This is a genomic window from Rhodoferax sp. GW821-FHT02C08 (assembly GCF_059421805.1).
This window is the reverse complement of the sequence record NZ_JBWKVR010000003.1, coordinates 55618-170960: the sequence shown is the minus strand read 5'-3', so window position 1 is coordinate 170960 and position 115343 is coordinate 55618. Positions and strand designations below refer to the sequence as shown.

The 115343-nt window shown below is 63.2% G+C and carries 95 protein-coding genes, 4 tRNA genes and 1 other RNA gene (2 of these 100 only partly in view); 50 read left to right on the top strand and 50 right to left on the bottom strand.

Annotation, left to right across the window (positions count from 1 at the left end):
- A protein-coding gene (gene mnmC, locus AC07VY_RS04900) for a bifunctional tRNA (5-methylaminomethyl-2-thiouridine)(34)-methyltransferase MnmC2/FAD-dependent 5-carboxymethylaminomethyl-2-thiouridine(34) oxidoreductase MnmC1 (RefSeq protein ID WP_495096532.1) crosses the window boundary here: on the top strand, positions 1-444 show its end. Its footprint begins 1365 nt before the window's first position; 444 of the gene's 1809 nt are visible here — the last part of the coding sequence; its start codon lies beyond the left edge, outside the window; its stop codon occupies positions 442-444.
- Between the two features lie 144 nt (positions 445-588).
- Here mnmC and AC07VY_RS04895 read toward each other — a convergent pair whose 3' ends face one another.
- A complete protein-coding gene (locus AC07VY_RS04895; RefSeq protein ID WP_495074632.1) occupies positions 589-1374 on the bottom strand; it encodes an SDR family oxidoreductase in 786 nt (261 codons plus the stop codon).
- Positions 1375-1520: 146 nt separating this feature from the next.
- Here AC07VY_RS04895 and AC07VY_RS04890 point away from each other — a divergent pair, with 146 nt between their 5' ends.
- Together AC07VY_RS04890 and AC07VY_RS04885 are read left to right on the top strand one after the other, a co-directional pair.
- Entirely contained in the window at positions 1521-3218 is a 1698-nt protein-coding gene (locus AC07VY_RS04890; RefSeq protein WP_495096533.1) for an electron transfer flavoprotein-ubiquinone oxidoreductase, read from the top strand.
- A gap of 82 nt (positions 3219-3300) precedes the next feature.
- Positions 3301-4299: an alpha/beta hydrolase family protein gene (locus AC07VY_RS04885; RefSeq protein ID WP_495096534.1), complete on the top strand. Its 999-nt coding sequence runs from the start codon at positions 3301-3303 to the stop codon at positions 4297-4299.
- A 106-nt stretch (positions 4300-4405) separates the two neighbouring features.
- Here the strand turns inward: AC07VY_RS04885 and AC07VY_RS04880 are convergent, their stop codons facing one another.
- The 7 genes from AC07VY_RS04880 to AC07VY_RS04850 all read right to left on the bottom strand — a co-directional run bounded on the left by AC07VY_RS04880 (position 4406) and on the right by AC07VY_RS04850 (position 11919).
- The gene (locus AC07VY_RS04880; RefSeq protein ID WP_495096659.1) at positions 4406-5332 is read right to left on the bottom strand and encodes a branched-chain amino acid ABC transporter permease; all 927 of its coding nucleotides are present in this window, start codon (positions 5330-5332) and stop codon (positions 4406-4408) included.
- 75 nt (positions 5333-5407) lie between these two features.
- The gene (locus AC07VY_RS04875; protein WP_495096535.1) at positions 5408-6292 is read right to left on the bottom strand and encodes a branched-chain amino acid ABC transporter permease; all 885 of its coding nucleotides are present in this window, start codon (positions 6290-6292) and stop codon (positions 5408-5410) included.
- A gap of 135 nt (positions 6293-6427) precedes the next feature.
- Complete coding sequence (locus AC07VY_RS04870; RefSeq protein ID WP_495096536.1) at positions 6428-7642, bottom strand: ABC transporter substrate-binding protein; 1215 nt, start codon at positions 7640-7642, stop codon at positions 6428-6430.
- Positions 7643-7683: 41 nt separating this feature from the next.
- Positions 7684-8400: an ABC transporter ATP-binding protein gene (locus AC07VY_RS04865; protein WP_495074637.1), complete on the bottom strand. Its 717-nt coding sequence runs from the start codon at positions 8398-8400 to the stop codon at positions 7684-7686.
- A complete protein-coding gene (locus AC07VY_RS04860; RefSeq protein ID WP_495074638.1) occupies positions 8397-9149 on the bottom strand; it encodes an ABC transporter ATP-binding protein in 753 nt (250 codons plus the stop codon). Before AC07VY_RS04860 ends, AC07VY_RS04865 begins: the two co-directional genes overlap by 4 nt.
- Positions 9150-9220: 71 nt before the next feature.
- Entirely contained in the window at positions 9221-10870 is a 1650-nt protein-coding gene (locus tag AC07VY_RS04855; RefSeq protein WP_495096537.1) for an acyl-CoA synthetase, read from the bottom strand.
- A 179-nt stretch (positions 10871-11049) separates the two neighbouring features.
- A complete protein-coding gene (locus AC07VY_RS04850; protein WP_495096538.1) occupies positions 11050-11919 on the bottom strand; it encodes a LysR substrate-binding domain-containing protein in 870 nt (289 codons plus the stop codon).
- A gap of 105 nt (positions 11920-12024) precedes the next feature.
- Here AC07VY_RS04850 and AC07VY_RS04845 point away from each other — a divergent pair, with 105 nt between their 5' ends.
- The 5 genes from AC07VY_RS04845 to AC07VY_RS04825 all read left to right on the top strand — a co-directional run bounded on the left by AC07VY_RS04845 (position 12025) and on the right by AC07VY_RS04825 (position 16367).
- The gene (locus AC07VY_RS04845) at positions 12025-12726 is read left to right on the top strand and encodes a haloacid dehalogenase type II (protein ID WP_495096539.1); all 702 of its coding nucleotides are present in this window, start codon (positions 12025-12027) and stop codon (positions 12724-12726) included.
- Between the two features lie 56 nt (positions 12727-12782).
- Positions 12783-13502 carry an HAD family hydrolase gene (locus AC07VY_RS04840; RefSeq protein WP_495096540.1) on the top strand — a complete coding sequence of 240 codons (720 nt, stop codon included), beginning with the start codon at positions 12783-12785 and terminating at the stop codon, positions 13500-13502.
- A gap of 191 nt (positions 13503-13693) precedes the next feature.
- On the top strand, positions 13694-15382 hold the full coding sequence (locus AC07VY_RS04835; RefSeq protein ID WP_495096541.1) for an ammonium transporter: 1689 nt from the start codon (positions 13694-13696) through the stop codon (positions 15380-15382).
- Positions 15383-15424: 42 nt separating this feature from the next.
- Positions 15425-15733 (top strand): hypothetical protein, encoded by a 309-nt coding sequence (locus AC07VY_RS04830; RefSeq protein WP_495096542.1) that lies wholly within the window; start codon positions 15425-15427, stop codon positions 15731-15733.
- 100 nt (positions 15734-15833) lie between these two features.
- Complete coding sequence (locus AC07VY_RS04825; protein WP_495096543.1) at positions 15834-16367, top strand: hypothetical protein; 534 nt, start codon at positions 15834-15836, stop codon at positions 16365-16367.
- 158 nt (positions 16368-16525) lie between these two features.
- Here AC07VY_RS04825 and AC07VY_RS04820 read toward each other — a convergent pair whose 3' ends face one another.
- The 4 genes from AC07VY_RS04820 to AC07VY_RS04805 all read right to left on the bottom strand — a co-directional run bounded on the left by AC07VY_RS04820 (position 16526) and on the right by AC07VY_RS04805 (position 20421).
- Positions 16526-17653 carry an extracellular catalytic domain type 1 short-chain-length polyhydroxyalkanoate depolymerase gene (locus AC07VY_RS04820; RefSeq protein ID WP_495096544.1) on the bottom strand — a complete coding sequence of 376 codons (1128 nt, stop codon included), beginning with the start codon at positions 17651-17653 and terminating at the stop codon, positions 16526-16528.
- A gap of 9 nt (positions 17654-17662) precedes the next feature.
- Positions 17663-19120, bottom strand: a complete 1458-nt coding sequence (gene sbcB, locus AC07VY_RS04815) for an exodeoxyribonuclease I (RefSeq protein ID WP_495096545.1) — start codon at positions 19118-19120, stop codon at positions 17663-17665.
- 7 nt (positions 19121-19127) lie between these two features.
- A complete protein-coding gene (rnhA, locus tag AC07VY_RS04810) occupies positions 19128-19577 on the bottom strand; it encodes a ribonuclease HI (protein WP_495096546.1) in 450 nt (149 codons plus the stop codon).
- 61 nt (positions 19578-19638) lie between these two features.
- Complete coding sequence (locus tag AC07VY_RS04805) at positions 19639-20421, bottom strand: methyltransferase domain-containing protein (RefSeq protein ID WP_495096547.1); 783 nt, start codon at positions 20419-20421, stop codon at positions 19639-19641.
- On the opposite strand from AC07VY_RS04805, the gene gloB reads away from it, so the two are divergent.
- Together gloB and AC07VY_RS04795 are read left to right on the top strand one after the other, a co-directional pair.
- On the top strand, positions 20420-21187 hold the full coding sequence (gloB, locus tag AC07VY_RS04800) for a hydroxyacylglutathione hydrolase (protein WP_495096548.1): 768 nt from the start codon (positions 20420-20422) through the stop codon (positions 21185-21187). The genes AC07VY_RS04805 and gloB overlap by 2 nt on opposite strands.
- Entirely contained in the window at positions 21187-22734 is a 1548-nt protein-coding gene (locus tag AC07VY_RS04795) for a transglycosylase SLT domain-containing protein (RefSeq protein ID WP_495096549.1), read from the top strand. The genes gloB and AC07VY_RS04795 overlap by 1 nt, the downstream gene beginning before the upstream one ends.
- A gap of 24 nt (positions 22735-22758) precedes the next feature.
- On the opposite strand, the gene AC07VY_RS04790 is transcribed toward AC07VY_RS04795, so the two are convergent.
- The 4 genes from AC07VY_RS04790 to dnaX all read right to left on the bottom strand — a co-directional run bounded on the left by AC07VY_RS04790 (position 22759) and on the right by dnaX (position 27285).
- Positions 22759-23805 (bottom strand): ABC transporter substrate-binding protein, encoded by a 1047-nt coding sequence (locus tag AC07VY_RS04790; RefSeq protein ID WP_495096550.1) that lies wholly within the window; start codon positions 23803-23805, stop codon positions 22759-22761.
- A 361-nt stretch (positions 23806-24166) separates the two neighbouring features.
- On the bottom strand, positions 24167-24757 hold the full coding sequence (gene recR / locus AC07VY_RS04785) for a recombination mediator RecR (protein WP_495096551.1): 591 nt from the start codon (positions 24755-24757) through the stop codon (positions 24167-24169).
- Between the two features lie 194 nt (positions 24758-24951).
- The gene (locus AC07VY_RS04780; RefSeq protein WP_315204821.1) at positions 24952-25284 is read right to left on the bottom strand and encodes a YbaB/EbfC family nucleoid-associated protein; all 333 of its coding nucleotides are present in this window, start codon (positions 25282-25284) and stop codon (positions 24952-24954) included.
- A gap of 177 nt (positions 25285-25461) precedes the next feature.
- Positions 25462-27285, bottom strand: coding sequence for a DNA polymerase III subunit gamma/tau (dnaX, locus tag AC07VY_RS04775; protein ID WP_495096552.1), 1824 nt, complete (start codon positions 27283-27285; stop codon positions 25462-25464).
- Positions 27286-27392: 107 nt separating this feature from the next.
- Between dnaX and ffs the strand changes: the two genes are divergently transcribed.
- The 5 genes from ffs to AC07VY_RS04750 all read left to right on the top strand — a co-directional run bounded on the left by ffs (position 27393) and on the right by AC07VY_RS04750 (position 37149).
- Positions 27393-27489: signal recognition particle sRNA small type (ffs, locus tag AC07VY_RS04770), an RNA gene on the top strand.
- A gap of 388 nt (positions 27490-27877) precedes the next feature.
- The gene (locus AC07VY_RS04765) at positions 27878-29419 is read left to right on the top strand and encodes an MdtA/MuxA family multidrug efflux RND transporter periplasmic adaptor subunit (protein WP_495096553.1); all 1542 of its coding nucleotides are present in this window, start codon (positions 27878-27880) and stop codon (positions 29417-29419) included.
- Between the two features lie 12 nt (positions 29420-29431).
- Positions 29432-32572, top strand: coding sequence for an MdtB/MuxB family multidrug efflux RND transporter permease subunit (locus AC07VY_RS04760; protein WP_495096554.1), 3141 nt, complete (start codon positions 29432-29434; stop codon positions 32570-32572).
- Between the two features lie 106 nt (positions 32573-32678).
- Positions 32679-35786, top strand: a complete 3108-nt coding sequence (locus AC07VY_RS04755) for a multidrug efflux RND transporter permease subunit (RefSeq protein WP_495096555.1) — start codon at positions 32679-32681, stop codon at positions 35784-35786.
- The gene (locus tag AC07VY_RS04750; protein WP_495096556.1) at positions 35776-37149 is read left to right on the top strand and encodes an efflux transporter outer membrane subunit; all 1374 of its coding nucleotides are present in this window, start codon (positions 35776-35778) and stop codon (positions 37147-37149) included. The genes AC07VY_RS04755 and AC07VY_RS04750 overlap by 11 nt, the downstream gene beginning before the upstream one ends.
- Before the next feature lie 150 nt (positions 37150-37299).
- Here the strand turns inward: AC07VY_RS04750 and AC07VY_RS04745 are convergent, their stop codons facing one another.
- On the bottom strand, positions 37300-37935 hold the full coding sequence (locus AC07VY_RS04745; RefSeq protein WP_495074656.1) for a DUF6806 family protein: 636 nt from the start codon (positions 37933-37935) through the stop codon (positions 37300-37302).
- Between the two features lie 275 nt (positions 37936-38210).
- Here AC07VY_RS04745 and AC07VY_RS04740 point away from each other — a divergent pair, with 275 nt between their 5' ends.
- The gene (locus AC07VY_RS04740) at positions 38211-39191 is read left to right on the top strand and encodes an XdhC family protein (protein ID WP_495096557.1); all 981 of its coding nucleotides are present in this window, start codon (positions 38211-38213) and stop codon (positions 39189-39191) included.
- Positions 39184-39720, top strand: coding sequence for a nucleotidyltransferase family protein (locus AC07VY_RS04735; RefSeq protein WP_495096558.1), 537 nt, complete (start codon positions 39184-39186; stop codon positions 39718-39720). Before AC07VY_RS04740 ends, AC07VY_RS04735 begins: the two co-directional genes overlap by 8 nt.
- A 9-nt stretch (positions 39721-39729) precedes the next feature.
- Here the strand turns inward: AC07VY_RS04735 and AC07VY_RS04730 are convergent, their stop codons facing one another.
- The 12 genes from AC07VY_RS04730 to AC07VY_RS04675 all read right to left on the bottom strand — a co-directional run bounded on the left by AC07VY_RS04730 (position 39730) and on the right by AC07VY_RS04675 (position 54658).
- Positions 39730-41220 carry a putative bifunctional diguanylate cyclase/phosphodiesterase gene (locus AC07VY_RS04730; protein ID WP_495096559.1) on the bottom strand — a complete coding sequence of 497 codons (1491 nt, stop codon included), beginning with the start codon at positions 41218-41220 and terminating at the stop codon, positions 39730-39732.
- 157 nt (positions 41221-41377) lie between these two features.
- Complete coding sequence (locus AC07VY_RS04725; protein WP_495096560.1) at positions 41378-44917, bottom strand: molybdopterin cofactor-binding domain-containing protein; 3540 nt, start codon at positions 44915-44917, stop codon at positions 41378-41380.
- The gene (locus tag AC07VY_RS04720) at positions 44914-45378 is read right to left on the bottom strand and encodes a (2Fe-2S)-binding protein (protein ID WP_495096561.1); all 465 of its coding nucleotides are present in this window, start codon (positions 45376-45378) and stop codon (positions 44914-44916) included. Before AC07VY_RS04720 ends, AC07VY_RS04725 begins: the two co-directional genes overlap by 4 nt.
- A gap of 4 nt (positions 45379-45382) precedes the next feature.
- Positions 45383-46102: a bifunctional nicotinamidase/pyrazinamidase gene (gene pncA, locus AC07VY_RS04715; RefSeq protein WP_495096562.1), complete on the bottom strand. Its 720-nt coding sequence runs from the start codon at positions 46100-46102 to the stop codon at positions 45383-45385.
- A gap of 26 nt (positions 46103-46128) precedes the next feature.
- On the bottom strand, positions 46129-46866 hold the full coding sequence (locus AC07VY_RS04710; protein ID WP_495096563.1) for an ABC transporter ATP-binding protein: 738 nt from the start codon (positions 46864-46866) through the stop codon (positions 46129-46131).
- Positions 46866-47657, bottom strand: a complete 792-nt coding sequence (locus AC07VY_RS04705; protein ID WP_495096564.1) for an ABC transporter ATP-binding protein — start codon at positions 47655-47657, stop codon at positions 46866-46868. Before AC07VY_RS04705 ends, AC07VY_RS04710 begins: the two co-directional genes overlap by 1 nt.
- Positions 47654-49552 carry an ABC transporter permease gene (locus tag AC07VY_RS04700; RefSeq protein ID WP_495096565.1) on the bottom strand — a complete coding sequence of 633 codons (1899 nt, stop codon included), beginning with the start codon at positions 49550-49552 and terminating at the stop codon, positions 47654-47656. Before AC07VY_RS04700 ends, AC07VY_RS04705 begins: the two co-directional genes overlap by 4 nt.
- A gap of 45 nt (positions 49553-49597) precedes the next feature.
- Positions 49598-50803 (bottom strand): ABC transporter substrate-binding protein, encoded by a 1206-nt coding sequence (locus AC07VY_RS04695; protein ID WP_495074666.1) that lies wholly within the window; start codon positions 50801-50803, stop codon positions 49598-49600.
- 35 nt (positions 50804-50838) lie between these two features.
- Positions 50839-51423 carry an amino acid synthesis family protein gene (locus AC07VY_RS04690; protein WP_495074667.1) on the bottom strand — a complete coding sequence of 195 codons (585 nt, stop codon included), beginning with the start codon at positions 51421-51423 and terminating at the stop codon, positions 50839-50841.
- A 37-nt stretch (positions 51424-51460) separates the two neighbouring features.
- Entirely contained in the window at positions 51461-52102 is a 642-nt protein-coding gene (locus tag AC07VY_RS04685) for an amino acid synthesis family protein (RefSeq protein WP_495074668.1), read from the bottom strand.
- A gap of 25 nt (positions 52103-52127) precedes the next feature.
- Positions 52128-53051: a UPF0280 family protein gene (locus AC07VY_RS04680; protein ID WP_495074669.1), complete on the bottom strand. Its 924-nt coding sequence runs from the start codon at positions 53049-53051 to the stop codon at positions 52128-52130.
- Positions 53052-53074: 23 nt separating this feature from the next.
- Entirely contained in the window at positions 53075-54658 is a 1584-nt protein-coding gene (locus tag AC07VY_RS04675; RefSeq protein WP_495096566.1) for a 6-hydroxynicotinate reductase, read from the bottom strand.
- Between the two features lie 207 nt (positions 54659-54865).
- Between AC07VY_RS04675 and AC07VY_RS04670 the strand changes: the two genes are divergently transcribed.
- From AC07VY_RS04670 to AC07VY_RS04660, 3 genes are read left to right on the top strand one after another with little or no spacing between them, the layout of a single operon-like run.
- Positions 54866-55642, top strand: coding sequence for a ferredoxin--NADP reductase (locus AC07VY_RS04670; protein ID WP_116608294.1), 777 nt, complete (start codon positions 54866-54868; stop codon positions 55640-55642).
- Positions 55643-55652: 10 nt separating this feature from the next.
- Entirely contained in the window at positions 55653-56357 is a 705-nt protein-coding gene (locus AC07VY_RS04665) for a TetR/AcrR family transcriptional regulator (protein ID WP_495074671.1), read from the top strand.
- A gap of 33 nt (positions 56358-56390) precedes the next feature.
- Entirely contained in the window at positions 56391-57587 is a 1197-nt protein-coding gene (locus tag AC07VY_RS04660) for an amidohydrolase family protein (RefSeq protein WP_495074672.1), read from the top strand.
- A 155-nt stretch (positions 57588-57742) separates the two neighbouring features.
- Here the strand turns inward: AC07VY_RS04660 and AC07VY_RS04655 are convergent.
- The 5 genes from AC07VY_RS04655 to AC07VY_RS04635 form a co-directional block, all read right to left on the bottom strand.
- Positions 57743-57827 (bottom strand) — tRNA-Leu (locus AC07VY_RS04655).
- Between the two features lie 371 nt (positions 57828-58198).
- Positions 58199-58274 (bottom strand) — tRNA-Gly (locus tag AC07VY_RS04650).
- Between the two features lie 64 nt (positions 58275-58338).
- Positions 58339-58412 (bottom strand) — tRNA-Cys (locus AC07VY_RS04645).
- Between the two features lie 47 nt (positions 58413-58459).
- Positions 58460-58536 (bottom strand) — tRNA-Gly (locus AC07VY_RS04640).
- Between the two features lie 100 nt (positions 58537-58636).
- Positions 58637-59794: a pyridoxal phosphate-dependent aminotransferase gene (locus AC07VY_RS04635; RefSeq protein WP_495096567.1), complete on the bottom strand. Its 1158-nt coding sequence runs from the start codon at positions 59792-59794 to the stop codon at positions 58637-58639.
- 66 nt (positions 59795-59860) lie between these two features.
- Between AC07VY_RS04635 and AC07VY_RS04630 the strand changes: the two genes are divergently transcribed.
- On the top strand, positions 59861-60082 hold the full coding sequence (locus AC07VY_RS04630; RefSeq protein ID WP_495096568.1) for a hypothetical protein: 222 nt from the start codon (positions 59861-59863) through the stop codon (positions 60080-60082).
- Here AC07VY_RS04630 and AC07VY_RS04625 read toward each other — a convergent pair.
- Positions 60079-61350 (bottom strand): branched-chain amino acid ABC transporter substrate-binding protein, encoded by a 1272-nt coding sequence (locus tag AC07VY_RS04625; protein WP_495096569.1) that lies wholly within the window; start codon positions 61348-61350, stop codon positions 60079-60081. The genes AC07VY_RS04630 and AC07VY_RS04625 overlap by 4 nt on opposite strands.
- Before the next feature lie 93 nt (positions 61351-61443).
- Here AC07VY_RS04625 and AC07VY_RS04620 point away from each other — a divergent pair, with 93 nt between their 5' ends.
- Positions 61444-61824 (top strand): Hsp20/alpha crystallin family protein, encoded by a 381-nt coding sequence (locus AC07VY_RS04620; protein WP_495096570.1) that lies wholly within the window; start codon positions 61444-61446, stop codon positions 61822-61824.
- A gap of 15 nt (positions 61825-61839) precedes the next feature.
- On the opposite strand, the gene tsaD is transcribed toward AC07VY_RS04620, so the two are convergent.
- Positions 61840-62871: a tRNA (adenosine(37)-N6)-threonylcarbamoyltransferase complex transferase subunit TsaD gene (tsaD, locus tag AC07VY_RS04615; protein ID WP_495096660.1), complete on the bottom strand. Its 1032-nt coding sequence runs from the start codon at positions 62869-62871 to the stop codon at positions 61840-61842.
- A gap of 119 nt (positions 62872-62990) precedes the next feature.
- Here tsaD and AC07VY_RS04610 point away from each other — a divergent pair, with 119 nt between their 5' ends.
- The 5 genes from AC07VY_RS04610 to AC07VY_RS04590 all read left to right on the top strand — a co-directional run bounded on the left by AC07VY_RS04610 (position 62991) and on the right by AC07VY_RS04590 (position 69515).
- On the top strand, positions 62991-63638 hold the full coding sequence (locus AC07VY_RS04610) for an ANTAR domain-containing response regulator (RefSeq protein WP_495074677.1): 648 nt from the start codon (positions 62991-62993) through the stop codon (positions 63636-63638).
- A 275-nt stretch (positions 63639-63913) separates the two neighbouring features.
- Complete coding sequence (locus AC07VY_RS04605; RefSeq protein WP_495096571.1) at positions 63914-66034, top strand: putative bifunctional diguanylate cyclase/phosphodiesterase; 2121 nt, start codon at positions 63914-63916, stop codon at positions 66032-66034.
- Positions 66035-66351: 317 nt separating this feature from the next.
- Positions 66352-67596: a CmpA/NrtA family ABC transporter substrate-binding protein gene (locus AC07VY_RS04600; protein ID WP_495074679.1), complete on the top strand. Its 1245-nt coding sequence runs from the start codon at positions 66352-66354 to the stop codon at positions 67594-67596.
- A gap of 144 nt (positions 67597-67740) precedes the next feature.
- Positions 67741-68664 carry a nitrate ABC transporter permease gene (gene ntrB / locus AC07VY_RS04595; RefSeq protein ID WP_495096572.1) on the top strand — a complete coding sequence of 308 codons (924 nt, stop codon included), beginning with the start codon at positions 67741-67743 and terminating at the stop codon, positions 68662-68664.
- Positions 68661-69515: an ABC transporter ATP-binding protein gene (locus AC07VY_RS04590; RefSeq protein WP_495096573.1), complete on the top strand. Its 855-nt coding sequence runs from the start codon at positions 68661-68663 to the stop codon at positions 69513-69515. Before ntrB ends, AC07VY_RS04590 begins: the two co-directional genes overlap by 4 nt.
- 63 nt (positions 69516-69578) lie before the next feature.
- Here AC07VY_RS04590 and AC07VY_RS04585 read toward each other — a convergent pair whose 3' ends face one another.
- From AC07VY_RS04585 to AC07VY_RS04565, 5 genes are all read right to left on the bottom strand, one after another.
- Positions 69579-72728: a bifunctional diguanylate cyclase/phosphodiesterase gene (locus AC07VY_RS04585; RefSeq protein ID WP_495074682.1), complete on the bottom strand. Its 3150-nt coding sequence runs from the start codon at positions 72726-72728 to the stop codon at positions 69579-69581.
- A gap of 193 nt (positions 72729-72921) precedes the next feature.
- Positions 72922-73608: a helix-turn-helix transcriptional regulator gene (locus AC07VY_RS04580; RefSeq protein WP_495074683.1), complete on the bottom strand. Its 687-nt coding sequence runs from the start codon at positions 73606-73608 to the stop codon at positions 72922-72924.
- Between the two features lie 79 nt (positions 73609-73687).
- The gene (locus AC07VY_RS04575) at positions 73688-74191 is read right to left on the bottom strand and encodes a GyrI-like domain-containing protein (RefSeq protein ID WP_495074684.1); all 504 of its coding nucleotides are present in this window, start codon (positions 74189-74191) and stop codon (positions 73688-73690) included.
- Between the two features lie 45 nt (positions 74192-74236).
- Complete coding sequence (locus AC07VY_RS04570) at positions 74237-74746, bottom strand: EVE domain-containing protein (RefSeq protein WP_495096574.1); 510 nt, start codon at positions 74744-74746, stop codon at positions 74237-74239.
- Positions 74747-74755: 9 nt separating this feature from the next.
- Complete coding sequence (locus AC07VY_RS04565) at positions 74756-75145, bottom strand: VOC family protein (RefSeq protein WP_495074686.1); 390 nt, start codon at positions 75143-75145, stop codon at positions 74756-74758.
- Positions 75146-75525: 380 nt separating this feature from the next.
- Here AC07VY_RS04565 and AC07VY_RS04560 point away from each other — a divergent pair, with 380 nt between their 5' ends.
- The 4 genes from AC07VY_RS04560 to AC07VY_RS04545 all read left to right on the top strand — a co-directional run bounded on the left by AC07VY_RS04560 (position 75526) and on the right by AC07VY_RS04545 (position 78257).
- Positions 75526-76752 (top strand): MFS transporter, encoded by a 1227-nt coding sequence (locus AC07VY_RS04560; protein WP_495074687.1) that lies wholly within the window; start codon positions 75526-75528, stop codon positions 76750-76752.
- Between the two features lie 215 nt (positions 76753-76967).
- A complete protein-coding gene (locus tag AC07VY_RS04555) occupies positions 76968-77429 on the top strand; it encodes an SRPBCC family protein (protein ID WP_495096575.1) in 462 nt (153 codons plus the stop codon).
- 32 nt (positions 77430-77461) lie between these two features.
- Complete coding sequence (locus AC07VY_RS04550) at positions 77462-77800, top strand: ArsR/SmtB family transcription factor (RefSeq protein WP_495096661.1); 339 nt, start codon at positions 77462-77464, stop codon at positions 77798-77800.
- Positions 77772-78257: an SRPBCC family protein gene (locus AC07VY_RS04545; RefSeq protein ID WP_495074689.1), complete on the top strand. Its 486-nt coding sequence runs from the start codon at positions 77772-77774 to the stop codon at positions 78255-78257. Before AC07VY_RS04550 ends, AC07VY_RS04545 begins: the two co-directional genes overlap by 29 nt.
- A 32-nt stretch (positions 78258-78289) precedes the next feature.
- Here AC07VY_RS04545 and AC07VY_RS04540 read toward each other — a convergent pair whose 3' ends face one another.
- Together AC07VY_RS04540 and AC07VY_RS04535 are read right to left on the bottom strand one after the other, a co-directional pair.
- Positions 78290-80041, bottom strand: coding sequence for a bifunctional protein-serine/threonine kinase/phosphatase (locus AC07VY_RS04540; RefSeq protein WP_495096576.1), 1752 nt, complete (start codon positions 80039-80041; stop codon positions 78290-78292).
- 51 nt (positions 80042-80092) lie between these two features.
- Positions 80093-81364, bottom strand: coding sequence for a type IV pili methyl-accepting chemotaxis transducer N-terminal domain-containing protein (locus tag AC07VY_RS04535; protein ID WP_495096577.1), 1272 nt, complete (start codon positions 81362-81364; stop codon positions 80093-80095).
- Between the two features lie 349 nt (positions 81365-81713).
- Between AC07VY_RS04535 and nirB the strand changes: the two genes are divergently transcribed.
- From nirB to AC07VY_RS04485, 10 genes are all read left to right on the top strand, one after another.
- Positions 81714-84158 (top strand): nitrite reductase large subunit NirB, encoded by a 2445-nt coding sequence (gene nirB, locus AC07VY_RS04530; RefSeq protein WP_495096578.1) that lies wholly within the window; start codon positions 81714-81716, stop codon positions 84156-84158.
- 4 nt (positions 84159-84162) lie between these two features.
- Complete coding sequence (locus AC07VY_RS04525; protein ID WP_495096579.1) at positions 84163-84957, top strand: type IV pili methyl-accepting chemotaxis transducer N-terminal domain-containing protein; 795 nt, start codon at positions 84163-84165, stop codon at positions 84955-84957.
- Positions 84958-85012: 55 nt separating this feature from the next.
- Positions 85013-85399, top strand: coding sequence for a nitrite reductase small subunit NirD (nirD, locus tag AC07VY_RS04520; RefSeq protein ID WP_495074694.1), 387 nt, complete (start codon positions 85013-85015; stop codon positions 85397-85399).
- Between the two features lie 19 nt (positions 85400-85418).
- Positions 85419-88196, top strand: coding sequence for a nitrate reductase (locus tag AC07VY_RS04515; protein ID WP_495096580.1), 2778 nt, complete (start codon positions 85419-85421; stop codon positions 88194-88196).
- A gap of 63 nt (positions 88197-88259) precedes the next feature.
- A complete protein-coding gene (ybiB, locus tag AC07VY_RS04510) occupies positions 88260-89201 on the top strand; it encodes a DNA-binding protein YbiB (RefSeq protein WP_495096581.1) in 942 nt (313 codons plus the stop codon).
- Positions 89198-89986 (top strand): uroporphyrinogen-III C-methyltransferase, encoded by a 789-nt coding sequence (cobA, locus tag AC07VY_RS04505; RefSeq protein WP_495074697.1) that lies wholly within the window; start codon positions 89198-89200, stop codon positions 89984-89986. The genes ybiB and cobA overlap by 4 nt, the downstream gene beginning before the upstream one ends.
- A gap of 309 nt (positions 89987-90295) precedes the next feature.
- The gene (locus tag AC07VY_RS04500) at positions 90296-90895 is read left to right on the top strand and encodes a hypothetical protein (RefSeq protein ID WP_495074698.1); all 600 of its coding nucleotides are present in this window, start codon (positions 90296-90298) and stop codon (positions 90893-90895) included.
- A 7-nt stretch (positions 90896-90902) separates the two neighbouring features.
- Positions 90903-91202, top strand: a complete 300-nt coding sequence (locus AC07VY_RS04495; protein ID WP_495074699.1) for an HPr-rel-A system PqqD family peptide chaperone — start codon at positions 90903-90905, stop codon at positions 91200-91202.
- Positions 91199-92116: an HprK-related kinase A gene (locus AC07VY_RS04490; RefSeq protein WP_495074700.1), complete on the top strand. Its 918-nt coding sequence runs from the start codon at positions 91199-91201 to the stop codon at positions 92114-92116. Before AC07VY_RS04495 ends, AC07VY_RS04490 begins: the two co-directional genes overlap by 4 nt.
- On the top strand, positions 92113-93192 hold the full coding sequence (locus AC07VY_RS04485; RefSeq protein ID WP_495074701.1) for a nucleotidyltransferase domain-containing protein: 1080 nt from the start codon (positions 92113-92115) through the stop codon (positions 93190-93192). The genes AC07VY_RS04490 and AC07VY_RS04485 overlap by 4 nt, the downstream gene beginning before the upstream one ends.
- 11 nt (positions 93193-93203) lie before the next feature.
- Here the strand turns inward: AC07VY_RS04485 and AC07VY_RS04480 are convergent, their stop codons facing one another.
- On the bottom strand, positions 93204-96926 hold the full coding sequence (locus tag AC07VY_RS04480) for a hypothetical protein (protein ID WP_495096582.1): 3723 nt from the start codon (positions 96924-96926) through the stop codon (positions 93204-93206).
- Positions 96927-97123: 197 nt separating this feature from the next.
- Here AC07VY_RS04480 and AC07VY_RS04475 point away from each other — a divergent pair, with 197 nt between their 5' ends.
- On the top strand, positions 97124-98014 hold the full coding sequence (locus tag AC07VY_RS04475) for a DMT family transporter (protein ID WP_495096583.1): 891 nt from the start codon (positions 97124-97126) through the stop codon (positions 98012-98014).
- 557 nt (positions 98015-98571) lie between these two features.
- Here the strand turns inward: AC07VY_RS04475 and AC07VY_RS04470 are convergent.
- On the bottom strand, positions 98572-99816 hold the full coding sequence (locus AC07VY_RS04470) for a TIGR03862 family flavoprotein (RefSeq protein WP_495096584.1): 1245 nt from the start codon (positions 99814-99816) through the stop codon (positions 98572-98574).
- Positions 99817-100237: 421 nt separating this feature from the next.
- Here AC07VY_RS04470 and AC07VY_RS04465 point away from each other — a divergent pair, with 421 nt between their 5' ends.
- The gene (locus AC07VY_RS04465) at positions 100238-101026 is read left to right on the top strand and encodes a transporter substrate-binding domain-containing protein (RefSeq protein WP_495096585.1); all 789 of its coding nucleotides are present in this window, start codon (positions 100238-100240) and stop codon (positions 101024-101026) included.
- 44 nt (positions 101027-101070) lie between these two features.
- On the opposite strand, the gene AC07VY_RS04460 is transcribed toward AC07VY_RS04465, so the two are convergent.
- Entirely contained in the window at positions 101071-101862 is a 792-nt protein-coding gene (locus AC07VY_RS04460; RefSeq protein ID WP_495096586.1) for a transporter substrate-binding domain-containing protein, read from the bottom strand.
- A gap of 252 nt (positions 101863-102114) precedes the next feature.
- Here AC07VY_RS04460 and AC07VY_RS04455 point away from each other — a divergent pair, with 252 nt between their 5' ends.
- The 6 genes from AC07VY_RS04455 to AC07VY_RS04430 all read left to right on the top strand — a co-directional run bounded on the left by AC07VY_RS04455 (position 102115) and on the right by AC07VY_RS04430 (position 107012).
- Positions 102115-102879, top strand: a complete 765-nt coding sequence (locus AC07VY_RS04455) for a response regulator (protein WP_495096587.1) — start codon at positions 102115-102117, stop codon at positions 102877-102879.
- A 12-nt stretch (positions 102880-102891) separates the two neighbouring features.
- A complete protein-coding gene (locus AC07VY_RS04450) occupies positions 102892-104508 on the top strand; it encodes a sensor histidine kinase (RefSeq protein WP_495096588.1) in 1617 nt (538 codons plus the stop codon).
- A gap of 93 nt (positions 104509-104601) precedes the next feature.
- Entirely contained in the window at positions 104602-104847 is a 246-nt protein-coding gene (locus tag AC07VY_RS04445; RefSeq protein WP_495096589.1) for a hypothetical protein, read from the top strand.
- Positions 104848-105874: 1027 nt separating this feature from the next.
- Positions 105875-106186, top strand: a complete 312-nt coding sequence (locus AC07VY_RS04440) for an NTF2 fold immunity protein (protein ID WP_495096590.1) — start codon at positions 105875-105877, stop codon at positions 106184-106186.
- A gap of 110 nt (positions 106187-106296) precedes the next feature.
- Positions 106297-106605, top strand: coding sequence for a hypothetical protein (locus AC07VY_RS04435; protein WP_495096591.1), 309 nt, complete (start codon positions 106297-106299; stop codon positions 106603-106605).
- Positions 106606-106682: 77 nt separating this feature from the next.
- Positions 106683-107012, top strand: a complete 330-nt coding sequence (locus AC07VY_RS04430) for a hypothetical protein (protein WP_495096592.1) — start codon at positions 106683-106685, stop codon at positions 107010-107012.
- A gap of 55 nt (positions 107013-107067) precedes the next feature.
- On the opposite strand, the gene AC07VY_RS04425 is transcribed toward AC07VY_RS04430, so the two are convergent.
- The 3 genes from AC07VY_RS04425 to AC07VY_RS04415 are packed head-to-tail and all read right to left on the bottom strand — an operon-like array spanning position 107068 to position 112248.
- On the bottom strand, positions 107068-110319 hold the full coding sequence (locus AC07VY_RS04425; RefSeq protein ID WP_495096593.1) for a UvrD-helicase domain-containing protein: 3252 nt from the start codon (positions 110317-110319) through the stop codon (positions 107068-107070).
- Between the two features lie 5 nt (positions 110320-110324).
- Positions 110325-111539, bottom strand: a complete 1215-nt coding sequence (locus AC07VY_RS04420; protein ID WP_495096594.1) for an MFS transporter — start codon at positions 111537-111539, stop codon at positions 110325-110327.
- Positions 111532-112248, bottom strand: coding sequence for an HAD family hydrolase (locus tag AC07VY_RS04415; protein WP_495119474.1), 717 nt, complete (start codon positions 112246-112248; stop codon positions 111532-111534). Before AC07VY_RS04415 ends, AC07VY_RS04420 begins: the two co-directional genes overlap by 8 nt.
- A 184-nt stretch (positions 112249-112432) precedes the next feature.
- Between AC07VY_RS04415 and gcvA the strand changes: the two genes are divergently transcribed.
- Positions 112433-113356, top strand: a complete 924-nt coding sequence (gcvA, locus tag AC07VY_RS04410; RefSeq protein ID WP_495096596.1) for a transcriptional regulator GcvA — start codon at positions 112433-112435, stop codon at positions 113354-113356.
- Here the strand turns inward: gcvA and AC07VY_RS04405 are convergent.
- On the bottom strand, positions 113353-115343 hold the 3' portion of the coding sequence (locus AC07VY_RS04405) for a PD-(D/E)XK nuclease family protein (protein WP_495096597.1). Its footprint extends 544 nt past the window's final position; the window shows 1991 of its 2535 coding nt (coding positions 545-2535); its start codon lies off the right edge, out of view; the stop codon is at positions 113353-113355. The two genes, gcvA and AC07VY_RS04405, sit on opposite strands and share 4 nt — an antisense overlap.

Sequence of the window (115343 nt, the reverse complement as noted above, 5' to 3'; positions counted from 1 at the left end):
GCAGCCCTGCCGCCTTTCCCAGTCAACGGCCAGGGCCATTGCATACCCGACTTCCCCAGCACGGCCGGCCGTGCCTGGCTGATCGGCGCCAGCTACGAACGCGACAGCGTACACGGCGATAGCTGCGACGCGGACCGCATCGGCAACCTGGAACGCCTGCGCAGCCTGCTACCCACGGCTGCCGAGGCGCTGACTCCCTGCTTTGTTGAAGGCCGCGTGCAAGACTGGGCCGGAGTGCGCTGCACCTCGCCAGACCGCCTTCCCATGGTCGGCACACTGGCACCCGGCCTATGGGTCAGCACCGCCATGGGCTCGCGCGGACTCAGCTTTGCCCACCTGTGCGCCGAGCTGCTTGCGGCCCGGTTGCATGGCGAGCCACTGCCCTTGGAGAAAAAGCTGGCGGCGGCGCTGGATGTGCAACGCTTCTTCGACGCGCGTTCATAGGCGGCGCCAAGTCAGTCAAGGCACTCTTGCCCGCTATAAATAAAATAGCTGCTAGCGCTTTATTTATATGCGCTAGCAGCCATTTTTAGGTCCTAAAAGTGTACCTACTGCGGCCAGAATACCGGCCTGCAGCCTTAAAGACACTCAGCCCGCGCCAAACCCGTCATCCGCAGCAATCACCGCGCCGTTCACAAAATGGCTTTGACCGCAGGCCAGCATGACCAGCAGCGCGTCCAGATCTTCGGGCTTGCCTACGCGCTTGCGCGGCAACATCTGCACCAGCTTCTGGCCCTGCTCGGTTTCCCAGTGGTGGTGGTTGATGTCGGTGTCGATATACCCGGGGCAGATGGCGTTCACGTTGATGCCGTGTTTGCCCCACTCCACCGCCATGGCCTTGGTCATCTGGATCACCGCCGACTTGCTCATGCAGTACACGCCGATCTGCGGCAGCACCTTGAGCCCGGCCATGCTGGCGATATTGATGATGCGCCCGCCAGTGAAGCTGCCCGGCGCCGAGCCGTTGGCGCGCGCCAGCATGCGCTTGCCCACCTCTTGCGCCACAAAGAAAGCGCCGCGCACATTGGTGTTGAAGATGAAGTCAAAGTCGTCCTCGGTCACGTCCTGCAGACGCTGGGTGGTGCTCACACCCGAGTTGTTGACCAGGATGTCGATGGAGCCCACCTCGGTCTCTGCGTGGGCCACGGCCGATTTGATGGAATCCATATCACTCACGTCCAACTCGACCACGTGGGCATCACCACCCTCGCCCTCGATGCGGGCGCGCAAGTCCTTGAGCTTGTCAACTTGGCGACTGGCCAGCACTACAGCAGCCCCTGCACGCGACAAAGTTCGGGCAAACTGCGCCCCCAAGCCGCCCGAGGCCCCGGTAACCAAAGCCACCCGGCCTGAAAGATCCATGCTGTATGCCATCACAAGCCTCTTCGCTGTTCGTTAAGTGGACTCTGGATTGTGACAGTGCAGCCGTCCCATCCACATAAAATGCCTTGCGATTTTGTAAGCCACGTAACTGCAGCGATAAGCATCGCGCAGTAATAGCCCCCCACAGGAAAACGCCCATGACGAACGAAGAGATTCTTGCCCAGTTTGGCCCCCGCGAAGCCATGGAATATGACGTGGTCGTCGTTGGCGGCGGCCCTGGCGGGCTTTCCACAGCCATCCGCCTGAAACAACTGGCAGCGGAAAAAGGCACGGACATCTCGGTCGTGGTGCTGGAGAAAGGCTCCGAGCCCGGTGCCCACATCCTCAGCGGCGCCATCATGGACCCGATCGCGCTGAGCGAACTCTTCCCCGACTGGAAGGCCATGGGCGCGCCGCTAAACCAGCCGGTGACCGATGACGCGATGATCTTCCTTGGCGAAAAGTCGTCCTTTCGCACACCCAACTTCCTGCTGCCAGGCTGCTTCCAAAACCACGGCAACTACATCGTCAGCCTGGGTGCCGTCACCAAGTGGCTGGGCGAGCAGGCCGAAGCCCTGGGCGTGGAAATCTTCCCCGGTTTCGCCGCCGCCGAAGTGCTGTACAACGATGACGGCTCGGTCAAAGGTGTCGCTACCGGCAATATGGGCGTGAGCAAGGAAGGCGAGCCCACGGCCGACTTCCAGATCGGCATGGAGTTGCACGCCAAGTACACGGTGTTCGCCGAAGGCGCACGCGGCCACCTGGGCAAGCAGCTGATCGCCAAGTTCAAGCTCGACGATGGCAAAGACCCGCAAACCTACGGCCTGGGCATCAAGGAAGTCTGGGAGATCGACCCCAAGCGCCACCAGCCCGGTTTCGTCATGCACACCGCCGGCTGGCCCATGGACAACAGTACCTACGGCGGTGCCTTTCTGTACCACATGGAAGGCAACAAGGTCACCCTGGGCTTCATCACCGGACTGGACTACGCCAACCCCTACCTGAGCCCGTTTGAAGAATTCCAGCGCTGGAAAACCCACCCCAATGTGCGTTGGTATCTGGAAGGCGACGCAGAGCACGGCGTCAATCCGGCCAAGCGCCTGGGCTACGGCGCACGCGCCATCACCGCTGGTGGCCTAATGAGCCTGCCCAAGACCGTATTCCCCGGCGGCGCGCTGGTGGGCTGCGACGCCGGCTACCTGAACGTGAGCCGCATCAAGGGCAGCCACGCCGCCATCAAGACCGGCATGCTGGCCGCCGAGGCCGCTTATGACGCCATCACCAGCGGCCGCCAGCACGACGAACTCAGCGCCTACCCCGAGGCCTTCGAGAAAAGCTGGCTGCACACCGAGCTGCACAAGGCGCGCAACTTCAAGGCCTGGTTCAAGAAGGGCCTGGTCACGGCCACGCTGATGAACGGCATCGAACAATTCGCACTGCGCGGCCACATCCCATGGACACTGCGCCGCGACAAGCCCGACCACGCCTACTTGAAGCCCGCAGCCGAGTGCAAGCCCATCGCCTACTCCAAGCCCGATGGCAAGCTGACCTTTGACCGGCTCAGCAGCGTCTTCATCAGCAACACAAACCATGCGGAAAACCAGCCCGCCCATCTGACGCTGAAAAACGCCTCGGTGCCAGTGGACGTAAACCTGCACAAGTACGCGGGCCCCGAAGCCCGCTACTGCCCGGCTGGCGTGTACGAGTTCATCAAAACCGACAGCGGCCAGGACAAGCTGCAGATCAACGCGCAGAACTGCGTGCACTGCAAGACCTGCGACATCAAGGACCCGACGCAGAACATCGTCTGGGTCACACCCGAAGGCGGTGGCGGGCCAAACTACGCGGGCATGTAATGTAAGCACACGTCACCTTGCCAGGGCCTTTGAACACGTTCTTATAGCGACAAGAGAAAGTGAACATGTTATGAGAGCACACATGACTTTTCAGCAGCTTCTTTCCGTCGCCATGCTCTGCCTTACCTCCGCTCTGGCGCAGGCGGCAGGCTTCAGCTTCATCGAGGTACCGGCAGACGCGAACGGCCCGGCATTACACGGTGCCGTATGGTCGCCCTGCGCTGCGCCCGCGGGCAAGATTGCGCTCGATCGCCTGGTCATCGACGGCGTCCAGAACTGCCCGGTATCGGGCACACAGCTGCCCCTGGTCGTGGTTTCGCATGGCTATGGCGGCTCTTTCTTTGACCAACGCGACACGGCGGATGCACTGGCCAATGCAGGGTTTGTGGTGGCCGCCATCAACCACTCGCAAGACAACCACCTGATTCGCGGCGGCCCGAACGACTCCATTTCAGCGCTGGCAACGCGACCGACCGATATCCAACGGCTGATCGACTTCATGCTCGGTCCGTGGGAAGGCCACGCAACACTGGCCGCCAACAAAATCGGCTTCTACGGTTTTTCCAGGGGCGGCTACACCGGTCTTGTGCTGGGTGGAGCTAGTCCGGACTTCCAACTTCTCCCTCCGCCACCCTCCTCGCCCTGCGCATCGGAGCCTGAAAGCCCGGCGTGTAAACGCATGCGGCAAAGATTCCAGGAGCTGCTCGCTTTACCTCTGGTCCATGACAGCCGCATCCAAGCGGCGGTCATCGCCGACCCGCTGAGCATGGTCTTCAGCGCCGAGGGCTTGAAGAACGTGACTATTCCCATCCAGCTCTGGGCCTCGGCCTACGGTGGCGACGGCGTCACGCCCGAAAGCGTGGCCGCGGTGCGCAGGAATCTGCCTGTGGCACCTGAATGGCGGGTGGTAGACAATGCCACGCACTTCGGTTTTCTTATGCCCTGCTCACCCGCTTTGCGCCAATCGAAGCCAGAAATCTGCGGCGATTCACCCGGTTTCGATCGCCTCGCTTTTCACCAAGATTTCAACGCTAAGGTGCTTACATTCTTCCAGCATCACCTTGCCCAGCCGCAGCCTTGAATAGTTGAAAAAAAGCCATTTTTCAGGCATCAAATCCACCTCTAGCGCAGATAAATACTGCGCAAAGCGCTCCTATTTTTAACATCAAAAATAGGAACACCTGGCTTTAATGCCCGGCGGGCCCCGCGGCCGGCTTCTTGCCGAACAGCGCGCTGATCTCGCCGACCACGCCACGGCGGAACACCATCACGCAGACCACGAAGATCACACCCATGATCACCGTGACCCAGGAGCCCACCTTGTCGGCCAGCAGGTCCTCCAGGCTGACGATGGTGATGGCGCCAGCCACCGGGCCAAGGATGGTGCCCAAGCCGCCCAGCAGCGTCATCAGCACCACCTGGCCCGAGGTATGCCAGTGCACGTCGGCCAGCGAGGCCAGTTGGAACACCAGCGCCTTCATGGAGCCTGCCAGGCCCGACAACGAGGCCGAAATGACGAAGGCCAGCAGCTTGTAGCGCGCCACGTCATAGCCCAGCGAAGTGGCCCGCGCCTCGTTGTCGCGTATGGCCTTCAGTATCTGGCCGAACGGTGAATGGATGGTGCGGTGCACCAGCCAAAAACCGCCCATGAACACCGCAAACACGAAGAAGTACATGGCAATGTTGTCCGACATGTCCACCAGCCCAAACAACTTGCCGCGCGGAATGCCCTGCATGCCGTCCTCGCCTCCGGTAAAGCCCATTTGCAGCGCCACAAAGTACACAAGCTGGGCTAATCCCAACGTGATCATGGTCAGGTAGATGCCGCTGCGGCGTATGGCCAGCATGCCAAAGATGGCACCCAGCACCGCGCCAAACGCAGCACCGGCCAGCAGGCCCAGCTCGGGCGACCAGCCCAGGTCGCGGCACAGGTAACCGGTGATATAGGCCGAGCCGCCAAAGAAGGCCGCATGCCCGAACGACAACAGCCCCGCGAAGCCCAGCAGCAGGTTGAACGCGCAGGCAAACAACGCAAAGCACAGCACCTTCATCAGGAACGTGGGGTACAGCACAAAGGGCGCAATGCTGCCCACCACGACCAGAGCTACAAACATCCACAGCGTACGCTGGCGCTCGTTCTTGCTAGCGACGCCGGATGGAACAGATTGAACAGATTGCATCGTTCTTCCTCAGGCTTGCTTGCCAAACAGGCCTGCGGGTTTAACCAGCAGCACCAACACCATGACCAGAAAGATCACCACGGCCGAGGCTTCGGGGTAGAACACCTTGGTCAGCCCCTCCACCACACCCAGGCCCAGGCCGGTGACGATGGAGCCCATGATGGAGCCCATGCCGCCAATCACCACCACGGCAAACACCACGATGATGAGGTTGGAGCCCATCACCGGGTTGACCTGCACGATGGGCGCGGCCAGCACGCCAGCAAAGGCCGCCAGCGCCGCCCCCACCGCATAGGTGGCCGTCAGCAGCACCGGCACATTGATGCCCAGGGCCTGCACCAGATCTGGCCGCTGGGTGGCCGCACGCAGCGTGGCGCCCAGCCGGGTGCGCTCAATGGCATACCACGCGACAAAGCACACGCTCAATGCCGCCACCACCACCCAGGCGCGGTATATCGGCAGGTACATAAAGCCCAGGTTCACGCCGCCTTGCAGCAGCTCCGGTACCTCGTAAGACGAGCCTGACACGCCAAAGAAATTCTTGAACACCCCCTCAGCGATCAGCGCTAGGCCAAAGGTCAGCAGCAGTCCATACAAGTGATCCAACTTGTACAGGTGGCGCAGCATAAGGCGCTCTATCGCGACCGCGACCACACCCACTACCAGGGGCGACAAAATCAGGGCCCACCAGTAGTTGATGCCCAGGTAGCTGAAGCCCAGCCAGGCGACAAAAGCCCCCACCATGTACTGCGCGCCATGGGCAAAATTAATAATGTTGAGCAGGCCAAAAATAATGGCCAGGCCCAGGCTCAAGATGGCATAAAACGAGCCGTTGATCAGCCCCAGCAGCAACTGCCCGAAAAAGGCCGGTGACGGTATGCCAAAAATATCCATAAGAACCTTATTGAACACCCCCAGGCTTGCCCACTTCGTGTGGCCTCCACCCCCCTTGCAGGGGGCGATACCAGTGGCCCGGCAAAGCCGGTTCCACGGTATCCCACGCAAATAACGGACGACCTTGGCGGTTGGTTATTTTTTTACCAGCGGGCAGCGCGATGCCGACAGCGGCTGGAAGGCCTCGGCCGCTGGGATGGTGGCGCGCACGTTGTAGTAGTCCCACGGCGTCTTCGACTCGGCCGGGGTCTTGACCTGCATGAGGTACATGTCGTGCACCATGCGGCCGTCTTCACGGATGGTGCCGTTCTTGGCGAAGAAGTCGTTCACCGGCATCTTCTTCATCTGCGCCATGACCTTGGCGGTGTCGTCGCTGTTGGCGGCCTTCACAGCCTTCAGGTAGTGCATGGTGGACGAGTACTGCCCTGCCTGCACCATGGTCGGCATGCGCTTGTGCTGATCGAAGAAGCGCTTGGACCAGGCCCGGGTCTGGTCATTCAGGTCCCAGTAGAAACCTTCGGTGAGGTACATGTTCTGGGTAGTCTTCAGGCCCAGGGAATGGATGTCGGTGATGAACATCAGCAACCCGGCCAGCTGCTGCTTGCCGGTGATGCCGAACTCGGCCGCCTGCTTGATGGAGTTAACGGTATCGCCGCCCGCATTCGCCAGGCCGATGATCTGCGCGCCCGAGGACTGCGCCTTCAGCAGAAAGGACGAAAAGTCCGAGGTGGGGAACGGGTGGCGCACGCCGCCCACCACTTCGCCACCGTTGGCCTTGACCACGTCAGACGCATCTTTTTCCAGCGCATGGCCGAACGCATAGTCGGCCGTCAGGAAAAACCATTTCTTGCCGCCGGCCTTGGTCACCGCCTTGGCCGTGCCATTGGCCACGGCATAGGTGTCGTAGGCCCAGTGCACGGTCACATCGTTGCAGGCTTCGTTGGTGATGGAGGTGGCGCCCGCACCGTTGATCAGCACGATCTTGTTCTTCTCCTTGCCGATCTTTTGCACCGCCAGCGCGGTGGAGCTGGTGACCAATTCGGTCAGCACGTCCACCTTGTCGCGCTCCACCCATTCACGGGCCTTGTTGGCGGCGATGTCACCCTTGTTCTGGTGGTCGGCGGCCACCATTTCGACCTTGAAACTGGGCTTTTCGGCGGCCACAAAATCATCGATCGCCATCTTGGTGGCGAGCACCGCACCGGGCCCGGCCAGATCGGAGTAAGTGCCCGACAGATCGGTCAGCACACCGATCTTGACGACACCGTCGGACACCTGCGCCTGGGCCCCCGTGGCCAGCAAAAGGGAAAAGCCTGCAGCCATAGCAAGTGATGTGGGCTTGAATTTCATGGGGTGTCTCCTCTGATCAACAATAAAAGGGGTATCCCGGCTTACACGCCGAGCAAGGCTTGCATGTCGCTGGTCTTGGCTGCCAGCTCATCTTTCTGTACCACCATGGCCACCAGGCCATGCTCCAGCACGTAATGCCTGTCCGCCAGGGGCGCGGCAAATCGGAAGTTCTGCTCCACCAAGACGATGGTGTAGCCACGCGTTTTCAGCAGGCGTATCACCTCGCCCAGCTTCTTCACGATCACCGGAGCCAGGCCTTCGGTGATCTCGTCCAGCAGCAGCATCTTGGCGCCGGTGCGCAAAATGCGAGCCATGGCCAGCATCTGCTGCTCGCCACCCGACAGGCGGGTGCCGGGGCTGTTGCGGCGCTCATGCAGGTTGGGAAACAGCGCATAGATTTCATCCAGCGTCATGCCGCCACTGGCCACCACCGGGGGCAGCATCAGGTTTTCTTCGGTGGACAGGCCAGCAAAGATGCCGCGCTCTTCAGGGCAAAACCCCACGCCCAGGCGCGCGATGTGGTGCGGCGCCATGCCAATGATTTCCTGCCCATTGAACTGGATGGAACCGGTGCGCTTGCCCACCAGGCCCAGTATGGCTTTCAGCGTGGTTGAGCGACCCGCGCCATTGCGGCCCAGCAGAGTGATCAGCTCACCCTGGTGCACATGTAGGTCCATGCCGTGCAGGATGTGGGATTCACCGTAGTAGGCATGCAGACCCTGCACCCGCAGCATGGCCGCGCCGGCCACCGCACTCATGCCTCCACCCCCACATAGGCTTCGAGCACGCGCGGGTCTTTGGATACGGTGGCGTAGTTGCCCTCGGCCAGCACGCTGCCGCGCTGCAAGACGGTGAGCGTGTCGCACAGCGACTCGACCACCGACAGGTTGTGCTCCACCATCAGGATGGTGCGGCCTTTGGACACCTTGCGGATCAGCTCCACGACACGGCCCACGTCCTCGTGGCCCATGCCCTGGGTGGGTTCGTCCAGCAACATCAGCTCGGGCTCCAGGGCCAGCGTGGTGGCGATCTCCAGGGCGCGCTTGCGGCCATAGGGCATCTCTACCGCCACGGTGTCGGCAAAGCCTTGCAGGTCCACCTGCTCCAGCAGCTCCATGGCCCGGCCATTCAGCGCGTCCAGCCGCTTCACCGAGGACCAGAAGTTGAAGGAATCGGTACGCTTGCGCTGCAGGGCCACACGCACGTTTTCCAATGCCGTCAAGTGGGCGAATGTGGCGGAGATCTGGAACGAACGCACCATGCCACGCCGTGCCACCTGGATGGGTGTTTCACGCGTGATGTCGATGCCGTTGAACTGGATCTGCCCCTTGGTGGGCTGGATGAATTTGGTGAGCAGGTTGAAGACGGTGGTCTTGCCCGCACCGTTGGGGCCAATCAGCGCGTGGATGCTGCCGCGTTGCACCTGCAGATTGACGCAGGCCACTGCGGCAAAGCCAAGAAATTCCTTGGTCAAGCCTTCCGTCTGGAGAATGATGTCGCTGGGCAAATCGAGTCCTTTACTGCAGGTTCATCGGACAGGCCCGCTACACAACACTGTGCGCGGCAGGCGGAGAGGCATCACGTGTCTGCGTTCGACTTTACTTGCTCGCGCAGCACAAATTTTTGGATTTTCCCGGTTGACGTCTTCGGCAATTTGCAGAAGACCACCTGCTTCGGTACCTTGAAGCGTGCCATATGGCTTCGGCAGAAGTCAATAATGTCCTGGGCGCTGGCCTGCACATCACCCTTCAATTCGATGAAGGCGCAGGGCACTTCGCCCCATTTTTCGTCCGGCTGGGCCACCACGGCGGCCAGCATCACCGCCGGATGGCGGTGCAACACGTCTTCCACCTCGATAGACGAGATGTTTTCACCACCCGAAATGATGATGTCCTTGCTGCGGTCCTTGATCTGGGCATAGCCATCGGGGTGCATCACCGCCAGGTCGCCGGTGTGGAACCAGCCACCGGCAAACGCCGCTTCGGTGGCGGCCGGGTTCTTCAGATAGCCCTTCATCACCACATTGCCACGGAAGAAGATTTCGCCCATCGTCGTGCCATCGGCCGGTACCGGCTGCAGGGTGTCCGGGTCCAGCACGGCCACCGCTTGCTGCAATGGGTAGGGCACGCCTTGGCGGCTGTTCAGGCGGGCGCGCTCGGCTATCGGCAGGCCGGCCCATGACTCTTGCGGCGCACACACGGCGGCCGGGCCATACACCTCGGTCAGGCCATAAACGTGCGTTATGTGGATGCCCGCGTTCTCGCAGCCCTCGATCACCGCCGCTGGTGGCGCCGCACCGGCCACCAGGCCCTGAATGGTGTGGGTGATGCCCTCGCGCAGGGCGGCGGGCGCATGGATCAACATGCTGAACACAATCGGCGCGCCGCACAGGTGGGTGATGTGGTGCTCGCGTATCAGCGGGTAGATCAGCGCCGGGTCCACGCGCCGCAGGCAGACGCTGGTGCCGGCGATCAAGGCCATGGTCCAGGGGAAGCACCAGCCATTGCAGTGGAACATGGGCAGGGTCCACAAATACACGGCGTGGTGCGGTATCTGCCAGGACAGCACGTTGTTGGCTGCGTTCAGGTAGGCGCCGCGGTGGTGGGTGACCACGCCCTTGGGGTTGCCGGTAGTGCCGGAGGTGTAGTTCAGCGCGATCGCGTCCCACTCGTCGGCCGGCAGCTGCCAGACGAAGTCGGGCTTGCCCGAGGCGATGAAGCTCTCGTAGTCGGTATCGCCCAGGTATTTGCCCTCGGGCGCCAAGGCGTCCTCCACCTCGATCACATAGGGCCGCTGGTCGCCCAGCAGGGCCAGGGCCTTTTCGACCACGGAAGCGAACTCCCTATCCACCAGCAGCACCTTAGCTTCGCCGTGCTGCAGCATGAAGGCGATGGCTTCACCGTCCAGCCGGGTATTCAGGGTATTGAGCACGGCGCCCGACATGGGCACGCCGAAATGGGCCTCCAACATGGCCGGCACATTGGGCAGCATCACGGCCACGGTGTCACCCTCGCCTATGCCCCGCGCCTGCAAGGCGCTGGCCAGCTGGCGGCAGCGGGTATAGGTCTGGGCCCAGGTTTGGCGGCGCTCACCGTAGATTACCGCCAACCGGTCCGGGTAGACCTTGGCCGATCGCTCAATAAAGCTCAGCGGCGACAAGGCCACAAAGTTCGCGGGGTTCTTGTCCAGGCCTTGCTGGTAAGCGTTGTGGGCTTGCTTATTGCGCATGCTTGTCTCCGGTTCCCGTGCACGGCGTGCCGGGGTTTGTTTTATTCGCCGCATTGTGGCCACGCAAATTGACGGTTTGCTGACGAAAATGGGCTTTTGGCGCCATTGCGCACTTATAGGGCAAATCGCCCGTTCGCGCAGAATTTATCTGCGCTAGCAGCTACGAAAAATATAGCAATTCAAACCTGCATACCAGCACCATCGGCCGCCATCGCCCGGACCAGGTAGTCGGCCAGACTGCGCTGGGCCGCGCTCAAGGGCTGGGCTGCGGCGATCAGGGCCAGCTCGGCCTGTGGCAGCCCGGGGTAGCCGTCCGCCGGGCCCAGCACGCGGTGTTCGGGCAGCAAGGCGCTGGTCGGCAGCACGCTGAGCGCCAGGCCGGCTGCCACCGCCGCCTGAATACCCGCCAGGCTATGGCTGCCAAAGGCTACGCGCCAGCGTTTGCCGGCCTGCTCCAGCGCACGGATGGCCCGCAGCCGGTAGATGCAGCCCTGCGGGAACAAGGCCAACGGCACCTCGGCCGCATCCGGCACAGGCTGCTGACCAGCGGCCCACACCAGGGTCTCAGGCCAGGCGGCAATACAGGGACCGCTGCCCGGTTCGCGCTTGAGCAAAGCCATGTCCAACGCTCCGGCGGCCAGGTCGCGCTGCAAATCGCTGCTCATGCCGCTGCTGGTTTCCAGCCGCACCGCAGGGGCAACCGCCAGATAGCCAGACAACATGGCCGCCAGACGGCGGGCGTCGAAGTCCTCCGGCAGACCGATGCGTACAACGGCAGGTGCGGCCGGGCTGTCCAGCGCGGTCTCGGCCTCCTGGGCGATCGCCAGCAGGCGACGGGCGTAGGCGGCCAGCATCTCGCCACGCTCCGTGGCCACGACATTCTTGCCCGTGCGGTCGCGCAGCAGCAAGGCGTGGCCCACGCTCTGCTCCAGCCGCAAAATCTGCTGGCTGACGGTGGACTGGGTGCGGTGCACGCGCTCGGCCGCACGGGTAAAGCTGCGCTCGTCCACCACGCAGACCAGGGTCTTCAGCAAATCAAGGTCCAGCATGGCTTTGTTAGTGGATATTCAACTTAAAAATCAATAATAAATCAATTTGCAAATATTCAAGCCAACGCGCACAGTGCGGGCTTCGCTTTCAACACGCTCCGCACCATGTCCCTGATCCATACCCCGCGCCCACAGTGGCTGACTTTTGACTGCTACGGCACCTTGATCCAGTGGGACGAAGGGCTGCAAGCGGTTTTCGCCGACATCCTGCGGCAAAAAAACGCCGGCCACATCGACCCAGCCCGGCTTATCGCCATCCACGACCGCTATGAGCACACGCTCGAACAGACGCCGCCGCACCTCAGCTTCCGCAAAGTCTCGGGCACGGCGCTGCGCCTGGCACTGGCCGAACTGGGCCTGCCCAGCCACGCGGACGACGCACGCCGCCTGACCGACCGTATCGGCGCCATGCCGCCCTTCCCCGAAGTGGTGGGCGCGCTGCAGCAGCTCAAGGCGCGCGGATACAGGTTGTGCATCATCTCCAACACGGATGACGACATCATTGCCGGCAACGTAGCCCAGCTGGAAGGTTGCATAGACCGCGTCATCACCGCGCAGCAGGGCGGCGCCTACAAACCGGCGCGGCAGCTGTTCGACCACGCCTACCAGCAACTGGGCGTCAGCAAGGACGGGGTCGTGCACATCTGCGCCAGCCCCCACCTGGACCACGCGGCCGCGCGCGACATCGGCTTTCGCTGCGTCTGGATAGACCGGGGCCGCCGCACCCCGCTGCCCGACTACACACCCGACTCCACACTGCCCACGCTGGAGGGCGTGCCGGCACTCTTCGATTCGCTAGGCTGGTAGCGAACCACCATAACGCAGGCACGTATCGAGACAGCTGGGTGATTTTTTGAAAATTGATGAAAATGGCTCTGCCGCAGATAAATACTACGCAGGCTGCTATGAATAATGAAGTAACTCAGGATTTTCATTGTTGGCAATTGGCCTGCTTTGACTTGGACGGCACCCTGGCACGTACCAGCACTGGCCAGCATTTGGCGCAAAAGATGGGGCACGCCGCAGCCATGGCAGTCATGGAGGCCCGGTATGCCCAAGGCTTGGCCAGCAACAGGGAAGTGGCGGAGCTAGACGGAGCCTATTACCGAGGTTATGGCAAGCACGATATCGCACGCTTGCTGGACGACCTGCCGTACATAAACGACATTGCGGAAACTGTGAGCACCCTCTCAAAACTCGGAATACCGTCCATCGTGTGCACGCTGGCATGGGATTTTGTGGCGGAGATCGTGGCGCAACGCTTTGGCTTTGTTGCCTGGAGCGGATCATCGCTGGCAAGCGATCCGCAGGGACAATTTACGGGAGCGGTCAGCGCTGATTTTCAAGAAACAGACAAACCCATTTTTGTACAGCGCTTTTGCCGGCAGCAGCAAATTGAAATGCGCAACGTATTCGCCGTTGGGGATTCGCGTTCCGACATTCCGCTATTTGGTGCGGTGGGATTTTCCGTTGCACTCAACGCGAATGCCCAAGCCCGTGCGGCTGCTACGGCCGTGGTGAACAGCAACTCACTGCTGGATGTTCTAAACGCCATCCCCAGGCTGAAACGGCAGGTCTTTTAGTCAAAAATTTACAACAAAAGATGAGCAATATTCGACACACATATTGTCAAAATATGCAACATTTAGCTGTATTTATCTAGAAATTCGCTGCTTCTTCACCTGGATCGCCCCCGCCCCCCCAATATACTCGTGCACTTTTTTCATACATATTGTTACGTTTTTTGTAACAAAAAAGCACTTGCGGGAATGGCATGCGGAAACACTTTCTTTATCTTTTAGGCGTTGCTAGTCTTCTGCTCAGTTTGCTTGGAGCCCAATTGGCGGTAGCGGGGACCATCTCGACCCGTGTCGAATTCCAAGGGGGGAGCGCCGTGGTACCGCCCGAGGCGGTAGGCAGCCTGGGGGCTTTGCAAACCGGGGCGTCTAACCAGCCGCATGATCTGACGCTGAATGTTGAAGTCGGCACCGCAGACACATCCGACAACGCCGCCGCGTTGCTGAAAGAGCGCACTACGAACATTCTGTCCATCCTGAAGGCGGCCGGCATTCAGGTCGAAACCATTCACATCGTGAATGCCAAGAGTGCCAATGCGGGAGGGGTATTCACTGGCATTGACGTTGCCTTGGGCGATATCGCCCCCACCGCCGCGCAGGCACCCGCTTCATCCGGGAGCGAGGCTGTGGCTGGCCCTGCTCCCACCGCCCCTTATATGACCGGCGCCGACAAGATCAGCAGCGGAGATACGGCATGGATGTTGACGTCCACCGCCCTCGTGTTGTTGATGACGATTCCCGGTCTGGCCCTTTTTTACGCAGGCATGGTCCGCAAAAAGAATGCGCTTTCCACAATGATGCAAAGCTTGGCCATTACCTGTCTGGTCTCGCTGATCTGGTGGGTTTGCGGTTATAGCCTGGCCTTTACGCCAGGCGGTTCACCATGGATTGGCGGATTGAGCCGCCTGCTCATGCACGGCGTGCGCTTTGTCAAGGCAAGCAATGAACTCAGCGTATCTCATATGGCACCCAGCATTCCAGAGACGGTCTTTTCAATGTACCAACTGGTGTTTGCCATCATTACGCCAGCGCTGATTTGCGGCGCATTCGCCGAGCGTATGAAATTTTCTGCCATGCTTTGGTTCATGGGCTTGTGGTCCTTGCTTGTTTACACGCCCGTTGCCCATTGGGTGTGGGAGCCTAGCGGATGGCTGGCCACCATGGGGGTATTGGATTTCGCCGGTGGCATCGTCGTGCACATCAATGCGGGTATTGCCGGGCTAGCTTGCGCCCTCGTGCTCGGTTCGCGTGTCGGCCATGGTGAAGAGCCGATGCCTCCGCACAATCTGGCCATGACTATTACCGGCGCCGCGCTGCTATGGGTTGGCTGGTTTGGATTTAATGCCGGGTCTGCCGTCGCTGCCGATGGCCGGGCCGGCATGGCCATGATGGCCACCCAGTTGGCTACAGCCGCCGCAGCATTGGGCTGGATGTGCGTTGAATGGACATTGCGCGGTACTCCCAGCGTTCTAGGGGTTGCAACAGGCGCGGTTGCCGGCTTGGTAGCAATTACCCCCGCATCGGGGTTCGTCGACCCCAATGCAGCCATTGGCATCGGTCTGGCTGGCGGCGTGCTGTGCTATTTTGCCGCCACCGCCGGCAAGCGCTTGCTGAATCTGGACGATTCACTGGACGCTTTTGGCGTGCATTGCATTGGTGGCATTGTCGGTACGGTGTTGACCGGTGTGCTAGTGAACAACGCGATCAGCGGCAGCACCGGGAGCGTGCTGACCCAGCTGATTGCTATTGGTGCCGTCCTTGTTTATGGCTTTGCCATGAGTTGGTTGATTCTCAAAGCCGTGGATATGGTGATCGGATTGCGCGCTACGCCGCAGCAAGAGGAAGAAGGACTGGACGTCACTCTGCATGGTGAGCAAATCGAATAGCCGCCCCATCGATCTCGCAAACAAAACAGTGAAAGTAGTAGTGTGAATATCGACGAGATGAAGATGTTGGTACGCCTGAATGTGCTACTGAGGACGGACAACAAAAGTAAAGTGGATTTCGTTCGTTACGCAAATGAACCCGCTTACGCAGCACAGGTTCTGTTGGATGCATCTTCCAGTGACAACGAAGAGCTGGTGCTGCTGTCTTTGCAACTGATGCAGCGCCAAGGTATTCTGGCTGCGGGTGCCACACAGGCGGCGCCGCAGCGGGTAAAGCCACCCGAGCAAGCGGCGGACTCCACCAGTCCGCCCGAAATAAGCAAACAAAAATATACCGGACGATTGCGATAAGACGCACTGCTTGTGTCGGTGCGTTTTTTTAACCGCCGCCACAACAGTTTGGACAAGGCGGTAGAGACAGCTTTCCATTTTTGCAAGAAGTGATAACAAAATGACTAAAGGCTTCTTTCCGCCAGGAACTATCCTAATCAAGACGGAAAAGGGTATCTCCACACTACAGGACCGCGCGAGCCTGAGTAGCAGACTGAGGTCGGTGTTGATCATGGTGGACGGCACTACACCGGTAAAAGTGCAACAACAGAAGGTAGCGGCTCTCGGCGCGCCCGAAAACGCGCTCATGCTTCTGTATGAGCAGGAGCTGATTTCCGTATCGGTAGTGGGAACCGTGAGCCCGGCGCCAGTAGAGGCAGCTGCCGTCGCGGCGCCGTCGATCGAGCCCGCCATAGGTGAACCGGATTCACGCGCCCTCACGGAGGCAAAGTCACTGTTGCGCTATTGCATCCGGAATTGCGCCGGGTTTATGCATGCAAAAAGCTTGAACGCCGCGCTGGACAACGCCCACGGGCCCCAGGCGATTCTGGAGTTTTCCAGCCAGCTATCGGAGCGTGTTCAAGGACCGATGGTGGAGCGGACGCAGGAGCGCGTGAATGCGCTGCTGGGTAGCGGAGCGCGCAACAACCGTTAGATGCACGGGATGCTCCGGAGCAGACCGCTACGCGAGGCAGGCCTCAAGGGGTACGCAACAGGAGCCTGTCATGGCCATTTACACCGCCTTCAAACACGAAAGAAAAGTACCAATAGCGCAGATTCCACCTTCGCCAGCAGCTATTTAAACGATAGCAGCTACCGAATCCTGTCAGGGCGCCGGTGTTTCTCAAAAAACGCCCACAGCAGCGCGCTGGCGTCGGGCCCCAGCTTGCTGTTGAAACGCAAGGCGGCGTCGCCACCGCTCCAGGCGTGGTCCAGCCCGGCGATGCGGCATACGGACACCAGGGTTTTGCGGCCCAGCCGGTAGTCCAGGCGCTCCAGCGCGTAGCGCGGGCTACGGCCACCGCTGCGGGCCGGCTGGCGGGTGGTCACTGGCACATGCGTGGCTGGCAGGTGGTTAAGCAGGCAGAACTGGCGCGCCACCTGATGCAAGTTCACCGGGCGCACCACCTTGTCGGCATCACCATGCAGCAGCATGGCCGGCATGCCCGGAAAGCCCGGGTCGCTGGCCAGGGCCTGCACGGCCGGCTCCCCGCCCTGCAAGGCGCCGTGCTGCATCACGGCAAACGCCGCCAACCGGTTGTCCGCCATGCCGAACACCGGGCCGGAGTGCATGCCAACGGCGGCAATGAAATGGGGATAGCGCAGCGCAATGACCTCAGCCAGCGCCGCACCGGCCGACAGACCCGCCAGGTAGACCCGGGTCGCGTCCAAGCCCTGTTTACCCACCACATGGGCCAGCAGGCCGACCACGCTGGCGGCATCACCCCCGCCCTGCTGGGTGGCGCTGCGGTACCACTGCCAGCAACGGTTGGCGTCGGTCGTCAGCAGCTGCTGGGGATAGAGCACCGCAAAGCCTTTGCGCTGCGCCAGCGCATTCATGCGCGTGCCCTGGGCAAAGTCGGGGGCCGTTTGGCCGCAGCCGTGCAGCATGACCACCAGGGGCAAGGGCGGTTGCAGGGCCAATTTGTTGCGCGGCGGCAGGTACAGCCAGTAGGCCATACGTGGCCCGCCGGGCACGGCGAAAAAGGAGCGCGTCCAAGAGCCCGCAAGCGGGGCCGCAAGTGCGGGCGGCAACGGTTGCACCCTGGGTTTGAGGGCCTTGGGTTTGGCCGTTTTTGCGGGTAGTACTGGTATCGCGGGCTTGCTCGCCCGCTTGACCACCGCAGACAGGCTTTTGACCAGCTTCTTCTGCTGGCGTTGCTGGGCTTTACCGATGCGCTTGAGGCTGCTGAACAGAATGCTGCTGAGGCTTTTGCGCATCGCTAATACCTAATCTCGCTCGGGCGCTATGGCCTCGGCGTAGTCGTACAGCGCGCCCAATATTTCTTCGCCGCGCTCGTCGGCGGTTTCCGACAAGGTGTCGATCTCGCTGAACAGGCCGTCTATGGTGCGGGCACCGCCCTCCCCGTCAAACAGGCGTGCGGCGCGGTGTTCCTCCCAACGCTGCTGCTCTTCCGGTGACAGGCTGGCCGGGAAGTTGCGCGCACGGTAGCGAAACAGCAGCTCGTCCAGCCGGCTGTCGTCAAAACTGCTGCGCACCTGGGCCAGCTTCTCGGGCGACAGCGTGCGCAGATCGTTCAGACGACGGCGGTCATGGTCGTCCACAAAGCCGCCGTACAGGTCTTCGTCCACATCGCGCGCGGGCTCCGAGGGGCGCTCAAATACGGCGGGCCAGATGCCACTCATATCCGGCAAGGCCCGCGCCTCGGCCGCGTGGGCGCGCAACACGTCGCCATCCAAGCCCCAGCGCTTGGCCAACTCGGGCGACAGGGTTTTCAAATTGGCCACCACCATGGGCGACTTGTTCAGGTGGATGGTCTTGATAGGCAGGCGGCTGACGCCCTCGGGCAAATCACTGGCCTTGCTGAACAGGCGCAGGCGGATGTCTTCCACATTCATCTGGCTGAATTCCGCCGGACTGTGCGACAAGTCCCAGGCAATCAGCTCATTGCGGTTGGTCGGATGCATGGCCAGCGGCCACATTACGGCCAGGCAACCGCGTTCGGCCGGGAACATGCCAGAGATATGCAAAAACGGCCGCGCGACTTGCAGCGTGGTGGGCAGGCCCAGCTCGGCGGCCACACGTTCCTTCTTGTGCAAGCCCAGGCAGAAGTCGAACAGGCGCGGCTGTGTGTTGCGTATCAAGCGCGCAAGCGCAATGGTGGCGCGCACGTCGGACAAGGCGTCGTGCGCGGCCTCGTGCAGCAGGCCGTTTTCACGGCTCAGGTCTTCCAGCCGGAAGCTGGGGCCGCCTTCGGATTTGCTGGGCCACGCTATACCCTCGGGGCGCAGCGCGTAGGTGGTGCGCACCACGTCCAGCAGGTCCCAGCGGCCGCAGCCGTTTTGCCATTCACGCGCGTACGGGTCGATCAAGTTGCGCCAGAACATGAAGCGCGTGATCTCGTCGTCAAAGCGAATGGTGTTGTAGCCCACGCCTATGGTGCCGGGCTGGCTGAAAGCCTGCTCGATTGCATTCGCAAACGCGACTTCGGGCACGCCGCGCTGCAGACACAGCTGCGGGGTGATGCCGGTGATCAGACAGGACTGCGGGTCGGGCAGAAAGTCGGGCGCGGGCTGGCAGTACAGCATCATCGGCTCGCCGATTTCGTTCAGGTCCGCATCGGTGCGGATGGCGGCGAACTGGGCGGGCCGGTCGCGCCGCGCGTTGGCACCAAAGGTCTCGTAGTCGTGCCAGAGGAAGGTGTGCTGCGCGGGCGCGTCTGTCATGGTGGCTTCAGCGTTTGCCCAGGGCCAGGTCCACGCCACGGTTGGCCAGCATGTCAGCACGCTCGTTGCCGGGGTGGCCGGCATGGCCCTTGACCCAGCGCCATTCGATCTTGTGGCCCGCCGTGTTGACCAAGCCGTCCAGGCGCTGCCACAGGTCCACGTTCTTTACAGGCTCTTTGGATGCGGTCATCCAGCCACGGGACTTCCAGCCCTTCAGCCATTCGGTCATGCCCTTGAGCACGTACTGGCTGTCGATATACAGGGTGATGCTGCAAGGCTGTTTGAGCGCGCTCAGGCCTTCGATCACGGCCATCATTTCCATGCGGTTATTGGTAGTGACCAGCTCGCCGCCAAACATTTCTTTTTCAGTGCCGCCCCAGGTCAGCAAAACGCCCCAGCCGCCTGGGCCAGGGTTGCCCTTGCAGGCGCCATCGGTATACATGTCAACGTGGTTCAAACACAGCTTTCTAATAAGGATTCGGGAACGTCGTTTTTACCAGATGAACCTTGAACAGGTTCTACCCATGGCGGTTGGCATCCCGATTGGCAATCGGCACGGGGGCGTTGGCCAGCGCCTTGGGGACCTTCCAGCGCGGCCCCATCAAGCGCATGCCGCGCACCCGTTTGACGGCCACCACGAAGTACACCGCGCCCAGGATGGGCGCAAACCGCTCACCCGTGCGGTCCATCCAGGCGAAGCGGTTCAGCCAGGCCTCGCTGCGTACCGAGGGGCGGTAACAGCCGAACTGCACCGACTCCACCTCGAAGCTCAGCAGGCGCAGCCAGTCACGTAGGCGCCAGTAACCAATCATGCCGCCCATCTCGGGCAAGTAGCTACCGCCTATGCCCATGCGGCGGTACAGGTGACCACGGCTTTGCCGCAGGCCCCAAAGGCTCATCGGGTTGAAGCCGGCAATCACCACCTTGCCCTCGGGCACCAGCACCCGCTCTACCTCGCGCAAGGTGGCATGGGGGTCGGGGCTGTGGTCCAGGGCATGCGGCAGCAGCAGCAGGTCCAGGCTACTTTCAGAAAACGGCAGCGCTGCAAAATCGGTGACCAAGGTAGCCCGCTCGGCATGGACGTCTGTAGCCTGCGGCTCGGCAAAAGCATGGGCCGCAAGCCAACGATGCGGTATGCGGTTATTCTGCAGCCCTGGCAGTTCCGCCAGCCCGAGCTGGAGGGCGTGGTAACCAAATATGTCCGCGACTGCCTCATCGAAGCGCCCGCGCTCCCAATCCAGCAGGTAGCGGCCGGGCGGGGTCTTCAACCAATCGTGCAAACCTATAATTTCGCTGCCCATGAACTTGCTTGCCCTACCTGCTTTTGCCGATAACTACATCTGGATGTTGCACGACGGCCGCCGCGCAGTGGTGGTGGACCCGGGCGACGCACAGCCGGTATTTCACGCGCTGCAACAGCATGGCTTGCAGCTAGAGGCCATTCTAGTCACGCACCACCATGCGGACCATGTCGGTGGCGTCGATGCATTGCGTATGGCAACCGGCGCAAGCGTCTACGGCCCGGCCCGCGAGCGCATTCCCGAACCACTGCACAGGCTGGCCCAAGGCGACCGCATCACGGTATTGGACACCACGTTTGAGATCATCGACGTGCCCGGCCACACAGCCGGGCATATCGCTTTCTATACCCCGCAGTGGCAAGGCGCGCCCCTGGTGTTTTGTGGCGATACGCTGTTTTCGGGTGGCTGCGGCCGCCTGTTTGAAGGCACACCGGCGCAGATGCTCGCGTCCCTGTCCGCGTTGGCAGCATTGCCAGGCAATACCCGTGTGTGCTGCACCCATGAATACACTTTAAGTAACCTGAAATTTGCGCGTGTGGTGGAACCCGACAACTCCGCCCTGCTCCAATACCAGCTCGCATGCATGGCCAAGCGTGAGGCGAATGAGCCCACGCTACCCTCCAACATGGCGTTAGAACTGCAGATCAACCCTTTTTTGCGCACCCGCCAGCCCACGGTACAACAGGCCGCACGGGCGTTCGATGCCACCACCTTTGATGAAGCCAGCGTATTAGGCGCACTTCGCACCTGGAAAAATCAGTTCTAATGAAACTTCTCTCTCTTCTCAGCCTGTCCGTCATGGTGTGGCTGACAGGCTGCGCCAACATCGCCCCCAAGGCCGATGGCAGCCCGGCAAGCACAACCCCGGATGCCGGTTTGGCCACGGCCAAATCGACAGCGGGTACACCCGCACACACCGCCATCTATCCCCGCGCCAGCCTGCAGCCGATTACCGCCGCAGAAGCCAGTTCGCGCGGCGTGGCCCAGCTTAAGCCCCCCGCAGACCTGTGGGAACGCATACGCCGTGGCTTTGCCATGCCCAACCTGGAAAGCAACCTGGTGGTAGACCGCGAACAGTGGTACACAACCCGGCCCGACTACATCCAGCGCATGACCGAGCGCTCCAGCAAATACCTGTTCTATGTGGTGGAAGAACTGGAACGCCGGGGCATGCCCACCGAGCTGGCGCTGCTGCCATATATCGAAAGCGCCTTCAACCCGCAAGCCGTATCCAGCGCCAAGGCGGCCGGCATGTGGCAGTTCATGCCGTCCACCGGCAACTACTTTGAGCTGAAACAAAACCTGTTTCGCGACGACCGGCGCGACGTGCTGGCTTCGACCCGGGCCGCGCTCGACTATCTGCAAAAGCTGTACAACATGTTTGGCGATTGGCAGCTGGCACTGGCCGCCTACAACTGGGGCGAAGGCAGCGTCAGCCGCGCCATTGCGCGCAACCAGAAAGCCGGCCTGGGCATCAGCTACAGCGAGCTGAACATGCCCGCCGAGACGCGGCTGTATGTGCCCAAGCTGCAGGCGGTGAAAAACATCATTGCCAACCCCGACCTGTACCGCACCGACCTGCCGCTGATCGAAAACCACCCCTACTTCCAGAGCGTGGACATCACGCGCGACATCGACGTGGCCCTGGCCGCCAAGCTGGCCGATGTGAAGCTGGATGATTTCAAGGCGCTCAACCCCTCATCCCACCGGCCGGTGATCCTGGCGGCGGGCACGCCGCAGATTCTGCTGCCCTGGGACAACGCCACCATCTTTACCCGCAATCTGGAGGCCTATACGCAGGGCCAATACGCCAGTTGGACGGCCTGGACTGCACCCAGCACCATGAGCGTCAGCGCCGCCGCACAGCAGGTTGGCATGAGCGAATACGACCTGCGCAGCGTCAACAACATCCCGCCGCGCATGCTGATCAAGGCCGGCTCATCGCTGATCGTGCCGCGCTCGGCCCTGATGCAAGACGTGAGCGAACACGTGGCCGACACCGCCCACCTCAGCCTGGCGCCCGAAATCGTCAACCGCAAGACATCGGTCAAGGCGGGCAAGCGCGATACCGTCGCCAGCATCGCCAAAAAGTATGGCGTCAGCGCCAGCAATGTGGCGGACTGGAATGACATCAAAGCCAGCGCAGCCCTCAAGGCGGGCCAGCAGGTGGTGCTGTTCCTGCCCGTCAAATTGACCGGCAGCCGCTCTGCGGCTACCGAGCGCTCGGGGCAACACTCACGCAGCACGGCCAATAACAAGACCAGCGGCACCAGCAAGCAACCGGTGATCGTCAAGAAGCCACGCAAACGCTAACGGGCTGGCGATGCCCCTGTGGCGTCAAGCCTTGAAACGCTCCTTGGCGTTGCGGGCAAATTCGTTGGTATAGGTTTTCGACAGATCGATGCGGGCGTTGCCCATGCTGATGTCAAAACTACCCAGCGCCTTCAGTGCCAGCCTGGCGCCGTCTTCGGCCAGCATGCCATCCAGCGAGATGGCCTCGCGCCCCTTGTTGAAAGATGCCAGGTACAAGGCGCGATCACCCAGAAAATAGCTCTCGGGCACGATCTTGATGATGTCGCTCGGGCCGGCGGTCTGCAGCCATTTCAGGCCATGCACCATGCCGTTGGCCAGGGCCTGCACGGTATTGGGATTTTTCTGGATGTAGTCCAGTGGTGCATACAGGCAAGCTGCGGGCATGCCGCCACCCATGGCGTCGCGGGTACCGCGGAGTGTGCGCGCATCGGCCACCACCCGGATATCGCCCTTTTGCTCCAGCATGGCCATGACCGGGTCGCTGTTGCTGATTGCATCAATTTGCCCAGAGCGCAGCGCCTGCACCGCAATCCACGCCGCCCCTACGGCCACGAACTGCACGTCGCCCGGATGGATACCCGCCCTGGCAAGCACCACATTTGCCACCGTATGGCCTGGCGATCCCAAGGCCGATACGCCTATGCGCTTGCCCTTCAGATCGGCCAGCGTACGGTAATCAGGCAGGCTGCGAATCGATATGCCCAGCGCAATCTGGGGGGCCCGGCATTGCAGCACGAATGCCTGGAAATACTGGTTGCGCGCCTGCAAAGTCAGGGTCTGCTCGAACGCGCCAGCATACACATCCACCGGGCCGCCAGACACTGCCTGTGGCGAGCGCGCGCCGCCCACTACATCGCTGATATCCAGGTCCAGCCCCTCGCTCTTGAAGTAGCCCAACTGGTCGGCAATGGTCAGCGGCAGATGGTAGAGCGCGGCCTCGCCGTCCACCACCAAGGAAACTTTGCTGCGCTCCAGACGACCCTGGGCGCGCAGCACCGGAACTGCCATGCTCGCAGCGAAAGCAGCCATGGAAGCGGTGAAAGTGCGGCGGCGAATGGATGTAAGGTGCATGATGGTATGCACCCAGCTTAAAGACCGCCAGCCCGTTTCCTATTGGGGCCATCCCCGTGCGGGTTTGCCCGTAACGCTTCGAGTTAGGAACGTGTTCACGGTCTCTTTGGGGTCGCGTTGGGGTGCAATCGGGATGAGTTGGTCGTCGTAGACCGCAGCATGGGCTCTCTGCCCATGCAAGGGCTATGGCGGACAAATCGCCCGATTTCACCCCAACCCGAAGGGCAGGTACCTTGTCGGGCGCTCTGCGTCGTTACAAAACCAGGCAAGGCACCAGCCTTGCCTTGGGTTTTGCGCCTAGCAGTGCATCCCGACAAGGCACCTGCGCAACCCCAAAGAGACCGTGAGCACGTTCCTAGGGTTAACGTCTATCCACGAAAGCGTGGGCAATCGTGCCCAGGTCCACGTACTCCAACTCACTGCCCACCGGCACACCGCGGGCCAGGCGCGTGACCTGCAAGCCACGGGCCTTCAGCGCCACGCTGATCACATGGGCGGTAGCCTCGCCCTCGGCGGTGAAGTTGGTGGCCAGAATCACCTCTTGCACGATGCCATTGCTGGCGCGGTCCAGCAGCTTCTGCAGCCCTATGTCTTTGGGCCCCACACCATCCAGCGGGCTGATCTTGCCCATCAACACAAAGTACAGGCCCTTGTAGGCGGCGGTACGCTCCACCGCAGACTGGTCGGCAGGGTTCTCCACCACGCACAGCTTGGACGCATCGCGCGCCTCATCCTGGCAGGTATCGCAGATAGCGTTTTCGGTAAAGGTGTGGCACAACTCACAGTGCCGCACATTGCCCACAGCCTGGGCCAAGGCCTGCGACAACATTTGCGCGCCCTCTCGGTCATGCTGTAGCAAATGAAACGCCATGCGCGACGCCGACTTCACTCCGACACCGGGTAAGCGGCGCAGGCCTTGTATCAAGGCGGTCAACGCACTAGTATCAGACATGCAAACCTTTTGCTACATTTTCAGTAGCTGCCTGCGCAGATTCCATATGCGCTAGCGGCCTAAAAAGGCACAAACCAAGTTTAAAGACGCCGATTCCAGAAACACCGCGGAACTGGCTACGCCAGGCTGCTGGTGTTGCCCCCTGCAAGGGGGTTGGCGGAAAGTGCGCAGCACTGTAGCCTGGGGGTGTTCCATTAAAACGGGAATTTCATGCCGCCAGGTAAGCCAGGCATGCCAGCGGTCAGCTTGCCCATTTTTTCCTGGGTGGTTTCTTCGGCCTTGCGCACGGCGGCGTTGAAGGCGGCAGCCACCAGGTCTTCCAGCATGTCCTTGTCGTCGGCCAGCAGGCTGGGGTCGATGGTGATGCGTTTGACATCGTGCTTGCAGGTCATCAGCACCTTGACCAGGCCGGCACCGGATTCGCCCGTAACTTCGATGAAAGCCAGCTCGTCCTGGGCCTTCTTCATGTTGTCCTGCATGGCCTGGGCTTGCTTCATCAGGCCGGCGAGTTGTCCTTTGTTGAACATATTTTTTCCTAGTTTAGTAAGTTGAGGTGAAAAGAGTTTTTCATAGATCACCATCGCTAAAGACGCAACATACACCTTCCAGTAACACCGCAGAACTGGCTTTGCCAGGCTGCAGGTGTTGCCCCCTGCAAGGGGGTTGGCGAAAGATGCGCAGCACTGTAGCCTGGGGGTGAGCCATCACAGAGGTTTGAGCGTACCGGGCACAATTTTCGCGCCGTAGTCTCGCATCAGGGATTGCACCAGCGGATCACCCAGGATGATCTCTTCCGCGATGCGTTGCTTTTCTGCGGCCGCCGCCGCGTTGCGCCGGCCAGGGCTGTCCACGACCTGGCCGACCTCCACGTCCAGGCTGGCTCCGGGGTTAATGGCGTCAAGAGCAACGCGCAGACGTTCGCGGCTCATGGGCTGGTTCAGCGACTCACGCTCTATGCGTATGACCCAACGGCTGTCCGCATGGGATACCAGTTGCGATTGCAGGGCCAGCTCACGCGCCAAGCCCGTGACGGCATCGGTCGCCACCAGTTGTTGCACCGTGCTTTGCCAGAAGTCACCCTCCTCCGTATGCACAAGAGCAGTGGCGGCCCGGGCCGGGCCTGCCGACGCAGCTTGCTGCGGTGGCTCCACGGCTGCGACAGGAACGGATAGCTTGGGCGATGCTTCAGGAACGGCAATAGGCGCAGGTACGGGCGCCATCTGGATGACTGGGGCAACCGACACAGGCGGCGGAGCAGGCACCACGGGGGCTGCCACAGCTTGCGGCAACGGCACGGGTGCAGCAGGTGCCACAGGCACAGGTACAGCAGCAGGCGCTGCGGCTACTGGTGTCGGTGCTGCCTGCGCAACACGCGGCGCAGCTTCAATCAGAGTTTTTTTTTCCGCTGCGGCTTTGGACTGGCCAGGTTTGAAGGCCAGCAGGCGCAGCAGCACCATGGTCAGTGCGGCGTATTCGTCCGGAGCCAGGCCCAGCTCGGCGCGGCCATGCAGGCACATGCTGTAGAGCAGCTGGGTTTCGTCGGCCGGCATGGCTGCGGCCAGGCGGGCGGTATCGGCGGCTTCGGGGTCGGTGTCGTCTGTGACCTGGGCTTTTTCAGGCACGGCCTGGATCACGACCATGCGTTGCAGCACGCTGGTCATTTCTTCCAGCGTGGATGCCGCGCTCAGGCCATTCAGGCGCAGGGCTTCGGTCGTTTCCACCACCGTCTTGCCATCGGCCAGTGCCAGCGCTTCGATCAGTCGGAACACATAGCTGCGGTCCACGCTGCCCAGCATCTGGCGCACCGTGGCCTCTTCCAGCTGGCCACTGCCAAAGGCAATCGCCTGGTCGGTCAGCGACAAGGCATCGCGCATGGAGCCGCGCGCGGCGCGCGACAACAGGCGCAAAGCACTAGTTTCGGCCTGCACGCCTTCAGACTGTAGCACCTGGGTCAGGTGCGACAGCACGGTTTCGGGCGCCATCGGACGCAAATTGAACTGCAGACAGCGCGACAACACGGTGACGGGTACTTTTTGCGGGTCGGTGGTCGCCAGCACGAACTTCAGGTATTCGGGCGGCTCTTCCAGCGTCTTCAGCATCGCGTTGAACGCGGTGTTGGTCAGCATGTGCACTTCGTCGATCATGAAGACCTTGAAGCGGCCCTGCACCGGCTTGTACACGGCCTGCTCCAGCAGGGCCTGCACCTCGTCCACGCCTCGGTTCGATGCCGCATCCAGCTCGGTGTAATCTACAAACCGGCCAGCATCGATATCTCGGCAGGCCTGGCACACGCCACAAGGGCTGGCCGTGATGCCGCCGGTACCGTCCGGGCCTTGGCAGTTCAGCGACTTGGCCAGGATGCGCGAGACCGTGGTCTTGCCCACACCGCGGGTGCCGGTGAACAGGTAGGCATGGTGCAGCCGCTGGGTGGTCAGCGCATTGCTGAGAGCCTGCACCACGTGCTCCTGCCCCACCATTTCAGTGAAACTGCGCGGACGGTATTTGCGGGCAAGCACGAGATAAGACATGGCTGGATTCTAAGGGGCAGCGTCACCCTGTTTTGCCGCCACAGGCGGCTTAGCTTTTCATGCACCTCGCAGCAGAAAGGCTATTCCCTTGGCTTACAATACGCGTTGACGGGCCTTCCCGCATGGTAAAGCGGCCAACCGAGTCAGGTGGGGAACCAAGCAGCTCTAACTGTGGAGCCAGTGCCGGGGCTAAGGCTCGTCAACCTTCTTTTTTGAGGCAGCATCTGCATGCTGCCCCACACTTCCCCCGTTTATTCCAACGAATCCCAGCGCGCGAGGCGATCGCTTCGCCTTTAGAGGTAGTTGGTCGCCTCCAGGATGCGCCGCACCGCGGCGATGGACGACTCTGGGTCGCCCCAGCACTTCTGCCATTGGCTCGCTTTCGCGGGCCTGAATAAAACCAGCCTTCAGCGCAGATAACACCTGCACCAGCAGCTATCTATTGCATAGCACTCCGAGCGTTGCCGGCGCTGCCAAGGTAAACCGGGCGTAAAAGCTGGCGACTTCATGCGGGCTTCACATGCGGCGATACTTCTACATCGTAGTATGCGCACATTCTGCGGTTTGACCCTCTTCTTCTGCACACTGCCCCATGACCCACTCCCTCTTGACTGACAACGGCGCAACACAGCAACAGGGGCGCTCCAGCATCCGCTTTGCGGGTGTGTTGGTACTGGTGGCCGCGGCGGCGGGTGGGGGCTGGTGGTGGGGGCAGCGCAGCAACCCGGCGCTTAGCAACGCCGCCGGGCCGGCCAGTGCCGCCAGCGCGCCCGCAGGTGCTGCCAGCGGCGCCCGGCGCTTCACGGGCAACAACCGGGTACAGCCGGTGTCGGTAGCCACGGTGCGAGCCCAGGACGTGCGGGTACTGGTGCCGGCCATTGGCAGTATCAGCGCGCTGAATACGGCCGTCGTGCGGGTACAGGTGTCGGGCGTGCTGCAGTCGGTGCGCTTCCAGGAAGGCCAGATGGTCAAGGCCGGCCAGGTGCTGGCGCAGATCGACCCGCGCAGCTACCAGATCCAGCTGGCGCAGATGCAAGGCCAGCTGGTGCGCGACCAGGCCCAGCTGCGCAACGCCCAGCTCGACATGGAGCGCTACAAAGACCTGCTGGCCAAGGACTCCATTGCCAAGCAGCAGGTGGACACGCAGGACGCACTGGTGCGCCAGCTGCAGGGCACGGTGCAGACCGACCAGGCCCAGGTGGACAACGCCAAGCTGCAGCTCTCCTACACCCAGGTCACCGCGCCGATCAGCGGGCGGCTGGGCTTCCGCCAGGTGGACGTGGGCAATATGGTGCAGACCAGCGATACCAACGGCCTGGTCAGCATCACCCAGACGCAGCCGTTGAACGTGGTGTTTGCGGTGCCCGAAACCCATCTTCCCGTCATCAACCGCCGCCTGAAAACCCAGACGCCGCTGCAGGTAGAGGCCTGGGACCGCGAGCAGAAAACCCTGCTCGGCCAGGGCCAGGTCACCAGCACCGACAACGCCATCGACACCACCACCGGCACCATCAAGCTCAAGGCCGCGTTTGCGAATGCCGACGGCAAGCTGTTTCCCAACCAGTTCGTCAATGTGCGCCTGCAGCTGGACGTGCTGAGCGGCGCCATGGTGGTGCCCAGCAGCGCCATCCAGCGCGGTGCCCAGGGCACTTTTGTCTACGCCGTAAAGGACGACGGCACGGTCAACGTGCGCAAGGTACGCATGGGGACCACCGACGGCGAGGTGGTCAGCGTGCAGGGTGACGTATCGGTGGGCGACAAGGTCATCGTCGACGGCGCCGACCGCCTGCGTGACGGCGCCAAGGTGGAGGTGATTGCCGCACCTTCCGCCAACGCCAATAACGACACCGGCAGGCCGCGCCGCAAGAACGCATCAGCCCCTGCGGATGCTGCATCGTCCTCTATACAAAATACGCTTCCAGCGCAGATAAATCCTGCGCAGGCAGCTACAAAAACTGAAGCACCCGCCAGTGCAGCGTCCAGCGCGGCCAGCAGTGCAGAGCGCCCACGCTGGCTGGACCGGCTGCCGCCCGAGGAGCAGGAAAAGTTCCTGAAAATGACGCCCGAGGAACGCAAGGACTTCATCGACAAAGCCCGCGAGCGCCGCCGCCAGCGCGAATCCAGCGGCGGCTAAAGCCGGGGCACCATGAACCTGTCGCGCATCTTCATCCTGCGTCCGGTCGCTACATCGCTCTTGATGGTGGCGATCTTGATCGCCGGTCTGCTGTCCTACCGCCTGCTGCCGGTATCCGCCCTGCCCGAGGTGGACTACCCCACCATCCAGGTCACCACGCTCTACCCCGGCGCCAGCCCGGACGTGATGACATCCTCCGTCACCGCGCCGCTGGAGCGCCAGTTTGGCCAGATGCCGGGGCTGGCACAGATGTCCTCGGCCAGCTCGGGGGGGGCCTCGGTCATCACGCTGCGGTTTTCGCTGGATGTGTCGCTGGACGTGGGCGAGCAACAGGTACAGGCCGCCATCAATGCCGGCAGCAATCTGCTGCCCAGCGACCTGCCCATGCCGCCGACCTACAGCAAAGTGAACCCGGCGGATGCGCCCATTCTGACGCTGGCCATCACCTCGCCCTCGCTGCCCATCACGCGGGTCCACGACCTGGTGGAAAACCGGCTGGCGCCCAAGCTGTCGCAGGTGCCCGGCGTGGGCCTGGTGGCGCTGGCCGGTGGCGGGCGCCCCGCCGTGCGCATCCAGGCCAACCCGGGCGCGCTGGCCGCCGCCGGCCTAGCGCTGGACGATGTGCGTACCGCCATCACCAATGCCAACAACAACCAGGCCAAGGGCAGCTTTGACGGCCCGCAGCGCGCATCCACCATCGATGCCAACGACCAGCTGCGCTCCGCCGCCGAATACCAGAACCTGATACTGGCCTACAAGAACGGCTCGCCGATCCGCCTGCGCGACATCGCCAACGTGGTGGACGGCGCCGAGAACAACCGCCTGGCCGCCTGGGCCGGCGTCTGCCCGGCCGCCGCCGCGGGCCGCTGCGAGGCCTCGCAGCGCCAGTCCCTGCCCGGCATCATCCTGAACATCCAGCGCCAGCCCGGCGCCAATGTGATCGACACGGCCAACCGCATCAAGGCCCTGCTGCCCCAGCTGCAAACCACCCTGCCCGCCTCGTTGGATGTGCAGATACTGACCGACCGCACGGTGACCATACGCGCATCGGTGGAAGACACGCAGATCGAGCTGCTGCTGGCGATCGCGCTGGTGGTGGCGGTGATCTTTGTGTTCCTGCGCAGTGGCTCGGCCACGCTGATCCCCAGCCTGGCCGTGCCGCTGTCGCTGGTAGGCACCTTTGGCGTGATGCACCTGGCCGGCTTTTCCATCAACAACCTGACGCTGATGGCGCTGACCATCTCCACCGGCTTCGTGGTGGACGACGCCATCGTGATGATCGAGAACATCGCCCGCTTCGTGGAGCAAGGCGAAAAACCCATGGCCGCCGCGCTGAAGGGGGCCAAGCAGATCGGCTTCACCATCATTTCGCTGACGATCTCGCTGATCGCGGTGCTGATACCGCTGCTGTTCATGGGCGACGTGGTGGGGCGTTTGTTCCATGAATTCGCCATCACGCTGGCGGTGTCCATCCTGATCTCAGCCGTGGTGTCGCTGACCTTCACGCCCATGCTGTGCGCGCGTTTGCTGAAGCACACGCCCGAGGAAAGCCATGGCCGCATCTACCAGGCCACTGGCCAGTTTTTTGACCGGCTGATCCACGGCTACGGTCGCGCTCTGGACTGGGTGCTGGCACGCCAGGCCGCGACCTTGATTGTGTTCGTGCTGACGGCCGCTTTGACCGGCCTGCTCTACTTCGTGGTGCCCAAGGGCTTCTTCCCCCTGCAGGACACGGGCGTGATCCAGGCCATGACCGAGACGGCGCAAAGCACCTCCTTTGCCGGCATGGCGGATCGGCAGCAGGCGCTGGCGGAGGAAATATTGAAAGACCATGCGGTGCAAAGCGTCTCCTCCTTCATCGGTGTGGACGGTGCCAACACCACGCTGAACCAGGGCCGTATGCTGATCAATCTGCTGCCCAAGGCGCAGCGCGGCGAGTCGGCTGCGGCGGTGTTACAGCGCCTATCGCAAGCCAGCCGCAAGGTGGCCGGCATCGAGCTGTATCTGCAGCCGGTGCAGGACCTGACCATCGAGGACCGCATCGCCAAGACGCAGTACCAGTTCCTGATGTCTGGCCCCAACTTTGACGAGCTCAACAGCAACGCCGCCGAGCTGCTGCGCCGCCTGCGCGGCCTGCCGCAGCTGGCCGATGTGGGCAGCGACGTGCAGGACCAGGGCCTGCAGGCCTATGTAGAAATAGACCGCGCCGCCGCCAGCCAACTGGGTGTAAGCGTGGCCACCATCGACACGGCCCTGTACAACGCCTTTGGCCAGCGCCTGGTGTCCACCATCTACACCCAGTCCAACCAGTACCGCGTGGTGCTGGAGGTGCCACCGCACGACAAGCTGGGGCCGCAGGCCCTGGCCGGCCTGTATGTGCCGGGCGCAACCGCCGGCGTGCAGGTACCCCTGTCTGCCGTGGCGCGGGTGATTGAAAGGCCGGCTGCGCTGGCGGTGAACCATGCCAGCCAGTTCCCTTCGGCCACGCTGTCCTTCAATGCCGCGCCGGGCCATTCGCTGGGTGAGGCTGTCAGCGCCATCCAGGCCGAGCTGACCACGCTGCAACTGCCGGCCAGCATAGAAACCAGCTTCCAGGGTGCGGCGCTGGCCTTCCAGGCATCACTAAACAACACGCTGCTGCTGATACTGGCGGCCATCGTCACCATGTACATCGTGCTGGGTGTGCTGTACGAGAGCTTCATCCACCCGGTGACGATTCTGTCCACCCTACCCTCGGCCGCGCTGGGCGCGCTGCTGGCGCTGCTGCTGTTCGGGCTGGACCTGGACATCATCGCCATCATCGGCATCGTGCTGCTGATCGGCATCGTGAAGAAGAACGCCATCATGATGATCGACTTCGCGCTGGACGCCGAGCGCGAACAGGGCCTGAGCCCACGCGCCGCCATCCACCAGGCCTGCCTGCTGCGCTTCCGCCCGATTCTGATGACCACGCTGGCGGCCCTGCTGGGCGCCCTGCCGCTGATGCTGGGCACCGGCGTGGGCAGCGAGCTGCGCCACCCGCTGGGCGTGACCATGGTGGGCGGCTTGATCGTCAGCCAGCTGCTGACGCTGTTCACCACGCCGGTGATCTACCTGGGCTTTACCGGCCTGGCGCAGCGCTGGCGCGCCTGGCGAGGCACCGGGGTGGCGTGATGCAGGCCATGCCACACGCACCCACTTGCTATGGAATAAATAGCTGCCTGCGCAGGTACTACCTGCGCCAGAGGCCTATTTCTTGTAAATTTCGAGGGGTGCAGGCATGAACTTCTCGGCCCCTTTCATCCAGCGCCCCATCGCCACCATCTTGCTGACGCTGGGTATTGCCATTGCCGGCATCCTCAGCTTCTTTCTGCTGCCGGTGGCGCCGCTGCCGCAGGTGGACTTTCCGACCATTTCGGTATCGGCATCCCTGCCCGGCGCCAGCCCGGAGACCATGGCCGCCACCGTGGCCACGCCGCTGGAACGGGCGCTGGGCGCCATTGCCGGGGTGACGGAAATAACGTCCAGCTCGTCGCTGGGCAGCACCCGCGTCACCCTGCAGTTTGACCTGGACCGCGACATCAACGGCGCCGCGCGTGATGTGCAGGCGGGCATCAATGCATCCCGCAGCCTGCTGCCCACGGGCATGCCCAGCAACCCGTCCTACCGCAAGGTGAACCCGGCGGATGCGCCGGTGATGATCTTGTCACTGACCTCGGCCACGCTGACGCGCGGCCAGATGTTTGACGCGGCCTCCACCGTGCTGGCCCAGCGCCTGGCCCAGGTGGAGGGCATAGGCCAGGTGGACGTGGGTGGCGGCGCCCTGCCGGCCGTGCGCATCCGGCTGGACCCGAACCGCCTGTCGGCCAATGGCATTGCGCTGGACGACATCCGCGTGGCCGTGACCGCCACCAACGCCAACCGCCCCAAGGGCCTGCTGGACGATGGCCAGCGCAGCTGGCAGATCACCGCCAACGACCAGGCCCGCACCGCCGCCGACTACGCGCCACTCATCGTCAGCTACAAAAACGGTAGCGCCGTGCACTTGTCGGATGTGGCGGAGGTGACAGATTCAGTGCAAGACGTGCGCAACTACGGCGTGGCCAACGGCAAGCCCGCCATCCTGCTGCTGCTGTACAAGCAGCCCGGCGCCAACATCATCGACGCGGTGGACAAGGTGCGCGCCCTGTTGCCGCATCTGCAAAGCACCATCCCCGCCGCCATCGACCTGGATGTGGTGTCCGACCGCACGCCCACCATCCGCGCATCCCTGCGCGAGGTGGAGCATGCGCTGGTGATCTCGGTGGCGCTGGTGGTGATGGTGGTGTTCCTATTCCTGCGCAACGTGCGTGCGGCCCTGGTGCCCAGCGTGGCGGTGCCGGTGTCCCTGGCAGGTACGTTCGCGGTGATGTACTTGTGCGGCTACACACTGGACAACCTGTCGCTGATGGCGCTGACCGTGGCCACCGGCTTTGTGGTGGACGACGCCATCGTGGTGCTGGAGAACATCACCCGCCACATGGAGCACGGCAAGACGCCGCGCCAGGCGGCGCTGGAGGGTGCGCGCGAGATCGGCTTTACCGTGGTGTCCATCAGCCTGTCGCTGATTGCGGTGTTCATCCCGATTCTGCTGATGGGCGGCGTAGTCGGGCGACTGTTCCGCGAATTCGCCGTGGTCTTATCGGCGTCTATCCTGGTGTCCATGGTGGTGTCGCTGACCACCACGCCCATGATGTGCGCGGCGCTGCTACGGCCGCAGGTGAAGAATGCCAACCCGTCCCGCCTCACGCGTTGGCTGGGCGCGGCCCAGGCTCGCTTGCTGCGCGGCTACCGCCATTCCCTGGCCTGGGCGCTGCGCCACCAACCGCTGACCCTGCTGGCCCTGGTAGCGGTGGTGGCACTGAATGTGCACCTGTACGGCAGCATTGAAAAAGGCTTCTTCCCCACCCAGGACACGGGCCGCGTGAACGGCTTCATCCGCGCCGACCAGTCCACCTCGTTCCAGGCCATGCGCCAACGGCTGGAGCGCTTTCTGGCCATCGTGCAGGCCGACCCGGCAGTACAGAACGTGACGGGCTTCACCGGCGGCAGCCAGCGCAATACGGCGCAGATGTTCATGGCGCTGAAGCCGCGCTCCGAGCGCAAGGAGTCTGCCGACGAGGTGATTGACCGGCTGCGCAACAAGCTGGCCAAGGAGCCCGGCGCGCGCCTGTTCATGTCGCAGCAGCAGGACATCCGCGTGGGCGGGCGCCAGTCCAACTCCAGCTACCAGTACACCCTGCAGTCCGACGACCTGGAAGACCTGCGCGCCTGGGAGCCACGCATACGCGGTGCCCTGACACGCCTGCCCGAACTGGAGGACGTGAACTCCGACCAGCAGGACAGCGGCATACAAACCTCGGTGGTCTATGACCGCGACGCCATCGCCCGCCTGGGCCTGACCGTGCGCGGCATAGACACCACGCTGAACGACGCCTTTGGCCAACGCCAGGTGGGCGTGATCTACAACCCACTGAACCAGTACCGGGTGGTGATGGAGCTGCAGGACAAATACCTGCAAGGGCCAGAGTCGCTGGCCAATGTGAATCTGATCTCCGCCACGGGCCAGGCGGTGCCGCTGCCCAGCGTATCGCGCACCCAGCTAGGCTTGGCGCCGCTGTCCATCAACCACCAGAGCGGCACGCCGGCCACCACCATAAGCTTTGACCTGCCGCTGGGCGGTAGCCTGTCCAGCGCCACGGACGCCATCACCAATGCGATTGCCGAGCTGGGCGTGCCGGTGTCCATACGCGGCTCTTTCGAGGGCACGGCCAAGAGCTTCAAGGACGGGCTGAGCACCCAGCCCATGCTGATACTGGCGGCCCTGGTCACCATCTACCTGGTGCTGGGCATTCTGTACGAGAGCCTGGTGCATCCCATCACCATCCTGTCCACCCTGCCCTCGGCCGGTGTGGGCGCGCTGATCGCCCTGCAGCTGTTCAACACCGAGTTCTCGCTGATCGCCATGATCGGCGTCATCCTGCTGATCGGCATCGTGAAGAAGAACGCCATCATGATGATCGACTTTGCGATTGCGGCGCAGCGCCGCTCCAACATCAGCGCCGCCCAGGCCATCTATCAGGCGGCCCAGCTGCGTCTGCGCCCCATCCTGATGACCAGCGCCGCCGCCCTGCTGGGCGCGGTGCCGCTGGCGCTGGGCCGGGGTGATGGTGCTGAGCTGCGCCAGCCCCTGGGCATTGCCGTGGTGGGCGGGCTGATACTGAGCCAGCTGCTGACGCTGTACACCACACCCGTGGTGTACGTGGCCATAGACCGGCTGCGCACCCGCTTCCAAGGCCGGCGCAAGCCCTCTTTTGTTTCTGTTCGGAGTGCCAGCGATGCTGCCTAGAGTTCTTTACCCGCTGACGACCCTGGCCGTAGCCCTGCTGGCCGCCTGCAGCAGCACACCGCCCTACCGGGCCCCTGCCACCGCCGTACCCGCGGCATTCAAGGAAAACAGCAACTGGCAAAGCGCCAACCCGCAGGCGGCAGCGGTGCCCGACGCCTGGTGGCAGCTGTACAACGACCCCGTACTCAACGACCTGCAAACCCGGGTAGAAGCAAACCAGAACATTCTGGCCAGCGCCGCCCAGGTGCGGGTGGCCTTGGCCGCCGTGGGCAGCAGCCGCGCGGCGCTAAGTCCCACGCTGGGCGCCGGTCTGACGGCCAGCCGCAGCGCCAGCCCGGGTACATCCGCGAACAACAGCATCACCTTGTCAGGCAGCGCCAGCTGGGAGCTGGATCTGTGGGGGCGCCTGTCGGGTGCGGTCAGCGCCGACCAGGCCCGGCTGCAGGCCAGCCAGGACGACCTCGCGGCAGCACGCCTGTCACTGCACGCCACCGTAACCCAAACCTACTTTTCGCTGCGAGCAGCGGAAACCCAATCGGCCTTGCTGGGCAGCACGCTGCAGGCCTACCAGCGCTCACTGGACCTGACACGCAACCGCTACCGCAGCGGCGTTGCTGCGGCATCCGATGTGGCGCAAGCCGAAAACCAGCTCAAGACCACGGCCGCCCAGCTAGTGGAGTCCGACAGCAACCGCTCCCAGCTGGAGCACGCGCTGGCGGTGGCGCTGGGCCAGGCGCCTGCCGACTTCCAGCTGGCGCGCACCGCCACCCTGCCGCAGACCCCGGCCGTGCCCGCGCTGCTGCCATCCAAGTTGCTGGAGCGCCGGCCGGACATTGCCGCAGCTGAACGCCGAGTGGCCGCCGCCTACGCGCAAATTGGCGTGGAGCAAGCCGCGTTCTTCCCGGCACTAACCCTGTCAGCCAGCGCGGGCTACCGCGGCAGCAGCCTGGCGAATTTGATCAGTGCGCCGAACTTGCTGTGGTCGCTCGGGCCCTCGCTGGCCCTGGCGGCGTTCGATGGCGGCTTGCGGCAGTCGAATGTGGATTCGGCCCGCGCCAGCACCGATGCGGCCACGGCCAACTACCGCCAGACGGTGCTGACGGCTTTGCAAGAGGTGGAAGACAACCTGGTCATCGCCGCCAGCCTGCAACAAGAGGCCGCACTCCAGACCGAGGCCGTGGCTGCCGCGCAGCGTGCGCTGGACATCGTGAACAACCAGTACCAAAGCGGTACGGTGAGCTATCTGGAAGTGGTGACGGCCCAGGCCAGCGTACTGTCGGGCCAGCGCAGCCTGCTGGATGTGCAAAACCGCCTGTTGGCGGCCAGCAACCAGCTGCTAAAAAACATCGCCGGGCGCTGGTAACTGTTGCTCACCCCCAGGCTACAGTGCTACGCACTTTTCGCCAACCCCCCTCACATCGGTTTGAAAAACGGATGTGACACGCAGGGGGCGATACCAGTGGTCCGGCAAAGCCGGTCCCACGGTATCCCTGGAGTTAAAACCGCGATGGCGTTAATGAAGGTGGCGCGGACGGCGACCGCCGCCGCCGTGGCCACCGGTGCCGCCAGAGCCGCCGGGGCCGCGTGGCGGTTTGCCTAGCTCCAGCGAATTCACCAGGGCATCAAAGCGCCGGGTGAAGAGCTGGTCGATCTCGTTCACCACGCCGTTGAGTTCGGATGCGTCAAAGTGGCGCTCCATCATGTTGACCACGTCCTGCACCAGCAGGTCACGCTGCACCTGCATGATGGCGGCCGGTGTGGGGCCAACAAACAGCATCATGAAGTCGTCGCGGGAATCGTCGGTGGCTTCCTGGTCGTCCTCATCGAAATCGGTGTCATAAAACGTGACTTCGATGGAGGCGCCGCCGTCGGCCAGCTCGTTCAGGCTCATGCACATTTCGTCCAAAGCCTGCTTGAAATCTTCATCGCCCGGCACGGTCCAGCACATTTGCAACATGTGCTCCACGGCATCGAACTGGATGCCGGGCTCTTCCTCGTAAGCGCTGCCCGCCGCATCGGCCAGGGACTTGGCGCCGGCGTATTTCCACAGCGGCTTGAGCGCATCCTGAACTTGTTGGAACGTCACGTCAGTACGCAAAGGCACCTGGCCATGCACGTGGATTTCGAAGGGGGCGTTGTAACGAGGCATAAGGAGATATTAGGCGCTTTTCAGATGGTTGGGAACCAGCGCGCTTTTTTAGAGAGGGTGGTCGGACCGTAATCAAAAAAGCTTTTGAAAACCGCATGGATGCTGGTTTTCGGAAAAGACTTTCGAGAAACTGCCGTCAAAATGAAAGACGTTCCGATTTGTTGTGGATTTAATACAGTCCAAGATTTTACTTGCCGCCGCATATGCATATGCACCAACCGCGCTGGAAAGCAGAACAAGCACGCCCAAGTTCCAACGCACGTTACGATGAACGGATGGAAAGTCTCGATCTACGCGTATTGGCCGATGCCCTGGCCTGGTTGCAAGCCGGCCACAGCGCCACCCTGTTCACCGTGGTGGAAACCTGGGGCAGCGCCCCACGCCCGCCTGGCGCACTGCTGGCGCTGCGCGACGACGGTCTGGTCAGTGGTTCGGTGTCGGGAGGCTGTATCGAGGACGATCTACACACCCGCGCTCGGCCCACACAAGGCCGCCCCACCCTGTTGAGCTACGGCGTGACGCAAGACGAAGCCGCCCGCTTCGGCCTACCCTGCGGCGGCAGCCTGCGCCTGGTGCAGGAACCACTACATGACACAGACTGGATCGCCGAGCTGCTGCAGCGCACCGCCGACCACCAACTGGTGGCCCGCAGCCTGGACCTGGCCAGCGGCGCGGTACAGCTGCGCAACGCCCGCCGCGACCAGGCCATGGCCTTCGACGGCCAGACGCTGACCACCTTGTTCGGCCCGCGCTGGCGCCTGCTGCTGATAGGCGCCGGCCAGTTGTCGCAAGCCGTGGCCAGCATGGCCACCGCACTGGACTTCGAGGTGCTGGTGTGCGACCCGCGCGAGGAATATGCCCAGGCCCTGCCGGCCAACGTGCGGCGCCTGGACGGCATGCCCGACGATGTGGTGCGCGCGCTGCAGCCCGATGCCCACACGGCCATCGTTGCCCTGACGCACGACCCCAAGCTCGACGACATGGCGCTGATGGAGGCGCTGACCTCCGATGCGTTCTACGTGGGCGCCCTAGGCTCGCAACGCAACCAGACCAAGCGCAAGCAGCGCCTGGCCGAACACTTCGACCTGAACGATGTCCAGTTGGAGCGACTGCACGGCCCGGTAGGCCTGCGCATAAGTGCGCGCACGCCGGCGGAAATTGCGGTATCCATCCTGGCCGAAATCATCCAGGTCAAGAACACTGCCACCCACCCCGCCGACGCCCTCAAGGCACGCGCCTGCAGCGTCCATGCCTGAAACCCTACCCGTCGTGCTGGTGCTGGCCTCCGGCCGCGGCGAGCGCTTTCTGGCGTCCGGCGGCACGGTACACAAACTGCAGGCCGATCTGCATGGCTTGACTGTGCTGCAGCGCACCCTGGCCGCCGTGCGCACCAGCGGCCTGCGCTGGCACCTGGAGGATGCCGGCCACCCCGGCATGGGTGACAGCATCGCCGCCGCCGTGCGCGCCACGCGCGATGCACCAGGCTGGCTGATCCTGCCCGGTGACCTGCCGCTGGTGCAAGCGGCGACGCTGCGACAGATCGCCACCGCTGCCATGCCGACCGACATGCTGGTGCCGGTATTCGAAGACCAGCGCGGGCACCCGGTGCGCTTCTCGGCCGCCTGTGGCGAGGCGCTGGAAAACCTCAAAGGAAATCGCGGTGCAGCGCAGATACTACCTGCGCAAGCAGCTACAAAATTAATAGTATTTGATGCCGGCTGCGTGCTGGATGTAGACACCGTGCAGGACCTGGATCGGGCACGGGCGCATTGGCAAAACCGTTAGAACCTGCCCTTAAGACGCGAACGGATCGCCCTCAAAATACAGCGATGGCCGGAACAAGGCCTCGGCCTTGTCATGCTCCCGGGCCGCCCACACACCCAGTTCCTTGGCGCGCATGGGCTTGGCGAACAGATAGCCCTGTAGCTCGTCGCAGCCCATCTGCACCAGCAGATCACGCTGGCTCTGGGTCTCGACACCCTCGGCCACGACCCGCATGTCCAGTGCGTGCGCCATGCGCACCACCGAGTTGGCAATGAACTGGGCGTGTTCACTGGTTTCCAGGTCGATGACGAAGGCGCGGTCGATCTTCAACTCGGCCGCCGGCAGTTTGCGCAGTGTGGCCAGGCTGGAATGGCCGGTGCCGAAGTCGTCAATCGACACGTGCACGCCCATCGCCCGCAGCTTCTCAAAAGTCTGCATGGTGGCGGCGGTGTTTTCCAGCGCCACGGACTCGGTGATCTCGCAGGTAAAACGGGCTGCCGGCGTACCGGTCTGCACCAGCACACTGTGCAGATGCTCGGCGAAGTCATCGCGGCGCAGCTGCTGGCCCGAAATGTTGACGGCGATGCGCATGCTCAGGCCCTGCTCGCGCCAGGTTTGCGCCTGCTGGCAGGCCTGCTCTATGACCCAGCGGCCGATGGACTGCATCATGCCGTAGCGCTCGGCCAGGGGAATGAATTTGTCCGGCCCGACCAAGCCGCGCTTGGGGTGGCGCCAGCGTATCAAGGCCTCGGCTGAAGTGACCTGCAGGCTGCGGGCGTCAATCTTCGGCTGGTAGTACAGCTGAAATTCCTGCCGCTCCAGCGCACCACGCAGGTCATGCATCAGCGAAGCGCTGTCCCGCCGTGCCTGGGCCAGCAGCGGGTCGTATTCGGCAAAGCCATCGCCGCCGGCCAGCTTGACCGACCGCATCGCCATCGCAGCCCGCTCCACCAGGTTGCGCCGCTCGGCATGCTCTGGGTAAACCGCCAGGCCGATGGAGCAGGTCAATGTCAAAGACTGGGATTTGGCCTTGGACTGCACCACAATCGGCGCCGCGCAGGCCGCGGACACCAGCGCAGCCGCCTGCCGCCCGGCCTCCAACCCACCACGGACGATGACTGCAAACTCATTGCCCACCATGCGCGCCGCAATGGTCCCACTGCCCAGGCGCGTCTGGATGCGCTTGGCCAGTTCCTGCAGCACCTGGTCGCCAGCCTGCTTGCCAAAGGCCTCGTTGGCCGAACGGAAATGGTCCACATCGACGTACAGCACGCACACCGCGTGGCCCTCAAAATCGCCATGCAGCACGGCATGGTCCAGCTCGCGTTCGAACTGCCGTGGCGTCAGCAAGCCGGTCAGACCGTCGCGGGCGTAAGCCTGGGCCAGCTCGCGCGACACCTCGGCCAGCCGGGCCGCCGTGCGCTGCCAGCGCCATAGCAAATACACCGCAAGGACCGCCAGCCCCGCTGCCAGAAACAGCAACAACCAGGGCGCAAGCGGGCTGGAGCGAATGAATTCCATGGACTGTGTTGAAGTGGCAGGTAAGCGTTATGGAGGAAAAAAACGGATTGCCATGCACGCATGCAGCAGTCCAGCGCGAAGTATGCCTGCGCCGATGCTTTTGAAGTTGGCAATTTGCGCGGTAAAGACTTGGCTTTATGTAGCGCACAACACCACACTAGGGCTGCAGTCCCCGTACCCGCGCCACCGCCGCCGGCAAATCCCCCCACGCCGGCTTGCCTGGCGCAAAGCGCTGCCGCATATAGCCGGCCAGCTCGGCCACCTGGGTGTCCGACAGGCTGTGGCGGAAGGCGGGCATAAAGCCTACTTCGCGGCCCGCGGGCTCTTGCACGCCATTAAGGATCGTCTGCAGCAGGTTGTCAGGCCGGTCGCTGTGCAGGTTACTGTTCAGTGCCAGCGGCACGTTGACGCCCAGCAGGCGCGGGCCGTCGCCATCGTGGTGGCAGGCGGCACAGGCGCCGTTAAACAGGCGCTGGGCCGCACCAGGCAACGGGGCTGCCAGGGCGGCTTGCTGGACGACGACCTGGGAATTCGTCTTGGGCGCGGTGTCGGTCTGGAGGCTGACCAGGTAGCGGGCCATGGCGCGGATGTCGGCGTCGGGCAGGCCCGCCAGCTCGCGCACCACCGGGGCCATGGGGCCGGTGGCGGTGCCGTGCTCGGGGGCGTGGCCGTGGCGCAGGTACTTGTAGAGCGCGTCGGCATTCCAGGGCACAGGGGCTTTGGACAAGGCGGTCAGGGCCGGGGCTTCCCAGCCGTCGACCAGGGCGCCGGCCAGAAAGCTGCTGCCGCCTTTTTCGGCACCGAGCGCGTTGCGCGGCGTGTGGCAGGCGCCGCAGTGGCCCAGGCCGTTGACCAGGTAGGCGCCGCGGTTCCATTCGGCGCTCTGCTGGGCTTGCGGCTGGTAGGGCGTGGCGTCGTGGAACAGCGCGTTCCAGCCGGCCATCAGCGGACGGATATTGAACGGGAAGCGCATCTGCGCGGGCGGCGTGGCGGCCTGGACCGCCGGCTGGGCCATCAGGTAGGCGTAGAGCGCGGTCAGGTCGGCGTCGCTGGTCTTGGCGAAGGCGGTGAACGGGAAGGCCGGGTACAGCTGGCGGCCGTCGCGGCTAATGCCCTCGCGCATCGCGCGCTGGAAGGCCGGGTACGACCACTGGCCGATGCCGGTCTCCAGATCGGGCGTGAGGTTGGTGCTGTAGACCGTGCCAAACGGCGTGTGCATGGCCAGGCCGCCAGCATTGGGCTGGCCGCCGGGCGCGGTGTGGCAGCCCACGCAATTGCCCATGGCGGCCAGCTGGCGGCCGCGCTCTATGGTGGCTGCGGTGTAGGCCGACGGGCCGGCCTGCACGCTGGGCGCGATAGCGGCGCGGCCGCCGAACAGTGCCGCGCCCAGGCCGACCACGCCAGCCAGCAGCGCGCCGGCGCTGGCCCACAGCGTGCGGCGGGCCGGCCAGGGCAGTCGCGCCAGTTGCGCGGCATTTACTCCTGAATTGATAGCTGCTTGCGCAGGTGCTTCCTGCGGCAGAGGCATATTCAATGCCGAACGCACGACTTCGGAGGTGAACGGCGGCTCGCGGAAGCGTACGCCGGTGGCGTCGAAGATGGCGTTCGCAATCGCCGCCGTGCCGGGCACCGACGAGGATTCGCCCGCGCCCAGCGCCGGCTCGCCGGGGCGCGGCATGTGCATGACCTCGATGACCGGCACTTCACGGAAGTTCAGGATCGGGTAGCTGCCCCATTCCTGGCTGGCCACGGTGTTGCTGCCGGGAGTGAACTGCACCTTCTCCTTCAGCGCGCGGCTGGTGGTTTGCAGCACGTTGCCGTGGATCTGCTGCTCGACGCCGGCGGGGTTCACCAGCAGGCCGGCGTCGTGCCCGACCACCACGCGGCGCACATGCACCTCGCCAGTGGCACGGTTCACGTCCACATCAGCCACCCAGGCGGCCCAGGCCGAGCCGTAGCCCGGCCATTTGCTGTGGTTGTAGCGGGCATAGGCAAAGCCCTGGCCGGTGACCCAATCTCCGCTGGCTGCTTGCTGCTGCGGCTGGGTGTGCGGCTTCCAGCCGGCCTTGTCGGCGGTGGCGCGCACCAGCTCGGCGGCGCGCGGGTCGTGCAGATAGCGCAGCCGGTAGTCCACCGGGTCTACGCCGGCGGCCGTGGCCAGTTCGTCGATGTAGGACTCGTGGGCAAAGGAGTTCGGCAGGGCCGACACGCCGCGCAGCCAGGAGGCACGCACGATGGGCGGCATGTCGTGCACGCTGACCCGCAGGTTGTCGTAGCTGTAGGGCGGCCGCGCGGTGCGGTCGCCCATCTCGAAAGCCTGGGCTACCGGCTCGATGCTGCGCGTCAGCAGCAGGGCCAGGGTCGGTGCGCCGTTCGACGGATAGGAGGTCTGGAAGTCGTAGGCCGCCGGCGAGCCGTCGGCGTTCAGGCCGCCCTGCACTTCCATCAGCTGGGCTGCGCCCTTGGGCTCCCACAGGTGTTCTTGCTCGCGCGTCAGTTGCACGCGCACCGGGGCGCCTACCGCGCGCGACAGCAGGGCCGCGTCGGCGGCCACGTCGTCGGCGCCATTGCGGCCGTAGCAGCCGGCGGCCTCCATGCGGATGACCTTGATGGCCACGTCAGGCAGGCCCACCAGGCGCGACAGATCGAAGCGCAGCACGTGCGGGTTCTGCGTACCAGCCCAGACCGTGAGCTGCCCGGGTTGCCAATCGGCCACCGCACACGACGGGCCGATGGACGCATGCATCTGGTAGGGCCAGACGTAGGTGCGCGGCATGGTCTCGGCGGCTGCCGCCAGCGCAGCGTCCACATCGCCTTCGTCGACCAGCTGGCGGGTGCTGCGCGGGTTGTTGCGGATGGCCTGCTGCACGTCGCGCATGTCCGGCATGCCGGGCCAGGGCTTCCACAGCACGCGCAGTTCGCGCAAGGCCTGCTCGGCCTGTTCTTCGCGCTCGGCGACGATGCCGACAAAGTCGCGCAGCACGACCACGGCGCGGATGCCGGGGATGTGGGCGATGCTGGACTCGTCCACAGCCTGCAGCGTGTTGCCGATGAAGTCGCCATGGTCGGCCCCCGCATACGGCGGGCGCACCACGCGGCCGTGCAGCATGCCGGGCACGCGCATGTCGTGCACAAACACCAACTCGCCGGTGAGCTTGTCCAACATCTCTACACGCGGGATCGACTGGCCGACGGTGCGGTAATCCTTGGGGTCTTTGACCGGCGTCTGCAGGTCCAGCAGCAGCTGCACATGCTGGCCGGCCAGCGCTGCCGCGATGCTGGGCGCGCCGCGTTGGGTCAGCCAGGCCTTGGCCTGGGCAGCCGCGCGGCGCAAGGGCTCGGCGTGGATCTGCAGCGAGGCACTGGCGATGGTCGCACCCTGGTTGGGCGCCCGCGCGGTATCGCCCAGCACCATGTGGATGCGCTCCATGGGCAGGTCCAGCTCTTCGGCCACCACCTGGGTCAACGCAGTGCGCAGGCCGGTGCCCAGGTCTACATGGCCGTTGAGCGCGGTGACGCTACCGTCGTCCCAGACGGCCAGCAGAATCTCCACTCCTTCGGCCGGGTTGGCGGACACGGCGGCCGGCTGGCCTGGCACGGGCGGCGGTGGGGCTGGCGGCTGCCGCACCACCAGCAGCACGCCACTCGCCGCATGGAAGTCGGCGCGGCTCAGCGCATCCTGGGCCCGCATGCTCATGCGGATTCCGCCAGCAAGACTGCAGCGCGCTGCACGGCCCGCAGTATCTCTACATGCGTGCCGCAGCGACACAGGTTGTGGGACAGCTGGGCGCGAATCTGGGCCTCGGTGGGCTGCGGATTGTGCTGCAGAAGCGACACAGCCATCATCACCATGCCGTTCAGGCAGTAGCCACACTGGGCGGCCTGGGTGTCCAGAAATGCCTGCTGCACCGGGTGCAAGGCTGCCCCTGAACGCAGACCCTCCAGGGTGGTGATGTCGCGCCCGGCCACGCCCTGCGCGGGGACCACGCAGGCGCGTGCCGCCAGGCCATCGACCAGCACCGTGCAGGCCCCACACTCGCCCAGACCGCAGCCGTACTTGGGGCTGTTCAGGCCCAGGTCGTTGCGCAGCAGGTGCAACAGGGTGGCGCCGCCGGTGGGCAGTGCATGGGGGTGGCCGTTGACGTGCAGCGTGGGCACGGATTCAGGTGGCGATGTCAGTCGACTGGATGCGCTTCACGCCTTTGGCCGCCATGGCTTTCCAGGCGGCAGCCAAAGAGCCATTCAGGTCGATGCCACGTGTCGCGTCCTCGACCACATAGACCTCGAAGCCCAGCTTGCGCGCGTCCATCGCTGTCCAGGCGACGCAGAAGTCGGTGGCCAGGCCGGTAACGAAGACTGTCTTGATGCCGCGTGCCTTCAGGTAGCCGGCCAGGCCGGTGGCGGTCTTGTGGTCGGCTTCTTCAAAGGCCGAGTAGCTGTCCATCTCCTTGTGGAAACCTTTGCGGATGATCAGCTGGGCGGTGGGCAGCTTCAGGTCCTTGCTGACGTTCGCATCGTCCGTGCCCTGCACGCAGTGGTCGGGCCAGAGCACCTGGGTGCCATAGTTCAGCTTGGTGGTTTCAAAAGGCTTTTTGCCCGCGTAGCTGCTGGCAAAAGACGCGTGGCCGGCCGTGTGCCAGTCCTGCGTGACGACGATGTTCTCGAACGCGGGTGCCAGCTGGTTGATCACCGGAACCACCTCGGCGCCGCCCTTGACGGCCAGAGTCCCGCCTTCGAGAAAGCAGTTCTGCACATCGACCACGATCAGCGCCGCGCTGCCAGGCTTGATCTTGCCGGCGGCAAATGCCGGGAGGCCGAGGCCGCCCAGTACGCCGAGGGCGGCTGTGGACTTCAAAAGGGTTCTGCGGTGGCTGCTGTGCATGGTGGATGCTCCTAAGGTTGGGGAAATCAGACGCTCAAATAGGCGCGGCGCACTTCGTCGTTCGCGGCGAGATCGCTCATCGATGCCTGGTAACGGATCTGGCCTTTTTCCAGCACATAGGCGCGGTCCGACACCAGCTCGGCGAAGTGCATGTTCTGTTCGGACAGCAGGATGCTCACGCCCTGGGCCTTGAGGGCCAAAATCATGTGGGCCATCTGCTCGACGATCACCGGGGCCACGCCTTCGGAGGGCTCGTCCAGCAGCACCAGATACGGGTTGCCCATGAGGGTGCGCGCCACAGTCAGCATCTGCTGCTCGCCACCGCTCATCTGGCCGCCGGGGCGGTTGGGCATCTCGCCCAGATTCGGGAACAGCTGGAACAGGCGCTCGGGGGTCCACAGCGGTGCCTCGGTTCCGTCGGCCCAGCGGCGCGGCGGCTGCTGGCCGACGGACAGGTTTTCCAGCACCGACAGGTCGGTGAAGATGCGCCGGTCTTCGGGCACATAGCCCAGGCCCAGGCGCGCCGCGTGGTGCGGCTCGCTGGTGGAGATGTCATGTCCCATGAACTGCACGCGGCCCTGGCGCTTGGCCAGCATGCCCATCACGGCCTTCAGGGTGGTCGATTTACCTGCACCGTTACGGCCCATCAGGGCCACTACTTCGCCGCGCTGCACGTTCAAGTCCACGCCGTACAGCACCTGGGCCGCACCGTACCAGGCGCATAGGCCTTGGGCGTCCAGCAAGGGTTGTGTTTGCTCTGCCATCAGGCCACCTTCTTCGCCGCCTGGGCGGGTTTCTCAAATGTTTTTCCGGTGCCGAAGTAGACCTCTTGCACCTTGGGGTGGTCGCGGATCTCCAGCGGCTTGCCCTCGGCGATCAGACGGCCGCGCGCCAGCACGATCATGCGGTCGGCGTAGGCGAACACCACGTCCATGCTGTGCTCGGTGAACAGCACGGCCATGCCGCGGTCGACCACCAGTTGCTTGGTCAGGGCCATCAGGTCGTTGCGCTCCTTCGGTGCCATGCCGGCGGTGGGCTCGTCCATCAGCAGCAGCTTCGGCGCATTGGCCATGGCGATGGCCAGCTCGACGCGCTTTACGTCGCCATAGGCCAGCACATTGCAGGGGCGCTCGGCCTGGGCGCGCATGCCGACCTGGTCGAGCAGATGCAGGGCTTCGTCGCGCTGAAAATCGGCCGCTCGGCGCCACATGGAGAACAGCTTGCTGGCCTGCGACAGCAGCGCCATCTGCACGTTCTCCACCACGGTGAGCGAGGCAAAGGTTTCGGCGATCTGGAAGGTCCGGCCCACGCCCATGTGCCAGATGTCGCGCGGCTTGCGGCCTACCAGTTCCTGGCCGTTGAGCTGGATCGAACCGCAGTCGGCCCTGAGCTGGCCGTTGACCATGTTGAAGGTGGTGGACTTGCCCGCGCCGTTGGGGCCGATCAGCGCCAGCAGCTCGCCGGCGGCCAGCTCGAAGGCGATGCCATCGACCGCCTTGTTGCCGCCAAAGGACTTGCCCAGGCCGGCGACTTTCAGCAAATGAGTGCTGCTCATGGCTTGGCCTCCGGCGCGCTGCGTAGACGTGCAAACAGCTGCTGGGCATAGCCGGCAATGCCTTGCGGAAACAGCAGCACCAACAGCAGGATGATGCCGCCCAGCATGGCGCGCCAATAGTCGGTGTTGCGCGCCACGGTGTCGTGCAGCCAGGTGAAGGTGACGGCGCCGACCACCGGCCCGGCCAGAGTCTGGATGCCGCCCAGCAGCACCATCACCAGGCCGTCGACCGAGCGGCCCACGCTCAGGGTTTCGGGCGAGATACTGCCCTTGGAGAACGCGTACAACGCCCCCGCCAAGCCCGCCGCCGCGCCGGCCAGCACAAAGGCCGCCCACTGCATGCGCTTGACGTCGATGCCGATGGCATCGGCGCGCAGGCTGGAGTCGCGGCCGGCCCGCAAGGCATAGCCGAACGGCGAGAACAGCACACGCCGCAGCCACAGCACGCCGCCTGCCACCAGCGCCAGCGTGAGGTAGTAATAACTTTGCTTGTCGGAAAGCCACTCCGACGGCCAGACGCCGGTGAGCCCGTTGCTGCCGCCGGTGAACGCATCCCACTGGTAGGTGATGGCCCAGGTGATCTGGGCGAAAGCCAGGGTCAGCATCGCCAGATACACACCCGACAGCCGCACCGCGAACCAGCCGTAGACCAGGGCACCCAGCGCGGCCACCTGGGGTGCGGCCACCAGCGCCAGTTCCATCGGCATGCCGGTGCTGCGCACCAGCAGCGCTGCGCCATAGGCCCCCAGGCCGAAGTAGGCCGCATGGCCGAAGGAATGCATGCCCGCCGGCCCCATGATGAAGTGCAGGCTGGCTGCGAACAGGGCCGCCACCAGCAGGTCGATCATCAGCACCGTGGTGTAGGGAGAGCCGGCGGTGAGCACCGGCAAGGCCAACAGCACCAGGCCCAGTACCGCAGCCGCGATGCCATAGGCTTTGCTGGCGCGGCGCAAGGGCTCTTCCTGCATGCCCACGTAGCGGCTGGCGGGCTGGGGCCGGCCCATCAGGCCCCAGGGCCGGGCCACCAGCACCACAGCCATGACCAGGAATTCGACCACCAGGGTCAGCTTGGAAAACGACAGGCTGTAACCCATGATCTCCACCACGCCCAGCCAGATGCAGACGGCCTTGATTTCAGAGATCAGCAGCGCTGCCACATAGGCGCCTGGAATCGAGCCCATGCCGCCGACCACCACGACCACGAAGGCCGCGCCTATGGTGTTCAGATCCATCTCCAGCGTCGCCGGTTCGCGCGGCAGCTGCAGGGCGCCGCCCAGGCCGGCCAGCGTCGCGCCCAGGGCGAACACTGCGGTGAACAGCCAGGCCTGGTTCACGCCCAGCGCGCTGACCATGTCGCGGTCCTGCGTGGCCGCGCGCACCAGCGTGCCCCAGCGGGTACGCGTCAGCAACAGCCAGAGCAGGCCCAGCACGATGGGACCGACAAAGATCAGGAAAACGTCATACGAGGGGAACTGCCGGCCCAAAATCTCCACCGCGCCCGACAGGCCGGGCGCACGCGGGCCCAGCAGTTCGTCCGGGCCCCAGAGCCACAGCACGGCGTCCTTGATCACCAGCACCAGCGCAAAAGTGGCCAGCAGCTGGAACAGCTCGGGCGCCTTGTAGATGCGCCGCAGCAACAGCATCTCCATCAGCGCGCCCAGCACGCCCACCGCCACCGCCGCCAGCAGCACCGCCGGCCAGAAGCCCAGGCGCGTGCCCAGTTGCTCGACCAGCGAATACGCCACATAGGTGCCGACCATGAAGAACGAGCCGTGGGCAAAGTTCACGATGCGGGTCACACCAAAGATCAGCGACAGCCCGGCCGCCACTAGAAACAGCGACGACGCCCCGGCCAGCCCGTTCAGCAGCTGGACCACAAAGCCTGAAAAATTCATTCCGTATCCTCAAGAGCCGTGGGCGAGGTCTGCTATGTCGAAGGCTTAGTCGGGAGCGCGCAGCTTGGCCACTTCGGCGTCCGTGGGCAGGTATTTGGCACCGTCGAGATAGGTGTAGTCCACCATCACGCCCTTGCCACCATCGTTCTTGGTCTTGCCGACGAAGGCGCCCATGGTCGACTGGTGGTCCTGGGCACGGTAGGTGATCTTGCCGAAGGGGCTGTCGACCTGCAAGCCCTGGAAGGCCACGGCCAGTTTTTCGGACTCGCTGCTCTTGGCTTTCTTCATGCCGGCGGCCAGCGATTTGATGGCGGTGTAGCCGACCACCGAACCGAGGCGCGGATAGTCCTTGTACTTGCCGTGGTAGGCCAGGAAGAAGGCCTTGTGCTCGGGTGTCTGGATGCCGTACCAGGGGTAGCCGGTGACGATCCAGCCATTCGGCGACTCGTCTTTCAGCGGATCCAGGTACTCGGGCTCACCGGTCAGCACGCTGACCACTTCGCGGTCCTTGAACAGACCGCGGGTATTGCCTTCGCGCACGAACTTGGACAGGTCGGCGCCAAACAGCACGTTGAAGATCGCATCCGGCTTGGCATCGGCCAGGGCCTGGGCCACGCTGCCGGCATCGACCTTGCCCAACGGTGTGGCTTGCTCGGCAACGAACTCCACATCGGGCTGTGCGGCCTTCAACAGCTGCTTGAACGCGGCCACGGCCGACTGGCCGTATTCGTAGTTGGGGTAGACCACGGCCCAGCGTTTTTTCTTCAGCTTCACGGCCTCGGGCACCAGCATCGCGGCCTGCATATAGGTGCCGGGGCGCAGGCGGTAGGTGTACTTGTTGCCGCTGCCCCAGATGATCTTGTCGGTCAACGGCTCGCCGGCCAGGAAGAAGAACTTCTTCTGCTTGGCGAAATCGGTCATGGCCAGTCCGGTGTTGGACAAGAAGGTGCCAGTGAGCACATCGACCTTCTCGCGCGAGATCAGCTCTTCGGCTACGCGTACCGCGTCGCCGGGGTTGGCGTTGTCGTCCCGGGTGATCAGCTCGATCTTCTTGCCGTTGAGGCCGCCGCTGGCGTTGATTTCCTCAACAGCCAGCTCCATGCCTTTCTTGTAGGGCTCGAGAAAGGCCGGTTGGGCCTTGTAGCTATTGACCTCGCCGATCTTGATGACCCCCTGGGCCTGGGCGGTGGAGAGCATGGCCAGCGCGGCGGCACAGCTGGCGGTGTAGAGCAGAGGACGCAATAACTTCATGGCAAAACTCCTGGGTTCAAAAAAAGAAAAACCGTTTAGCGCAAGCCGTCCTGACCGACGATCTCAGACACCTGCAAACCGCCGATACGCGGCAGCGGGCGGCCGCTGTCGGTGACGACCACGGCCACCACGATTTCATGGGCGCGGGGCGCATCCGACACCCGGGCTTCCATGGCGTCGAAATGGCTGCGTACAAAGGCCGCGTCCTTGTGGCCCAACGGCACATCCACTGCCGTACCCAGGCCACCAATCTTCTTGGCCGAAGGCACCAGGGCCGCGCCCTTCTCCACCGCCTTGCGCAGCGGTGCGCCGAGCTTGGGGTGCAGGATAGCGGCCGCGTGCTCGAGCTCGCCGCCCTCGCCTACGATGGCTGCCTTGCCGTAGCTCTGCGCGGCACCGGGCGCAATGCCCAGGGCTTGCACGCATTTGTCGCCCAGCAGGCCGCCGAGTTCTTCGCCGATGGTAATCAGCTCGTCGAGGTTCTCGGAATAGCGGCCCGCGTAGGGGTTGGCGATGACCGCCATGGCCAGTGCGCGGCGGGTGGGCGGTGTAATGGGCTGGCCCATTTCGATATGGACTTCATCGACCTGGACGATGATTTTTCGGATCTTGGCGGACATGGTGTGCTTCCTGGATGGGGTGTAGGTGACGCGCAGTTCAGCGCAGGCCGTCCCAGCGGGCGATGCCCTGGGGTTCGAGGCCGCCGACGCGGGCGTGGACCCGGGCGCCGGAGGCCATGGCGAGGATGAAGACGATCTCGTCGGCGGCGGGTGCTCCGGGCACGCGCACCTCGATGGCGTCGAAATGGCTGCGCACATAGGCGGCATTAATATGCGTCAGCGGCACATCCAACGCAGTGCCGGGCGCGCCGACTTTCTTGGTCGACGGCACGATGGCCAGGGCGTTGCCGGGTTGGCCGGTTTTCTCTTCGGCCTGGCCTTTGGCGTAGGCATTGCGGTCGCCCTTCCAGCCCAACAGTTCGCGCATGGCATAGCCGCCGGGCACATGCCAGAGCGCGCCGTGCTCCAACTCGCCGGCCGCACCGATGACCGCGCCCTTGCCATAGCTGGCGATGCGCTCCACCGGCAGCTGCATGGCGCCCAGCAGGCGGTGCGCCATGTCTATACCCACGTCTTGCAGCGCGTCCATCATCGGCAGGATGTTCGGCTCAAAGCGCCCGGCAAAGGGGTTGCTCAGCACCGCGCCGATGGCGCCGCGCAGCAACGGAACCGAGGCCTCGGGGCCGAACTCGTGGCGGATTTCTTCCACGTGGGTAAAGATGCGTCGAATCGTGATCATGGATTGAATCGTCTTCTAAATTTCATTAAGCAAATACTGAACCAACTTGCGTGACATCCTCGGCTGCCAGAGCGGGAATTACCTGCGTCTGCTGCCATTGCCCCTGGCACACCAGGGTCGCAGACCACAGCAAGCCAGCCCGCTGCAAAGCCTGCGCCTGGGCCAGCCCTGCAGCCAGTGCCCTGCGCACCAAGTCGGGGGGCAGCTGCGGCACCTCGGTGGTCACCGACAGGCTGCCCAGATCGCTGTCATCACGCAGCATGCAAGCCGGTTGTCGCAGGATGCCTGGATGCTGCACATTCACCGCATTCGCCACCACCGTGGCGGCCGCATCGGCCTGCGCAGCGGTGGCCGCCAACACCGTCACGCTATCGGCAATTCCTAACGAGAAACTGCGTCCGCGCCAGCCGCTGGTGGCGATGCCGCGCACCGGCAAGCCGTATTCCAGGCTAGCCTGCGCATCGGTGCGCAAACCCGCAAGGTCCGCCAGCGCCGCTCCCATGGCATCCAGGTCGGCAAACAAACCCACCCGCAGACTATGGCCCGGCGCCAGATGGAATGCAATATCGCCGCCGTTGTTCACCCAGGCCCGTTCTACGTCCGGGCGCTGGTAGCAGGCAATCAGCTCTTGCGCCACGGCACCAGCCACCGCTGCCATGGGCGTAATGAAATCCGCACGAAACGGCGCGCAGGCTGTCCACATGCGCTGCGCAACAGCACCTGACAGACGTTCATGGGCGCTGGGTAATGCGTCTTCCATGGGCAAGGCCTGGCGCAGGATGGGCAGCTCTGCCACCAGTTCCTGCAGTACGGTTTGGAAGCGCTGCCATGCAGCCTGGTGGGCCTGAGCCACTGCCGAGGGCTCGCCGTTGGCGCCGACTACGATGTCGATGGGGCCATGCTGGAAATGCCAGCGGCCATCGGAAAGAGCAGCGCGTTGGGCGAACATGGTGTGTGATGGTGCGTGCTGTTTCAGCCCAGCAGCGGCGGTTGGCCCAGGGGCCAGGCATTGGCCACAGGGTTCTGCACCCAGAGCCGCGCCGTGGGAGCACCGTCGCTGTGCCATGCCCCCGTGCGCAAAGCCTGCTCCAGGCTGCGCACATGGTCCATATGGCCGCCGAGCGCCCGGTAGTCATCCAACCGCAGGCTGAATTCGATGGGTGCAACGATGGCCGGCGTGGGCACGGTGCCGAAGCTCTTGTCGGGCATGCGCATCACATCGACCATCACCGTGATGCCACCGCCCGGCCACACATAGGCGGGCGCTCCGCCGCAGGTCACGTTGACCAGCGCCTGCTTGATGGCGCGGGTCAGCATCACCGGGTTCTCGGTCACGCCAGCGCGCAGGCTTCCGCCCGCACCGCCAAGGAACAGCACGGTGCACAGCGAGGGTTCGCAGTTTTCGCCTATGCGCTCGATGATGCGCTGCACGCTGGCCGGCATGGGCTGCTCCACGGGCTGCAAGGCATCGTTCAGCACATACCAGGCTGCATGCTCGCCAGTGGTGGATGTCATCAGCAAACGCATGCCCGGTCGGGCCACCTCGGGGTCCCAGCCTTCAATGATGGACAGCGGATCGGCTATATCGGTACCGCCCCAGCCGGTGCCGGGATTCGCCACCTGGAAGTAACGCCCTGGCGTGGATTTGCGGCCGCGCATCTGGATGCCCGAGCGCGGCATGTCCAGGCAGCGCCCCGCCTGGTGCTCGGTCAGCACGCCGGTGATGTGGTCGTCGACCACCACCACTTCATCCGCCTCACCAAACAACTGCTTGGCGAATATGCCGACCGCCGCCGAACCGCAACCGACACGCATGCGCTGCTCTTCCACGCCGTTGACGATGGGCGCGCGCCCGGCCTGCACCACGATCTGCGAACCGCCGTCGATGGTCAGCTCCACCGCCTGCTTGTTGCCCAAGGCCTCCATCATCTGCACGGTGACGCGGCCCTCTTTCTTGCTGCCGCCGGTCAGGTGGTGCACGCCGCCCAGGGACAGCATCTGCGAACCGTATTCCGCAGTGGTGACATGGCCGACCACTTCGCCCTTGCAGCGCACATTGGCCTGCTCGGGGCCCAGGTAGCGGTCGGTGTCGATCTTGATCTTGAAACTGCAGTAGCTGAAGATGCCCTCGGTGACCACGGTCACCATGTCCACGCCCTGGGCCTGGGATGCAACGATGAAGGGCGCGGGTTTGTAGTCGGGATACGTGGTGGACGAACCCACGCCGGTGACGAATACCTCATCGGATCGCAGCAGGTCGCCATTCCAGTCCGGGGCCACGTCGGCGGCAGAGAACGCCACCAGCGGTACAGCTCCGTCCGATACCGTGCGGCGCAGCAGCACAACCGGGTCGACCCGCACCAAGGTGCCGCCCTGGTTGGCATAACGGTCGCAAGCCCCGGCACGCCCTTCGGATATCTGGCACAACACAGGGCAGGCATTGCAGGCAATCTTGTCGGTCGCCATGCGCTCATGGCGCGGCACCGCGCGCTCCGGCGAAGGGGGCGCGCCGCCGTCCAGGGCAGGCAGGCCGTCAGTCTTCGTGTGTTCTGTCATCGTGGGGCACCAACCAAGCAGAGGTTATGAAAAGTACTTGTCCCGCAATCTCAATTTATGTAGCATTCACTTAACTTAAATGTTGCAAGCACTACATTTTTATGTGCTGGCAATTTAGCATAAGCATATGCACACCGCAACAGAAAAGACACTAGCCAACCCCCAGATTGCATCCCCTGTTTTCATCCACTTTCCACCACACACCATATGAGTGCATTCAACGAAGAGCGCGTACTGAGCGTGCACCACTGGACAGACAAGCTGTTCACCTTCACCACGACCCGCGATCCGTCACTGCGGTTTTCCAACGGCCACTTCACCATGATCGGCCTGAAGACCGAGACCGGCAAGCCGCTGCTGCGCGCCTACAGCATCGTCAGCGCCAACTATGAAGAACACCTGGAATTCCTGAGCATCAAGGTGCCCGACGGCCCGCTGACCTCGCGCCTGCAGCACATCCAGGTGGGCGACAGCATCATCGTCGGACGCAAGCCCACCGGCACCCTGCTGATCGACTATCTGCTGCCCGGCAAGCGCCTGTACATGTTCTCGACGGGCACTGGTCTTGCACCATTCATGAGCGTGATCCATGACCCCGCGACCTACGAAAAATACGAGGAACTCATTCTGGTGCACGGCGTGCGCCAGGTCGAAGAACTCGCCTACCACGACCTCTTGACCCAGCACCTGCCCCAGCATGAGTTTCTGGGCGAGCTGGTGAGCAAGCAGCTACGCTACTACCCCACGGTGACCCGCGAAGCCTTCCACACCATGGGCCGCATCACCGACCTGATCGAGAGCGGCAAGCTGGCCAAAGACCTGGGCCTGCCCGATCTGGACCCCGCCACCGACCGGGCGATGATCTGCGGCAGCCCGGCCATGCTGCGCGACCTGAAAATCAGCCTCGAAGAAAGCGGTTTCAAGGAAGGTAACACCTCGCGCCCCGGCGACTTCGTGATAGAACGTGCGTTCGCCGAACAGTAAGCACCACACCATGTCCAGCACCGCCAAATCCGGCCGCCAACCGGTTGCCAGCAAGAAAGCACCGGCAAGCAAGACCGGCAAAACCGCCAAGCCCGGCGTACGTGAGCAAAACGCCCAGGCCACGCGCGACAGCATCCTGCGCGCCGCCACCAAGGTCTTTGCCAAGCATGGCTACGACGGCGGCAGCGTGGAGAAAATCTCCACCGCCGCCAAGTCCTACGACCGCATGATCTACTACTACTTCGGTAGCAAGGAAGGCTTGTACATCGAGGTGCTGGAGGGCATTTACCGCCGCATGAACGAGGCCGAGTCGCGCCTTGCGCTGGATGTGGCCCAGCCGCTGGAGGCGCTGCGCGCGGTGATCCGCTTTGTGCTGGACTACTACCGCAAGCACCCGGAGTTCATCACCCTGCTGAACACAGAGAACCTGCACAAGGGCAAGCACATCGCCAAGTCGCTGCGGGCCCGCGAGTACTCGTCGCCGGCGATTGCCATCCTCGGTGAGATCATGCAGAACGGCGTCGCCCAAAAGCTGTTCCGCGACGATCTACAAACCCGCGACGTGTACCTGCTGATCGCCTCGCTCGGCTATTTCTACCTGTCGAACCGGCACACCTTGTCCGCCTTTCTGGGCGACAACCTCGAAGCCCCCGATGCCTTGGCGCACTGGGAAGGCTTTGTGCTCGACACCGTGCTGCGCACCGTGACCCTGTAGCCATCCCATACAACCACCCCACGAAAGAACACCATGGCAGAAGCAATCGCCGGCGCAAAGTCGGGCAAGGTCGTCATCCAGAATATTGGTCTGCTGCTGTCGGGCGACATCGACCAGCCCATCCTCGATGCAGACACCATCGTCGTCGACGACGGTCTGATCGTCGCTGTCGGCAAGGCCAAGGACTGTGACACCAGCGAGGCCCGCACCACCATCGACGCCCGACAGACCTGCGTAGCCCCCGGCCTGATCGACAGCCATGTGCACCCGGTGTTCGGCGACTGGACCCCGCGGCAGAACCAGCTGGGCTGGATCGACTCGACCATGCACGGTGGCGTCACCACCATGGTTTCGGCCGGCGAAGTGCATTTGCCGGGCCGGCCGAAGGACATCGTCGGACTGAAGGCCCTGGCCATCACCGCCCAACGCGCATTCGACAACTTCCGCCCCGGCGGCGTGAAGGTGATAGCTGGCGCGCCCATCATCGAGAAAGGCATGGTCGAGCAGGATTTCAAGGACTTGGCCGATGCCGGTGTCAGCCTGTTGGGCGAAGTCGGCCTGGGCTCGGTCAAGGCCGGCTACGAAGCCCAGCAGATGGTCGCCTGGGCGCGCAAATATGGCATCCAGAGCACCATCCACACGGGCGGCCCGTCGATCCCCGGCTCGGGCCTGATCGACAAGGACGTGGTGCTGGAGGCCGATGCCGATGTGATCGGCCACATCAACGGCGGCCACACCTCGTTGTCCGAAGCCCATGTGTGCGAGCTGTGCGAGAAGTCCTCGCGCGCCATCGAGATCGTGCACAACGGCAACGAGAAAGTCGCCATCGCCGCGGCCCAGGCCGCGCTGCAGCTCAAATGTCCGCACCGCGTGATCCTCGGTACCGACAGCCCGGCCGGATCGGGCGTGCAGCCCCTGGGCATGCTGCGCATGGTGGCCCTGCTGTCCAGCCTGGGCAATATCCCGGCCGAACTGGTGTTCTGCTTCGCCACCGGCAATACGGCGCGTATTCGGAATCTGAACTGCGGCCTGATCGAGGTGGGCCGTGCCGCCGATTTCGTCTTCATGGACAAGGCCCAGCACTCGGCCGGCCGCGACCTGCTGGACAGCGTGCAGCTCGGCGACCTGCCCGGCGTCGGCATGGTGATGATCGACGGCATCGTACGCTGCGAGCGCAGCAGGAACACACCTCCGGCGACGACAGTACCGGCATACGTCGGTGCGTCTTAAGAGCGCTTCAATTTAGTCGTGGACTGGGCTCTCACGCGAGTCCGACTGGCACAACCGAACAGGCGACTCTGTTAATTCCATTTCGGAGAAAAAACGAAACCTTAGACTGGAGTCGTTGCTTTTCGGGTGTGTTTGAGACTTCGTGAAATAAGAGATGGTGGCTCGGACCGGAATCGAACCGGTACGACTTGCGTCGGCAGATTTTAAGTCTGCTGTGGCTACCAATTACACCACCGAGCCTACTTCGCAACGCACTTGCACGTTGAAACAAAACAGCCCCGGCAACGTGATGGTTGACAGGGCCGGATCTAGAGGCGACTACCAGTCAGTGCCGGTAAGGGTATTGCGGGTAGAACCTCAAATACCTTGGACGCCTCTGTTTCTTTGCGCCAGTGCTGAAAAGCCTTTGGATTGTACTCTGCTATCGCAAGCCCAGCACCCGAGCTTGGCAACAAAAACCACTCTTGCGAGACATTCAGATCGCACTGAAACGGCGTGCCGGCAGAAACGAACAAGCCACCCAGAAAGGCTGTCCGATACACAAGCGCTTATTTACACAACAAATTTGGACGTAAAAAAAGGAAGCATATAGCTTCCTTTTTTTACTAATTTGGAGCGGGAAAAGAGTCTCGAACTCTCGACCTCAACCTTGGCAAGGTTGCGCTCTACCAACTGAGCTATTCCCGCGTTTCAAGCCTTGCATTATAGCATGACTTTTTGCTCTTAATCTGGAAAACCAGACCAAGCTTTTTGGAGGCGCGACCCGGAGTCGAACCGGGCTAGCCGGATTTGCAATCCGGTACATAACCGCTTTGTTATCGCGCCCAAACCACACATAAAAAAGGGAAGCATTGCTTCCCTTTTTACCAATTTGGAGCGGGAAAAGAGTCTCGAACTCTCGACCTCAACCTTGGCAAGGTTGCGCTCTACCAACTGAGCTATTCCCCGCGTTTCAAGCCTTGAATTATAACATGATTTTCAGCTTATTTTGACTTGAACTGTGTTCTTGTCGCTTGCTGATTCAAACTATTTGTATGCTGCAGCAAGCCTCAAATTATAGCCCACTTTTTGAGTCTTTCCACCCCCTGCTCCAATCTCTGCAGATTTTGCGACGCGAAACACCAGCGCAACCATCCCTGGGCCTGTGGTGCAAACGCATTTCCGGGGGCCAGCCCCAGGCCAGCCTCTGCCACTAAGCGTTTGGCGGTCACCAAGGAGTCGTCATGGCCTTCAAGCTTGAAGAATGCATACATGCCCCCTTTGGCAGGTGCCACGTGCACACCGGGCACGGCCTGCAGCAGGGGTACCAGGGTGTCACGGCATTGCTTTAGATGTGCCACTACGCGCGGGGTGATCTCATCGGTGCGCTGCAAAGCCTGGATGCCCGCGCGCTGCACGAAGACACTGGCACAGGAAGTGTTGAACTCAATCAATTTACCCATATGCGGCGTTGCGCTGGCAGGCATCACCAGCCAACCCAGGCGCCAGCCCGTCATCAAAAAGCTCTTGGAAAAACTGTGCACCACTATCAAGCGATCCTCCGGCTCGGCTACATCCAGGAAGCTGGGGGCGCAGCCATTCGGACTGGGTTCGTAGTACAGGCGCTCGTACACCTCATCGGCCAGTATCCACGTGCCCGTACGGCGGCAATGGTCAAGGATGGTTTGCTGCTCGGCTCTTGTCAGCGTCCAACCAGTGGGGTTATTGGGTGCATTTAGGATCAGCAGTTTGGTCTCTGGGGTAATGGCCGCCAGCAACTGCGCCATGTCTAAGGCCCAGGCTCCATCGGCTTGCGGCTGCAAGGCCACGCAGCGCAATTGCGCCCCCAGAATGACAGGTTGGGCCGTCAGGTTGGGCCACACCGGCGTCACTGCGACCACCTCGTCACCCGCGTCCACCAACATCTGGATGGCCAGCATCAGTGCGTTCACGCCGCCCGATGTCATGGCAATGCGGTTCACCTCTATAGAACCGTGCAAGCGGCTCATATAGCCGGCCACAGCTTCACGCAATTCAGGCAAACCTAGGTTGTGAGAGTAAAACGTTTCACCTTGCTGCAAAGAGGCGATCGCGGCCTGGCGAATGAAATCAGGCGTCACCTCGTCGCTCTCGCCAAACCAGAAGGCCAGCACATCACTGCGCCCCATGCCTGCATTGGCAACTTCACGGATTTTGGATTCCTCAAGATTCAGGATGTCTTGGCGCATGGAGATAGGTGGAAAAGATGGAGTCCTGATTATGATGAACTCCGCCCCATTTCCAGGAGACCCTCCATGCGCTTGCGCACCCTCGCCTGCTATGCACTAGCCGCGACTCTGGCCGCTGCCGCACCTCTGGGCGTTGCAAAGACCAAAAAGAAGCAGACCACGGGCGAATCCTCGCAAGAGCGCATCCACCGCGGCTCGGCCGAGAGCACGGCCGAACGCGACAAACGTCTGCTGCGCGAATGCAAAGGCCGGCCGAATGCCGGGGCCTGCGCGGGCTACACCGGCTAGCTGGGGCGCTGCATCTTGCAGCTGTTGGGCATTTCGGCCTGGGCCGCGCTGATCTGTTTGATAACGCGAAAGCCGTAACCTGAGCCCTCCACGTCGAACTTCACACCCGGCGCGCCCAGCCGGTCCATGATGCCTACCGCAAGGTTTTGCTGGAACTGGTGGTCCACCCCGCGCATGCTGCCACTTTGGCCATACAAACTAACGCTGGCGCTCTCCAGCTTTGCGGCGACAGCTATTAAATCCATAGTGCCCGCTTTTTCAATGGCCTGGGCCAACGCCTCGACCATGAGCTGCATGCGCATGTGCAGATAGTCTTCAGACGGCTTGGGAAAGCGCTGGCGAAAAGCTTTGACAAAAGCCTCGCTCTGCGCGCCAGGCACGTTTGGCAGCCAGTCGGCCACGGCAATCACCTTGCCCACGCCCGCCTCGCCCAGTGCTGCCGGTGCGCCCAGGGCGTTGCCGTAAAAGGTGTAGAACTTGCCTTCAAAGCCCAGCTCACGTGCAGCCTTAACCAGCAGAGTCAGGTCGTTGCCGAAATTACCGGTGATGACGGCCTGGGCGCCGCTGGCCTTGATCTTGGCTACATAGGGCGCGAAGTCCTTGATGCGGCCCAGGGGGTGCAGCTCATCACCCACCACCTGCACATCGGGGCGCTGAATGGCCAGCTGGCGCTTGGCCTCGCGCGCCACGGTTTGGCCAAAGCTGTAGTCCTGGCCCAGGATGTACACGTTCTTGACTGCCGCGTCTTCCTTGAACACCGACATCAGCGCCGCCATGCGCATATCGGTGTGAGCGTCGAAACGGAAATGCCAGTAGCTGCATTTCTCATTGGTCAGCGTGGGGTCCACTGCCGCGTAGTTCAGGAAAATCACGCGCTTGCCAGGCTCGCGCTCGTTGTGCTTGTTGATGGCATCAATCAACACCGCAGCCGTAGCCGAGTTATTGCCCTGCATAACGATCTGCACGCCGTCGTCGATGGCCGCGCGCAGCGCCGACAAGGCCTCTTCGTTCTGGCCTTTGCTGTCGTAACGCTCCAGCTGCAGCGGGTGCTTACCGTCGGGCAACTTGACGCCACCACGCGCATTCACGCGCTCCACCGCCCACACCAGGTTGCGGAAAACGGCCTCGCCGCCGTTGCCCAACGGGCCGCTCAACGCCTCGATCTGGGCCAGTTTGATGGGCGCCGCAGCGCCCTGGGCCCGCACCAGCGCGGGGGCGCATAGAGACGCTCCCAGAAATTTCAAGAGCTGGCGGCGAAACTTAAACATGGCGAAATTTCCTTGAAAAAAAACCGGATGCACACAGATGCTGTCCATGCGGCAATCACTGTGAGGGCCGCGCAGTGTAATAGGAGCTACCTCATGTTTTTTGCCACCAACATCCCCGCATCTGCCCGCTTCGTGCGCCCAGCACACAGCCTGCGCGCACTGCATCGCCTGCTTGAAGAAAACCATGCCAGCGCAGCCCAAGCAAGCCACAACGTGACCCAGGACGAGACCAGCTACACCCTGCAATTCGACGTGCCCGGCATCGCCAAAGAGCAGCTGTCCATCGGCATCGAAGGCAACGTGGTGCGACTGGAAAGCCTGCCCGATGCGCCCCGCAAATACAAGGCGGCCTACGAATTGCCGCAGGACATTGACGTGTCGGCCAGCGACGCCAAGCTGGAAAACGGTGTGTTAACGCTGAAGCTGGCGAAGAAGGCGCCGGTCAGCAATGTGTCCACCCTGACCATCAACTAAGGCTGATAAAAGCGACTAAAGACTGTCCAAAGGCCAGCGCGGTTTCACGTCGAACGCATAGGTTCGCGTGGCCGCCTGCAGGCCGGACTGCAGGCGCATGGCGCCGGCCATGGCAATCATGGCTCCGTTATCGGTGCATAGGTGCAGCTCGGGGTAGTGCACGCGCACGCCGGCTTTGGCGCAGACAGCATTCAGCTGGGTGCGAAGCGCTTTGTTGGCCCCCACGCCGCCAGCAACAACCAGGCGGCGCAAGCCAGTACGCTGCAAGGCTGTAACCGATTTCTTCCACAGCACCTCGACAATCGCCGCCTGGGTACTCGCGGCCAGATCGGCTTTACGTGATTCCAGATCGTCGCCCAGCTTCTTTGCCTGGGTCATCACCGCAGTCTTCAAACCGGCGAAGGAAAAATCCAGATTGCCGCTGTGCAGCAAGGGGCGTGGCAGCTTGAATGCAGCTGGGTCGCCCTGTTCTGCCTGGCGTGACAAGGCCGGGCCACCGGGATAGCCCAGGCCCATCAGCTTGGCGGACTTGTCAAAGGCCTCGCCAGCGGCATCGTCAATGGTTTCGCCCAGCATCTCGTAACGGCCCACGCCGTCAACGCGCATCAGCTGGGTATGGCCGCCAGAGACCAGCAGCGCGACAAAAGGAAATTCCGGCGGGTCGGCGCTCAGAAACGGTGACAACAAATGCCCTTCCAGGTGGTGCACGCCCAACACGGGCTTATCCAGTGCCGCACCCAGCGCGCAGGCCACGCCCGCACCCACCAGCAAGGCTCCGGCCAGCCCCGGGCCACGGGTGTATGCCACCACATCCACATCGACCAGGCTTTGGCCCGACTCGGCCAGAACCTGCTGGGTCAGCGGCAGCACGCGGCGGATATGGTCGCGGCTGGCCAGCTCGGGCACCACGCCGCCATAGGCCTGGTGCATCTCGATCTGGCTGTGCAGAGCGTGTGACAACAACACGGGCAAATCCGAGCCCTCGGCACGCACCAACGCTATCCCGGTTTCATCACAGGATGATTCAATACCTAGTACCAGCACAATAGACCTCTCGCTTTTTCAGCACAGCAACCAAACGCTGGAGTTTAGAACGTGTTCCCAGGTGACCCCTGCTTTCCAACCGCCGTGCACCTTATTGGCGCAAATCTTGCGTATTTCCCGCCATGAGCCCTTCCCTGCGTATCGTGGTCATTGCCCCGGATCTGGACATACTGGACCCGTCGGACAGCCATGCGTTGCTGCAAGCCGATCGCTCACGTGCACTGCGCATCGGACTGCTGGAAAACAACTACAACCTGATCGCCAGCCTGCCCGCCGACGTGTTCCTGACCGAGCGCCTGGCCCAGCTGCAACCCGACATGATCATCGTGGACGCCGAGAGCGAGGCGCGCGATGCCCTGGAGCATGTGGTGATGGCCACGCGCAATGCCCCCCGCCCCATCGTCATGTTTACCAATGACGGCGACACCTCGCATGTCAAGGATGCGGTGGCCGCGGGTGTGTCGGCCTATATCGTGGCCGGCCTGTCGGCCGACCGCATTCGCCCCATACTCGACGTGGCCATGGCCCGCTTCGAACACGAGCAGGCCCTGCGCACCGAGCTGGCCGTGACCCGCGTGGAGCGCGATGAACACAAGGCCGAGCTGCACAACCGCAAGATCATAGACCGCGCCAAAGGCCTGCTGATGCAGCGCCAGGGCATCACCGAACCGGAAGCCTACGACAAGCTGCGCAAAGCCGCCATGGACAAGAGCATGAAGCTGGTGGAAGTGGCCCAGCGCATACTCGATGTGGCCGAGCTGCTGGGCTGAACCGGTGGAATGCACCAACCCAGTGCCAATTTGTTTCATAATGAAACAAGGCCATGGCGCAATCTGCATATGACCTTACAGCTATCAAATAAGTAGCAATAGCGATTTTCAAGGCTGGCACAGGGCTTGCGGAAACAGACCTAGCTGCAGCGCCCTAGACCCTCTGCACACCAGACACACAGGTCGGCTTGGCTGAGGACTACTTGGTTTTTGCAAACACCGAATCCACTTTGACACCCGTATTAGCCCCATTTGCCCGAGCCCAGCAGGCGACCGTGCATGCCGCAAAGCCCGTCAATCTGCACCGGGTGCTGGACACACTGGTCAACAACCTGGAAGGTATGGCCTACCGCTGCCTACCGGACGGTCGCTGGACCATGCGTTTCGTCAGCCAGGGCTGCACGCGCCTGTGCGGCTATAGCGCGCACGAGCTGCTAGACCCGCAACACATCACCTGGGAAGCCATTACCCACCCCGACGATCGCGCCCGGGTACGCCAGGAAATCGGCGCCGCTATTACCCAGAGCCAGCGCTTCACCGTGTACTACAGCATCACCACCCGCAGCGGAGAAATCCGCAAGGTGAAAGAGCAAGGCATACAGGTCACGGACGAGGCCGATCAGCTGGTGCTGGAGGGCTTCATCGAGGACGTGACCGACGTCCACCTGACGCTGGAGGCCCTGGCCCATGCCGAGCTGCGCTACCGGCAAATCTTTGAACACGCCCGCGAAGGCATCTTCCAAACCACGCTGGATGGCCGCTACATCGCCGCCAACCCGGCACTGGCCCTGCTCTACGGCTACGCCACTCCAGAGGAGCTGATCGCCGACCTGTCCGACATCGACCGCCGCCTGTATGTGCAGCCCCATCGGCGCGAGCGCTTCGCCCGGTTGATGGCCGCGCACGGCGAGGTCAGCAACTTCGAGTCCGAGGTGTACCGGCGCGACGGCAGCAAGATCTGGATTTCCGAGAACGCCCGCAGCGTTTATGACAGCCAGGGCGCCTTCATCTGCTTCGAAGGTACGGTGCAGAATATTTCCGAACGCAAACATCAGCTGGAGCAGCTCGAATACCAGGCCAACTACGACACGCTGACCGGCCTGGCCAACCGCAACCTGCTGCGCGACCGCATCGCGCCCGCTATATCCCATGCCGAGCGCCTGGGGCATTTCCTGGCCGTGGTGTTCATCGACCTGGACCACTTCAAACTCATCAACGACAGCCTGGGCCACGACGCGGGCGACCAGCTGCTGGTGGAGATTGCGCAGCGCATCCGCGCCTGCATGCGCGCCTCGGACACGGTGGCCCGCCACAGTGGCGACGAGTTTGTGCTGCTGCTGAACGAGCATATGCAGGCCCACTCAGTCATTTCGCACCTGCAGCGCCTGCTGGGGCAGATCAACCAGCCGGTGCACCTGCAGGGCCGTGCCTTCCAGATGGGCGCCAGCATGGGCGTGGCGCTGTACCCGCAAGACGGCAAGGATGCGCAAACCCTGCTCAAGCACGCCGATGTGGCCATGTATGCGGCCAAGGAGCGCGGACGCAACAACTTCCAGTTCTTCACCCCCGAACTCAACCAGGTGGCCGACGAGCGCCTGAACCTGGGCACCGCCATGCGCGTCGGGCTGGAGCGAAACGAGTTCACCGTGGCCTACCAGCCCAAGGTGGATGCGCAGGGCCGCATCACCGGCCTGGAGGCGCTGGCCCGCTGGCACAGCGCGCGCATAGGCACGGTGGGACCAGACCGCTTCATCCCTATCGCCGAAGAGACTGGGCTGATAGGCGCGCTGACCGACACCATCCTGCGCCAGGCCTTTGCCGATGCTTGTAGCTGGGCGCCAGTGCAGGGCCGCCAGTTGTCGGTAGCGGTGAATCTCTCGGCCAAGCTGTTTCTGGCCAACGACCTGGTGGCGCGCATCCGCAATCTGCTGCAGGCCAGCGGCCTGGCGCCGCAGCGGGTCGAGCTGGAGATTACCGAAAGCGTGTTCCTGCACGATATGGGGCGTGCCGTGGTACTGCTGAACGAACTCAAGGCCCTGGGCGTACGCCTGGCCATGGACGACTTCGGCACCGGGTATTCGTCGCTGTCATATCTGCGCAGCCTGCCGCTGGACACCATCAAGATAGACCGCTCGCTAATCACCGGCATCGAACAGGACGAAGACCTGGCCGTGATTGCCTGCGCCATCGTGAACCTGTGCAAAAACCTGCGCAAATCGGTGGTCGCCGAGGGTGTGGAAAACCGTGCCCAGTTCGACTTGCTGCACGCCAAGGGCTGCGACGGCTTTCAGGGCTATCTGTTTTCCAAGCCGGTGCACCAAGACGTGTTGCGCAAGCTGTTGGCCCAGGCCCGGGGCACCATTTTGCTGCCGCCGGCCGAAGCCCTGGCCTACTGAAATGATGCACTGCACAAGAGCAGTGCAAAACCCAGCTTAAAAACAAAACAAGCACCAGCGCAGACAAACAAAGCGCAAGCAGCTATATTTTATATAGCAATCAACGACAAAACAGCCTGGCACGGTGTTTGCTTAAATAAACCAAGACCAAGGTTGGTCCCATGGCAGCTGGAATCCAATGGCGGGTTGCAGCGATCAGTTTTCGGACAAAGGCGTCCCCATCCGTTCGGGCGGCTGCACATGCAGCCCCGAGCGCGATGAGGACGCCTTTTTTGTTTTTGGCCCCGACTTTCACATTCACTTTGGGAAGCTTGCACATGACCGATCTTTTGACCACCAAACTGAGCCGCCGCACCGTGCTGCAAACCGCGGCAGTAGGCGCCGTAGGCATCAACCCGGCGCTGCGTGCCGCAGTCTACGCCCAGGGCTCCGACAAGCCCGAAAAAGAAGAAGTCAAGATCGGCTTCATCCCGCTGACCGACTGCGCCAGCGTGGTGATGGCTTCGGTGCTGGGCATCGACAAGAAATACGGCGTGAAGATCATCCCCAGCAAGGAAGCCAGCTGGGCCGGCGTGCGCGACAAGCTGGTCAACGGCGAGCTGGACTTCGCCCACGTGCTGTACGGCCTGGTCTACGGCGTACACCTAGGCATCAGCGGCCCCAAGAAAGACATGGCCGTGCTGATGACGCTGAACAACAACGGCCAAGCCATTACGCTGAGTAAAAAGCTGGCCGACAAGGGTGCCGTCAACGGTGCCGGCCTGGCCAAGCTGATGGCTACCGAGAAGCGCGAATACACCTTTGCCCAGACCTTCCCCACCGGCACCCACGCCATGTGGCTGTACTACTGGCTGGCTGCCAACGGCATCAACCCCATGAGCGACGCCAAGGTCATCACCGTGCCACCGCCACAGATGGTGGCGAATATGCGCGTGGGCAATATGGACGGCTACTGCGTGGGCGAGCCCTGGGGCCACCGCGCCATCATCGACGGCATCGGCGTCACTGCGCAAACCACGCAGGACATCTGGAAGGACCACCCCGAAAAAGTGCTGGGTACCAGCGCCGAATTCGTTAAGAAATACCCGAACACCGCGCGCGCCGTCACCGCCGCGATTCTGGAAGCCGGCAAGTGGATCGACTCCGGCCTGGCCAACAAGAACAAGATGGCCGAAACCATTGCCGACAAGAGCTACGTCAACACCAGCGTGGACGCCATCAACCAGCGCATCCTGGGCCGCTACCAGGACGGCATGGGCAAGACCTGGGACGACCCGAACTACATGAAGTTCTACAACGAAGGCGCGGTGAACTTCCCCTACCTGTCCGACGGCATGTGGTTCCTGACCCAACACAAGCGCTGGGGCCTGCTGAAGGACCACCCCGACTACCTGGCCGTGGCCAAGCAGATCAACCAGATCGACATCTACAAACAGGCCGCCACCGCCAGCAAGACACCCGTGCCCAAGGACGTGATGCGCAGCGCCAAGCTGATGGACGGCATGGTGTGGGACGGCAAGGACCCGAAGAAGTACGCCGACAGCTTCAAGATCCACGCCTGAACTTGGCTCCCCCCCAGGCTTCGCGCACTGCGTGTCGCTTTCGCCAACCCCCTACAGGGGGCGATACCAGTGGCCCGGCAAAGCCGGTTCCACGGTATCCCGCGAAGGGGAAACGCTCAACCTTCATCTACCTAGGAGAACCCCATGGTCAGTGCTGTATTCCACTCCCCCGGCGGCGTCGAATTTGACGAGCCCGCTACCACGATTGCTCCCAAAATGCTAGCTACCACCGCAACACCTACCAGCGCCAACGCCGTAAAAGACGTAGCACCCAAGCTGCCCTATGACTGGCGTGGCCTATGGCTGAAAGTGCTGCCGCCGGTGCTGGGCCTGGGTCTGCTGATCGGTATCTGGGCGCTGGTGTCGATCGGCACCTCGTCCAGCATCCCCTCGCCTTACGAGACCTTCCAGCAGGCGGTGGTGCTGTTCAGCGACCCGTTCTACCGCAAGGGCCCGAACGACCAGGGCGTGGGCTGGAACGTGCTGGCCTCGCTGCAGCGCGTGGCCGTGGGCTTTGGCCTGGCGGCGTTGGTGGGCATACCGGCCGGCTTCGTGATTGGCCGCTTCACCTTCATGAGCCGCATGTTCAACCCGCTGATCAGCCTGCTGCGCCCAGTGTCGCCACTGGCCTGGCTGCCGATTGGCCTGATGGTGTTCAAGGGAGCGCACCCGGCAGCCATCTGGACCATCTTCATCTGCTCGATCTGGCCCATGGTCATCAACACCGCGGTGGGCGTGCAACGCGTGCCGCAGGACTATATGAACGTGGCCCGGGTGTTGAACCTGAGCGAATGGAAGATCGTCACCAAGATCCTGTTCCCCTCGGTTCTGCCCTACATGTTGACCGGCGTGCGCCTGGCCGTAGGCACAGCCTGGCTGGTGATCGTGGCCGCCGAGATGCTGACGGGTGGCGTGGGCATCGGCTTCTGGGTCTGGGACGAATGGAACAACCTGAACGTCAAGAACATCATCATCGCCATCTTCGTCATTGGCATCGTCGGTCTGGTGCTGGAATACGCGCTGATCAAGCTGGCCACCGCATTTACGTTTGAAGAGGTGAAATCATGAGCATCCCATCCATCCCCGCCCATGCCGTCCCCAAGTACATCGAAATCCAGGGTGTGGAGCAAACCTTCCGCACCGCCAAGGGCAGCTTCCCGGCGCTGCGCGACATCGACCTGACGATTGCCAAGGGCGAGTTCGTGGCGCTGATCGGCCACTCGGGCTGCGGCAAGTCCACCCTGCTGAACCTGATTGCCGGCCTGACCAACCCCACCCGGGGCACACTGATCTGCGCCAACCGCGAGATCAAGGGCCCCGGCCCGGAGCGTGCCGTGGTGTTCCAGAACCACTCGCTGCTGCCCTGGCTGACCTGCTTTGAAAACGTCTACCTGGCGGTAGAGCGCGTATTCGGTGCTGGCGACAAGTCCACCGGCGCCGCCGCCGAAAACAAGGCCCAGCTGAAGGCCCGCACCGACGCGGCCCTGGCCCTGGTCGGCCTGACCGCCGCCGCGCAAAAGCGCCCCGGCGAAATCTCCGGCGGCATGAAGCAGCGCGTAGGCATTGCCCGGGCCCTGAGCATGGAGCCCAAGGTCTTGCTGATGGACGAGCCCTTTGGCGCGCTGGACGCCCTCACCCGCGCCAAGCTGCAGGACGAGCTGCTGGCCATCGTACAGAAAACCCAAAGCACGGTGGTGATGGTGACCCACGATGTGGACGAAGCCGTGCTGCTGAGCGACAAGATCGTGATGCTGACCAACGGACCGGGCGCCACCATCGGCGAGGTGCTGGCGGTGGACCTGCCGCATCCGCGCAACCGCGTGCAGCTGGCCGACGACCCGCGCTACCTGCAGTACCGCAAGGCGGTGATCGACTTCCTGTACACCCGCCAGGCCCATGTGGAGAAAATCACGGCTTGAAAATACGGCTCTGGCGCAGATAACACCTGCGCCAGCAGCTATAAATACCGTAGCAAATCAGTATCAGGTACCGCGCACCAGAGCCTCGAATGCGGCCAGCGGCAGCGGCCGACTGAACAGATAGCCCTGGTAGGCATGGCAGCCCTGGGCCGCCAGCACCTCACGCTGGGCCTCGGTTTCCACACCCTCGGCCACCACCGACAGACCCAGGCTGTTGCCCAGCACGATGACCATATTGGCGATGGCCGCGTCGTTCGGGTCGGTCAGGATGTCGCGCACAAAGCTCTGGTCGATCTTCAGCTGGTCCAGCGGCAGACGCTTCAGGTGCGACAACGAGGAATAACCGGTACCAAAATCATCCAGCGAGAAGCCCACGCCTTCGGCCTTGAGCAGCTCCATCTTGGCGATCACGTCCTCCACATTCGACACCAGCAGGCCTTCGGTCAGCTCCAGCTTCAACAGCTGCGGCCGGGCACCGGTACGCCGCAGCACATCCAGCACCTGGTCCACAAAGTTGCTCTGGTAGAACTGGCGCGGGCTGACATTCACGGCCACCGTCAGATGCGCCAGGTCGGACTGCTGCGCCCATAGTGCCAACTGGGTGCAGGCTGTCTCCAGCACCCACAGGCCCAGGGGCAGGATCAGGCCGGTGTCCTCGGCCAGCGGGATGAATTCGGCCGGCGACACCATGCCGCGCTCGGGGTGGTTCCAGCGCACCAGTACCTCCACCCCGGTGTACACGCCCCTGCCCACCACCTGGGCCTGGTAGTGCAGCAGAAACTCCTGACGCACCAGGGCTTCACGCATACCGGTCTCCAGCGCCGCGCGGGCCGATACCTCGGACTGCATCTGCGGATCAAAAAAGCGCAGCGTATTGCGGCCAGCGGCCTTGGCCTGGTACATGGCCATATCGGCCCGCTTGAGCGGCTCCTCGATACCCTCCTGCGGCTCGCCAAACAGGGTGATGCCTATGCTGGGCGTGCTGTGGTGGGCCTGGTCACCCAACATATAACTCTGGTTCAGCGCGGCCAGCATCTTCTCGCCTACCGTCTCGGCCAACTTCGCCGCATCCAGCGGGTCGCTGCCCAGGTCCTCCAGCATGACCACGAACTCATCTCCGCCCAACCGGGCCACGGTGTCGCCCTTGCGTATGCAGGTGGACAGGCGCGCGGCCACGGCCTGCAGCAAGAGGTCGCCCTTGTGGTGGCCAAAGGTGTCGTTGAGGATCTTGAAGTTGTCCAGGTCGACGAACAGCAGTGCACCCAGGCGCTTGTGGCGCGGCCACTGGGCCATGGCATGGGCCAGGCGGTCCATCAGCAGGCGGCGGTTGGGCAACTGGGTCAGTGGGTCGTAGAAAGCCAGGTTCTGGATCTGCTCCTCGGCCAGCTTGCGCTCGGTGATGTCGGTCATGTTGTCCACGTAGTGGGTGACCCGGCCGGCGGCGTCCTTCACGGCGCTGATGGTCAGCCACAACGGAAATTCCTCGCCGCTCTTGCGGCGGTCCCATATCTCGCCCTGCCAGGTGCCGGTGCGGGCCAGGCTGTCCTCCATTTCCACAAAAAAGGCCGCGCTTTGCCGCTCCGAGCGCAGCAGTTGCTGCGGCGTGAGGCCCACGGCATCCTCCGCGGTATAGCCGGTGATGGCGGTAAAAGCGCTGTTCACCCGCAAAATGACCCAGTTCTCGTCGGTCACCAACATGCCCTGCTGCGACTCGAAGGCCGTGGCGGCGATGCGCTGCTCCTCGTCGGCCAGCTTGCGTTGGGTCAGGTCGTGCAGCACCGTGTGGATAGCGTCCACGCCGTCGAGCACGATGGAGGTGGCCTGTACCTCCACGTCCACCACACTGCCATCCAGACGAAAGAAACGCATATGCGCCGGCCCCACGTTCCCGCCGGTTTCCAGCACATAGCGCAGGCGCTGGTGCGCCAACTCGACGGAGTCGGGGTGCAACCGGTCATCCATGCGCGTGCCCAGCAAGACATCGGCCGACGCCGCGCCCAACAGTGCCAACGCAGCAGGGTTGGCGTAGATGATGGCTCCAGAAGCCTGCACCAACACAGCCTCGGGCGAGCGCTCCACAATGGTGCGGTAGCGGGCTGTGCTGTCGCGCAAAGCCTGCTCGCGCTGATCAAGGGTTTGCAGCAGGCGGTTGAAACCACCAATCAGGGCACCCACCTCGTCCTGCATCGGTATGTCCAGCGGACGCAAGACATGGCCCCGATCGGTCACGTCGGCCAGGGTTTTAACGGCAGCCAGCATGGGCGCGAACTGCCGGCGCAGCATCCACCAAACCAACCCGCCCGCCAGTAGGCTCAAGAACACCGCCACCAACAGCATGCGCCTTTGCATCGCATAGATAGGCGCAAAGGCCTCGTCTGCGGGCAGAACGGACGACAGGGTCCAACCCGCAGCCCCAATCTTCATGCTGGTAGACAACACTTCCTGCCTCGTGCGATCCAACGACAGACCATAGCTGCCATCTGCCTCGAAGAGCCGGTCTATCGAAGGATCCACACCGGCCGCCGGCAATACTTGCGACACCAGAGCTTTGTCGGTGGCTGCCACCACCTGCCGGTACTTGGTCGTAATCAGGATATAGCTGCCGGTACGCGCATGGCGCTGACCCGTCACCTGGTCCAGAAAATTGGGTTCAATCAGGTTGGTCCACCCTGCCATGGCCCCCACCGCTTCACCCCTGGGGCCTCGCAACGGGATCACCATCGAAAGAATCCAAGCCTGCAGCCTGGCATCCCAGAATGGGCGGCCTACGGTGGCCGCGCCTTCACGCATGGCGGTCGCCACCGCCTCATCGTCCAGGCCATTGCTGCCCATGCGGTCGGCCAGACGTTTATCCGTATCCACCACGGTGCCGTCACGGCGGTAAGTGATAAAACCTGCATTGAACAGATTGCGAGTGATGGGCCGCTGGCCTACCCAGGACTGCAGCACCGGCTTGGAATCCAGCGCATCGGATGGCACTTCGACCGAAAGATTCACCAGCGCCTGGAAGCGCTGTTTCACCGCGTTGCTGAGATCAGAGGCCAGTGCCTGGGTGGTAGTGACTTGTTGCTCCCCCAGCAACAACTGCATTTCATCTCGCAGCACGCGGCTGGCATACAGCGCCAGCGACCAGATACCCACCAAAAAAATGGCCAAGGTACTCAGGGTCACCCGTGTCTTTAGCGAGCGCCATTGAAAGACCTTCACATGCATGCCCAATATTCCCCCCATCACCGACGCCCCTGCGCATTCCCGACAGTTGGAACGACAGACTAAATGCTAGCCACCATACCATTCCTACCACTCAGCACGCTTACGACTTTTTACGAATCGACTGTACTAGAGAAACAAGAGCCTGCTTGCAGTCTATTCAGGGCGGCAAAGAGATCACGAACATGAACGCAAGCTAACAAGCCACCTTGCGCAAAAAGTCCGCCAACGTGCGCCCGGCCTCGGAGCGGAAGGACGCGTCCAGCACCTCCAGGCTGCGGATGCGGTCCACGCGGAAGCTGCGAAAGTCATCGCGGGCCTCGCACCAGGCCACCAGGGTCCAGACCCGCCCCCAGTAAAAGCAGCCCAGGGGCTGCACAGTGCGCTGGCTCTGGGCGTCCTTTACGTCGCAATAGTCCATCTGCAACTTGCGGCGCTGGCCTATGGATTCACGCAGCAGCTGCAAGTGGGCGCGCACCGGAGCGGTCAGGCCGTTGTAGCTAGCCGGCGGCGCATACACCGCCAAGCTCTCGGCGGCCACCCGCGCGGCCGGCGGCAAGATGGACAGCATCTTGCCTAAAGCGTCCTCAGCAGCCAGGGCCAAGGGCGCATCCAGCCAAGGCTGGGACAAGCGCACGGCGGCCACCAGGGCCTTGGCCTCGTCCTGGCTGAACATCAGCGGCGGTAGCTCGAAGCCGGCGCCAAAGCGGTAGCCCATGCCGGCCTCGCCCTCGATAGGCACGCCCTGGCGCTGCAGGTCGGCCACGTCGCGGTACACCGTGCGTTCGGACACCTCCAGCCGCTCGGCCAGAAAGGTGGCGGTGGACAAACGCCGCCCACGGATCAGCTGGACGAGCTGGAACAGGCGGTCGGCACGGCGCATGGGGTGTTGGAAGTTTTAAGCAATTTAGGCCACTAGCGCAGGCATTACCTGCGCCGGCAGCTATGAAAAATGCAGCAGATCAACCTGCCCCGCTGCCAGCTACCGTCACACCGATGTAGACGGCGATGCGGCCCTCGCCGGTGTACTCCTCAAAGTCCACGGCGTAGCGGCGCGGGTGGGCGGGCGCATTCTCAAAATACTGCCACACCGCCGCCCACAGGGCCAGCACGGTTTGCGGCATGGCGCCCTGCCCTTCGAACACCATGTAGACGCCGGCTGGAATCTCCAGGCTGTGCAGGCCCAGTGAAGCTTCTGGCGGCTGCTGGGTCTGCACGGCGGCAGTCAGGTCGTAGGCACCGTTCACATCCGAGGCATAACCGCTATAGGCACCGTACAGCGCCGCCTGCGGGGTATAGCCCGGCACAGACTGGGCTACCCGCTCGGCAAAGAAGCGGCCCCACAGGGCCGGAATCTTGCCAGTGAGGGGGGTCATCTCCTCCAGGTTGCTGGTGCGCGTGGTAATGCCGGCCAGTAGCCGGGCTGTGTCTAGGCGCACCAGGCGCGGCGGAGGGATCAGGGTCATATTGGAATGTCCGGTATTGAAAGCTGCAGACCTCTGTGCGAGGCGCTATCTAATATAGCTATCTGCGCAGATTCCCTCTGCGCCAGAAGGCTGAATCATTTGAAATTGCAAGGCCGCCAGGTCGGCCTGCATGGCCTGGGCGATCAGGCGCATATCGGCGTCGCTGATGTCGAACAGGCCGAAGCGGAACTTATAGCCCCAGCGTGCGAGCGACTCGACAAATTCGAACTGCGGCAGCAGCGGCAGGATGGACGCCTCTTGCGCCGGCACATAGGCCACGTCCCTGCGGAACGGCACAAAGCCGCCGCCCATGTCAAAGGCGTAGGGCCCGCCCGGCTGCACGAGGCCGATCGACACAAAGCGCTGCAGCCGGTCCTTGCCGCCCATGGTGACGGTGGGCGCGTAGTAGGCCACGCGGTCGCCGGCCTGCACGCGCTTGAGCGGTGCGGCCTTGCCATGGCAGACCTGCATATAGCCCACACCGCCCGCCTCGACGCTGCAGCCACGCCGCGCATGGACGGCGCTGGCCACGGCAATCCAGTTCTTGCGTGCCATGGCCAATACTTAGGCCAGGGAATGCAGGCCGACGCGGTTGCCGTCCGGGTCACGCAAATGAGCGATGAAACCCATGCCCGGAGGCAAGGCAGTTTTTGGCTTGAGCAGCTTGGCGTCCAGACTTTGCGCGCGCGCCAGGGCCGCGTCTATGCTGGGCGAGCAGTCCAGGTACACCAAGGTGCCCTGGATGGAGGGTTCGGGCGTGTCGGCGCCGCTTTGCAGGCAGCCTTTCACACCCTCGTCCGGTGCAGCAAAAATGGCTAACGTGTAGTCCTGCCCGCCCATGGGAAAGACTTCGCGGTGCAGGCTCTTGCCCAGCACGGTTTCGTAAAAACGCTGGGCCTGGTCGATGTTCTTGACCGGGATTTCAAACCAGCTGATGGCGTTGGAGTTAGACATGGGATGCATCCTTTCGGGGTTCAGTTAAAGAGAACCGTATGGTGCAGACCTGCTGCTGACAGCGTGGTGTCAGCAGGCTGCGCCCGGTACGCCCATTTCTGCACCAATGTGTCGCATTGCCATGGCACAACTTTTGCATGATTCACTGCGGGCGTAACGGCGCGCCCATTCCTGCCCCCACAGGCAGGCTGTGCATACAACGAGGTGTGCACAGGGTAGTGCTCTCCGCAAGACCAGGCATGGCGCAGGCCATATGGTTTCTGTTGGCGGGTTTCATTTCCATAACCGTATCTTTGCAGCACTGTCAGTGCACGTTTGCGTGCGCGATGGCCACCCCTGCTCCCACGCAGCGGGCATGCAAAACCTAGAGGACCTTGACCATGGCGACACAGCCAAGCTATTTCCGCAGTTTTCTGAAAGCCGGCCACGCACCGACCCTGGGGGCGGCATTCTTCTACTTCGCGTTTTCCTGCGCGATCTGGGTGCTGAACGGCACCATGGCGCCCTTCATCACCGAGGCCTACAAGCTGTCGCCGGCCGAAAAAGGCGTAATGCTGTCCATCCCCATCTTTGCCGGTGCGCTGATGCGCTTCCCGCTGGGTATCCTGGCCCAGTACATAGGCCGTAAGAACGCCACGCTGGTAGAGATGGGCGGTATCGCCATTGCCATGCTATTCGGCTACTTCTTCGTCCACTCGTTCAACGAGCTGCTGGCCATGGGCGTGCTGCTGGGCATTGCCGGTGCCAGCTTTGGTGTGGCGCTGTCGCTGGGTTCAGGCTCGTTCCCACCGCGCTACAAGGGCCTGGCCATGGGCATCGTGGGTGCGGGCAATGTGGGCACGGCCGTATCCGCCCTGCTGGCGCCGCCCCTGGCCCAGGCTTTTGGCTGGCAAACCGTGTACGGCTTTGCCGCCGTCGCCATCCTGCTGCCCATGCTGGCGATGATCATCTTCGCCCAGGAACCACCAGACCTGGACAAACACGCCAGCTTCAAGGAGCACATTGCCTGCCTGTTTGAAAAAGACGGCTGGGCTTTCAGCCTGATTTACGCCGTGACCTTCGGCGGCTTCATCGGCCTGACCACCTTTTTGCCCAGCTACTTCTACGACCAGTTTGGCGTGAGCAAAGTGCAAGCCGGCCAACTGACCATGCTGGCGGCCTTCATGGGCGCGGCCCTGCGGGTGTTTGGTGGCTGGATCTCGGACCACTGGGGCGGCGTGAATACCTTGACAGGCGTGCTGCTGGTGGTCAGTGTCACGCTGGTGCTATGCGGCCTGTCGCAAAACTCCTTGCCTATCACCGTACTGCTGTTCCTGGTCTGTTTTGCGGCCCTGGGCGCGGGCAATGGCGCACTGTTCCAGTTGGTACCGCTGCGTTGGCCTCTGTCCACCGCAGTCGCCGGCTCCATGATCGGTGAGATCGGAGCCCTGGGCGGCGGCCTGATTCCCAACGCCATGGGCTTGAGCAAGCAGCATGCGGGCAGCTATATCTGGGGCTTTGTAGGCTTCGCCGCCTGCGCCGCCGCCATGCTGGTGCTGCTGCGCGTCATGCAGATCCGCTGGACCCGTACTTGGGCAGAGAAAGGTGGGCGCGCACGCAGTGCGTGAGAATTTCACGGGAAATTCCTGCCTCTAAGCCGCCACCAAACTCCTTTCCGCCACGAACCGAGCAATCAGACGCTACCTAAAAAGTAGCTTGCCGCGCAGCCTCTACAAGGGTTGCGCGGCTTTTTTTCGTTTGAGCCCACTTCTTTGGTTAGCATTCGATTTGACATGCAAGTATTTACTTGCATATACTGACTCCACACTTCAAGGAGAAAGTCATGGTGGATATCCTGCACAGGGTCGGAATCAAGTCGTCGGTAGACGCGGTCTACCAAGCGTTGACAACGCGCACGGGCCTGGCGGCCTGGTGGACGAGCAACACGCAAGGTGATGCTGCAGCCGGCGGCGCCCTCCGCTTCCGCTTCAGCGCTGGCGGTGTTGAGATCGGTGGCTTTGACATGCAAGTGCTGGAACTGGAACCCGCCCGCAGCGTGCTGTGGCAGGTGGTGGACGGCCCCGCGGAATGGATAGGCACCCGCATCCGCTTCGACCTGCAGCAATCCGGCGACCACGCCATCGTTCTCTTCAAACACCAGGGGTGGAAAGAGCCGGTGGAATTCATGCACCATTGCAGCACCAAGTGGGCGATTTATCTGATGAGCCTGAAATCGCTGGTGGAAACCGGCACGGGCACCCCCAACCCGAACGACCCGCATATCAGCGGCGACGGTGCGGACTGAGGTGCCACCGATGATGAAAGCACGTTTTGGATATCGACAAAGTTTTCAAAGCACTGGCCGACCCGACGCGCAGGCGCCTGCTCGACCAACTGCACAACGAGAGCGGCCAGACACTGGGCGCACTGTGCGAGCACATGGACATGACACGCCAGGCAGTCACCCAGCATTTGCAACTGCTGGAGGCCGCCAACCTGGTGGCGGTGGTATGGCAAGGGCGCGAAAAGCTGCACTACATCAACCCCGTGCCGCTGCACGAGATTCACACGCGGTGGATCGCCAAGTTCGAGCACGGCCGACTTGACGCACTGCATCAGCTGAAGAACACATTGGAAGGAAAAGCAGATGACAACGACAACACCGACAAAACCTAGTTTTGTATACGTAACCTACATCGCCACCACGCCCGAAAAGGTGTGGCAAGCCTTCATGGACACCGACGTAATGGCGCAGTACTGGGTGGGCCCCACATCAGAATGTGCCCGCGTCAACGTGTCCGACTGGAAGCCCGGCTCGAAATGGGAACACCAACGCCTGGATGCCGCGCGAACGGTGGATATCTGCGGCAAGGTGGTGGAGTGCGATCCCCCCAAGCGCCTGGTCTACACCTGGGCACGCCCCAGCGAAGCCGGTGACGAAGCCAAACACTCGCGCGTGGAAATCGATATCGAACAGCGCATCGACGGCCTGGTCCGACTGACCGTCAGCCATATCGATCTTGACGCGCAGATGTTGGCAGGCATATCGGGTGGCTGGCCGGCAGTGCTGTCGAATCTGAAGACCCTGCTGGAGACTGGGCATGTGTTGCCACGCGTACCCACTGCGGCCTGAGCGACTGTTCACGGTCTATGTGGGGCCGCTCCCTACTTCGGCAAAAACAGCAGCCAGTACACCAGCAGCAGGTTAAACAACACCGACACCAGCAAACCCAGCTTCCAGATGGCCGCTGGGTCGCGCCGCAGCCGTGGTGAAGGGGCTGGAGCCGTCAGGGGCCGCGAGGCGCCCCGCTCCAGGGCCAGTAGGAATTCCTCGCCGGTCTCAAAGCGCTGGCGCTGGTCGCGGGCCACGGCTTTCAGCACCACATGGTCCAGCCAGATGGGGATCTCAGGGTTGTGGCGGCTGGGGGCCGTGGGCTCACGGTAGTAACGTCCCACCTGGTAGGGCAACACATCGCCATAGGGCAGCTTGTGCGTCAGGAGTTGGTACAGGGTCACGCCCAAGGCGAACAAATCGCTTTGCGGGTTGGGCAGCTCTTCCGGTGCGTCGCTGCCCAACAGACTGAAACCCCATTGCTCGGGATTGATATAGCTGGGCGTGCCCGCGTGCAGCTTGCGCATGGCCTCAGGTTCACGGCCGCTCAGTGCCACACCCAGGTCCAGCAGGCGCAGCACGCCGTCTTCGCCCTGGTGCAGGTTGGCGGGTTTGATGTCGCGGTGGATCACGTTTTGCCGGTGCAGCCGGCCCAGCGCCAGTGCCACCTGGCGCGCCGCGCTGACGGCCTGGTGCACGCTGAACTTGTGTTGCCGGTCCAGCATCTGCTGCAGAGTCTCACCGCTGTGCCAGTCGTACAGCAGATAGAACGCACTGGCCGGCTGGCCGGTGCTGCTATTGGTAGGAAATGTGTCGTGCAGCGCCACCAGATGGTCGGCGGCACGACCCGACAGCATGCGCTTGGCCAACCAGGCCTCGTGGGCCAGCATGGCGCGCTCCTGCGGATCATGGGCGCGGCTGGGATGTAAGGTTTTCAGGGCGTACAAGGCCTGGGTTTTCGGCTCGCGCACCTGCACCACCACGTTGATGCCGTTGTCTGCCACCATCGCGGTGACAACCAGCCCATCCAGCATGTCGCCCACACGGAACGGCCCGGGGATGGGCAGCGCACGCGCAGCGCGGTTTTCGTCTTCCAGCGTGGCGTCCAGCAAACCCAGAACACGCACCACCATGGCGGTCAGGTTGTCACGGCTGCCACGTTGCAGTGCAGCCTGCACCAGGTTTTCGGCGGCAAGCTTGGCGCTGTCGGCCTGGGCCAATGCCTGCAACTGCGGGTCGGCCAGCACGCCGTGCACACCATCGGTCAGCAGCACAAACACGTCACCCACCTGCAGGTCGCCTTGCAGGTAGTCCACCAGCAAGCGTTCGTCTATACCTACCGCACGCAGCAGCTGGTGTCGCAGATCGGGGTGATCGGCCACATGGTCGTGGCTGAGCTGGGTGAACACACTATTGCGCAGCAGATAAGCGCGCGAGTCGCCCACATGCGCCACGGTATAGGACTGGCCGCGCAGCACCACGGCTGTCAGCGTGGTCAGGCCCATGGCCGGCTTGCGACGGCGGTTGATGCCGGCCAGCCAGGCGTTCTGCGCACCAATGATGCGATCCAGCGCCACCGTGGTGTCCCAGGTTTCGGGCGTAGCGTAGTAGTCGCGCACCAAGCTGGTGACCGTGGTCTGCGCCGCCTCCTTGCCCATACCGCCGGCACTTACACCGTCGGCCAATGCCACGATGGAGCCCATGCCCAATTGGTGCGCCTCCGGCAGCATGGCCGCGCAGAAATCCTCATTCACCGGCTTGGTGCCGGCGAGGGACGTAAAACCTATGTCGATATCAAATGCCATGCACCAAGCAAGCAATTAATGCGCCCAATTTGGTGCATAAACACCTAGGACTTACCCCATCAGCATCTGCATGCTGTGCTCGTACAGGTCGCTCAGGCCTTCAAACACATCCAACAGGCCTTCGCTGGCCAGGGCCACGGCCTCCAGGCCGCGTGGCATATCGGCTGCGCCGGACTGCAGCTGCCGCCACTGCTCGCCCGCTGTCACCAGCTTGGCTCGGATTTCGGGGCTGCTGAGCGGAATGTCGTTCAGATAGTTCAGGGCCTGCTCAAAGGTGTCGCGGGCTTCGGCCATGCCCGCATGGGCGCGCTGCTGGGTGGCGCGGTCGCCCAACATGGCCAGCAAGGCCAGTTTGGCGAAACGCTGGGACAGCATGCGCTGGCGCCCGGCCACGTTCAATACATGCAACGGGGCCACGGCACCCGCACTTTCCAGCACACCGGTGAGCCGCTCGGCATGCAGCAGCAGTTGCTCGGCCTGACCATCTACCTGCAGCATCTGGCTAGTGCGCTGCTCAGCTTGCAGACCGGATTTGAGCTGGCGCCAGCTTTGCCCCACCTGGGCCAGCAGGTCGCCAAAAGTGGGCTGTGAAAGACTTTTGCCCAGGAAGGCGATATTGCCGTCGATGCGCTGGGCCGACTGCAGCTGTGCCTCGGCGTACTGCGCGGGCTGCACGCCTGCCAGCTGCAGCAGGTACAGCTTGACCATGCGCTGCGAAAGCATGCGCAGCTGGCCGGCGCGGTTCACCCCCTCGGCAAAGCGCGCCGAATGCACGATGTGCTGCGACACCTGGCCCAGGCGCTGATTGGTGTGCATGGAGGCGGTACGCAGCATCTGGAAGGCGTCATCATCGGACACCTGGCGTGCATGCATCAGCACGCCCTTGGCACGCTCCACGATCTTGCGCTCGTCCAGGCGGTTGCGCAGGTCCTGCAACTCATCCCGCAGCGCCTGGTCACGCTTGAATACCGCCTGGGCCAGCTGCAGCAGTGGGCGTAAGCGGTGCTGGCCATAGCCATTCACCACATAGGCCTGCACGCCGCAGGCCAGGGCCAGGTCCAGGCGGTCGGCGTCGTTGTCGTTGGTGAACAGCACAACTGGACAAGGCGCGGTCTCCAACAGGGCCTGCAAGGCCTTGAACAGGCTGTCGTCGGGCAGCGGGTCGTAAATCACAAACACATCTGGTGCATGCAGCACCGCCTCTTGCACCAATTTGCTGCGCTCCACCGGCGGCGCCAGCAGGCGGATGCCCACCGCCTCCAGGTCAGCCAGCAGGGTGTGCGCTCCCTGGGGCGCGTTGAGATGTACCAATGCAGATGTCATAAAAATCAATCGCTTTTTCAAAGGCTGCGCCCCCCGGGGCGTCACAAGCCCATAGGGTAAACCCATATCCGATCGGATGGCACAGCTTTTGCATGAGAAATTGCGGGCGTAACGACGCGCCCTTACCCGTCCATCCGGCGGGTTTTACGTACAACGCCGTGCGTAATGGTGTAAGTCCTGGGCATGGGCCCTGGCAGTGATTGCGTTCGCGCTCTCACCCATGTTCTGCTTGCAGGCCTGGGCACCACACCTGACCCCCTTGCTTCACCGCCCCTGTTTGCTGCGCCCTATGAACTTTGTGCGCTCTACCGTGGGCCCACATTTTTTCGCAACCTCTGGAGTCGCTTGAATGAAAAAATCTAAATTGGTGATGGTCGGCAACGGCATGGCCGGTGTACGCACCATTGAAGAACTGCTCAAGGTCGCCCCCGATCTGTACGACATCACGGTGTTCGGCGCCGAGCCCCACCCCAACTACAACCGCATCCTGCTGTCGCCGGTACTGGCCGGCGAGCAAACGCTGGACGAGATCGTGCTGAACTCCTGGGAGTGGTATGCCGAGAACAACATCACCCTGCATGCAGGCAAGAAGGTCACCGAAGTCGACCGCGTGAAGCGCGTGGTGCGCGCTGTGGATGCCGACGGCAACGTGACCGAAGCCGAATACGACCGCCTGCTGATGTGCACCGGCTCGAACCCCTTCATCCTGCCCATCCCCGGCAAGGACCTGAAAGGCGTGATCGCCTACCGCGACATCGCCGACACCAACGAGATGATCGAGACCGCCACCAAGTACAAGAACGCGGTGGTCATCGGCGGCGGCCTGCTGGGCCTGGAAGCGGCCAACGGCCTGATGCTGCGCGGTATGACGGTGCACGTGGTGCATGTGCAGTCCACCCTGATGGAACGCCAGCTCGACAGCGTCGCCGGCAAGCTGCTGCAGAAGTCGCTGGAAGAGCGCGGCCTGAAGTTCCTGATGGGCGCGCAAACGCAAGAGCTGGTGGGCGGCCCGGACGGGCGCGTCACCGCCATCAAGTTCAAGGACGGCACCGAGGTCGCCACCGACCTGGTGGTCATGGCCGTGGGCATCCGCCCCAACACCGACCTCGCCGCCAAGATGCGCCTGCACGTGGACCGCGGCATCGTGGTCACCGACACCATGCAGACCGTGACCGACGGCCGCATCTATTCGGTGGGCGAATGCGCTGCCCACCGCGGCATCGCCTACGGCCTGGTCGCACCTTTGTTTGAACAAGCCAAGGTGGCGGCGAACCACCTGGCCGAGTTCGGCATCGGCCGCTACATGGGCTCACTGACGTCGACCAAGCTGAAAGTTACCGGCATCGACCTGTTCAGCGCCGGCGAGTTCATGGGCGGCGAAGGCACCGAAGAAATCATCATGAGCGACCCGTTCGGCGGCGTCTACAAGAAGCTGGTGCTGAAGGACGACAAGCTGGTCGGCGCCTGCCTGTACGGCGACACCGCCGACGGCAGCTTCTACTTCAAGCTGCTGCGCGACGGCCGCAGCGTGGCCGACATCCGCGACAAGCTGATGTTTGGCGAAAGCCACCTGGGCGACACCGGCCACGAAGGCCACAACAAGGCCGCCAGCATGCCCGACAGCGCCGAAGTCTGCGGCTGCAACGGCGTGAACAAGGGCACGATCTGCAAGGCCATCCGCGAAAAAGGCCTGTTCACCCTGGAAGAAGTGAAGAAGCACACCAAGGCCAGCGCCTCCTGCGGCTCCTGCACCGGCCTGGTCGAGCAGATTCTGATGTTCACCGCCGGCGGTGACTACTCGGCCACGCCCAAGACCAAGGCCATGTGCGGCTGCACCGAGCATGGCCACCAGGCCGTGCGTGACGCCATCGTCAAGAACAAGTTCCTGACCATCGACTCGGTGTTCAAGGGCCTAGGCTGGAAGACACCGAACGGCTGCTCCAGCTGCCGCCCCGCCGTCAACTACTATCTGATCTCCAGCTGGCCCAAAGAAGCCAAGGACGATCCACAAAGCCGCTTCATCAACGAACGCAGCCACGCCAACATCCAGAAGGACGGCACCTATTCCGTCATCCCGCGCATGTGGGGCGGCGAAACCACGGCCGACGAGCTGCGCCGCATCGCCGATGCGGCAGACAAGTACAAGGTGCCGACCATCAAGGTCACCGGCGGCCAGCGCATCGACTTGCTGGGCGTGAAGAAAGAGGATTTGGTCGGCATCTGGAAAGACATCGGCATGCCCAGCGGCCACGCCTACGCCAAGGCGCTGCGTACGGTGAAGACCTGCGTGGGCAGCGAATGGTGCCGCATGGGCACGCAGGACAGCACCCAGATGGGCAAGGACCTGGAGCGCGCGATGTGGCGCATGTATGCACCGCACAAGGTCAAGTTCGCCGTATCGGGCTGCCCGCGCAACTGCGCCGAAGCCGGCATCAAGGACGTGGGCGTGATCGGTGTCGACAGCGGCTGGGAGATGTACATCGCCGGCAACGGCGGCATCAAGACCGAGGTCGCGCACTTCCTAGTGAAAGTGAAAACTGCCGCCGAAGTGCTGGAATACACCGGCGCCTTCTGCGAGCTGTACCGCCAGGAAGGCTGGTACCTGGAGCGTACCGTGCACTACGTGGCACGTGTGGGCTTGGACTATGTGAAGAAACGCATCCTGGAAGACGAAGCCGGCCGCAAGGCGCTGTGGGAACGCCTGCAGTTCGCACTGGACGGTGAGCCCGATCCCTGGTTCGACTTCAAGGACGCGCAGGTCGACACCCGCCAGTTTGCGACTCTCAGCGCCTGAGCCCATGCAACGTCGGATCGTCATGGTTACCTTGGCAAGTGGCACATGCGCCATGCTGGGCTTCAATGCCTGGGCGGAAATTGCCAGCCTGGGTGACGCCATCAATAAAGCCGGGCGGCAACGCATGCTCAGCCAACGGATGAGCAAAGCATGGCTCGCGGTGATGCAAGGTGTGGAGGTTGATAAAGCACGCAAGGTGCTGACCCAATCCGTCGCGCTGTTTGAAGAGCAACTGGCAGACCTGCGCCGCTTCGCATCCAGCGCTGAGCTGCGTGAAACCTACAGCCAGGTGGAACCACAATGGACGGCTTTCAAAGCTGGCCTGTTGAACAAAGATGCCAAGCGTGCGGACGCTGTTGCATTGCTGCAGCAGGATGCCAAAGTGCTGGCTTTATCAAACCAAGGCACACTGCAATTTGAATCGACGCTCGACAAGCCCGTGGGCAAATTGGTCAACGTCTCGGGCCGGCAACGCATGCTCAGCCAGCGCATGGCCAAGTTCTACCTGGCTAGCACCTTGCTGCTGGACCCGTCTATCAGTCTGAAAGAGATCGACAAAGCCCGCACGGAATTCCTGGCGGCCATGCAGTTGCTACGCAGTGCACCGCAGACCACGCAGCGCATCCAGGAGCAACTCGCACTGGCCGATGGCCAATGGGTATTTTTTGACGGTGCCCTCCAGCATTTGAAGAATGGGGATGCGCGCCCGCAATCCATGGCCGATGTTTTCAATACCAGTGAAAACCTGCTCGCCACCATGGACCGGGTAACAACCTTGTTCGCCGCACTTGATGTCTAAAAAGACATTCAGCGCCCACCCCCTATAAACGGATAGCTACAAAAGGAATAGCAAAATGAGTGAATGGAAAGTCATCTGCAAAGTCGACGACATCCCGGTACTAGGCTCGCGCCGCGTGACCCGTGCCCAGGGCATGGACGTGGCCGTGTTCCGCAACAGCCAGGACGAAGTCTTTGCCCTGCTGGACCGGTGCCCACACAAAGGCGGTCCGCTGAGCCAGGGCATCGTCTTCGGCACCAGCGTAGCCTGCCCGCTACACAACTGGAGCATTGGTCTGTGTGACGGCCAGGCCGCTGCACCCGACGTGGGCTGCACGCCCAAGTTCAGCGTCAAGGTGGTGGACGGAACCGTACACCTGAGCCCGCAGGAACTGGCGACCGTAGGGCTGGAGTTCACCGCCCCTGTTGCTGGCCCCGCCCACAAAACCCCTGAAAAAGCCTGAGTACCGCTACGCCGCGCCCATGACCACGCCCATCGAAACCAAATCCACCTGCCCCTACTGCGGCGTCGGCTGCGGCGTAGTTATCGAATCTGTTGGCACGCAGATCACTGGCGTGCGCGGCGACCCCGACCACCCGGCCAACTTTGGCCGCTTGTGCACCAAGGGTTCGACCCTGCACCACACGGCCAGCGCCGCGGTCACGATGCAGACCCGCTTGCTGCACCCGATGCAGCGCCTGCAGCGTGACCAGGCACCGAAGCGCGTGTCCTGGGATCACGCCCTGGGTATGGCCGCGCGTAAGTTCGCCCAGGTGGTCCAGGAGCACGGACCGGACGCCGTGGGCTTCTACATCTCCGGCCAACTGCTGACCGAGGACTACTACGTCTTCAACAAGCTGGCCAAGGGCCTGATCGGCACCAACAATATCGACACCAACTCGCGCCTGTGCATGAGCAGCGCCGTGGCCGGCTACAAGGCCACACTGGGTGCCGACGCGCCCCCGCCCTGCTACGACGACGTGAACCACACGCACTGCATCTTCATCGTGGGCAGCAACACGGCCTGGGCCCACCCCATCCTGTTCCGCCGCATCGAGGACGCGAAGAAGGCCAATCCGGCGATGAAGATCATCTACGCCGACCCGCGCCGCACCGACACTGCCGAGATCGCCGACCTGTATCTGCCCATCCAGCCCGGCACCGACGTGATGCTGTTCAACGGCATGCTGCACATCATGCTGTGGGAAGGCTGGACCGATGCCGCTTATATCGCCGCCCACACCAATGACTTCGACGCACTGAAGGCCACGGTACGCGACTGCACGCCCGATCTGGTGGCGCAAATCTGCGGCATCAGCAAACAAGATCTGCACACTGCCGCCCGCCTGTTTGCCACCTCCAAGGCCACACTCAGCCTGTACTGCCAGGGCCTGAACCAATCCAGCAGCGGCACGGCCAAAAACGCGGCGCTGATCAACCTGCACCTGGCCACGGCGCAGATCGGTAAGCCCGGCGCCGGCCCGTTCTCGCTCACCGGCCAGCCCAACGCCATGGGCGGCCGCGAAGTCGGCGGTATGGCGAACTTGCTCAGCGGCCACCGCGACCTGGCCAACCCAGACCACCGCGCCGAAGTCGCAGCGCTATGGGGCGTGCCCGATGTGCCCGCCACACCCGGCAAGACCGCCGTGGAAATGTTCCAGGCCGCGGCCGACGGTGACATCAAGGTGCTGTGGATCGCCTGCACCAACCCGGCCCAGAGCATGCCCGACCAGGCCCTGGTGCGCCGCGCCTTGCAACGCGCCGAGCTGGTCATCGTGCAAGAAGCCTTTGCCACCACCACCACCTGCGAATACGCCGACCTGCTGCTGCCGGCCACCACCTGGGGCGAAAAAACCGGCACCGTGACCAATTCCGAACGCCGCATCAGCCGCGTGCGGCCGGCCGTTGCCGCCCCTGGTGAAACCCGGCACGACTGGTCGATCGCCGTCGAATTCGCCCAACTACTGGAAAGCGAACTCGGTCGCCCCGCCGCGCTGTTCAACTACGCCACAGACGAATCCATCTGGAACGAACACCGCGAGTCCACCCGTGGCCGCGACCTGGACATCACCGGCATGAGCTACGCCATGCTGGATGCCGCCCCCCAGCAATGGCCGCTGCCCACAGGCGAAAGCACCGGCAAGGCACGGCTGTACGAAGACGGCATCTTCCCCACCGCTGACGGTAGGGCCAAGTTCGCCAACACCGTCTACCAACCGGTGGCTGAGCCACGCGAAGCCCGCTACCCCTTCTCCCTGACCACCGGCCGCCTGCGCGACCAATGGCATGGCATGAGCCGCACCGGCACCGTGGGCCGCCTGTTTGGCCACGTGGCCGAACCCAGCATCCAGATGCACCCGCAAGACATGGCGCGCCGCCTATTGAACGAAGGCGACCTGGTCCACGTGACCAGCCGGCGCGGCTCTATCATGGTACCGCTGCAATCCAGCCCCGAAGTCGGCATGAGCCAGGCCTTCATCGCCATGCACTGGGGTGAAGAATTCCTCAGCGGCGTCAGCGCAAGCGGCGAGCGCCTGACCGGTGTGAATGCGCTGACCACCTCGGCCTACTGCCCCACATCGAAACAGCCCGAGCTGAAGCACGCAGCGGTGAAGATATTGAAAGCCGAGCTGCCCTGGTCCCTGCTGGGCGTGGCCTGGCTGCCCGACGACCAGGCGCTGGCGGCACGCGAGCAGCTCAAGGCACTGATGGTGCAATTCCCCTACGCCAGCGTCGTACCCTTTGGCCGCGAACGCAGCGGCCTGCTGTTCCGTGCGGCCAGCCATGAAACGCCCCCTGACGAAGTGCTGGCGCGCATCGAAAAGCTGCTGGGGCTGGACGCAGCAGATGTGCTGCGCTACGCGGACAAAAAGAAAGGCCAACGCCGCGCTGTACGCCTGGCCCGCGAAGGCGACGCCGTGCAACTCACCGGCTTTGTGCTGGCCGGCGATACCAGCGCCGAGAGTTGGATCAAAACCCTGCTGCAAGACGAGCTGCCCGCCCAGGCCTATGGCCGCCTGCTGTTGGTACCCGGCAGCAAGGCACCGGTGGCGGTCAAGGCGCGCGGGACCCAGGTCTGCACCTGCTTCAACGTAACCGAAGACGCCATCAACGCCGAGCTGACCCAATGCCGTGGCTTTGAAGACGAACGCCTGGGCCAATTGCAAACCAAGCTGAAATGCGGCACTAACTGCGGCTCCTGCCTGCCGCAGTTGCGGCGTATGGTGCGCGCGACGATGCCAACGGCGCAACCGGCCTGAGCGCGCGCCGTCCGTCATTCCGCAAATAACTTTTTGTTATCAGCCATCCGCGACAATCAGGCCATGGGAATCAGCCACTACATCAAAGAAATCGGCCGCGGCAAAGACGGCGCACGGGCGCTGTCGCGTGAACAAGCCACCGACCTGTTCGGCCAGGTGCTGGACGGCGGCCTGACCGATCTGGAAATCGGCGCCTTCTGCCTGGCCATGCGGATCAAGGGCGAGACCGCCGCCGAAATGGCCGGCTTTCTGGATGCCACCCGAGCCCGGCTGCAATTGGTCCCTGTAGGCGACCGCCCGGTCGTCGTACTGCCCAGCTACAACGGCGCACGCAAACTGCCGGTACTGACCCCACTGCTGGCCCTGCTGCTGGCCCGCGAAGGCCTGCCGGTGCTGGTGCACGGCACGGCCACCGAGTCCAGCCGCGTCACTGCACAAAATGTGCTTTTGGCGCTGGATATACCTGCGCTAACAGCTATTAAATCCATAGCAAATGGCAAAGTCTGCTTTGCCAGCACCGAGCTGCTCTGCCCCGGCCTGAAACGCCTGCTGGACGTGCGCCGCGTGGTCGGCCTGCGCAACCCGGCGCACAGCCTGGTCAAGCTGATGGCGCCCTGCGCCGGCCCCAGCCTGGTGGTCAGCAGCTATACCCACCCCGAATACGCGGTGTCCATGGCAGCCACTTTTGCCTTGATGAAAACCAACGCCTTGCTGCTGCGCGGCACCGAAGGCGAAGTCGTGGCCGACCCGCGCCGCGCGCCACAAATGACCTCCTATCTGCACGGCCAGCCCCAGGTGGTGCAGGAAGCCCATGCCGGCCCGCTCGCCACCGTGCCCGAGCTACCCAAAGAGATTGACGTAGACACCACCGCCGCCTATACCCAAGATGTGCTTGCTGGACGCAAACCGGTTCCCGCCCCTATCGCCCAGCAGGTGGAACATATCTTGCGCATCACAGAACTAATCGCTACCCACACTGCAGCCCATAGCCCCGCCCACGTATGAACAACACCGCATCCACCTCTTTCCAGCCCGGCATGGTTCACCTGGTCGGCGCCGGCCCTGGCGACCCGGAATTGCTGACGCTGAAAGCGCTCAAAACCATCCAGGCCGCCACCGTGCTGCTGGTGGACGACTTGGTGAGCGAAGACATCGTGGCCTATGCCCCACCCACGGCGCGCATCGTCCATGTGGGCAAGCGCGGCGGCTGCAAATCCACGCCCCAGGCCTTCATTGAAAAACTCATGATCATGGCCGCCCGCGAAGGCGAAAACGTGGTGCGCCTGAAGGGCGGCGACCCGTTCATCTTCGGCCGTGGCGGCGAAGAGGTAGAACACCTGCAGGCCGCCGGCATACAGGTCAATGTCGTCAACGGCATCACATCGGGTCTCGCCGCCGTTACATCGCTGGGCGTGCCACTGACCCACCGCGAACATGCGCACGGCGTCATCTTCATCACTGGCCATGCCAAGCCTGGCGATGCAGGCACAGACTGGCGCGCCCTGGCTGCCACCGCCTTCAGCGCTAAACTGACCCTGGTGATTTACATGGGCGTCAGTGGCGCCCGAAAGATCCAGGACGAACTGCTATCCGGCCTGCCCGCCAGCACCCCGGTCGCCGTGGTGCAAAACGTATCCCTGCGCACCCAGCGCCACGCCATCACCCACTTGGGCGCGCTGCACGACACCATCGAGAGCGAACAACTGGGCAGCCCGTCCATCATGGTTGTGGGTGATGTGGTGCGAGGGCTGCAAGCCGTTTCACAAAGCCCGCGCGTCCACGCAGCCTGAATCCACGTTCACGCCCCTACCCGCAAAAAAGCGGCCAGATCAGCGGCGTCACCATACGAAGAATTCCACCCCAAATGGCGGCAACGGCGCCATGCCTGGTCAATCGGGGAAGCACTCTGGTGTAAGTGTCGAATTTTCTTACAATTTCAACAATTCCCATACATTCAAGGACTTAAATCTTTTCCAAAAAAGCTATAAGTCTTTGAATTTTATGGAGATTTCCCCATGGTCAGCTACAAGGCATGGTAATTGCTGTAATTTACACAGCAATTAAAAGTTACTGCAAAACACCGAACGCCAGGACGCAAAATGTCAAACCATATCCACACTCCCGACAGCGAGGCCGCAGCACCTGACGCAACACTGAGTCATGCAGGGCTTAGCACAGATGCGATGGCGCGTAGGCGCATGCTCTTGAAGAGTCTAGGTAAGGGCTCAACCGTCGTCGCTGCAGCCGCAGTTCCCATGCATACCCTGGCGACGACCGTGACTTCATCCGGCCAGCTGTGCTCGGTCTCAGGTGTCATGTCGGGCGTTCACTCGCAAGTGACCAATCGTACTGTTTGCATGGGCTACAGCCCCGGCTACTACAAGATGTGCTCGCACTGGCCCAATTACAACCCCGTCACCGGCCATGCAACCAACTACGTTGGAACCAAGTCGTTTACGGAAAACTCAACGTTCAAATCGGTATTTGGCAGTGGAAGCACGGGTGGGTTGCTCTACATTATGAATAATGACACGAACACCGAGTACTTCCATTGGATAGCGGCACTGCTGAATGCCTGTGGTGGCTCCCTAGCCCAAAACTTCCCGTATACGCCCAAGCAAGTCATTGATTTGTATAACTCGGCAGAACCTACGCACACCAATGCCTTGAATTTCTTCAAGTCGTACCTGGAAAGCTAAATATATTTTGCCCAACGCGTCAAAGACAACTTCGTACCAAATAAACCCTGCGATTCGCCTGCATTGGGCCTCTTGGGATGATGAGTACGTAGTCTTTGACGAAACCTCCGGGCAAACACACCAGCTCGACTCCGTGCGGGCTTTCATCCTCAATACTTTGTGCAATGGCGCATCCAATTCGGACACAATAGTCTCAGAACTCTCCCAGATTGCGTATTTGGCCGAGAATTCGGATCTCCCGAAATTGACAGAGGATATTTTGGTTGAACTCTCCACCAACGGACTATTGGAAGCAGTGAACGCATGAAACTTGGAGAAGTACCTGCATCCAAGATAAAAGATAGATTGAAATCAAATGGGCTGATCTTAAAAATCGGCCCATTTTCATTTCGGATCATCTCTCCCATCCATGCCGTGTCTGAAGGCTTGGCAACCCTCTACACAGACTATCCGGTTCTGGAAGACGAAGAGTTTGCCGACTTTACAGTGACGATTGCAGAAGGATCTGGCATTCGGCGCTGGACCCGCCGCCAGGCCATTTTCAAATTTGACGGCAACGAGCCTTTCATCCCCTTGCCGCAGGACCACGCATTTCCGTTGCTGGAATGGTCCATGAACTGGTGCATCGCCATGTACGCGCACCAGTACCTCCTATTGCATTCCGCCGTCATTGAAAAGAATGGATTCGCTGCCATCATGCCTGCCCCGCCAGGCTCCGGCAAAAGCACACTTTGTGCCGGCTTGACGCACCGAGGCTGGCGGCTGCTGTCGGATGAGTTGGCGCTTATTTCACTGCAGGACGCCTCCATCACGCCGCTGGGGCGCCCCATCAGCCTCAAAAACCAGTCTATCGACGTAATTCGTGGGTACGTACCGGGGGCGGTCTTCAGCAAAGTCGTGCATGAAACGTCCAAAGGCAGTGTGTCGCTGCTCAAGGTGCCGTCGGAGCACATCGCACGCATCCAGGACACAGCACGGCCGCGCTGGGTCATCTTCCCCAAATATGTGGCCGGTGCCCAACCCCAGATGACGCCCCGCTCCAAAGCCAACAGCATGCTGGAACTGGGCCGCAACTCCTTCAACTACATGGTATTGGGCTTGAAGGGATTTGAGACTTTGTCCCAAGTGGTGGACGCCAGCGCATGCTTTGATTTTCGCTACAGCCAGCTGGATGATGCCGTGGCCGCATTCGATGCACTGGCCACCGGGAGTGCCGCGTGAGCGCCAACCTGCTGACCCCGGTATGGGCCGACTCCAGTTGGCGCCCCAACTATTCGGTACGTGAATGGGAGGCACTGCTGGGCCAGGCACGCCAATCCCGCTTGCTGGCGCGCCTGGCTTGCCATCTGCTGGACAGCGAACGGCTGAGCCAAGTTCCGCCTGGACCACGTCCCCACCTGGAAAGTGCCTTGCGCCTGGCAGACAGGCAGCAGCATGAAATCCGCTGGGAGGTCGATCAAATTTGCAAGGCATTGCGTCCCCTGGGCATACCCGTGGTACTGCTCAAAGGCGCGGCCTATCTGATGGCCGATCTGCCTGCGGCGCGTGGGCGCCTGTTTGCCGACATCGACATCCTGGTCCCCAAAGACCAGATCGAGATCGCCGAAAGCGCGCTGCTGGGCGCCGGCTGGATTTCGGATGAACGCGATGCCTACAACCAGCGCTACTACCGGCAGTGGATGCATGAAATCCCGCCACTGCGGCACGTGCGCCGCGATTCGTTCATCGACCTGCACCACACGATCACCCCCCCAACCTCACGCTTCAATGTCGACGGCCAGAGGTTGCTGCAAGACATCCAGCCATTGGCCGGCCAGCCTGGTCTGTTTGTGCTCGCGCCGGTGGATATGGTCTTGCACAGCTCCGTACATCTCTTCCAGGAAGGTGAATTCGGCCATGGGCTGCGTGACCTGCTGGACCTGCGCGACATGCTGAATGATTTCGGCCGCCAAACTGACTTCTGGGAGCACCTGCTCCACCGTGCGGACCTGCTGGGTTTGGGCATACCGCTTTTCCACGCTTTACAGCAGATTCAACATTTGTTTGGATTCCAGCTACCCACCCAGCTGCAGAGCCGTGTAGACAAAATGGGCCCAAGCACCTTGTCCCGCAAATTCATGGCATGGGCACTAGGCCTCGCATTGCAACCCAACCACCCCAGCTGCAACAGCCGCTGGACAGGGCTCGCACGCTGGTTGCTGTATGTGCGCTCCCATGCCTTGCGCATGCCCTTGCACTTGCTACTGCCGCATCTGGTCCGGAAATCCTGGATGCAACACTTTCCGGCAAAAGACTAAGGACCTGCTGCTCACGGCGCATAGGCCCGGACCATGCGCGCCAGCTCAGGATCCGTGGTCGCCAAGCCCGCACTTTGCACTGCCATCGGTGGCAACCACAGCTCCAGTACCCCAGGCGTAGCCGGCAACCGGTCGGGCAGATCACGTATCCATGGCACCGTACCAGGCGGAGACCAGGGCTCGCCGACAAAGCGGGCTAGCACCTGGGCGCAATTCTTCGCCGCCAAATCCCCCCGGTCGTGCAGCAAAAAAGTAGCACGTGGCCACGGCACAGGGCGGCGCTGCTGGCGCAGATCGGCGCTGCGCACCACGTTCTCCACCGGGGCGATCTGCACCGCCGCCCCCGCCACCTGGTCGGCTACCAACTTGATGCGGTCACGCAGCGTATTCGCCGCCAGCAAAGACCCGGCGTCGTACACCTGCATATAGACCAGCGTCTTGCCCGGTGGCCGGCTGCAGGCCTGAGAGACCTCCTCGGCACTGGGCATACCTGCCTCTAGCGGTACGGTGCCCGGTGCCGCACTGGCAGGCTTGGCGGGTATGGCAGGGCCCGGCGTGCCCACTGGAGCAGGTAGCGAGGCCACCACCGCCGGCTCCTTGTGCAGCAGGGCCCAGACCGACGGCGCATCCCAATACTGGGCCAGCTGTTTCCATTTTTTGTCGGCATCCAGCGCCTGCTGCTCGGGCCCATCCCGGGGCAGCCAGTAGTTCATGGCCGATGCATCGCCCAGCGGACGCTTGACCTCGCTGCATAAATGTTCCTGCATGCGCTGGTAGTTGGCACGGCAGTCTGGCGCCATCGCGGCCTCGGTGCCGCTGTCCACCGGCTTCTCGCACTGCTGCGCCATTTGCTGCACCAGGCGGTCCACACCCTTGGCGTCCAGGGGGCGCATGGCCGGGCTGTCGCGGCGCTGCAGCAAGTCCAGGGTCTGCGTCAGCAGGTGTTCCGGCAGTTTGGGACAGCTCCAATCCTGCACGGCCAGGCCTTCCGAAACCTTGATGAACAGCTGGCGGGTTTCGGTCTGGTCGTCATGGCTTTGGCGCTGCAGCTGGTCTTGCACCTGCCACAGCGACAACACCAGCGTGCCCGATGCGCCCAGGCCCAGCGTGGTACCAATGGCCGCGGCCCGCGCACCGCGCCGCCACACGGGCTCGCTGGGAGCGGCATCGCCGACCCTGGCGCCGCTCAGGCGTGCCGCCACGTCGATGCCATGCCGGGCCTTGCTACGCCAGCCGGGCAGTTGACCCAGCCAGTCGTCGGTCAGTGCGCGGCCAAAGTCCTCGCCCAAGCGGTGGTAACTCTCCCACTGGGCTTCGTCGAACGACTGGTCCACCGTGGACTCGTGCGGGAAACTGGGGTGTTTTTGCGCATAGGCCAGCACATCCACATCCAACGCGTCATGGAGATTCGGCTTGACCACCAGCAACGTGCCCTCGGGCCGCATGGGCCGACCATCGGCACCCGGCCGCTCGCGGTAGCGGATGCGCGCCAGCATCACGCCGCGGCAGGAGTGGTTGTTGGGCATGTCCTCGGGTGACAGCACGGTAACGCCGCTGCCATCGGACACCAGCTTGCGCGCCGCCTCGGCATGGCTGTAGAAGTCGATCTCGGCGCCAAAGTCGATACGTGCCTTGCGCACCAGGTTTTCCAGGTCGCTGAACTCGTAGTTGGCGTCGCAGCTGGCGTCGGACAAGATGATGAAATCCAGCTCGCGCTTGAGCAGCGCATACACACCCGTGTTCTCAAAATGCCCGCCGTCCGACAGATACCACCAGGGCCGGTCCAGGCCGAAAAAGGTGGCCGAGGCCTCGCTGACCAGCATCATCGGCTTGGGTATACCCAGCCAGGCCAGGCGGCTGCCCCAGCGCAGCTTGGCGTGCTCCTGCGGGGCCCGCATCCAGTAACCCAGGCGCACCCCCATGAGGTACAGCAACAGCGCCAGCCCGCGCGAGGTGTAAGCCCCCGCGCCAGACGATGCAGCAGCCCCCGACACCGCCACCCAGCGCCCCACAGAGCCGGCGTCGTGATGCCGGCGCAAGGCCATGAATGCATCAGGCCCGATCTCGAAACCGCGCCAGCTGGCCGTCACGGCCGTGCCCTTGCGGTCCGCGTTGTACAAGCCGCTGCGGTCATCGCGGGTCTGGTTCAGGCAGGTATTCACCAAATGCACTGGCCCGCCTTGCAATTCTGGCGCATAGGTACCCAGGCGCTGGTCGTCGCCCTCCACCACCTGGGTGACACTGGGGTGGTGCTGACTGGGCTGGTCCAGACGGCGCACCGGATTGCCCACCGCCAAATAGGCCCGTGCCAAGCGGGCCCGGTAGAAACTGTGCAGCGAAGAGGTGTTGGCCATCTGCGCGTTGCCCGCTGTCAGCAGCATCCACAGCGCCCAGGCCGACAGCAACAGCAGCAGGCGCAAGGTGGCCGGCATATCGCTGAACGCGGGAAAGGTGATAGGTGAAAACACAAACCACTGCAACAACACCAGCCAGAACATCACCAGCAGCCCAAAGCCCAGCTGGCTGCCCCAATTCACTATGCGCGGCAACCAGTCCTGCGCCTGCTTGCTGGTTTCTGCCGCCATCTGCTGCAGCGGCTGCACCAGATTGCGCAGAACTAGCAGCACCAGGCCCCCTACCCCCACGCCACGCCACAGCCAGGGCAGGTTGCGATCGTCCAGCAGCGCCTCCAGCAGCCACCAGCTGCACCAGTCCAGCAAGCCCACCAGCAACAAACCCAAGACCCCCAGCAACACGGCGCGCAAGGCCGTGGTCAGATGGTGGCGCACCAAGGCCACCCGCAAGGAATACGCGCCGCGCGATAACCACAGCCAGCCGACCACACAGGCCTGCCCCAGGGTCAGGGATGCCATGCCCAGCGCGATCAGGTTCAGCCAGCCCGGGCCGTCGCGCAGCGCAGCAGTCCAGCCCAGCGCCACCACCTGCACCCAAAGCAGCACGGTGCACAGGGCCGCCACCAGCAAAAACATGCCGCCGCGCAAGCCCGGTCCACGCCGGCGTATGGGCCCGCCCGGCGGCGCATCGCGCACCGCCCAGTAGCCGGCCACCAGGCCCGGCGTCAAAGCCAGATAGAACAGCAAGGCAAACACCCACCAGGGCGTGCCCCAGGGGGCCCAGGCATCCAGCCAGCGCTGCCGGTGCTGCAGCAAATGCGGCGCAATTACCAGCGCCCCCAGCAGGATGCTGGTAAACATGAATTCCATATGGATGGCCAGCCAGGCGCGCCAATAGGTGGCCACGGCGATGCCGGTATCGCGCGAGCCGGCCGGCGTTAGGTAGCGGCCATTGCGGCGCAGCCACTGCAGCACCGGCGAACCACTGCCGGCCATCAAGGCCTGCGCCCGCTGGATTCCGTAACTGGCCACCAAGCGCCCCCACATGGCGCCGATATAGCCACCGCCCGACACGGTAGACAAATAATCCACCCGGCCCAGCAGGCCGTCGCTGGCTAGGTCCCGCTGTGGCGCCGCAGGCGGCTGGGCGGGCCGGCTGCGGTTCTGGGCCAGGCCGCGCAGCAGGCCCAGCGCAAACGTGGCACTGCGCACTCCGCCGCCCGACAGAGCCACACCGACACGCGGCAGCTCCAGCGCGGCAGGATCGGCCTGCGCCTGCACTTCGCCCAGCACCAGCCTGCGGCGTGCGGCCACGGCCTGGCTCTCGGCCTCCACCAGGGCATGCAGGCTATCGGGTAGCGGGCTGGACGTTGCGGGCATGGCGGCCTCCTTGCGCCGTCAATACAAACCGGTAGCGGCCTGGAAGCAGCGGTGCCCGCATTCTGAACCTATGGCCGCTGTGGCGCATCCCCCCGATGTGCATGCGCAGCCGCTGGCTATCCAGCACATTGCTATACATTAGATAGCTATCAGCGCAGATAACACCTGCGCCAACAGCCAAATTCTCAGACACTCCCATGCTGCATTTTTTTCGAACCCGCTGGCTGCAATTGGCCGGCAATACCCGTGGCGTGCTGCTCGTCATGCTGGCCATGCTGTGCTGGTCGGTGCTGGACGCCTGTAACAAGCGGCTGATGGCCGAAGGCGTTGCTCCCACGCAGGTTCTGTTTCTGCAAGCTAGCCTGGTCCTTCTGCTGCAAATACCCGCTGTGCTATGGACCAGAGGCCGCATCATTGCCACACACAACCCGTACATGCATCTGCTGCGTGCCGGTTTCATCGTGACCTCGGCGGCCTGCGCAGCCTGGGCGGTATCGCACCTCCCTCTGGCCGAGGCCAGCGCCTACCTGATGACGGGCTCGCTGTTCATGTTGCCGCTGGGCGTATGGCTGCTGGGCGAGCGCCCGCACTGGCTGCGCTGGCTGGGGGTGGCCGTAGGCTTTGGCGGCGTGCTGACCATTCTGCAGCCCGGCGCCGCCGCCTTCCAGCCGGCCGCTCTGGTGGCCTTGTTCGGCGCGTTGATGGAGGCCATGCTGGGCGTGGTGCTGAAGAAATACTCTGGCTCGGAACATCCCATCGCCGTGCTGACCTGGAGCCAATCCGCCTGCTGGATCAGCTTTGGCGTACTCAGCGGCTTTAGCCTGCCCAGCGTGCCATCCGCTTTGTGGGGCCTGTTGCCGCTGGTGGCGCTGTCGGCCTCGGGGATTTACCTGGCCTACTTTTTCGCCTACCGCGCAGGGGATGCTTCGGCGGTGGAGGCCGGCAGCTTTTCACTGCTGCTGTTCAGTCCTACCCTGGGCTATGTGTTCTTTGCCGAAAGTCCGGCCGCTGCGTTCTGGGCCGGCGCGGGGCTGCTGGTCTGCGGCATTGCCTTGGTGATTGTGGAGCCCAGCGGGCATGCACCCTGAAGCCTTGCACTGTCGCTTGCTACATTTTCAGTAGCAACCAGTATAGATAGCAAGCGCGCAAGAGCCTCAAAAGGCTAAAAACAAAAAAAATGGGGATGGATGCTTAGGCCCGCGCTTTACCGGGGGTCTGCGGCCAAAGCCCTGGCGGTTTGCGCCAGGCTTTGTAAAATCCACCGCATTCCGGTTTCCAATAAAAACATGCTGCCCTTGCAGCAGCTTCGTGCCCAGTCCGAACGTGTGTCGGACCCGGTACGCCCATGGCCCAGGTTGCCGCCTGGGCCATGTGTTCTGCGGGCGGTTGTAAGGCAATTTGCAACCGCTCTTTTCTTTTTCTGCCTCCCCACCCCACGTGCCTTGTAGCGCGCATCGCCAGCCTGTGTCCTCGGGTCTTTTCTATGCTTGGGCGCTACGGCATTCTGGCGCAGCCCCGCTCGGCACGCATCCCCCCAATTGGGCATAAAGCCGCCAATTGCCAGTCAAGTTGGTAATCAGGTGTATCCGCTGTGCGCCACGAATAGCTATATTTTCAATAGCTGTCTGCACAGGCAGAATCTGCGCTAGCGGCCCAAATACTTCACAGCCCCCAGACCCGCACAACGCCCGCTGGCCATGCTCGCCGTGAGCAGATAGCCGCCCGTGGGAGCCTCCCAGTCCAGCATCTCGCCGGCGCAGAACACGCCCGGCAGCGGCTCCAGCATCAGGTCGGTGCCCAGGGCTTCGAAAGCCACACCGCCGGCACTGCTGATGGCCTCATCGATCGGGCGTGTGGCTACCAGGCGGATCGGCAGGGCTTTGATGGCAGCGGCCAGCGCGGCCGGGTTCTGGAAGCTGGCCTTGTCCAGCAGCTCGTGCAGGATGGCGGCCTTGATGCCGTCCAGGCCCAGGCGGCTTTTCAAATGGCTGGACAGCGAACGCGTGCCGCGCGGGTGGCTCACCTCGGCCAGCACACGTTCGGCGGTTTTGTCGGGTAACAGGTCCAGGTAGACGGTGGCGCTGCCGTTCAGCGCAATTTCATCGCGCACCATTGCCGAGGCGGCATACACCAGGCTGCCCTCGATACCGGTGGCCGTGGCGACGAATTCGCCCTGGCGGCGAAAGCTGTCGCCGGCCGCATTGGTGAAGGACAGGGCCACGGTCTTGAACGGCTGGCCGGCAAAACGGCTGCGGAAATGCTCTGTCCAGCCCGCCACGTCAAAGCCGCAGTTGGCTGGCTGCAGCGGCAGCACCGGCACGCGGGCCGCCTGCAGCAAGGGCACCCAGGCGCCATCGGAACCCAGCCGGGCCCAGCTGCCGCCACCCAGGGCCAGCACCACCACGTCCGCCATGGCCTGCACCGGGCCTTTGGGGGTTTCGAAATGCCAGGCAGCACCCTCCAGCCCCACCCAGCGGTGGCGCATATGAAACTGCACACCCGCCGCGCGCAGCCGGTGCAGCCAGGCGCGCAGCAGCGGGGCTGACTTCATGTCTTTGGGGAACACGCGGCCGGAGCTGCCCACAAAAGTCTCCACACCCAGGCCCTGGGCCCAGTCGCGCAGCTGCGCAGCGCCCAGGTCTTGCAACCAGGGTGCGACCTGCTCCTGCCGCGCACCAAAGCGGCTGGCGAACAGCTCCGCGGGCTCGGAATGCGTCAGGTTCAAACCGCCCTTGCCTGCCAGCAGAAACTTGCGCCCCACCGAGGGCATGGCGTCGAACAGCTGCACGGCGACACCAGCCTGTGCCAGCACCTCGGCCGCCATCAGGCCAGCCGGGCCACCGCCTATGACCAGTGCGGTTTTGCCCTTGGGCGTCATTTCGTCTTGCATGCCATCTTTCAGTGAGGTTCGGTAAGGAATGAGGGGGTGCCCGTGCCACGGTTACGGCGCCGGTCAGCGGAAGGTCGCAAAGGAGATGGGCTGCAGGCCAGGCCAAGCAGGTGCAACACCGCTGAAACAATGGGCTTCCACAATCCGGCCAGCAGCTGGGCAGCCACACACGGGGCAGGCCCGCAAACCCTGCATTATCCAAGAACCGGAGACACCTATGACGGTAGTTCTAAGCCTATTGGGCGTGGCCCTGGTCCTATACGCCGGCCTGGCCATCGCGGCGGCTGCGTCCTACCCCAGGCACTGAGGGCTCTTTCGTTCAAGATGGCGGGCCGTATGTCGATATAAAGAGAACATCCGATTGCGCAGACAAGGGTGTAGCAACAGCCCCACGGCCTCCATGCCTGCGAGACACACCACCATGCGCAAAGACAGCCGCCTGCTTCTCACTCTTCGCCCCCTGCTGGGCAGCGCCCTGCTGTGGCTGGCTACGCAAGCCTGCGCTTTGACATCCGACGAGATCACCAGCCGTGGCTGGGTGCGGATAGGCGTGCTGGCCGGCCAGCCGCTTTACGGCTCCACCAACGAGAAGGGCCAGATGGTGGGCTACGACATCGATGTGGCCCAGGTGTTGGCCGGCTATCTGGGCGTGAAGGCCGAGCTCATCCCCCTGCCACCGCCGGCGCGCATCAACGCCCTGCTGGATGGCAAGGTGGACTTTTTGGTCGCCACCCTGGCGCCCACACCCGAGCGCGCCAAGCTGGTGCTGTTTACCGAACCCTATAACGCCTTTCGCATGGTGGCAGTCGCCAACGCCAGTCTGCCCCTGGCCGGGCTGGACGAGCTGCGCGGCAAGCGCGTCAGCCTGAACCAGGGCTCCAGCCAGGAAAGCTATCTGCTGAAGACCAATCTGGCCGGCATGCAGCTACAGCGCTACCTGGACGACACCCTGGCTTTCCAGGCCGTCGTGGCCAACCAGGTGGATGTGGTGGTATTGCCGGAAACCGTGGCCCGGGAAGCCATACTGCGCCACCCGGACGCCAAGCTGGCGGTGAAGTTCACGCTGTTCAACCAGGGCAATGCCATGGCGGTGAAGCTGCCCGAGATCGAACTGCGCAACTGGCTGAACAAGGCCATCGACAGAATGCGCGCCTCCGGCGAGCTGGACAAGATTTCCATCAAATGGACGGGCAGCGCCGCGCCCAAATAAGCTGGACATTTACCGGGCGCGTTTAGTGCCCGGCCGGCACAGAATCACTGGGGCAGGTCACCCACCGGGCGCCCCAGCCATTTGATCGCCATTTTGTCCAGGTCACCATTCTTGCGTGCGTCGGCGATGATGCCGTTGATCACCAAACGCAGCTTGTCTTCCCCTTTGGCCACGCCGATATAGTTAGGACTGTCTTTCAGCAACAGCTTGAACTCGGTGCTGACCTTGGGGTTCTGTTGCATCATATTGCCCGCCACGGACGCGCCCACGGCAATCAAGTCCACTTGCCCATTCACATAGGCGGACACTGTTTTGGTGTTGTCTTCGTAACTGCGAATGTCCGCGCTGGTTGGCGCGAGCTTGCGAAGCTCCGTGTCTTCCACCGAACCCTTGGTGACCGCAACCGTTTTACCCGCCAGGTCTGCAAAGCCTTTGACTTGCATGGTCTTGCCGCCAAAGATGGCCTGGAAGAACGGCGAATAGGCTGCCGCAAAATCGATCTGCTTCTCGCGCTCCGGGTTCTTGCCCAGTGTGGCGATCACCACATCGGCCTTTTTGGATTCCAGATAAGGGATACGGTTGGCACTGATCACCGGCACCAGATTGACCGCCACGCCCAGCTTCGCACCAATGTAGTTGGCCACGTCCACATCCAGCCCCTGGATCTGAAAGTCCTTGCCCATGGAACCATACGGCGGGTAGTCCGGCGGCACGGCGATGGTGACCTTTTTGTTCTTCAAAATCGTGTCCAGCACGTTCTGCGCCTGGGCCGAGGCACCCAACAGCAGCAACACACAACCCCAACCCAGTAAGCGGCAACTTTTGCGAATGTTCATAGTGGACCTTAAATAGGAAAAAACACGCTTCAACAGCACATCACGTGCCATCTTGGCCGCCTCCCGGGACTTTCAGTCCAATGCTATCAGCGCACTGTGAACGGAGAAAAACACCATATGTACGCAGGATTCCATCCCTAAAGTTGGGGAAGCGGGAGGGGCACAGCACTCCATAGCCTAGCCAGGCGTAGCACGAACCGAGGGTGCTCGCTACACTGATTCAACCGGCATGCGCCTTCCTTCCACCCCACGATGCTCCACACCGCAGGCAATGCCAGCCCCCTGGTGCTGGTAGTCGATGACGAACCCGAGCTGCGCTCGCTGCTGGCCGAGTATTTCACCCGCCACGGCCTCGCGGTTTGCACGGCCGAAAATGCCGCTGCCGCCCGCCTTCTGATAGCCGAAACCGTGCCGGCGCTGGCGCTGCTGGACGTGCACATGCCCGGAGAAAACGGCCTGTCGCTAGCGCGCTGGCTGCGCGACCATCATCCGCGCATGGGCCTGGTCATGCTGACCGCTGCGGCCGATTCGGTGGACCGCATCGTCGGCCTGGAGCTGGGCGCCGACGACTACGTGCCCAAGCCCTTTGAAATGCGTGAGCTGCTGGCCCGCGTGCGTGCCGTGCTGCGCCGTGCCGATGTGACGGCTGCAGCGGCCTTGATGGACACGGCGCCAGCCCCGCTGGAGGCAATCCCTGCCGGCCGCCGGGTGCGCTTTGGCGACTGTGCACTGGACCTGGACCAGCGCCGGCTGCTGGATGCCGATGGCCGCGAGATCGAAATCAGCGCCGCCGAATTCGACCTGCTGGTGCTGTTTGCCCGGCACCCCAATCGACCGTTAAACCGCGACCAGATCATGGAGCAGGCGCACAACCGCGGCTGGGATGTGTTTGACCGCTCTATTGATCTGCGCATCATGCGGGTACGCCGCAAAATTGAGCGCAACCCCGACAAGCCCGAACTGATCAAGACCGTGCGCGGCGTTGGCTACGTGTTCGTGCCGGCCAGCACCGACTAGCAAGCCTGCACCATGCCGCCCCTGCGTACATTCCACTCGCTCGGTCCAACCCAGTTGCATGGTGCCCCTCCACTCTTGCTGGACCCACAACTCAGCAACATGCTGCTGGAGCACGTAACCGCCCAGCTCGGTGTACTGGACCGCGAGCACCGCTACGTATATGCAAACTACGAACTGCTGCAGTTTCTGGGCCGCAGCGCCGACCAGGTACTGGGTCTCTCTCTGGCCGAGGTGCAGGGCCAGGCAGCATTTGCCAACTACCTGCCGCTGGCCGAGCGCATGTTCCAGGGCGAATCGCTGCGCAGCGAGGGCTGGGTGGAGCTGCCCGGCATGGGACGGCGCTACCTGAGCGAAACCTGGGTGCCCTACGCCCCCACCGGCGGCCCGGTATTGCAGGTGGCCTGCTTCGGCCAAGACCACACGGCGCGCAAGCAGCACGAACAGGAGCTGTCGGAACGGCAGGCCGCCGCCAACCAGATCGACCGCCAGCGCGAAGCCTTGCGGCAAAGCGAGAAACTCACCGCTATGGGCAGCCTGCTAGCCGGCGTGGCGCATGAGCTGAACAACCCGCTGGCCATCGTCATGGGCCGGGCCATCCTGCTGGAAGAAAAATGCGCCCAGTTGCCAGAGATGCCCGAGCTCAGCACCGACGCCCAGCGCATCCGCGAGGCAGCCGAACGCTGTGGCCGCATCGTGCGCACTTTTCTGAACATGGCGCGCAGCCGTCCGCCGCAGCGCGGGCCAGTGGCCATCAACGACATGGTCCGCGCCGCCTGCGACATGCTGCAGTACGGCTACCGCACCCACGGCATCCAGCTGGAACTGGCCCTGGCCGATGGCCTGCCGGTGGCGAATGTGGACGGCGACCAGATCGGCCAGGTGGTGATGAACCTGCTGGTCAATGCCCAGCAGGCGCTGGCCGGCGTGCAGGGCATGCGCCGGGTGCAGGTGCAGACCGGGCTGGAGCTACGACGTAGCAACCGCGAACCGCGGGTTTGGCTGCGCGTGGCCGACAACGGCCCCGGGGTACCGGTACCGGCCCGCGAGCGTCTATTCGCTCCCTTCTTCACCACCAAGCCCGAGGGCATCGGCACCGGCATGGGCCTGGCCATGTCGCGCACCCTGGCGCGCGACCATGGCGGTGACCTGAGCCTGGAGCCAACACCTACCCAGGGCGGCGCCAGCTTTCGACTGAGCCTGCCGATCAGCGGCGAAGCCGAAGCCGATAGCCAGCCAGCGCCGCTGCCCGAACCCTATATCGCACAGGGGCAGCGCGTGCTGGTGGTGGACGACGAGGCCGAGCTGGCCAAGCTGATGCGCTACCTGCTGGAGAGCGGCGGCTACGAGGTAGCCACCGCCGAATCCGGTGCGGTGGCGCTGGAAATGCTGGCCACGGCGCGCTTTGACGCCATCGTCTCCGACCTGCGCATGCCGGATATGGATGGCGCCGGCCTGTGGCGCGCAGTAACTGCCGCCCACCCACGGCTGGCGCGGGCCATGCTGTTCGTCACCGGCGACACCTTGTCACCCGACGCGCACGCGTTTCTGAAAAGCACACGTTGCGATTCACTGGACAAACCGTTTTCCCGCGCGGACCTGTTGGCCAAGGTGGCTGCGCTGCTGGCTTAGCAGCCCGCTGAAACAATTGAAACATGCGTGCAGCGCGCATGAAACACAGGCTGGCGAGCATTAGGGTATTTCCACACCGATACGGAAGCCCCCATGCACCTGCCTTTCCTCAAACATGCCCCCGCCCACGGCTCCTGGCTGGACAGCACCGCTGGCCTCTTCAACCAATGGCGCGAAGCCTGGCAAGTCCAGCACCCGCAGCACACCAGCGCCCGTCGCCTCTCCGAGGTTGGCCCATACCTGCTCAGCGATGTGGGCTGCCCTGCCAACCAGAAAGAGGACCTGCACGCCATTCGCCGAGAACTACGCCAGAGTTGCGCTGACGTATCCGTTCATTGAGCGGTGCGGAAGATTTCCGGCGGCCGGGAGGCTTGGCTGGGAATCTTTAAGGGAAAAGTGGCTTTGGCGCAGGTTGTATCTGCGCCAGTAGCTATCAAAAGATGAGCAAATTTGCTTTGGGGTTTGACAGGTTTGGCGTCTCTGGCATCCTCAGCCGGGTGATGCGCCCGGCGGCGCAGTACCTTTCTTTTGCGCGGCCAAAAGAAAGGCACCAAAGAAAAGGCCGCCCCACTGTCTGCGTCCTTCGCTGGCACTACGGAAACCTGCGGTGCTCGCTGAAAGTGGGGTCCCGCTCGAACTCGCTGCGCTCAGACAATCGCGGGCCCTGATCCACTTCCAGCTCCGCTCCTCGGCGCATACAGAGGGGACCCAGCAAGCGGACAGCCAAACAGCCAATACCAACAGCCAACCCCGGCCCGGCGCAGCCGGGCTCGCGCCCTAGGCGCGATGTGGCGCTGCGCGCCACCGATCCCCGGGGTCCCCCTCTGTATGCGCCGAGGAGCACAGCTTTGGGCGGATCAGGGCTGGCGTTGTCTGAGCCGCAGGCGAATTTAGCCAGACCCCGCCCAAAGCGCGCACCGCAGGTTCCCCGACGCGATAGCGACGGGGCGCAGACAGTGGGGGCGCCTTTCTTTTGGTGACTTTTGGTGTTCGCGTAACTTTGCTACGCAAAGTGAGCGACCCCCGCGTGCAAAGCACGCCTTTTGCACAAAAAGAAAACCCGCTTCGCGGGTTTCTATAAAAGTTACTGCGCCGCCGGGGGCACATCCCGGCCAGCGGCGCAGGACGCATGACCGCCTTCAAAAACGAGAGCAATCGCAAAACAAATTGCAAGGTATCGCCGGGATATAGTGCAACGCCCCCTCTGTTGCTTTTTCTGAAATTTTTATGGCCTTGAACCGCCCACTACAAACTGAGAAGACCCAAGCCTGGAGGTGGATTCGACCGCATTTGGCTGTCCATGTTAGGGCGACAAATGCGATGTTAGGGAGACACGATAGTGTCTCTACATATTGAGTTGGGCGTCATGAAAACCATGCGCACTCTCATCTGCTGTTTGGCACTTTCAATAGCAGCTGCAGCAAGCGCGCAATCGAACATCGAGCCACCATCCGGCTTGGTACCCGATGAAAAAACAGCTATTGCAATTGCTGTTGCCGTATTCATTCCAATCTCCGGCGCCGATAAAATTAAACAACAGCAACCGTTTCACGCGCAGCTTGAATCTGGTGTTTGGCATGTGACAGGCTCTATTCCTCCTCACTTTCGTGGTGGCACTGCCGAGGCTGAAATTGAACGTAAAGACGGTCGCGTTATCCGGGTGTGGCATGGTCGGTAGTGCGCAACTATTGACGCCCAACAGGTCAATCAACCCGGACGCCGTGAAACACCCGTCGTTTCCTCAACCGCTCCGGCGCGGCGCCGGTTATTTTCAACGTTAGGCCGCTTATGAGTCACGAGCGCGAATCGATCAAACGCAAGTACAAGTCACTGTTCGAACGGGTTTCGAGGCTACTGTTCGAAATCGATCCAATTGGTATCAACTTCGGAAGCAACATGGATGAATACGACCCGGAGGTCGGAACAATCCTTCCCCGCCTAGAAAGTGCGCGGTCACAGGACGATGTGAAAACTATCGTGCAAGAAGAGTTCCACCGATGGTTCGAACTCGACACGTCGGCAACACCAGAGCACTTCGATGCCATGTCGAAAGGAATCTGGGAAGAATGGTTGAGGTTCAAAGAGCAGCGTCAATGAAGAACCGGAACTTGCAGGCTAGGAAAAAAGAGTCATGCGACATGCAACCAAAGCGGCCTAACTCAAACGTTAGCCCTATGGTCACAGATTCCGTCGCCGCGGTTGTCCACTATCTCGTTTCAAGAGCCACTGCTCGCGCTGGTAGGCTCGATGGCGAAAGAGCCATCCCTTGCGAGGACAGCGTTGCTATCTTTGATGAGTTGGACTCGCTCACTAGAGAGGAATTCGCAGAGGTGTATGCGGTGTACTTGGTTGGATCCGGCACGGAGCAATACTTTGGGCAGGCGCGGAAGACGGCAGCGGTTGCAGAGTTCTTGCCTTTGGAGGCCATGGTCCAAGATCCAAACCTGCACGTAGCGCTCAGTCGAGGCATCGAATTGGGTTGTCACTATGCGCAACAGGGCTAACCTTTCGCTGCAGCGGACGGCTTCGCCGCCCGCTGAACTCCGACGTTGAACCCCCTCAAACCACCACCAGCCCCCCCGCCCCCGTCAAAAACGCCGTCCGCACCTCCGCCCCCGGATACAGCGCCAACAACGCCTCCCGGTAAGTCTCCAACTGCTGCACCAACACCGGATCGCGTTGCGGCTGGGCTTTGGATTTGTGGTCTAGCACCCACCAGGCGCCGGTGTCCTTGCGGCGCACCAGGCGGTCCAGGCGCAGGGTTTTGCCCTGGTAGGTCAAGGCCACCTCGTTGCCGCTCCAGTCGATGACCTCGGCATCCCAGGCCCAGGCCCCCTCGCCAGTGCGGATGGCGGCGGCCATGGTGGCGGCTTTCTGGGTCTGGTCGGGGCTCAGGCCGAACTCGCGGGCTACCGCCTGCTGCTGGGCGGCGTCCAGCACACCCCACTCTAGCAAACGGTGCATGGCCTTGCCGATGCGCGACTCCAACACGTCTGGCTCCGCCTCGGCCCGTGGCGGCGCAGCCGACAAACCAATGTCGGGCAGCACCAGTACCTCGAAAGCCGCATCCACGGCCGGCGCGGTGGATGCCGCCACCCCGTCTGCCTGCAACTGCACCGGCTCGGCCAGGGGCTGCAGGCGCTGCCACCAGGAGCCATCCACCGCGTTGCGCGGCTGCACAGAGGACAGCACCAGCTGCTGGCGCGCGCGCGTCATGGCCACGTACAGGCCGTTGAGCTCCTCGCGCCGGCGTGCGGCTTGCTCTATGGCCAGCACATCGACCACACAGGCGGGCGGATGCGATTCGCTGGCCAGGAACACCAGGCGCACCGGGGCCGCAGCCTCGCCAGGCCAGTCCACCAGCACGCCCATGGTTTCGGCCTTGCTGGGCGGGGAATCGGTATCCAGCAGCAGCACCAGCGCGGCCTCCAGGCCCTTGGCGCCGTGCACAGTCAGCAGGCGCACGGCATCCGGCAGGCTGGTGACCGGGGCCTTCACGCCGCCGGCCTTGAGTGCACGCACCAGCGCATACGGCGTGGCAAAGCGGCCTTCATTCAGCTGCAGGGCGGTGCCCAGCACGGCACGCAGATTGGCCTGCACCGATCCGCGCAGGGCAGCGGGCGCGGCGGCGGCGAAGCGGGCCAGCACGTCGCCGTCGGCATAGATGGCGTCCAGCACGTCGTGCGGCGGCAAGCTGTCCAGCCACTGCTTCCATCGCAACAAATAGGGCGCTAGCGCAGATAGTGCCTGCGGTAGCAGCTCTGAATTGTGTAGCAAGGTCCACCAGCTGCTGTCATCCTGGCGCTCGGCATCGGCTCGGGCGGCGCGCTGCAAAGTGGCCAGGTGCACCAGGTCGGCGTCCGTCACGCTGAACAGCGGCGACTTGAGCGCCTGGGCCAGCGACAGGTCGTGGTGGGTGGACACCAGCGCGTCCAGCAGCGCGGCGATGTCCTGCACCTCGGGGGCGTCGGCCAGGTCAGCTTTCTCGGGCTGCTGGGTGGGGATGTGCAGGCTGCGCAGCGCGTCGCGCATGGTGGCCAGGCGGTCGCGCTTGCGGGCCAGCACCATGACCTCGCGCGGCGGCAGACCGTCGGCCAGCTGCTGCGCCAGCCAGTGGGCTGCCTGGCGGCATTCCAGCGTGCGCAGGGTGTCCTCGGGTTCTTCGCGCGGTGTGCCCAGGCTGTCGCGCCAACCGCCCTCGCCTGCTGCCGCCGTGCTGGCATTCGCGTCGCGGGGAATGGCTGGCAGGCAGCGCAGCGCGCCCTGGGCGGTGGATTCGGTGGTGTGGTCGCGAAAGCCGTCATAAGCGCCAGCGGCCTGGGCCGCCGACATCACACTGTTGACCGCCGCCATCACCGGCGGCGCGTTGCGGCGGGTGTGGTCGCAGCTGAGCAGGTCGCCGCCCAGGCCATCGACCACAAAGGCCTGTGCCGCGCGGAACACCTGGGGTTCGGCACGGCGGAAGCGGTAAATACTCTGCTTGGGGTCACCCACGATGAACACGCTGGGCGCATTGCCGCCCGAGCCCGCATAGCCGCTGAGCCAGGCGTGCAGGGCCTGCCACTGCAGCGGGCTGGTGTCCTGGAATTCGTCGATCAGCAGGTGTTTGACCTTGGCGTCCAGTCGCTCCTGCACCCAGCCGCTGAGGACAGGGTCGGACAGCATCACCGACGCCGCGCGCTCCACATCGTTCATGTCCACCCAGCCGCGCTCGAACTTGAGTGCGGACAGCTCGGCCACCATCAGCCGGGTGAGCCGCGCCATGCGCTGCTGGTGCCCCCAGGCGGCGTGCTGCAGCCGGGCCTGGGCCACTTGCAGCGCCACTTCCTGGGCTGCGCGGATGGTGGCGATGCCGACGATCTTCTCGCCAAACTTGCGCGCCGAGCCGGTGGCCGTCAGCAGCGCGGCGGCCACGCCTTCAGCATCCATGGCGGTGATGGCGCGCTCCAGCTCGCCGCCCTTGGCGGAGAAGGTCGGCGCGCTGGCCTTGCCCAGGCAGCTGGCAGCGTCTTGCAGCAGCGGGCGCTGGGTCCACAAATAATCTTCCGGTGCATCCAGCCCGGCAAACGCGGGGAACTGCTCACCAAACGGCGGCACAGACGCATCCACCACGCCATGTGCGTCCGCCAACGCAAACTCGACGCGCTTGCCCAGTGCCGAAGCCAGCGCCTTCTGCGCCTGGAAGCGGCCATGCTCGGCCACCAGGGCCTCGAAGTCGGCACGCGCAGCGGGGCTATCGACCACCGTAGCGTAAAAGCGCGGCCAGACCTCGCGCACGGCCTCGGTGTCGTCTTCCAGCAGGGAATAGTTGGCGGGCAGGCCCAGGTCCTGCAGCACGGCCAGCGGCGCGGTGCGCAGCAGGGCCGCGAACCAGCTGTGGAAGGTGCGTATCTGCACCGGCCGGGCACTGGCCAGCAGCTGGGGGTAGAGCTGCTTCAGGGCCGCCGCCTGGACTTGCAGCTGCGCAGCGGGCACGCCCCGGGCCTGCAACTCGGAGGCCAGTTTTTCCGGGCTGGCCTGGGCGAATTCGACCAGCCAGTCGTTCAGCCGCTGGCGCATTTCACCGGCGGCTTTTTTGGTGAAGGTAATGGCCAGGATTTCATGCGCGGCCACGCCCTGGCCATGGACCTCAGAGTTGCGGGCCAGGCTGCCCTCCAGCAGCGCCCGCAGAATGCGCGACACCAGCATCCATGTCTTGCCCGCGCCGGCGCAGGCCTCTACCGCGATGCTGCGCCGCGGGTCGCAGGCCATGGCATAAAAGGCGGTCCGCTCTACCGACCGGCCGTTGTGCTCGTAAGCAGCTAGCGTCATCTACATCAATCCTTTTTACCCAGCGCACCGGCAGCCAACAGGCTCAGCAGAACAAAGGGCAGGCACACGCCAAATGCCCAGCGCACACCCCAGTGCTCAGCCACCTGGCCCAGCAGTGGCGGCCCCAGCAGGAACACCACAAACGAAATCTGCGCCAGCGCCGCCACATTCACCGCCGCAGGCCGGTCCACCCGCTGCGCTGCAGCCGACATGGCCAGCGGGAAGATGCCACTGGTGCCCACGCCCATCAGGCCCAGGCCCAGCAAGGCCCAGGCCGGCCCGGGTGCCAGCACCACCAGCAAGGCGCCCACGCCCAGCACCGACAGCAGGCCGCGCGCCACGCCCACCGGGCTGTAGCGGTCCACCAAGCCATCGGCAAAAAAGCGCATCAGGCCCTGGGTGCACGCCCCGGTGGCCACCGCCAGGCCGCACAGCATGGGCGAGGCGGCAAATACGTCGCGCATATAGATGGCCGACCAGTCGGCCCCTGCACCTTCCAGCAGCATGGCCGACAGGGTGACGCACACCAGGGCCATGATGGCCAGCGTGGGCCGGGCAAAGTGCGGTGGCGCATCACCCGCCGCCACTTCGCGCAATGGCGCGGGGCTAAAGCGGCCCAGCAGCAGCACGACCGCGAGCAGCACCACCGGCACCATGCCCATCAAATGCAGCTGCGGGCTGATGCCCAGCTGGGATACGCCCGCGCCCATCAGGCCGGCGGCAAAAAAACCAAAGCTCCAGAAGCCATGGGCGCGGTTCATGATGCGCCGGCCCAGCTGGTGTTCCACCCGGTCGGCCTCCACATTCACCACGATCTCCACCATACCTATGCACAGGCCCGCAGGCACCAGGCAGAAGTACAACACCAGCGGCCCGCTGGCCCAGGAGGCGATGGCAAAGAACACCGCCACCAGCGGCGTCAGCGCCAGCAGCGCGCGGCGGTAGCCCATGCGCTCCAGCAGCGGGCCGGCAAAGCTCAGCGACACCAGGGTGCCGGTGGCCGTGCCTATCAGCGCCAGGCCCAGGGCGCCCTCGCCCACGCCCATGCCGCGCTGGATTTCGCCCAGCCGGGGAAAGATGCTGCCCAGGCTGAAGGCATACAAAAAGAAGGCGGCAAACACCCGTATCTGCGGCGCCAGGGCCAGACCCCAGCGCTGGCCCATGCTGGGCGCGCGCTGCAAACCCGGGCGCGCAACCGCGATGGGGTCCGCATCAGCCATGCGCAGGCTCCAGCCAGCCCAGGGCTTGCAGGTCACGTTCGCACTGGGCGGCGTCCAGGAACTGGATAGCCTGCCAGCCACGGGCGCGCGCGGTCTGCACGTTGTGTGCGTTGTCGTCCACAAAGACCGTGTGCTCCGGCGTCAGGCCGAATTCGGACTCGGCCTTGGCGTAGATGGCGTGTTCGGGCTTCACCAGGCCCACCAGACCGGAAAAAATGCCATCCTCAAAGTAATGGAAGAACTCGCGCTCCTGCAACAGGCGCTCGCTGTACGGAGTCGGCATGTTCGACAAATACACCAGGCGGTGGCCCCGGGCTTGCAGGCGCGGCAGAAGCGCCGCCGTGTCCAGCTTGGTATGCAGGTGGTCGGGAATGGCGTGGATGAAGTCCAGCAGGTCGTCGGCATCCACCCCGGTCTGGGCGGCCAGTTGCACAGCCAGGTCATCTGGCTCAACACGGCCTCGGTCGAACTCGGCCCAGGTGGAGCCAGGGTGCAGGCCCTGAAAGATGCGTTCGCACAGCTGCTGTGCGGCTTCAGGCGTGGGAGCATGCTGGGGCAACATGGTGGCGACAAGGTCTACAGGCTGCCAGTGCAGGAGCACGGCGCCCAGGTCGAAGACAACGGTTTTGTACATGAGGATGGTTTCCAGTGAGAGGGTGCCTAGGCGAGATCGCGATGGATGCCCGGCAATGCCAGAAGGGTAAGCCATTTTGGCCATCCACTTCTCGTGGCAAGGTGCGCAGCCGGCTTGCCAAGGCCCGGTATAAGATGAGTTTTATACGGCATTGCCAAGCTCCATGGTGACAGATCGTAGTGGGCTAAATGGCGAATGACTATCGCTCATTTTTAAGAAATACATGAATTAATCTCATGCCAAAAGACCCGGACCCAATGTGAGCAACGCCCGCCGCCTCCCTTCCATGAACATGCTGCGGGCGTTTGAAGCCGCCGCACGCTGTGAGAGCGTGACCCTGGCCGCGCAGGAGCTACACGTCACGCAAAGCGCCGTCAGCCACCAGATCAAGGCGCTAGAGGCCTGGCTGGGCGTGGCGCTGGTACAGCGCAACGGGCGCCGCCTGGGCTTGACGGCCGAAGGCGCCGCCTATCTGCCCAGCCTGAGCAGCGCCTTCGACCTGATGGCCCAGGCCACCGGGCGCATAGAGCGGCGGGGGCGGCGTAACACGTTGACAGTGAACTCCATGGCCACGCTGTCAGCGCAGTGGCTGATCCCTCGGCTGGCCAGCTTCTGCGCCGAGGTGCCCGATGTGGACGTACAACTGTCCACCACCGCCGGCGCCTTCGACTTTGACCCGGCAGCCTACGATGTGTCCATACGCTGCATGTACGACATCGAACGCGCCGAGCTGCTGCGCAAGGACAAATGGCAAGGCGTACAGATCGAGGCGTTTTTGCCCGAGTCGCTAACGCCGCTGTGCAGCCCGCAGCTGGTATCTGGCAAGCTGGCGATCCGCAAGCCCGCCGATCTGCGCAAGCACACATTGCTGCTGAGCCGCTCGACCCCGATGTTCTGGCAGGACTGGCTGGCGGCGGCAGGCGAACCCGAGTTACAGGCCGCGAATATGGTCACCTTCGACCACACCCATCTGGCGGTACAGGCCGCCATCCAGGGCATGGGTGTGGCCCTGGGCAACCCGCACCAGCTGCGCGATGTGCTGGATAACGGCCTGCTGGTGCGGCCCTTCCCGCAACTGGAAATTGACCTGAAGAACGTCTACTGGATACGCCCGCCCCACGCTGCGCAGAACCCGCAGGCCGTGGCGTTTTGCGAGTGGTTGAAGCGATCTGGAAGCAGCTAGCTACCCCACCAATCTTTACGGCACAGGCCGCGTGCGGCGCAGAATTCGCAGACCATACCCTCGCCCAACGCGGCCAGCACGGCACCATCTGCAATGCGCTGCATGTCTTCCAGAATGCCGTGCACCAAGGCGTCGCGCGCTTCCACCACCTCAGTCTGCTCGAACAGTTTGCTGCCGTCCTTCTCGCCCACATTGAGGTAAGCGGCACGCAGGGTGTCATGGGGTAGCAAAGCGGCGTAGAAGGCCAGTTGCGTGTCCTCAAAAGGCTGCTGGATACGCTTCTGGGTGGCTATGGCGTTTTCGGTCTTGTAGTCGATCACCAGCGCGGTGTGGCTGCCGTCGGCCCGCACCTGGTCGATACGGTCTATGGTGCCTATCAGGGTCAGCGGGCCCAGGGGCTGCTCCAGCGCGCTTTCGGCCTGCTCGAACACGCCGCCACTGGCCTCGTGCTCGACCAGCCAGTCCAGGTAGCCGTCGCGCACGCGCGGCCAGGCCGAGGCGAAGGGCAGGAACTCGCCCTGCTCCAGGTGCATGTCGCGCGTCACCGTCTCTGCCGCTACGTTAATCATAGCTACCCGCGCAGATAACTCCTGCGCTGGAGCCACTTTTATCTCTTCATGGAAAGTTTTGAGCACCGCGTGCAGCCAGGTGCCGAAGTCGCGCTTGTCCACCTCGCCGGTCAGTTCCTGCGACTCTTGCAAACCCAGCTGGCGCAGGCCGAAGAAGCGGTAGGGGCAACGGCGCAAATCCTCGTAAGCGCTGGCCGACAGGCGCAGCACCGGCAAATCCTGGCCCACCGGCAGCGGCGGCAGGCTGGGCTGAGGCTGCAAGCTGCGCAGAATGCGTGGCTCGGCGGCGGCTTCGTCCAAGCCATCCACGCGCAAGGCCTGCACCAGCGGGCTGGCCAGCAGGTCTTCACCAGAGGCATCGCTGTGCCGCCACAGCACATCGGTGTGCGGGGTTTGCAGGGCATTCGCCCAGGAGGCGCGGGTCGCGGCCTCCAATGCGGCGCGCGAGGGCAGGCCCAGGGCTTCACGCTGAGCCACAGTCCAGGCACCGGGTGGCTCGGGTGACACCGCCAGCCGCACCTCGTCGCAGCCCGGCAATACCAGGGCGGCAAACGGGCGCGCCAGCAGCTGACTCAGCGGCAGCACCACCACCTGCTCGTCCAATGGGTGCGTAGGCACGAAGGTGGCCGCCTCCAGCGTATCGCCGACCCAGGTGCTGAACTCGGCCTGCCGCATGCGGCGGGCCGCCTGCGGCAGTTGCAGCAGCTCTTGTTCGGCCCCCTCCTGCAGACGCAGTGCCGACAGCAAGCTATTCCCCGCCACGTCGGCCACCAAGGCCGGCCATTGGCCGCTGGCCTGCAGCAGCGCGCGCAAAGCCGCCAGCCATTGCACCAGGGGGCGCGCCGCTTGCAGGTTGGCGCGCAGCTCGTTGGCCAGGCGCACCGCGTCGGATACCGCAGGCTGACGCGGCGTGGCCTCGGGGCTCCAGGATGACCAGTTTTGCGCGGCGGCTTTGCGCAGCGCGCGCTCCAGGCCTTGCACCACGCGGGGCCGGAACGCAGGGGCGTTCTTCAGCCAGTCCAGTACCGCGTCGCTGCTGGCGTCCCAGCGGGCCGCGCGCAGCGTGACCACCACTTCGGCCGCGGCGCGGGTAGTGGACAGCTTCCAGCCGGTTTCGTCGCGTATGCGCACGTTCTGTGTGGCCAGCATGGCGCGGATGCGGCGCGTCAACAGCCGGTCCGTTGCCACCAGGGCCACTGGTGCCCGGCCGGCCTCAATATGCCGCAGCACACAGGCAGCACCGCGCTGGGCCTCGTCCTCGGAATCGGTGCAAGGGTGCAGCGCGGGCATGGGCGGCGGAGGCGGATCGGGGCGCAGCAAGCGGGTCACCTTGCTGCCCCAGGCCTGGCATAGGGCCTCGACCAAGGGCTCGGACTGGAAGCCGTCAAGCACGATCACGCAGTCCAGGCCATCCGGCA

Bases quoted from the DNA above. Each gene is read 5' to 3' on its own strand.
- AC07VY_RS04535 (WP_495096577.1), bottom strand. From the start codon at position 81,364: ATGACATCTGCATTGGTACATCTCAACGCGCCCCAGGGAGCGCACACC.
- AC07VY_RS04490 (WP_495074700.1), top strand. From the start codon at position 91,199: ATGAAACTTGGAGAAGTACCTGCATCCAAGATAAAAGATAGATTGAAA.
- AC07VY_RS04760 (WP_495096554.1), top strand. From the start codon at position 29,432: ATGAACCTGTCGCGCATCTTCATCCTGCGTCCGGTCGCTACATCGCTC.
- AC07VY_RS04610 (WP_495074677.1), top strand. From the start codon at position 62,991: ATGAGCCCTTCCCTGCGTATCGTGGTCATTGCCCCGGATCTGGACATA.
- AC07VY_RS04795 (WP_495096549.1), top strand. From the start codon at position 21,187: ATGAAACTTCTCTCTCTTCTCAGCCTGTCCGTCATGGTGTGGCTGACA.
- AC07VY_RS04875 (WP_495096535.1), bottom strand. From the start codon at position 6,292: ATGGATATTTTTGGCATACCGTCACCGGCCTTTTTCGGGCAGTTGCTG.
- AC07VY_RS04675 (WP_495096566.1), bottom strand. From the start codon at position 54,658: ATGACAGAACACACGAAGACTGACGGCCTGCCTGCCCTGGACGGCGGC.
- AC07VY_RS04600 (WP_495074679.1), top strand. From the start codon at position 66,352: ATGACCGATCTTTTGACCACCAAACTGAGCCGCCGCACCGTGCTGCAA.
- AC07VY_RS04430 (WP_495096592.1), top strand. From the start codon at position 106,683: ATGGTCACAGATTCCGTCGCCGCGGTTGTCCACTATCTCGTTTCAAGA.
- AC07VY_RS04885 (WP_495096534.1), top strand. From the start codon at position 3,301: ATGACTTTTCAGCAGCTTCTTTCCGTCGCCATGCTCTGCCTTACCTCC.
- AC07VY_RS04805 (WP_495096547.1), bottom strand. From the start codon at position 20,421: ATGGGCAGCGAAATTATAGGTTTGCACGATTGGTTGAAGACCCCGCCC.
- AC07VY_RS04580 (WP_495074683.1), bottom strand. From the start codon at position 73,608: ATGCGCCGTGCCGACCGCCTGTTCCAGCTCGTCCAGCTGATCCGTGGG.
- AC07VY_RS04745 (WP_495074656.1), bottom strand. From the start codon at position 37,935: ATGCCTCGTTACAACGCCCCCTTCGAAATCCACGTGCATGGCCAGGTG.
- AC07VY_RS04480 (WP_495096582.1), bottom strand. From the start codon at position 96,926: ATGCCCGCAACGTCCAGCCCGCTACCCGATAGCCTGCATGCCCTGGTG.
- AC07VY_RS04890 (WP_495096533.1), top strand. From the start codon at position 1,521: ATGACGAACGAAGAGATTCTTGCCCAGTTTGGCCCCCGCGAAGCCATG.
- AC07VY_RS04835 (WP_495096541.1), top strand. From the start codon at position 13,694: ATGCGGAAACACTTTCTTTATCTTTTAGGCGTTGCTAGTCTTCTGCTC.
- AC07VY_RS04855 (WP_495096537.1), bottom strand. From the start codon at position 10,870: ATGCGCAATAAGCAAGCCCACAACGCTTACCAGCAAGGCCTGGACAAG.
- AC07VY_RS04865 (WP_495074637.1), bottom strand. From the start codon at position 8,400: ATGAGTGCGGTGGCCGGCGCGGCCATGCTGCGGGTGCAGGGTCTGCAT.
- AC07VY_RS04710 (WP_495096563.1), bottom strand. From the start codon at position 46,866: ATGGCAGAGCAAACACAACCCTTGCTGGACGCCCAAGGCCTATGCGCC.
- dnaX (WP_495096552.1), bottom strand. From the start codon at position 27,285: ATGTCTTATCTCGTGCTTGCCCGCAAATACCGTCCGCGCAGTTTCACT.
- AC07VY_RS04630 (WP_495096568.1), top strand. From the start codon at position 59,861: ATGCGCTTGCGCACCCTCGCCTGCTATGCACTAGCCGCGACTCTGGCC.
- AC07VY_RS04470 (WP_495096584.1), bottom strand. From the start codon at position 99,816: ATGCAAGACGAAATGACGCCCAAGGGCAAAACCGCACTGGTCATAGGC.
- AC07VY_RS04820 (WP_495096544.1), bottom strand. From the start codon at position 17,653: ATGCGCAAAAGCCTCAGCAGCATTCTGTTCAGCAGCCTCAAGCGCATC.
- AC07VY_RS04740 (WP_495096557.1), top strand. From the start codon at position 38,211: ATGGAAAGTCTCGATCTACGCGTATTGGCCGATGCCCTGGCCTGGTTG.
- AC07VY_RS04560 (WP_495074687.1), top strand. From the start codon at position 75,526: ATGGCGACACAGCCAAGCTATTTCCGCAGTTTTCTGAAAGCCGGCCAC.
- AC07VY_RS04570 (WP_495096574.1), bottom strand. From the start codon at position 74,746: ATGGCACGCAAGAACTGGATTGCCGTGGCCAGCGCCGTCCATGCGCGG.
- AC07VY_RS04435 (WP_495096591.1), top strand. From the start codon at position 106,297: ATGAGTCACGAGCGCGAATCGATCAAACGCAAGTACAAGTCACTGTTC.
- AC07VY_RS04705 (WP_495096564.1), bottom strand. From the start codon at position 47,657: ATGAGCAGCACTCATTTGCTGAAAGTCGCCGGCCTGGGCAAGTCCTTT.
- recR (WP_495096551.1), bottom strand. From the start codon at position 24,757: ATGTCTGATACTAGTGCGTTGACCGCCTTGATACAAGGCCTGCGCCGC.
- AC07VY_RS04895 (WP_495074632.1), bottom strand. From the start codon at position 1,374: ATGGCATACAGCATGGATCTTTCAGGCCGGGTGGCTTTGGTTACCGGG.
- AC07VY_RS04460 (WP_495096586.1), bottom strand. From the start codon at position 101,862: ATGAACATTCGCAAAAGTTGCCGCTTACTGGGTTGGGGTTGTGTGTTG.
- AC07VY_RS04735 (WP_495096558.1), top strand. From the start codon at position 39,184: ATGCCTGAAACCCTACCCGTCGTGCTGGTGCTGGCCTCCGGCCGCGGC.
- AC07VY_RS04500 (WP_495074698.1), top strand. From the start codon at position 90,296: ATGTCAAACCATATCCACACTCCCGACAGCGAGGCCGCAGCACCTGAC.
- cobA (WP_495074697.1), top strand. From the start codon at position 89,198: ATGAACAACACCGCATCCACCTCTTTCCAGCCCGGCATGGTTCACCTG.
- AC07VY_RS04620 (WP_495096570.1), top strand. From the start codon at position 61,444: ATGTTTTTTGCCACCAACATCCCCGCATCTGCCCGCTTCGTGCGCCCA.
- AC07VY_RS04565 (WP_495074686.1), bottom strand. From the start codon at position 75,145: ATGTCTAACTCCAACGCCATCAGCTGGTTTGAAATCCCGGTCAAGAAC.
- ybiB (WP_495096581.1), top strand. From the start codon at position 88,260: ATGGGAATCAGCCACTACATCAAAGAAATCGGCCGCGGCAAAGACGGC.
- AC07VY_RS04825 (WP_495096543.1), top strand. From the start codon at position 15,834: ATGACTAAAGGCTTCTTTCCGCCAGGAACTATCCTAATCAAGACGGAA.
- gloB (WP_495096548.1), top strand. From the start codon at position 20,420: ATGAACTTGCTTGCCCTACCTGCTTTTGCCGATAACTACATCTGGATG.
- AC07VY_RS04765 (WP_495096553.1), top strand. From the start codon at position 27,878: ATGACCCACTCCCTCTTGACTGACAACGGCGCAACACAGCAACAGGGG.
- AC07VY_RS04840 (WP_495096540.1), top strand. From the start codon at position 12,783: ATGAAAATGGCTCTGCCGCAGATAAATACTACGCAGGCTGCTATGAAT.
- AC07VY_RS04850 (WP_495096538.1), bottom strand. From the start codon at position 11,919: ATGCTGGACCTTGATTTGCTGAAGACCCTGGTCTGCGTGGTGGACGAG.
- AC07VY_RS04880 (WP_495096659.1), bottom strand. From the start codon at position 5,332: ATGTTTGTAGCTCTGGTCGTGGTGGGCAGCATTGCGCCCTTTGTGCTG.
- AC07VY_RS04455 (WP_495096587.1), top strand. From the start codon at position 102,115: ATGCTCCACACCGCAGGCAATGCCAGCCCCCTGGTGCTGGTAGTCGAT.
- AC07VY_RS04665 (WP_495074671.1), top strand. From the start codon at position 55,653: ATGTCCAGCACCGCCAAATCCGGCCGCCAACCGGTTGCCAGCAAGAAA.
- AC07VY_RS04690 (WP_495074667.1), bottom strand. From the start codon at position 51,423: ATGTCCGCCAAGATCCGAAAAATCATCGTCCAGGTCGATGAAGTCCAT.
- AC07VY_RS04685 (WP_495074668.1), bottom strand. From the start codon at position 52,102: ATGATCACGATTCGACGCATCTTTACCCACGTGGAAGAAATCCGCCAC.
- AC07VY_RS04695 (WP_495074666.1), bottom strand. From the start codon at position 50,803: ATGAAGTTATTGCGTCCTCTGCTCTACACCGCCAGCTGTGCCGCCGCG.
- AC07VY_RS04465 (WP_495096585.1), top strand. From the start codon at position 100,238: ATGCGCAAAGACAGCCGCCTGCTTCTCACTCTTCGCCCCCTGCTGGGC.
- AC07VY_RS04590 (WP_495096573.1), top strand. From the start codon at position 68,661: ATGAGCATCCCATCCATCCCCGCCCATGCCGTCCCCAAGTACATCGAA.
- nirB (WP_495096578.1), top strand. From the start codon at position 81,714: ATGAAAAAATCTAAATTGGTGATGGTCGGCAACGGCATGGCCGGTGTA.
- AC07VY_RS04845 (WP_495096539.1), top strand. From the start codon at position 12,025: ATGTCCCTGATCCATACCCCGCGCCCACAGTGGCTGACTTTTGACTGC.
- AC07VY_RS04730 (WP_495096559.1), bottom strand. From the start codon at position 41,220: ATGGAATTCATTCGCTCCAGCCCGCTTGCGCCCTGGTTGTTGCTGTTT.
- ntrB (WP_495096572.1), top strand. From the start codon at position 67,741: ATGGTCAGTGCTGTATTCCACTCCCCCGGCGGCGTCGAATTTGACGAG.
- AC07VY_RS04680 (WP_495074669.1), bottom strand. From the start codon at position 53,051: ATGTTCGCCCAACGCGCTGCTCTTTCCGATGGCCGCTGGCATTTCCAG.
- AC07VY_RS04780 (WP_315204821.1), bottom strand. From the start codon at position 25,284: ATGTTCAACAAAGGACAACTCGCCGGCCTGATGAAGCAAGCCCAGGCC.
- AC07VY_RS04475 (WP_495096583.1), top strand. From the start codon at position 97,124: ATGCTGCATTTTTTTCGAACCCGCTGGCTGCAATTGGCCGGCAATACC.
- AC07VY_RS04450 (WP_495096588.1), top strand. From the start codon at position 102,892: ATGCCGCCCCTGCGTACATTCCACTCGCTCGGTCCAACCCAGTTGCAT.
- AC07VY_RS04870 (WP_495096536.1), bottom strand. From the start codon at position 7,642: ATGAAATTCAAGCCCACATCACTTGCTATGGCTGCAGGCTTTTCCCTT.
- AC07VY_RS04555 (WP_495096575.1), top strand. From the start codon at position 76,968: ATGGTGGATATCCTGCACAGGGTCGGAATCAAGTCGTCGGTAGACGCG.
- AC07VY_RS04440 (WP_495096590.1), top strand. From the start codon at position 105,875: ATGAAAACCATGCGCACTCTCATCTGCTGTTTGGCACTTTCAATAGCA.
- AC07VY_RS04755 (WP_495096555.1), top strand. From the start codon at position 32,679: ATGAACTTCTCGGCCCCTTTCATCCAGCGCCCCATCGCCACCATCTTG.
- AC07VY_RS04700 (WP_495096565.1), bottom strand. From the start codon at position 49,552: ATGAATTTTTCAGGCTTTGTGGTCCAGCTGCTGAACGGGCTGGCCGGG.
- AC07VY_RS04425 (WP_495096593.1), bottom strand. From the start codon at position 110,319: ATGACGCTAGCTGCTTACGAGCACAACGGCCGGTCGGTAGAGCGGACC.
- AC07VY_RS04515 (WP_495096580.1), top strand. From the start codon at position 85,419: ATGACCACGCCCATCGAAACCAAATCCACCTGCCCCTACTGCGGCGTC.
- pncA (WP_495096562.1), bottom strand. From the start codon at position 46,102: ATGCACAGCAGCCACCGCAGAACCCTTTTGAAGTCCACAGCCGCCCTC.
- AC07VY_RS04670 (WP_116608294.1), top strand. From the start codon at position 54,866: ATGAGTGCATTCAACGAAGAGCGCGTACTGAGCGTGCACCACTGGACA.
- AC07VY_RS04660 (WP_495074672.1), top strand. From the start codon at position 56,391: ATGGCAGAAGCAATCGCCGGCGCAAAGTCGGGCAAGGTCGTCATCCAG.
- AC07VY_RS04545 (WP_495074689.1), top strand. From the start codon at position 77,772: ATGACAACGACAACACCGACAAAACCTAGTTTTGTATACGTAACCTAC.
- AC07VY_RS04790 (WP_495096550.1), bottom strand. From the start codon at position 23,805: ATGCACCTTACATCCATTCGCCGCCGCACTTTCACCGCTTCCATGGCT.
- AC07VY_RS04575 (WP_495074684.1), bottom strand. From the start codon at position 74,191: ATGACCCTGATCCCTCCGCCGCGCCTGGTGCGCCTAGACACAGCCCGG.
- AC07VY_RS04525 (WP_495096579.1), top strand. From the start codon at position 84,163: ATGCAACGTCGGATCGTCATGGTTACCTTGGCAAGTGGCACATGCGCC.
- AC07VY_RS04725 (WP_495096560.1), bottom strand. From the start codon at position 44,917: ATGAGCATGCGGGCCCAGGATGCGCTGAGCCGCGCCGACTTCCATGCG.
- sbcB (WP_495096545.1), bottom strand. From the start codon at position 19,120: ATGACAGACGCGCCCGCGCAGCACACCTTCCTCTGGCACGACTACGAG.
- AC07VY_RS04585 (WP_495074682.1), bottom strand. From the start codon at position 72,728: ATGCATGTGAAGGTCTTTCAATGGCGCTCGCTAAAGACACGGGTGACC.
- AC07VY_RS04420 (WP_495096594.1), bottom strand. From the start codon at position 111,539: ATGGCTGATGCGGACCCCATCGCGGTTGCGCGCCCGGGTTTGCAGCGC.
- AC07VY_RS04540 (WP_495096576.1), bottom strand. From the start codon at position 80,041: ATGGCATTTGATATCGACATAGGTTTTACGTCCCTCGCCGGCACCAAG.
- nirD (WP_495074694.1), top strand. From the start codon at position 85,013: ATGAGTGAATGGAAAGTCATCTGCAAAGTCGACGACATCCCGGTACTA.
- AC07VY_RS04415 (WP_495119474.1), bottom strand. From the start codon at position 112,248: ATGGCTTACCCTTCTGGCATTGCCGGGCATCCATCGCGATCTCGCCTA.
- AC07VY_RS04635 (WP_495096567.1), bottom strand. From the start codon at position 59,794: ATGCGCCAAGACATCCTGAATCTTGAGGAATCCAAAATCCGTGAAGTT.
- AC07VY_RS04445 (WP_495096589.1), top strand. From the start codon at position 104,602: ATGCACCTGCCTTTCCTCAAACATGCCCCCGCCCACGGCTCCTGGCTG.
- AC07VY_RS04750 (WP_495096556.1), top strand. From the start codon at position 35,776: ATGCTGCCTAGAGTTCTTTACCCGCTGACGACCCTGGCCGTAGCCCTG.
- AC07VY_RS04625 (WP_495096569.1), bottom strand. From the start codon at position 61,350: ATGTTTAAGTTTCGCCGCCAGCTCTTGAAATTTCTGGGAGCGTCTCTA.